Raw genomic sequence first — 115,343 nt, 5'->3', positions numbered from 1 at the left:
TACAATTTTAAAACCTCGGATTTTCCGGGGTTTTTTTGTTTCTAATAGTTTCAACTTGGGACTTCAAAGCGCTAAAGTTTTCTTAAAGATGGCAGCTATAGTACAACCAAAAAAAGGATATTTTGTAACTTAGTAATTACCCTAATTTCTAGTATGTAAGCTTGCAATCAATGAGTTGTGGGAAGTACTAAAATTTTGTAGTTAACTGAAATTTAAAAATATTGAGGTGCTAAATAATAGTAGCAGGGCGTAAAATAGTATGCTTTTGTATTAGTATTTTAATAGCTAAAATATAGATTATGAGTAGAGGATTTGTAAAAGAAGATGATCAAGAATTAATTCCGATAGTACCACCTAGAGCTGATTTACCTGACGGAATGGTAAACTATGTAACGCCAAACGGTATGGACGAATTATTACAGGAAAAAGAAACGTTACTACACGAAATAGAAACAGTTCAAAACACCGATGAAAACGAAAGACGCATTGCGATAAATTATATTAACGCCAAGTTTCAATTACTAAACCAAAGGATTGCTAGCGGAAAAGTGGTGGACTTAGACAAGCAACCACATGACGAAATACGATTTGGTGCACTAATAAGCATGCAAATAGGAAACGATAAAAAGGTCCAAAAGTATCAAATAGTAGGAGTAGACGAAGCGAATATTGCTAAAGGTAAAATCTCGTTTATTTCTCCCATAGCGAGAATCTTAATTAATAAAAAAGTAGGTGATGTGGCTGTGCTTAAATTAGCGAAAGAAGATAGGGAGTTTAAAATTTTGGGTATTGGGTATTGAGAAAAACCGTAAATCTACATAAGATTTACGGTTTTTTCTCAATAGAGATAATCAACTTACAATACTAAGGCATTAAAGAATTTTAACAATTTTTTAATCCATCATAAAGGCTTCAATGTTCCAAATTATTTTGGAAAAATCAAATTGAAGTATGAAAGTATGAACCCAACTAGTATTAAGGATAATGATTTCAAAAAATTATTAGGAGTGATTTCAGGAGAAAACTCTATTGAAATACATCCAAATGGACGAAGAAAAAACATGTACAGACCTTATACGAAAGATGCTATTGAGTTAGTAGCCTACACTGGAATGAGGATAGAAGAAACCATGGTTTTGAAGTTTTCCGATATTGTTTTAGATAATGAAGGAAATATTCAACATTTAGTTGGAACAGATTTAAAATTTGAAAGGGCTCATAATTGGAACAACACCAAGGCTCCTAAAAAAGTTATGATTCCAACTTCAATTGAGTTAGAGAACTTATTGAATAGATTGGAGTATAAAAAGTATTTAGGTGCTGATAAATATCTGATTGCCGATGATTATGATATTTCTAGAAAAACGCTGAAAACCCAATTAAGCCATTCGTTTACTTTTTTCAGAAAGAAAGCGGGATTGTCTGATGATTTTAGTATTAAGCATTTGCGAAAAACATTTCTAACAAAATTACATACTAAGACTGGTTTCATTGAATCTTTGGGATATCAAAGGTCCGCTAAAGTAACGCTGAACAATTATATTGATAAAGTTCAGGTTGTAAAGGAAATTAACAAAATGGGATTTGGGTATTTTAATGAATAGTATGTTAAACTGTAAAATCATAGAGATATACAGCATCTCTTAAGCTCAAAAAGCAATCAACAAATAAAAAAAATCCTCAATTATTTGTACATAATTATTTATATATTTGGTTGTTAACATAGGCTAAGTGTGACGTTTACCATATATACCAGTTAGCTACCATTTTACCACAAAAAAACAACTTATGCCAAAAAGTAGAGGAAGAAAGAAAAAAAACAAAAAATCAAAAAAAATCTTTGGAAAAACTTCAAACATAAAAAGAGAACTTGTTAACGGAATGGAGCTAAAACTAGATGGTAAAAATATTATTATCAAAAACAAGCGTAGTAAAAGACAACACGAAGAATACATTCAACAAATAATAGCTAATAGACCTAATAATCTAGAGTTCATTGAAAAATCTATAGAAAGGGTAGTCGAAATTTTTAAAACCTTCGATAATTTTCAACTTTTAGGATTTCTTTCTTATAATCAATTTCTAAATCATGATAACCCAGAAGATGATGGGATGGCTGAAGTAAATTTAGAGTATGCAACTAGTTTCGCAACCGCTATTGGTAATAATCCTATTGAACAACCAACTGCTGATATTTTTGAGGAACTTAAGGATTTACTAACAAATATCAGAAGGGCATATAACGCCTATATCTCTACAGAAGGGCTAATTGGAAATTATACCGAGCAGGAAAGTCATTTAAGATTTTTAACTGTTTTAGAAGCTTTACATATGCGAGGTGATGGATATACGAAGCATATTTATGAAGTATTCAAAGAAATGTTCTCTGGACACGACCAATTTTTTATTGATAATTATGGTTTTAATTCAAATGATATTCTAGAAACGTTTATCCAGTTAGAAGATTCTTATTATTGTAGGTTAAGATTGCCTAATGGAAGACCACATCCAAATTCTTTGAAAAGATTTAAGGAATGGTATGAAGCAAAAGGAATAACAGTATTTCGAGCGGATGACCCACAGCCAATGATTGACTTTCAAAGTGAAAATCGTGATTTTGTTTCTCGAGAAGGAAAACCTGATGGCTTTTTAATCAATGACCCAAAACAATTTCAAGATTTACATAAAATAAGATTTAGAAAAAGTCAACATAAAAAAGTAGTTGAAGCAATTACCCAAGATTTCGGAGAAAACGTAGAATTCCTAAACCCAAAATTTCAAGGTTTACCCTTAAATGACTCATTAATAAGCCAGAAACCTATAATTAAATACAAAAGCGAATTCTATCTTTTTGCTTTTAATATTCTAACTCGAAATCTATTTGATATTGCAGAATTCCTTATAAAAAATGTAGATGAAAAATATTATAAAGAAAAATATCTTGGTAATAGATACTCACTTTCTAGAGACAATTATCTAGAAAACAAAACAGCCGATTTACTAGATAATTTTATAATAAATTCAACTTCATATCTCAATCTTAAATATAAACCAGGAATACTAGATGAAAATAATAATCTAGTTGAAACAGAATTAGACTTGCTTATTATTTCAGAAAAAGCCAATTATATTATTGAAATAAAAGCTGGAGGATTATCGGCGCCTTCTAAAAGAGGTGCTTTAAAAAGTTTAACAGGTCAGCTTTCAGAAACAGTGGGTTATGGAGCATACCAAAGCCACCGTGCATACAAATATATTATAGAAAATGATAATAATTCTTTTTACGATAAACAAGGAAAATCAATAAATGTAGATAATACCAAAAAGACATTTAGAATTACGGTAACATTAGAGCACCTATCTGGACTTATATCAAAACTACACGAATTAAAAGAACTAGGAATTGTAAAACCTGACGTAGAATTCGCTTGGAATTGTAGCTTATTCGACTTAATGATATTTTCGGATATATTAGAAAATGAAGAAGATTTTATTAACTATTTGGAACAAAGAATTCCACTGTTTACAAGTCCAAAAATACGAGTGAATGACGAAATTGACCTATTAGGTTACTTTCTTGAAAATGAAAAACTTGTTGATGAAAAGCTTTTAAAAAGAGTAGATGAATATTCATTGAACAAGTGTTCAAAAGAGATAGATGAATATTTTGAAAAAGGAAGCGAAAAACCGAAGAAAAAATGGTAGCTAACACAACGGATTTGGCAAATTCGAAAATAGAGTTTAATTTATTCCTAAACCTAATATAGTAGGCTGGACGTTCTGTGACATTAGCTAGTAATGAGATAAATAAAGACAAATGACATTAAAAAAAGAGCAATTAAAAAGTGAGTTATTTCATTTATTAGCGTATTATTCTAAATATTATTTTGGGCAATTTACCGAATGTGAAAGCCTGTACAATCAAGAAAAAGGTCATATTTCTTTATTCTATCTTTTGGCATTATTAGAGAATATAATAAAATCATCATTAAATGATTTTGAAAGTACATTTTTCAATCTAATTAAAAAATTGAAAATTGAAAACCTAATAAACGAAACAGAACAAAATTTTTTAAATGATTCCGAATTGGGAGTGAGAAAGATTAGAAATATTCTGGCACATGCAAATCTTTCTAAATACGATTTGAAATTAGAGAATGAATTAAAAACATACCCTTTTACTGAAAATGAAACTTGTCTAATTATTTATGAGAGACTTTCCGATATAATAAGCGGAATAATCATAAAAGTAATTAAACCACATTTAAACGTAGAATTGGAAATAGAACTCGACGGTTTTATTGAAAAACTAGATTATACATTTATAACAAGAACTCCTGAAGAATTAATGGCTTTCAAAGCAATACCAACTAGTCCGATTTGGGATGAATTAGACGAATCCACAAAATATAGATTAGTTGAAGATTCTCCAGATGTAAATATTTTAACTGAATTATTTAGGAACTTAAAACAATAACATCGATTCTCACTGTAATTTAATCGAAGTTGACATTGATAAAGAAGACAAATGTAATATGCTGGTGTGTAGTTATAAATCGAAAGTTTTTAATGACTATTTTGCTTAAGATGGATAGGATTTAAGAAGAAAAATCTAAGACATGTAAACTTTCCTTAAGCTCAAAAAGTATCCAACAAATAAAATGTTCATTTGATTATTTATAAAGATTAAAATGTATATTGGGATTTGAAAAAAGTATAGTACACAACTACACATATAAACAATAAACTTGTTAATAGTAATCTAAAGATAATAATGCTTACAAAAGAACAAAAAGAGAAATTTTCCGCACTAAGAGTTGAAATTATTGACATCAATATTTTGGCTCATTCATTTATTAGAAAGATAAATCGTTTTAGTTTCCTTTTTAAGAATACTACACGCCATCATATATTCGAGGAATTTGTTGCTCTACGTTATATGGAGAATGGCTTAATTCTACATTTGACCAATCTAGATGATGACAGTTCAAATTTTTCATTTAGAAGTGTAATTAAAGAATTAAACAAAACCATTAAAGACCAAAAGCAAAGAGACAGTTTCAACAATAAGCTAAAAGAATATAGACGAGATTTAGGTAATTTGAAAAACAATCATAGAAACTACCGAATTGCCCATCTAAATTATAGTGAAGACTTAAATTTGGACGAATTTTTGAATTTCGACAAAGAACTTTTTCCTCTAATTAAATTTGCAAATTTGATTGGTGATTCTATAATGGGAGAAAAAATATCTTACGGATTTAATCTAGGAAAATATGAAAGCAAATTAGATTTTAGAAAACTCACAGAAAATTTAAAGGTTGATTTTAATAAAGAAAAAGGCTTCTAACTAAGCTCCTGCTAAAAGCCGTTTTGAGCAAGTGCGTAATTTAGTGGAATTACGGTTTCGCATCAAATTTCAACAAAACTAAAAATTGAAAGGTTGTGAACCACACACCATATCAAAATTTTATAACCAATTGCAGAAAATATGATTATAGAAGAACAAAACATCGTTCTAAAAGCCAAAAAACAAGACACAAAACTTGAATCCGAAGGCGCAGAATTTTTGGTTTTAGGGCTTTTACTTATTGAAGGTGTTTCTGCATATAAAGCATATATAAATTTTCCTGGTTATGATTTAACAGCTGTCAATCCTGAATCGAAAAGAGTTGCTCGAATCCAAGTTAAAAGTAGATGGGCAACCGATTACGACTCAAGTTTTCCTTTAAAAAGTTTGGATACAGATTTTATAGTTCATGTTGCTTTGAATCGTGGTTATAGATTTAGTAAGAAAAAGAATTTGAAAGATAACGGAATAAAATCTCCGACATTTTATGTTTTTCCAGTTGATGTGTTAAAACAAGTAAGAAACGAAACTGGCTGGAACAAAGTTCAGATTAAGAAAGTTAAAAATCTTGAAAGTTATATAGACAACTGGCAACTTATAAAGGATTATTTATTAGAATAAAAACGGGTTATAACCCATAATACATCAATAAAGAGAAGAAGACTCCTAAACTGAATTTTAAAAACTAAGAATGGCAGAAGTAAAAGTACTCAACATAAATTATAAAGACTTTATCCAAAAGTATCAAAACATTCAAATACCAGATTATCAAAGACCTTACAGATGGAACAAAGAAAAAGTAAAAGAATTACTTGAAGACCTTAGAGAGTTTTTCATAGACAAACCTGAGCCAGACTTAGATTATTACATTGGAGGAATTTTGTTGTACAATAATAAACAAGAAGACTGTTATGAAATCATTGACGGACAGCAACGATTAACAACACTCAACTTGATTTCATATGTCCTGACTGACAGTATTCAACAGGGGCAAAACTTTCACTATAACAACCACATTTCGTTTTACCATATAAAAGAAAATTATCAATTCTTGACAGAACAGATTGAGTTACTTCAATTATTACAAAAAAATAACTTTTTCAAAAAACTTGTATTTACACTCATATTAAGCAATGAAGAAGACCAATCATTTGCCTTTTTTGATTCTCAAAACAATAGAGGGGTGTCATTAGCTGCGGATGACTATCTAAAAGCATATCATCTTCGAGAAATTGAATCAGAAACATTACAATCAAAATTAGCAGAACAATGGGAACATGCAGCAATAAAAGCTCAAAACGAAAAGAACATAGAAAAAGGATTATTACACCTCTTTTATAAAATTCTTTATCGCTCTAGACAATGGAAAGGACAATCAAATATAATTCCCGAAAACAAAGACCAAATACTTTCCAGTTTTCAAAAGAAGACAATAAAATCTACAAATAATTCATATAGATTATTTAAAGCAAAAGACAATGTAAAATTCACAGAAGTTGTTATAAGTGAAGAAGATACTGTTAATCTCATTGCTTATACCGAAACTCATTTTGAAGATGTATGTAATCTGCCATTCACAATTAGGCAACCACTTTACAAAGGTTTAAATTTCTTCCAATTCACACAAAAATACTATGCGATTCACCAACTGCTTTTCTACAAAACCCATATAGAAGATAGCGGTATCCAAAAGGTTAGAGTGTTTTATAGTGAAATTTATAATTCAAATATGTCAGAATACCTAAGACACTATATACAGTTGTGTTTAGTGATGTACTATGATACATTTGGAAGTTTAGAAATAGATAAAGCTGTTCAATACTTCGACTACTTCATTGGAAGTATCCGTATTGAAAAATACTATGTTCGGCAAGAAGCTATTAAAAATAGTCTTCTCCAATCAGACAACAACTTATTAGATGTTATTGCACATTCCTATCTACCTGAGGAGGTATTTGATTTTATTTCTAGGCAAAATCAAGTAAAAACAATTTATAAGAATGAAAATTTAAAGGCAGACAATGGTGTAAGAGACAACTACAAGAACAGAGTTATTTCCTACTATGGTTTAAAGGAATATAAATTAACAAAGCGCATTCAATGGATAAAATAACATCGTCATTATATACAATAAATAAAGTTGTATTTGAAGGACTTCGGTTCAATATTCCACGATACCAACGTTTATATGTTTGGGAAGATGAACAAGTTGAAACTTTATTTAATGACCTACATACAGCTTGTATCGTTGGTAAGGATATGTATTATATTGGTGGAGTAATCTTGGTTAAAAATAAATGGGATAGTGAATTATTTGATTTAGTTGATGGTCAACAGAGATTTACTACTCTTTGGCTAATGGCATATGAACTAGGCGATTTACTCCTTGATTTTAGAAACAAAGGGAAAGAACAAAGGATAGAATTTGCAATTAGACCTAAAGTTGAAAAGTACTTTAAAGAATTATCAAGTAATCTAGAGTTTTCTACAGAACTAAACCGAGAGTTTGAGGACCTAGTTAGGATTGACTTAGCAAGAAGAAGATTGAAAGAGCTGATACAATCCAAAATTAAGAGTGAAAGAGAAAAAAAATATTTCGCTGACTTTATTGCTGAAAAATTGAAGTTTGTTGTTACCATTGTACCACAGAAAACAGACTTAAATAAGCTTTTTGAAACATTAAACAATAGAGGGGAACAACTATCCCAGGATGAAATCTTAAAAGCAAGAATTTTAGCAGGCATACAAAGTCGTCCAACTAGATGGAAATATTCAGGAATTTGGAATACTTGCAATGATACTAGGAATTATTTGGAGCGTGCTTTAAGCTATGAAATAGGTTCTGCAAGAAGTATTGCTGATTCCTACAATCAATGGTCAAACGTTTTTGATACAAAAAAAATAAGGTCGCTATTCGACAAAAGCAACAATCTACAAAGTGATTTATTAAGTTTAGAAAAAATATTAGCTAAGCGAAAAGTTGAAGATATCGCAGAAGGCGAAGTAAAAATTTTAGCTGAATTACATCCTAATACAACTGATGATGAACTTCAAAAAGTGAGAAGTATTTTGACATTTCCTCAACTTTTGCTACATACTTTACGAATTTTTAGATACAAAAGAGGATTAAAGGATATTCAAAGAATTAATGAAAAAGAGTTGCTAAAAATATTTGATGAATATTTTTTACCTAAAAAACTACCAACAAGCCAAGATGAATGGGGAGACTTTGAAAATGATTGTAAAGAATTCGTTGAATTGCTTTTTAACATCAGAGAAATTTTTGACAAGTACATAATTAAATGGGTAGAGATTGGGCAGAATAATGAAGAGTTGATGATTAAAAAGGTCAGAAAACAAAATCAAAAAAAGGGAGGTCGGACATATTATTTAAGAAGAGAAATTACAGAACAATTTAGTGGACTTACACACTTACAAGGACTACTATATCATTCACAACAAAACACTACTCAATATTGGTTGACACCTTATTTAAATTGGCTTTTAGAACATCCTAGTTTTGAAGATGCTTACGATTGGTTGAAAAAACTTGACAATATATTGTTTTGTACAAATCGTGATGAAGAATTGCTAACCGAAAGAACTTGGGAGTGTATGACTGATTATCCAAAACACCCTATTGATTATTCAATTTTAGTTAAAGAATTAGGGACAGGCTTTCCTCATTATTGGTTTTACAAAATTGATTTTATTCTATGGCACGAAAAAGAGGAATTAAGAAAGACTCAATGGAATAGTTACAAAGTTACTGCCAAGAACTCAATTGAGCATATTGGACCACAAAATCCAAGAGACAAAAGGGATAAAGTTTGTGTTGAACAACTCGATAAAATTGGCAATTTGGTACTTGTAACCAGAAGTATAAATTCAGAATATGGAGACCAGCCATATAAAGTTAAACGAGCAAGGTTTATTGACAAGAAAAATAAAGGTTCTTATGACTCATTAAAGTCAGATTTAATTTATGGTAATGATACATGGAATGATGGCTTAGCTAAAAAGCATCAAGAAAAAATATTGGAAGTATTAGAAAAGTATTTTGACAAGACAAAGATTGAAGATTAAATTAATATAAACATGGTCAACAGGAATGCCAACTACTAATAAGTATTTGGCACATTGATGGCTTAAGTCCTTCTTTGACTAAATAGAGTTACTTCAAATGATTTTTCAAAAAGCACACTCTAAAAGTACACTTAGATAAAAATAAAAAAGCCTTACATCTCTGTAAGGCTTGGTTTTACTGGTGGAGAATACCGGATTCGAACCGGTCACCTCTTGCCTGCCAGGCAAGCACTCTAGCCAAATGAGCTAATCCCCCAAGACAGTGACAAATATAACATAATAATTGATTACTCAAACAGCCACAATTCTATATTAGAAAATTATACTATTGCCTATTTTCCAGTTAATATTTTTAACTTTACGACAAACACAATAATAGTATGGCACATATAATTTCAGAAGGCACATTAACTAGCACCGTTACAAATAAAATAGCAACTGTGACTTTTGGTCATCCTGCAAGCAATTCGTTTCCTAGGACTCTGCTAGATGCCTTAACAGCTGAATTAGATTCTTTGAGCCGTAATGATGATGTCTCTGTGATTTTACTGCAAAGTAGTGGCGAAAAAGCTTTTTGTGCAGGAGCATCCTTTGATGAACTTTTAGCAGTTGAAGATATGGAGCAAGGAATCCACTTTTTCTCTGGTTTTGCCAATTTGATCAATGCGATGCGAAGGTGTTCAAAAATCATTGTGGGACGCGTACAAGGCAAGGCCGTAGGTGGTGGCGTAGGCATTATCGCTGCTTGTGATTATGTTTTTGCTACAGAGGCGAGCGCGATAAAATTATCCGAAATTGCGATCGGTATTGGTCCTTTTGTGATCGAACCTGCCGTTAGTCGCAAAATAGGAAAAACAGCTGTGACCGAACTCTCACTAGCTCCCGATAAATGGAAAACAGCACAGTGGGCGCAGCAAAAAGGATTGTATGCCGAAGTCGTAGCAGATATTGGTAAATTAGAGGAAACCATTCTTCCTTTTCTCGAAAAATTAGCTTCGTACAATCCAGATGCTTTATTGGAAATGAAAAAAGTAATATGGGAAGGTACCGAAAATTGGGAAACACTATTGACAGAAAGAGCTAAAATCACCGGAAGATTAGTACTCTCAGACTTTACCAAAAAAGCACTATCAGGTTTTAAAAAATAAAACAAAAAAAACGCATTCAAATTAATGAATGCGTTTTCTGTTTAATCTATATCTAATCTATTTTTAAATTCAGATTTTGCTATCGAATAGAATAATAGTATTACACTACTATTTTACTTCAGCGATCTAAAATCGTTATTCAAAAATCATAAATTAATTACCCTTTCATACTTGCAGATAAATATTCTCTGTTCATGCGAGCAATATTTTCCAAAGAAATACCTTTTGGACATTCTACTTCACAAGCTCCAGTATTGGTACAGTTACCAAAACCTTCTTCGTCCATTTGTTTTACCATATTTAATACACGCTCAGTTGCTTCAATTTTACCTTGAGGCAATAATGCATATTGAGAAACTTTTGCTCCTACAAACAACATAGCCGAACCATTTTTACAACTAGCAACACAAGCTCCGCAACCAATACATGTTGCAGCATCAAAAGCGTGATCTGCATCTACTTTATTAACTGGAATTGTATTAGCATCAATAGTGTTACCAGATGTGTTTACAGAGATAAATCCTCCAGCATGTTGGATTCTATCAAAAGAACTTCTGTTTACAACTAAATCTTTCACAACTGGAAAAGCTACTGAACGGAAAGGTTCGATTGTAATTGTATCTCCGTCCTTAAACATACGCATGTGCAATTGACAAGTAGTTACACCTCTGTCTGGTCCGTGCGCTTCACCGTTGATAAATAAAGAACACATTCCGCAAATTCCTTCGCGACAATCGTGGTCGAAAGCTACTGGATCTCCACCAGCATTAATTTGTTGTTCATTGAATACATCAAGCATTTCAAGGAATGACATGTCAGGTTCAATTCCGTCGATTTTATAATCAACCATTGCTCCTTTATCTTGGGCGTTTTTTTGACGCCATATTTTTAATGTAAGTTTCATACTGTTTTAGTTTGAAAATCATAAAGTCGAAAGTTGAAAGTCAATTGACAATTTACTTTTGGCTTTTGACTAATTGCTATTTGTAATTTCTTTGAACTAGTTTAATCGCTTCAAAAACCAAAGGCTCTTTATGTAAAACGGCATCACTAGGTTTTCCTTTGTATTCCCAAGCAGCAACGTAGGCAAAATTCTCATCGTCACGAAGTGCTTCCCCTTCTTCAGTTTGATATTCTTCACGGAAGTGACCTCCACAAGATTCATTACGGTGTAGTGCATCTTTTGCGAATAACTCACCCAATTCCAAGAAATCGGCAACACGAGTCGCTTTTTCTAGTTCTTGATTAAATCCTTTATCAGTTCCAGGAACTCTCACTTCTTTATAGAACTGTTCTCTCAAAGCAGAAATCTCAGCTATAGCTTCAGTTAAACCTTTAGCATTACGAGCCATACCTACTTTATCCCACATGATTTTCCCTAATTTCTTATGGAAATAATCAACAGATTGAGTACCATTGTTGTTCATAAACCTTTCGATCTGATCTTTTACTCCTTTTTCAGCAGCATCAAATTCAGGAGTATTGGTTGGAATAGCACCCAATTTAATATCTGGAGCCAAATAAGCACCGATAGTATAAGGTAGTACAAAATATCCATCAGCCAAACCTTGCATTAAAGCCGAAGCTCCCAAACGGTTTGCACCGTGATCAGAGAAGTTTGATTCTCCGATAGAGAAACAACCAGGAATAGTTGTCATCAAATTATAATCAACCCAAGTACCACCCATTGTGTAGTGAACCGCTGGGTAAATCATCATTGGTGATGTATAAGGATCCTCATCTACAATTTTATAATACATTTGGAACAAGTTCCCGTATTTACTTCGAACAACGTCAGTACCTAATTTAGTTACCAAAGCCGAATCGCTTTCATCCAGTCCTTTAATATGCGCTTGTTCTTTTCCGTAACGTTGTACTGCAGCAGCAAAATCTAGGTAAACTGCTTCACCTGTTTTGTTTACTCCAAAACCAGCATCACATCTTTCCTTAGCTGCACGAGATGCAACATCACGTGGTACCAAGTTACCAAAAGCAGGATACCTTCTTTCTAAGAAATAATCTCTATCCGCTTCTACTAAATCTTTAGCACTCTTTTTACCTTCACGAATTGCTTTTGCATCTTCAGCCTTTGCAGGTACCCAGATACGTCCATCATTACGTAATGATTCTGACATCAAAGTCAATTTTGACTGATGATCTCCAGAAACAGGAATACATGTTGGGTGAATTTGTGTATAACAAGGGTTTGCGAAGAACGCTCCTTTTTTGTGAATTTTCCAAGCTGCTGTAGCATTCGATCCCATTGCATTTGTAGACAAGAAGAAAACGTTACCGTAACCTCCAGAACCAATTACAACTGCGTGAGCAGAATGTCTTTCGATTTCACCTGTAATCAAGTTACGAGCAATAATTCCTCTCGCTTTTCCGTCAACAATTACTAAATCTAGCATTTCGTGACGGTTGTGCATTTTTATTTTTCCACGACCAATTTGACGGTTCATTGCAGAATAAGCTCCCAACAATAATTGTTGACCTGTTTGACCTTGAGCATAAAATGTACGAGAAACTAGAGCACCACCAAAAGAACGGTTGTCTAGTAGCCCACCATATTCACGAGCCAATGGCACCCCTTGAGCGACACATTGGTCAATGATGTTTGATGAAACTTCAGCCAAACGGTGAACATTTGACTCACGAGCACGGTAATCTCCTCCTTTTACAGTATCGTAAAACAATCTGTAAACAGAATCTCCGTCTCCTTTATAATTTTTTGCTGCATTGATTCCCCCTTGTGCTGCAATAGAGTGCGCACGACGTGGTGAATCTTGAAAACAAAATGCTTTAACGTTGTATCCTAACTCTGCCAATGTAGCAGCAGCAGAACCTCCAGCCAAACCTGTACCAACAACGATAATATCAAGATTACGTTTGTTAGCAGGATTTACTAAATTAATATGATCTTTATAATTTGTCCATTTGTCCGCAATTGGGCCATTTGGTATTTTTGAATCTAATGCCATTATAATTGGATATTAATGATTGAAATGATGAAATAAAGCAACAAATACAAATCCTAGGGGAATAATAATTGCGAAACCTAATCCGAAACCTTGTAACCCTTTTGAGAATTTATTATTCGCTCCTATAGATTGAAAAGAAGAACTAAATCCGTGTTGTAAATGCAAAGACAACAATACGAAAGAGATGCAGTACAAGGCTGTACGTACAGGGCTTTCAAATTTCTCTGCCAACTCATGGAAATACCTAGTTTCATTCAAAGGTCCAAACTCTACATATTTATATGCCATCTCTGGAACCCAGAAATCATAAAAATGCAGTCCTAAAAATGCCAAAATCACAGAACCTGAAATAATCATGTTACGTGATGCCCAACTTGCATTTGCAGCTCCATTGTAGCTTGCATAAGAAATTGGTCTTGCATTATTGTTTTGAATATTCAAAACAAAACCCATAATAAAGTGAAAAATCACTCCTACAATAAGAATTGGTTGAATAACAAACTGAACCAATGGATTATTCCCCATAAAATGAGAAATAGAATTGAATACAGACTCACTAAAAACCGAAGTCATATTGATAAAAAAATGCTGTGCTAGAAACAACATCAAAAATAGTCCTGAAAGTGCCATAGCTACTTTTTTAGCTATTGACGATTTCAATAATCCAGATTTTGCCATAATATTTATAGAATATAATTTAAAAAGTACACAAAAATAAGGCAAAAAGGCACCAACTACAACCTTTTCGCTACTATTTATAATCATTTTAAAGTGTTTAATCATAGATTTCACCAACAATACTAGCAAATCAATTAACTAACTAATAAACAGATACATAAACAAAATAACAGCATATTAATCCGAAAAACAATCTCCCAACTTCATTAAATTATAATCAATGAAATGTTTGCAAAAAAAAGAATACTATAATTTTATCCTTTTATAATTTTAATTCCACAAATACACAAAAGCAACTCATTTTGTGTGTAAATTTATTTTTTTTCATCTTTATCAGATTTGTTTTAGCACTATCCTTTATCGAACTTATGCTTTTTCTTTCCTTCAAATAATTTCAAATGCTTAAATTTGTTATCTAAAATATAAAGCACAATGAAATACCATACTATAGATTCTAATTTATTTGTAAAAAATCGCAACAAATTTATCGCTCAAATGAAGCCCAACAGTGTTGCTATCTTCAATTCAAACGATATTTACCCTGTAAGCGCCGACAGTAGTTTGCCATTTGCACAACACCGCGATATCTTCTATTTATCCGGTATAGATCAGGAAGAAAGCATTTTATTGCTTTTTCCTGATGCACCTTATGAGAATCAAAGAGAAATGCTTTTTTTAAAAGAAACCAATGAGCATATTGCCATTTGGGAAGGTGCCAAATTAAATAAAGAACAAGCTTTTACTACCTCTGGAATCAAAACGGTATACTGGTTGCAGAATTTCGAAAAAGTATTAGCCGAGCTAATGACCTATTCTGATACTATTTATATCAACACCAACGAGCACTACCGCGCTGAAGTGGAAACTGAAACTCGAGAGGCTCGTTTTGTAAAGTGGTGGAAAAACAAATATCCTGCTCATACAGTAGCAAAGAGCAACCCTATACTACAGCGCATTCGATCAGTAAAAGAACCAGAAGAAATTGCTTTAATACAAGAGGCATGTAATATTACCGACAAAGCTTTCCGACGCATTTTACCATTTGTAAAACCTGGCGTAATGGAATACGAAATTGAAGCCGAAATGATTCATGAATTTGTACGTAACAGATCAAAAGGATTTGCTTACACACCAATAATTGCCTCGGGTAATAGCGCCAATGTGTTGCATTATATCGAAAACAATAAAGCTTGTAACGACGGCGAATTAATCTTAATGGATACTGCAGCTGAGTATGCTAACTATTCTAGTGACTTAACGAGAACTATTCCAGTTTCTGGGCGTTATTCTCCTAGACAAAAAGCAGTTTACAATGCTGTTTTACGTGTAAAAAATGAAGCAACAAAAATGTTAACACCAGGAACACTCTGGAAACAGTATCATATTGAGGTAGGACAAATTATGACCTCAGAACTACTTGGTTTAGGCCTACTAGACAAAGCCGATGTACAGAATGAAGACCCAGAATGGCCCGCATATAAAAAATACTTCATGCATGGAACTTCCCATCACATGGGACTAGACACGCATGATTATGGTATCTTGACAGAACCTATGAAAGCAAACATGGTATTTACGGTTGAACCCGGAATTTACATCCCAGCAGAAGGTTTCGGAATTCGTATTGAAGACGATATTGTCGTTCAAGAAACTGGAGAACCTTTTAACTTAATGAAAAACATTCCGATTGAAGTGGACGAAATTGAAACTTTGATGAATGCTTAATCAGAAAACTAAATCATTATGAGCAAGATAACATTTCCCTCAAAAGCTATTTTTATGTGCAACGGCAGCAAATGCGGAAAACACAAAGAGGTCAAAAAATACATTAAGCAGCTCAATAAAGAGAGCGGTACTGATGATAAAATAGAAATTTTTAAAATGGAATGCTCTGATCGTTGTAAAAGCGCACCCATCGTTTATTTCCAACCCGAAAATGTTTGGTTAGAGAAAGCCGATGTAGCTATGTGCAAAGAGCTGATCGAAAAATAGAATAAAAAAAACACCCTCACTACAATCAAAATAGTAAGGGTGTTTTGTTTTTAAGAGCTCGGTTACAATTATTCAGCCGAGCCTATTTTTGAGATTTGAACATCAAGTTCAAATTTACCAGTAGCACTGTCTTCATCAATCAATTCAAAAAGTTCTAATGCTCTTCTGGCATTCTTTTCTTCTTCTCTTTGCTCAGCAACATACCACATCATAAATTCTTCAGTAGCATAATCATTTTCCAATCTACATTTGGCAATTACCTTATTGATCGCGTTTGTAACTGCAATCTCATTATCAAGTGCAATTGCAAAAACCGATTTAAACGAGGCAAATTCTTGTTGCACTTCACCAACTGTTGGTGTAATTGCAATACCTCCTACTTCGGTAATATATTTAAAAATTTTAAGGAAATGTTCTCTTTCTTCTTCCGCTTGAGCATAAAAGTAGCCAGCAGTATTCTCGAACCCGTTACGCTCTAACCATGAAGCCATGGCCAAATACTTATTAGATGCATCACTTTCAATTTTACATTGCAAGTTTAATATATTTTCGACTCCTTCTTGCAAAGAGGAGTTTGTTCTTAATAGATCTTTCATAATTCAATTCTTTATATAAGTAAAGTTACAAAAAAATAAACCAAGAAGAAAATGTAGAATTCACTTTGTATTTGTTCTAAATTAATATACTACGCTTCTTCGAGAGTTAATACGACATTTAGCAGCGAATGTAAGTTGAGTGTAAATTTTGTACCATTTAATAATTCTCTTAGTTGCACGATTTCGCAAATGGTAAGTGTTCTAGAAAAATTTCTTTTTGTGTTTTCAATCAATTGAGCATCTGATTGGTCTGACAAGTCATATAGCATATCCAAAATCAGTACACTGTTGACCTTTCTCTGAAAAATTAAAAAGTCCTGCACTTTGTAACTTGAAGTAGTACCTACAAAGTTTATAAAAATACTATTGGTCAAGTCACATTGGTAACTATAACCGTTTGCCGTTTCAAATAATACGTTACTCTTCAACTGATTAAACTCTGACATTGCACTAAATTTTTATAACGCCACAAATTTAAATAATTTAATTCAAAACACTGCAACTTTTCTATTATAATTAAGACTAATTTTAAATAAGATCATTTTAACCTTTATCCGACTGTATATTAGGAGCAGAAAAATAGCTTTCCATAACAAACATCCCTCCTGTTATCTGCTATATCTCTTGTTGCACTAGCGTTACACAAGAGGATGCCTCCCGAAGCTTCGGGACTACCAGGGCTAGGTTGTACAACTCATTTCGAAATTTCATTTTATCAAATTGTTAAATCGATCCAAAGAAACTTTTCCAGTTCTCAGAAAAATCATATCTTTTAAGTTCGAAATACAAATAATAATTTCCAATTATTTAAAGTAGAACAGTAAATACAATTCAACGATAGTTAGGTTTCAACCAAAGCAAAAAAAAACAATAGTATGACAGCACATGAAATAGATTACGAAATCTTCGGCGAAGAAATGCAATACGTAGAAATCGAATTAGACCCTCAAGAAATCGTCATTGCCGAAGCAGGTAGTTTTATGATGATGGACAATAACATTCAAATGCAAACCATCTTTGGGGACGGATCAGAACAACAGTCCGGAATTTTCGGAAAATTACTCTCTGCTGGAAAACGTGTATTAACGGGCGAAAGTCTCTTCATGACAGCTTTCATCAATCAGCACAACGGCAAAGCCAAAGTATCTTTTGCATCACCTTATCCTGGTAAAATTCTACCTATTGATTTGACTGAGTTCAACGGGAAATTCATTTGCCAAAAGAGTTCGTTTTTATGTGCCGCCAAAGGCGTAGCAGTCGGAATTGAATTTTCAAAAAAACTGGGTCGCGGCCTCTTTGGTGGCGAAGGCTTCATCATGCAAAAAATTGAAGGAGACGGAATGGCATTTGTACATTCAGGTGGAACAATGGCCAAAAAAGTATTAGGACCAGGTGAAATCCTAAAAGTCGATACTGGCTGTATTATCGGTTTCACACAAGAGGTAGATTATGATATCGAATTTATTGGCGGAATCAAGAACTCTGTGTTTGGAGGCGAAGGTTTGTTTTACGCAACGCTTCGTGGTCCCGGAACAGTTTACATACAATCATTGCCTTTCTCTAGACTTGCAGACCGCATCATCGCATCTGCACCCAAAGCAGGTGGAGATAGTCGCGGCGAAGGAAGTCTCCTTGGTGGATTAGGTAATTTATTGGATGGTGATAATCGATTCTAAACTTTTACAACCTGCAAGGTTTTAAAAACCTTGTAGGTTTAGTATTTAAAAAAGTCTTTATCAAACAGCACTTACATCAAAACAAACCTACAAGGTTAGAAAAAACCTTGCAGGAGCACAAAACGACATTCTGAACTGGAGGTCGTTTTTTTTTAGGCGATAGTAGGCAGAATATAAGCACATACTTCAGCAGCGCACAAAGCTCCTCTATCGAGTATCACCAAAAACAACGACATATTTCTATAAAAGCTGAAATTCCAATCATGCTGCCCCAGACAGCAACGGCAGCCCTGACTGAAAAATGCCTTTTTTGCGGGAGTAGCAGAGCGACCAAAGGAAGCTCCTGCTATGACCTAGCAAATAATGCATTTTGATGGAAGGCTATAGTGAATGGCTGGATCAGGCCCTCAATACAATTGTTATTAAATGAAGAATAACTTTTAACGTCCGCGTACTTTTAAAAAATAATTAAATTTTAAATTTGCACCTAACGTTAACTCCATATTTTGAATCAAATTCAGCATAAAAACACTTCTATTTCGTTTACAGATTCTGGCAAAGGCACAGCTATCGTTTTGCTACACGGTTTTCTCGAAAACAAAAAGATGTGGAATGCTTTTGTGCCCGAATTTTCTAAAAAAAATCGGGTGATCACTGTTGACTTACTGGGTCACGGACAAACGGAATGCATGGGCTATGTGCACACGATGGAGGACAATGCAGATGCGGTGCAGGCTGTGCTCGCGCATTTACGCATACGTAAGGCAGTTTTTGTGGGGCATTCTATGGGCGGTTATGTGGCTTTGGCTTTCGCCGAATTATTTCCAGAATCGGTTAAAGGTTTGGTGCTGCTCAACTCTACATCTTTAGCAGACAGTGATGAGCGCAAAACCAATCGCGACCGCGCGATCAAGGCAGTAAAACAGTCGTATGTAAATTTTATTTCGCTCTCTATCGCAAATTTGTTCAGTGAAGCCAATCGAGAACGACTGCTGAACGAAATTGATTTTGTAAAAAAAGAAGCTTTACGGACACCGCTTCAAGGTATTGTGGCTTCTCTTGAAGGAATGAAAATACGTGTAGATCGTGAAGTGTTATTGCATCTAACTCCTTACCCGAAAATGTTGATTCTAGGTGAGAAAGATCCCGTTTTGCCCTACCTCGACACTATTACACAGATTGAAGATACTCAAGTCAAACTCGTAACTTTCCCTGACGGACACATGAGTTATATCGAGAATCAAGAAGAACTTACTGCTGTTTTGTTGCAGTTTTTTAAGAAGGTATAAGTTTTCATGATTTCCGAACACAGATTGGAGAAATTAAAGATATCTTGATAAATCTAGCCTTCCTTTGCGGTAAAATGGGACGCGGATGACACGGATTTTTTTTTACTTTAATTTTGTTTACATTGTATATAGCCGCAGATAATCACGGATTCGATTGTTCTCTTGCGATTTGCGTCTGTACTTAAATTAAAGATTTTGCCTTGCGACTTAGCGCCTTTGCGGTTAAACCTCAAATAGATTATAACAGATTCGACTGTTCTCTTGCGACTTACGTCTTTACCTAAATTAAAGACTTTACCTTTGCGACTTAGCGCCTTTGCGGTAAAAACCCATATAGATTTTCACGGATTCGACTGTTCTCTTACAATTTGCATCTGTACTTAAATTAAAGATTTTGCCTTGCGACTTAGCGCCTTTGCGGTAAAAATATTCACACTTTCTCCTCAAACGGAATGTTTTCATCTAGAATTTCGCCTAACAGTAAGACCAACTGCTCTAGAAATTGATCCATGATTACTTTATCAATTTTGTAATTATCAACTTTTCCTTCTTTAAACACAAAAGGTAAAAATCCTGATTTTAAATTTTTGAATGAGATAATTCCGACCTCTATGTCTTTTTCACCTGCGTGATGCTCATACATGTAAGCGTACGCTAAAACTTGAATGATTTTATCGTGTTTGATATCGTCGATTAATCCGTTCCAAGATTTAAGGGTTACCGAAGACTTTTCTACTTTACCCGTTTTATAATCTATAATTCGTACTACTGCCGGCGCTCCGTTGACAGATCTTTCTTCGATTCTGTCAACATTTCCTCTAATTAAAACAGGAAACGGTAATGACGGATGGGTTAATTGACGCTCAAAAGTAGTCTCGAGCGCAATAATTTTGATAGCATCACCTGCTTTGATACTTTCTAATTCTACTTTTAAGAAATTGGAAACATTACGCTTGGCAACTTCAAAGGCCAAAAGGTTACGCCCTTTTTTGATTTCGCCCTCCTTATAAACGATTTTAAATTGCTTCAATACCTCCGCATCAATAAGCCTAAAGGCATTAAGAATATCTGACTCAGACACAAATCGACCCACAAAAGGATCGTACAACGATTTAAGTGTTTCGTGTATAATGGTACCCAAAGTATTCAAAGCAATATTTTCTTCGACCTCTTCTACTTCACGAATACGCACAATTTTCTGGAAATAAAACTGCATTGGATTGCGAATATAACTCGTCAATGCCGACGGAGAAAAACCAGCTTTAGCAATTTCTTGCAAACGCTCCATCACCTTTGGAGACTTCTCGACAATCATGGGCGAGTAGGCAGTCTCGGGAACGACTGCATTGTAAATCTCTTGAGTCAATATGTGTCTGTCTTGCTTCTCGACTTCGAGTTGCGTGATAAAACGGCTTCGTTCACCGGCATCAAGCCCGTCGCTTTCGGTATTGTAAAGTAAATACACATTTTTGGCACGTTGTAACAAATGATAAAAGTGATAGGTGTAAATGGCGTCTTTCTCTTTAAATGTCGGCAACCCAAGCTCTCTCTTGACATCATAAGGAATAAAGGAATTTTGCGATTTCCCTGCTGGAAATTTCCCTTCATTCATAGACGTCACAATCACCGTATCAAAATCAAGTACACGACTTTCTAACACTCCCATAATTTGCAAGCCGTTTAAAGGTTCCCCTTCAAATGAAACCTCAGCTAAGTCGATAATCTGTTTGTAAATAGCATGAAGTGTATCGATCTTGTCGATATCGGGATGAGCGCTATAGTAGTTGATCAGCTTATTGATCACTTTGTATATCGCGTAAACAAATGACTTTGTGATCTTTTCCTCTTCGTTGTCATTGCTCAAATTATTTTTAATAGCAATTAGCAGTTCAGATACCGATTCTAATACCGCAACAGAACCATTTTCCCACTTTTGAAACAGTAGCGCAAATAGCCCGGTTGGATTTTGATTGAGCTCAATAACTTTTTGATGGGTGATAAAAGTATAATTGTTTTCATTTATAATTGCCACCAATTTTGCTGCTCCTGCATAGGGCTCAACTAGCGGGTGTGTCAATATATCTAGTACATCTTTGTAATAAAACACATAATTCTTGGCGTTACGAGACAGCGCATTGGTATGCATTTTAAACAATTTTGCAATTAAAATTTGCGCTGGATTGTTCTTACCCGAATATCCCATAGTAATATTCAGCGCTCCCACACCAGAAGGCAAAGCATATAACAACGGAATTAGTACATTTTCTTCTCCAAGTACTATTGCAACCCTATCTAGAGAAGCTGTTGGGTTTTGTTCAATAATTTTTTCTATAATACTTCCAGCAATTTTTGCTTGTCCGATCGTTTTGGGTGTACCAATAACTTGTATGTTTTTGGTTTGCGAAAACTCATCGACAATCCACTCAAAGGGATTTGTCTTATAATTTTTCCATGATTTTTTAAAGCGTCGAATAAATAATCCTGCGTCATGATAGGGGTCGTTCAAAAAAGTTTGATCAGCGTCCCACAGAATCTCCGCTTTATCAACAAAAATTAATTCCTGAATTATTTTTTCTTCGGATGCGTTCAAGGCATTAAAACCTGCAAATAGAAAATAATCATTACTGATTTTATCTGCAAAATTGGGCAAATTACTTACTGCTTCACGGTAGATAAGTCCTTGGTATCCTATTTTTTTTGCAAGTAAATGTGCGTAAAGGGCATTATAATATTTAGGAAGAAGCTTCCAGAAATCAATATAGTTTTCTAATAACTGTGTTTTATTCTCTACTTCAATACCCCATTTTTTAATATCTTCAATATCCTTTAAATAAGACAGCACATATTTTGGATCGAGCAGGTAACGATCTACCTCATTAAAATCTTGCAAAAGCGTTTTACCCCAATTGGCAAAAAGCTCAAATGATTGTTGCTGGGGTTTTGCGGTTACAGACAAATAAACTTCATAAAATTCAAATAATAAAGCAATCGAATCGATGGAGCGAATGCTGGCAATATCCTGAATAAAATCTTCAATACTGATGATTTTTGGTGCACGGATATTTGTTTTTATTTGTTTTTTTAAAGCTTCTAATAAAAATACTTTGGCTCTTTTATTAGGCAAAACAATTGTAGTATTATTAAATTGTTCTGGGTCTTTACTCAATAAATGAGTTGCAATTTTATCTAGAAAAGGAGTATTTGTCATTTTATAAAAATAAAAAAACGCCCCGATAAATCGGGGCGTTTTCTAAAAATATTTTGGGAATATTATTTCTTGATTAAAGAAACTTCTACTCTTCTGTTTTCAGCTTTTCCTTTAGCAGTTTTGTTAGAAGAAATTGGTTTAGTTTCACCGTACCCAACAGATTTCAATCTATCGGTGTTGATACCATTTTCTATTAAGTAAGATCTTACTGCCGCAGCTCTGTTTTCAGACAAAGTTTGGTTTAGTGCATTACTACCGTCACTATCAGTATGACCTTCAATCATAAAGTCAGTGTTTGGGTATTCTTTAAGAATATCTGCAACTGAAGTCAATACTGTATAAGACTGAGATTTGAAAGAAGATTTTCCTGAATCAAACAAAATTGTTTTACCATATTCGTTTAATTGTTTGATAACTTCAACAGTTACTTCAGGACATCCACCGTTACTTTTTGGACCAGCAACTTTAGGACAAGCATCATCTTTATCTAAAACACCATCTCCGTCAGTATCTGGCCATGGGCATCCAGCGTTTTCTTTAGCTCCTTTTTCGTTAGGACATTTGTCATCTTTATCAGAAACTCCATCTCCATCAGTATCAGGACAACCTTTCATTGCTTTTGTACCAGCTTCGTTAGGACAAGCATCTTCAGCATCAGTTACACCATCGCCATCAGCATCTGGACAACCATTCAATGCAGCAATACCAGCAACTTCCGGACAAGCATCATCTTTATCTGGAATACCATCTCCGTCAGTATCAGGACAACCATTAAATTCTTTTAATCCTTTTACATCTGGACAAGCATCATCTTTGTCATAAACACCATCTCCGTCAGTATCTTTTCCTCCAAATTTGAAAGTAAGACCTGCAGTATGCATGAAGTGACCTGGTGCATCTGGAACTCCTGCTCCATCAACTCTGTCTCCTCCAAAAATATCTCCACCTTTATAAGTTGTTCCTAAAGAGAAACCTACAACATCAGAGAACCAGAATGTAACTCCTGCTCCTAAGTTTAAAGTTCCGTAGCTACTATCACCTAAGAAAGTATAACCTCCACCTACATTAATATTAGGATCGATTACTTTAGATTTAAGTAATTCCATAAAACTGTATTTCACAGCTCCATCAATTCCGTAGTACATTAAACTTCCAGGATCAGAAGTAACGAATTGTCCACCTGTATAATCTACAAATTTTTCGATTTTGTTTACAGATCCAGTTACTCCAAAAGAGAAACCGCTACCTACGTATCTAGACACATTGATGTAAGAGATAGAAGGAAGGATATTCCAGTTATCTTTTACATTAAAAGGTTGAGAAAAGTGATCTTCAAAAAATCCTGCTGGACTATCAGCGGAAGTTCTTGTATCAACTGCATTTACTCCAAATGAAATCGCCCATGGGTTATTCATGTCTTGTGCCTGAGACGAAAGACCCGTCATCATTAAGGCAGCAACAACTAATTTGCTAAGATGTTTCATATTTTATTTTTTTTAATTACGATTATGTTAATTGAAAGCAAAAGTAACACCTAAATTATTAACAACAAAACAGAATGTTAAAAATCACTATTAGAGTCAATAAAAATCACGTATTAAGCACATATTGTTGATTATTGACACTAAGTTGTACCAAATTACTACAAAATCGCAACATTACTTATTGATTCAATAACTAATACACTAACATTCAAACCTATAACTGTTATTAAATATATAAAAGTCGCTCATTATTTAACGGTATTATACTTATTAAAATAATATTTTATGGTATTATATATTTTGAATTTCTACAAAATCGCTTATATATACCAATGTCTTGCGCATCACTTTGTATCCCATGTTCTCTATAGCAAATTGATAATTTTCTAATTGTTTTTGATACTTACTATTATGCGCTCCCGTCTTGTAATCCAATAAGAAAATCTCTTTGTTAGCAGTCAATACCATTCGGTCAGGCTTGACTAAACCACCTTCTTTTTGAATAATCGTCTGCTCATTCATAATCTCACTACCTTCTTCAAAAAATACCTTTAAATCTTCATGTTCCACAATTCCTTCTAAGGTGTGCTGCACAATTTCTTTCTGACCCGAGTGAATTAATCCTTCCTCGATTGATTTGGTGATTGCAAATTCAATATCTTCCTTTGTTTTTATAAGAGATAGAATTTCATGGATGACATTACCGTATGCAATTGACTCTTGTTGCGATGTTCCCCACATTAATGCTTCGCGTTGTGCGATTTTTATATTTTTAAAATCTAATAAGTGCTGTACCACTGGGATTGTTTTTGAAGTATCGACATGCACTTGCGTAGCCGACAGCTTAACGGGATCTCCCCATGCGTATTCTAATTTATCTGAATCAAAATCTGCATTTTGCTGAATATAATGAATAAAAAAGGCCGACATATTATCTTCTTTCACACTCCCACTTGCAGTTAAGTTACAACTCGATATAACATACAACTGCTCTTCTGCACGGGTTAATGCTACGTAAAGAACATTTATATTATCTAGTAATTCCTCCTGCTTTTTTTGATCATATACTGCTTTTGCTTCTTCTCCAAAACCTTCGACTGCCTTACTATTATCGATTAATAATTTGGGCAAGCCCAATATCGATTCATCTGCATCCAGCCATAATTTATCTTTTGGTTTCTTGACATAATCCTCTTCTGCAAAAGGAAAAATAACCACCGGAAATTCCAACCCTTTTGATTTGTGAATAGTCATAATGCGTACTGCATTATTTCCCTCTGGTGAAGGGATACTGAATTTGCCTGAGTTCTTTTGCCAGAAGTTCAAAAAATCTGCAATACCAGCTTGATTGCGCACATCGCGTTCTAAGACAATATCCAGAAAATATTGTACATAAGCAGATGATGTACTGTGTTTATCTGATCTTAGGAACTTAGACAAAATAACCTCAACAGTTTCATACAACGATTTTTTTCGAATGTTTTGAAAAGAAAGCGAAATTCCGAATGTGGCCAACCATAATTCAAAATCCTGCTCAACTTTCAATTCCATTCCCTTCAAAATGAAATCGTGGGTTGGCAGTTGGTCTTGATTGTGCTGTGCCAAATAGTATAAGAAATTGGCTTTGGCCTCAGCATCAGAATTATTATGGAGGTATTGCAACAAATGAATTATAAAACGAACTTCGGTAGCATTTTGAATCATCAACGTTTCCGAAGACAATAAAGGAATTTTTTGTTCTGTCAAATAATTAGCAACTGCTATTCCTTGACTTCGTTTTCGAGTAAGAATAACTATATCCTTGTATTGAAAACCTTGTGACAACACTTTTTGTATGGTGTCTAAAGTCGCTTTTACATATAAATCATCTTTACTTAATGGTTCTTCGAGATCGCTCTCATTTTCCTCTATTTTTGGGACGAAAGAAATATTGACATAACCCCCTACTTTATTATTGGTTTTTTGATGCGAATGATTTTCATATAAGTCCTTATAATCCGGATGTACAAACTCTGAAGACAACATCTTAAAGAAAGCATTGTTAAAACCAATTACCTCAGAATAACTGCGGTAATTCATATCCAGATGAACCAAGTTTTTATCTGGATTACTAAAAGGGTTACTGTCCTTACTTAAATCAATAAATTGCTCTGCTTTACCACCACGCCAACGGTAGATTGATTGCTTTGGATCTCCCACAATCATCAACGTCCCCTTGACACCGTAATCGTCTTGACCTGCAAGCGCATTGTCAATTAGCGGAATCAAGTTTTGCCATTGCATCTCTGACGTATCTTGAAATTCATCTATAAAAAAATGACGGTAACGCTCTCCCAAACGTTCGTATATAAAAGGCGCAGGCTGATTCTGAATTTCACGATGAATAATGGCGTTAAATTCAGAAATAGACAAGACATTTTGCTCTTCTTGAATTTTGGCTAATTCATTACTAACTGTATTTAATAACGACAGTGGTGTAATATTTTTTAAAAATGCTTTGTAAAAATCCCGTTTAGCAAAATTCTCATAAATTACAACAAGCGCTTGCAGCAATTCTGGAATAATAGCTTCGATTGTATCGCGATCTTTGGCAGTCTTATTGATCGCTATATCATCAATCTCGTGAAAAGTTTTATTCCTAGGATTAAATTTCTGGTCTCGAATGCTAACTAAATGATTTGGAAAGGTTCCGCGAGAAAATGATTTCAAATCGATACCTTTTTGATCTAGCAAGCCTAATAGCGCTTCTGCTAACTCTTTGTTTTTTATATCGATTTCATTGCAAACTATGGTGAGTTTCTTTTTAATTTCGACAAACTCGGCAATACTTTTATCTTTAAAATGCAAGATCTCATTGTGATGATTCTCATTTAGAACGAGCTTACCGGTTTCCATGATTTCACGAGAAATATCCCAGGACTTATCGTCATCGGTTTTCTCCATTGTGAAATCGATTAGCAATTGTGTCAAAGTAGGATCCTCACCAGCTTGAGCGATTAATGCATCTACCGCTTCGGTCAATAGATTTTCAGTATCCAAAGTGACCTCAAAAGTCATTGGCAGATTTAGATCATGAGCAAATGCACGAATAACTTTGTGGGTAAATTTGTCAATTGTCGAAATATCAAATGCCGCATAATTATGAATTATGTGTTTGATAATATGCTGCGCTTTGATTTTTATTTCAATCACAGATAAACCAAGCGGCTCTTCCTGCCACTCATCAGGTGCTGTTTCTTTTCTTTTCCCGTTAATCATATCCTGCATCAAATTCATTGCCTTTGGTGCGGGCTCTTCTTTTGCAAATTCAGACAAGCTCCCTACGATACGTGTTTTCATCTCGTGCACCGCTTTATTGGTAAAGGTGATGGCTAAAATATTTCGATAAGCATCATTCTTTGGTGCAGTTAGAATAATTTTAAGGTATTCTTTGACCAAAGCATAGGTTTTACCTGAGCCTGCAGATGCGTCGTAAATAGAGAAAGAGTTTCTTTGCATGTTGAAAATGATTAACGATTTTGGATTCCTGACTAACGGTTTTTCTTTATGATGATTATCCTAAAATTTTAAAAAGTTAGTCGTTAATCCTCGGTCTAAATTCTATAAAAGTAACTATGTTGTGGTTTCAAAAACTATATGATCCGCTATCACTATATTCTAGCCGCGATAGTAGCGGCATCCTTTTCTTACTACTCCTGACAGTACCGGAGAGCAAAAAATAAATAGCGACCCGAATTGTCGGGGGCGGGAAATAGCTCCTAAAAAAACTTTGCTACTTTAGCTTTTTGTATTTTTGCTTATATAATGTTTAAAAGTAGTATTTTTGCAGTATGGAAACAAATAGACAGAAAAAAATAGGTGGGGTAATCCAAAAAGATTTGGTGGATATCTTGCAAGGTGAAGTGAGAAAAAATGGAGTGACCAATTTAATTATTTCAGTATCAAAAGTAGCTGTAACTTCAGATTTATCTGTAGCTACAGTATATTTAAGTATTTTTCCTCAGGAAAAAGCACAAGAAATATTAGAAGGAATTAAATCGAATAGCAAAATAATCAAGCATGATTTAGCACAACGTGTGAGCAAGCAATTGAGACGTGTGCCGAATTTGGTTTTCTTTGTAGATGATTCACTAGACTATATTGAGAAAATCAATAATGCAATGAAAAATCAAGAAAATCCGATCGAAAACAGAGATTTACTAGAAAAAAGACGTTTTCAATAAGATTTGAATTTCCCACTTTACATAGCGCAACGCTACCTGCGTAGCAATAGTAAAAATAGCGCCATCAATATTATCAACCGCATTGCGAGCATGGGTATTATTGTTGGGGCACTTGCTTTGTTTGTGGTATTATCGGTCTTTAGCGGATTGAAAGAGTTTAGCCTTTCTTTTACCAATAATATTGATCCTGATTTAAAAATTAGCAGTACGCTTGGTAAATCATTTGAAGTATCTCCCTCGCAAGAAGATAATATTAAGAAAATTGCAGGTATTGCTTCTTATTCTAAAGTCATAGAAGAACGCGTTTTGTTTGTTTATGGAGACAAACAAGAGGTTACATACTTGAAAGGTGTCGATAGGGAATTTACAAAAGTGAATCCTATTATTGAATCGTTGTATAATGGTCAATGGTTGGAATACAATACTGCACAAGTAGTGGTAGGTTATGGACTTGCACAAAAATTTTCGATGGGTTTATTAGACTTTAATACCAACCTTGAAGTCTTTGTCCCTAAACCAGGACGCGGAGGTATTAACTCTCCTGAGGATGCCTTTAATAAAACAACTATTTACCCAATTGGAATCTACGCCATTAGTGAAGATTTGGACTCAAAATATGTTTTTTCCGATCTAGGATTAGCGCAAGATTTACTTGAATATGATAAAAAACAAATTTCGGGAATCGAAATTAAAAATAAAAGCGGTGCAGATGAGGCAGCTATCGTCGCACAGCTAAATACCATATTTAAAAATAAAATTACTGTAAAAAATCGTGCACAATTAAATGAGTCACTTTACAAGATGCTAAACACTGAGAATATTGCTGTTTACCTGATATTTACACTAGTGATTATTATAGCGCTTTTTAATTTGATTGGTGCTTTGATCATGATGATTCTAGATAAAAAAGGAAACTTAAAAACCCTTTTTAACCTAGGTGTTGAGATTAAAAGTTTGCGCAAAATATTCTTACTACAAGGAACTCTTCTTAGCTTTTTTGGAGGCCTTATTGGCTTACTTTTGGGTATTGTGATTGTATTATTACAACAGCACTATGAGCTTATTATGATTACACCAACACTTGCTTACCCAGTAATTTTTTCTCTCGAAAACGTAGCAATTGTAATGGGAACTATAATGGTTCTTGGTTTTATTGCTTCACTTATTGCTAGCAGCAGAGTAAGTGAAAAATTATTAGAGTAGTTTTTAATTCAAATTTTTATTTTTCATTCGCAAATCATCCATTAAGTTTGTAAGTTCTTTGGTAAAAAGATCCAAAGACTCCGCCGGTTCCTTCATATAAGATATTGTGTTTTTGATTTCTTCATCACAAACAGCCTTGTCTTCAATTAAATAATACAAGCCTAATATTTGAGAAATAGAATGTCTGACTTTATGCGAAATCATAAATAGCATCTCATCCATCCCTTTGGTAAATACTAGCTGGCGGTGATCGGCATTTTTTAATTTGGTGATATCAATACGCGAACCATGAATATAAGTGACGCCAAATTCATCTATCACAGTCGCCATATTGTCTATAAACCATTTATAGGTTCCGTCAGCACATTTCCAGCGGTATTCTATAGTTTCGTCGGTGCACTTTAGGTTTTGTTTCAGGAATTGCATTACTTCTAATTTATCGTCTACATGCAAATTACTATTCCACAAATCTTTGTCATTTATAAATTCTGTCGATGAATATCCTGTTATTTTCTCTACATTATCACTTATAAATGTTGTACGAAAATCATCATCAACATTTATTACGTACAGTAGGATTGGTTGAGAATGAGCAATTTGATTTAGAAAGCCGTTTGTTCTACGAATTTCGTTTTCGATGATTTCATTCTCTCTTTTTAATTCATAGGTGCTTACCGCACTTTTAATAGCTAGTGGCAATCGGATTAAATTTGATTTAAGAATATAATCAGTTGCGCCAGATAATAGGGTTTGTACAGCAAATTCTTCTGATACCGAACCGGTGACTAAGATAAAAGGTATGGTGAGTTTTTTTTCATTATAAATTCTCAAAGCCACAACTGAGTTAAATTGAGGCATAGAATGATCTGATAAAATCAAATCTGGCTGAAATTCATCAAGCGCTAGACGGTAATCAACTTCGGTTTCAACTACTTTGGTAGTAAATTCAATACCGGCATTTTTTAATTCTGACTCAACTAGAACGACATCGTACGCTGAATCTTCAAGAAACAATATTCTGAGCATTTTCATACTTCTTTAAATTTATAAATCCTCGGTAATTAAGGGGCTTGATTTAATAGCAACCAATAAAACCCTAATTCGACAACAGCTTTTGAAAAATTTTCAAAATCTACTGGTTTAACGATATAACTATTTGTCCCATATTCATAACTCTCCACAATATCACGTTCTTCACTCGAAGAAGTCATAATAACTACTGGTATCGCAACCGTTCTTTTATCTTCTTTTATAGCACGCAGAACTTCGATCCCTCCTACTTTTGGCATCTTTAAATCCAAAAGAATCAACTTAGGTTTGTCTTCTATATTTCTACTTGCATAATTTCCTTTGCAGAAAATAAAATCTAATGCTTGTTCACCGTCATGTACGTGCAAAAGTTTGTTTGTCAAATTACTTTTTTTTAGTGCCCTAATTACCAGTCCTGCGTCATCTGGATTATCTTCTACTAATAAAATATCAACATTATTAACATCTTTGTTCATAATTACTTTTTAAAGTTAAACAATTTATTTAGGTAATGAGAAATAAAATGTAGCTCCCTCATCTGGTTTTGATTCGGCCCATATTTTTCCCCCGTGCTTTGTTATAATTCTATGAACAATTGCTAACCCCACGCCTGTACCTTCAAACTCTGCCATGCTGTGTAGTCTTTGAAAAACACCAAATAATTTATCTGAATAGGCCATATCAAAGCCAACTCCGTTATCTTTTACGAAATAAATAATATTATTCTCTTCCGCATAACTTCCTATTTCAATAGTAATGGCTTCCTTTTTTGATGAGTATTTAACCGCATTGGATAATAAGTTGGTCATAACTACCTTCAACATACTTCCGTCACCCTTGAGATCCAGAAGATCATTATAGATAATTTGTGTTTCCTTTCCGTTTGAAAATAGCTTTGCATCTTCTATTAAGGAATCGATCATTTTTACCATATCTACAGGCACTAGAACAATATTTTGCCTACCTAGTCTAGAGAAGGCTAGTAGATCGTCAATTAATTGCCCCATTTTGATTGCATTTTTGGAGATCACGTCCATAAAATGCCGGCCATCCTCGTCTATTTTATCACCATAATCTTCGTGTAGAATCTTGGTGTAACCAGCAATCGCCCTTAAAGGAGCTCGTAAATCATGTGATACAGAATAGGTAAATGAATCTAGTTCCTTATTTACTTCCTCTAATTTCTCTCTAGTTTTATTGCGATCAGTAATATCTACAAAGGCATAAATGAAACAGTCCTGTTTGTCAATAAAAATTGTTTGAACAGAGAACAACACAGTCATAACCACTCCATCTGCTCGATTAATTTTTATTTCGACATCTTTATCCTCTCCACCATGCGTCTTAATGCTATCTCTAACTTTTAATTTTTCTGCAGTAGTAATAATATTGACATCGTCAGAAGCTTTACCTATTAAGTTCTCGCGCTTATGACCAGTTTCTTGGCAGTAGAAATCATTTACAAATATAAATCTACCTTCTTCTACCGTCGTAATCGCCATTGCGATAGGATTAAAATTAAATATTTTAAAGAAGCGCTCATTTGATTTCTCTAATAACTTCTGTGCTTTTCTCTTGAGTTTAAAGTTTCTCCGAATTACGAAGTAGGAAATAATTACAGATATAACAATTAGAATTTCGAAAAATAAAATCAATTCACCAGAATGCTTAGCTCTATTGATATTGAGTAGACGACGTTCATCGAGAGAATGATATTCATTTTCTTGAATAGTATGTACTAAAACTTTTATCCTACTCTTAATTAATTTTCCTTGTTCTGAAATTAATAGATTTCTGGCGGATTCAAAACCTTTTCTCTGGCGGGTACTGATTACATTTTCTCGAAATTGCGCATGCTGTACTACCAATTTTTCTAATTCCATAATACTCCTATGCGCCTCTTGGTTTCCATCTGTGGTCTTTTTAATCCTATTCATTACAAAGACAGGCGCATCCTTTTCGATTAAGTTAGAAGGATCTTCTGAAATAACATATTGAAAAGTATTTACTTCAGATTCATTAATGACCGCTAGCAAAGTGGCTGATGCTACAATCATTTCTTCTGTATTTTGAATAACATCTTTTGACTCTAGAACACCCTTATTGGTTTTGCTAAAAATATAATAGAGCAGTAAAAAGCAGACTAAAAGAATTCCAACACCTAAATTTAGCTTTTTTAGAAAAGAAAATTTATCATAAAAAATTAGTGGAGAACTAAAAGTACCCAAACACAAAACAATAAAAACAATTACTGTAGATAGCGAAATTTGAGAAAAAGTTGGAAGATATCCCGTTTCATTTGCGTTGAATATAAAATCTAAAAAAATTGCAATTGAAATTACGATCAAGAAGGAAAGTGCAAACTCAATATGTTGGTTCACTTTTTTAAATCGAATAAAAAACAGTAGAATACTCAATATAAAAATGAGCATAGTGAGCTGAAGACTCATTCTCCCCAAAGGGACATTATCAAAATTAATTATAAATTCTTTGACGAAATAATGATCTATACCTAAGTCAATTAAAAAAAAGTATTCTGTGGCTGTGGCGATGCTCATTAGAAAAACAGCAAGTAATAAAACCGAAGTTATAACTTTATATCTCGCTTTGGCGTGTAGCAATAATGAAAAACCTAATAGGCAAAAACACACAGCAGCATTGAATTTCATCACACCCAGTCCACTTGATAAAAATTGCAACTGAGGCAAGTCAAAAATCCAACTTATGAGCACAAATACACTTACTGCAATTGTAAAAATTGCTGAATATCTATACAATTGTGCTTTTATAGTCATCATTTCACAACTTTTATTCGATTCTTTTCTAGAACTTTATTAAATAACGTTTTAATAAAGCAATAGCTAAATGTACGAAAAAAGGCCAAATGCGTAATGAGAAATTGCGGATATTATAATCTTTTACCTATTTATAACAACTCTAAGGATATATCGAATTAAACTAACTTTTGATAAACTATATCTTTAAAATTAAAAATCCCACTAAAATATTTAAACCTAAGAGAATAATTAGTGGAATTAAAAATTACTTATCCATCGATTAAACAGATTGATAATCAGCGTAAGCTTCTTCTATCTCGTTAAGAATAGAAAACAGTTCCAAAGGATTGTCTTCAGTCACTAGTTTTTGTTTGTATGGCTTAAAAGAGTGTATTCCTTTAAAATAATTGGTATAATGCGGTCTCGTTTCTACAATTCCAAGTCGTTCCCCTTTCCACTCCATTGCCCAAGTTAAGTGGTTGCGTACAGCTTCTACTCTATCTGCAACAGTAGGTTTTGGCAAATGTTCCCCGGTTTTAAAATAATGTTTGATCTCATTAAAAATCCAAGGATAGCCAATAGCGGCACGACCAATCATAATTCCATCTATACCATATTCATTTTTATATTTTAATGCTTTCTCTGGACTATCAATATCTCCGTTTCCAAAAATCGGCATGGTGATTCTCGGATTGTTCTTTACTCGAGCAATGTGTGACCAGTCTGAATGACCCTTATACATTTGAGCGCGAGTTCGAGCATGAATACTCAATGCTGCCACTCCAATATCTTGTAAACGTTCTGCAACCTCATCAATATTTATAGAGTTATCATCCCAACCTAAACGAGTTTTCACCGTTACCGGAAGATGAGTACTATCTATAACAGCTTGTGTTAATCGTATCATTAAGTCAACATCCTTCAGCACTCCCGCTCCTGCTCCTTTACAAACTACTTTTTTTACAGGACAGCCGTAATTAATATCAATGATATCAGGATTAACAGTCGAAACGATTTTAGACGATAGTGCCATAGCTTCCTCATCACCACCAAATATCTGTATTCCTACTGGGCGTTCGTAATCAAAGATATCTAATTTCATGCGGCTCTTTATGGCATCACGAATCAATCCTTCTGAAGATATAAATTCTGAGTACATCATATCGGCTCCATGCATCTTACACAACCTACGGTATGGCGGATCGCTCACGTCCTCCATAGGTGCAAGTAATAATGGGAAATCTGGTAATTCTATGTTGCCAATCTTGATCATCTGCTTAAATTTTGTGCAAAATTACGGTTTTTAAAACTATTGCTTAAAATATTTTTTTTTCGGTCAAATATTTCCAATATCGTTTGGGCACATGTTGTACGTGAAGCTTCATATTTTTTCGTTCTTTAATATTTGTATGGTCAAAATATTCAGCCCATAACTTTTGATATACAATCTCCTTCTCATCGAGTAGACTATCGTTATTTTTTAATTGTAATTGAACCTCATCATCAAAAGTTACAATTTCGGTCACCTCTAAATCGTAAAATACCCCATAACCTCTTTTGAAATCATAAATTAGCCACTTTTGATCTTGATAGCGATTTTTGAAATGTCTTAAGATTAAAGTCAACACATTAAAATCGGGGTAAATTTTTGCAAAATAAATTCCGTCTTTCAACAACTCGAAGCGAACAAAAGCTTCCATTCGGTGTTTTTCTCTCCCTACACTTTTTACTAATTTTGAAACTTGTAGAACATCTGGATTAGAAAAGTTCTTTAAAACATTTTGATTCGGATTCGCAATGCTATATTGAATTACCCTTAACAGAACATTTTCTACATCCTCTGTTTCCGATAAAAACGCATACAATAATTGCCTAACTCCTTCTTTACCTAGTTGTTTTTCTAGTCGATTAAGCACTCGATCTGATTTTTCGAGATTTGTTATCGAAGTTACGTTTTCAGAAAAAAGTGCATTTTGATTTTCATCAGCACCTACGATTTTTACGTCTTCATATTTGTATTCGAAAATTTCAAAAACTGCTGTAAAAAAACCCTCAATCGTTTTATCGTAAAAAAGTAGCGTCATTTAATAGTGATAATTGATTACTAAAAGGATTTTCGAACTTGCTTTTTGTTTCATTGATAATCAATTCTTTTAGATTTACAGCATCTAGGAACTGAAGACTTTTGTTTTCACTTGCCACCTTAATAAAAAACTTTGCTCTATTTGTAGCGACACCCATTTTTTTAATGTGTTCTAATGTCAAGTTTTGAAAACGTCTTGCTTGTACAATTTTATAAGCCGATTTCATACCGATTCCTGGTACACGCAATATCATTTCTAGTGGAGCATTCTGTAAAATAACTGGAAATTTATCGATGTTACGCAATGCCCATCCTAATTTTGGATCGACTTCTAAATCTAAAAAAGGATTGTCATTAGCTAAAATTTCATCAGCTTTAAAACCATAAAAACGCATCAACCAATCGGCTTGGTACAATCTATTTTCTCTCACCAATGGTACTTGAGAACCTATAGGAGGCAAACGCAAATCATTCGAAACGGGAACATAGCCAGAATAATACACCCTTTTCATATTATAGTTATTATAGAAATGATCGGCCACCTTAATAATTTGAAGGTCGGTTTCTTGTGTTGCGCCTACAATAAGCTGGGTGCTTTGTCCTGCGGGTGCAAATTTGGGTGTTGATTTAATTATCTTCTTCTCCTCCTTATAATTTAATATCTCATTCTTTACAAACGTCATCGGCTTTATCATTTGCTGATGACTTTTGTCTGGTGCTAATAATTTCAAACCCGATTCTGTAGGGATTTCTAAATTCATACTTAAACGATCGGCATACAAACCAGCTTCTCGCATTAAATCGTCACTCGCATCTGGAATGCTTTTTAAGTGGATATATCCATTAAAATTATGTTCCAATCGCAATTTCTTAGCCACTCTCACTAGGCGCTCCATGGTATAGTCAGCATTTTTAAAAATACCCGAACTTAAGAACAGCCCTTCAATATAATTTCTTCGATAAAAACTCATTGTCAAATCGACAACTTCGTCTACAGTAAAGGCGGCTCGCTCAATATCATTACTCTTACGGGTAACGCAATAAGCGCAATCATAAATACAAAAATTGGTTAGCAAAATTTTTAATAGTGATACGCAACGTCCATCTTCGGTATAAGTATGACAAATACCAGTCGCCGAAGAATCTCCCAAACCTTTATTGGTGTTTTTTCTATTACCACCACTTGAGGAACAAGAAACATCATATTTGGCAGCATCTGCAAGGATTTCCAACTTTTCTTTAACTCTGTCGTAATTCAACATATTTACATTTTAGGGGTAGCAAATTTACACATAAAAAGACATTATCTATCAAATAACCAAAAATTTAAGATTTGTTTAATGTTTCGATTTATCATGTAAAATATTAAGTAAATTGTTTAAAACTTTGCCCTATCTTTGCAAATTCGAATATCAAATGTTTTTTGATAATAAATTGACTGAATTAGGAAGATGAAACATATAAGGAATTTTTGCATTATTGCACACATTGACCACGGAAAAAGTACACTTGCTGACCGTTTACTCGGGGCGACTCAAACCGTAACTGCTCGTGAAGAGAAAGCTCAATTGCTAGATAATATGGACTTGGAACGCGAGCGTGGGATTACCATTAAGAGTCACGCCATACAAATGGAATATACCTATAAAGGAGAAGAATACATTCTAAATCTTATTGATACTCCGGGACACGTGGATTTCTCTTATGAAGTTTCTCGATCTATTGCAGCCTGTGAAGGAGCTCTTTTGATTGTTGATGCTGCACAAAGTATTCAAGCACAAACAATCTCCAATTTATACTTGGCACTTGAAAACGACTTGGAAATTATTCCAGTTTTAAATAAAGTTGATTTACCATCAGCTAATCCTGAAGAGGTAAGTGATGATATTATCGATCTACTAGGTTGCGATCTGGAGGATATTATTCATGCTTCTGGTAAAACTGGTTTTGGTGTCGAAAATATTTTGGCTGCCATCATTGAAAAAATACCACCGCCAAAAGGAAATAAAGATGAGCCATTACAAGCATTAATATTTGACTCTCACTATAATCCATTTAGAGGTATTGAAGTAATCTTTCGTGTGAAAAACGGAGAGATTAAAAAAGGACAAAAAATAAAATTCATGGCTACAGGCAATGAATATTTTGCTGATGAAATTGGTACATTGAAACTAAACCAAGTTCCGAAACAAGTTATTTCGGCTGGTGATGTTGGGTATTTGATATCTGGAATAAAAGAAGCGAAGGAAGTAAAAGTAGGAGATACTTTGACAGATGCCAAAGTACCAACTACAAATGTTATTACAGGATTTGAAGATGTAAAACCAATGGTTTTTGCAGGTATTTACCCTGTTGATACAGAAGATTATGAAGAGTTGAGAAACTCTATGGAAAAATTGCAGCTTAATGATGCTTCATTAGTTTTCTTACCAGAAAGTTCAGCAGCATTAGGATTTGGTTTCCGTTGTGGATTCTTGGGAATGCTACACATGGAGATCATCCAAGAACGTTTGGAGCGTGAATTTAATATGACTGTAATTACTACAGTTCCCAACGTTTCTTACCACGCATTTACCAAAAAAGAACCAGATACAATCTTAATTGTAAACAATCCATCAGACTTACCAGAGCCATCTCGTTTGGATCATGTTGAAGAACCATTTATCAAAGCGACAATTATTACAAAAGCAGATTACGTAGGAAACGTAATGAGTTTATGTATCGAAAAACGTGGTTTGATTACCAATCAAAACTATTTGACAACAGAGCGTGTGGAATTAACTTTTGACATGCCACTAGCAGAGATTGTATTTGATTTCTATGACCGATTAAAAACGGTTTCAAAAGGATATGCTTCTTTTGATTATACACCAATAGGAATGAGAACTTCTAATTTGGTAAAAGTAGATATTTTACTAAACGCTACTATTGTAGATGCATTATCCTCTTTGATGCACACAGATAATGCTTATTCTATTGGTAAGAAAATGTGTGAAAAGTTAAGAGAGTTAATCCCAAGACAACAATTTGATATTCCGATTCAGGCGGCGATTGGTGTGAAAGTAATTTCGCGTGAAACCATTAAAGCCTTGCGTAAAGATGTAACTGCCAAATGTTATGGTGGAGATATCTCTAGAAAACGTAAATTATTGGAGAAACAAAAGAAAGGTAAAAAACGTATGAGATTGGTTGGTAATGTTGAAATTCCGCAAGAAGCATTTATGGCTGTTTTGAAATTGAACGACTAGTTTTTTATACTTTTAAAAATAAATTGAGAACCTGACGATGTAAAAATTGTCAGGTTTTTTTGTTTTGAAATATTTGAAGAATATTAATCTCACTTAAGAAATTTAAGAGAAATAGAATTTACTTATGTGATTGCTAATTGACAGCACTAGTTGTCTTCACCGTTTAGAAGAAATATAAAAGAATATAATATTCACAACACAAATAACATTTCTTACAAAACCGATAAAAAAATCGTTAAAATACACGTAAATCAGATTAAATACTTGTTTTGTGTTTTTTATGACTAGTTTTACACTGATTAATTATTGCCTCAAATCAATCAGATGAAAAAACTTTACATTATTTTTTGTCTTTTATTCTCTTTCGGAATTCTTGCACAATCTATTACTGTTGACGACAATAGCCGCACCGCTAATCAGTTGGTACAACTGCTACTTGGGAATTCTTGTACAACAGTATCCAATATTTCGATTTCTTCCAATCAATCTACCGCCTACTTCAATAATAACTCCTCTTCTTTCCCAATTAAGGAGGGTGTAATTATTCGAAATGGAGTTGCTAAATATTCCGAAGGAAAATATACAGGTAACAATTTGAGCAGTCAAATAACTAGCAATACAGATGCTGATTTACAAAAAATCAGTAATAGTGCAGGGCAAAATATTCCAATTACAGATGTTGCCTATTTAGAATTTGAATTCATACCATTATCAAATAAATTTAGTTTTGATTTTCTTTTCGCCTCCAATGAATATGGAGAATTCCAGTGTGGTTTTAGTGATGTCTTTGCTTTTTTACTTACCGATTTAGACTCTAATACAACGACCAATCTAGCCATTTTACCCGGTACAAATGATCCTGTTTCTGTTAAAAACATTCGAGATAGTAAGTTCAATTCATCTTGTACTTCTGTAAATTCAACTTTATTTTCAACCTACAATGTGACAGATCCTTCTTTGTCAGCTATGAATATGAGAGGTTTTACACAAATACTAAATGCATCAGCGACAGTTCTTCCAAATCGATCGTATCGCATACGGTTGGTAATAGGAGACGCAAACGACTCTAATTATGATTCCGCTGTATTTTTAAGTTCAGGAAGTTTTACAACCAGCATCGATTTGGGACCAGACCAGACGATTTGTGATGGAAATACTTTTGAAATTAACACGGGATTGACCGACTCCAAATATATTCATACATGGAAAAAAAATAATATAACCATTAGTGGCCAGAACCAGCAATCTCTAATTATTAAAGAACCAGGAACATACCAAGTTGTAATTGAACAAATAGGAACCAGCTGTTTGATTACAGATGAAATAAACATTCTTGATTTAAAAATAAACACTCCAGCCGATTTAAGAAACTGTAGAGCAGGAAGTTCTGCCTATATTTACGATCTGACCGCAAATAACGTTCAAACTTTAGGACTTGATCAAAGTAAATATGAACTGTCTTATTTTACAAATTTAGATGATGCTAAATTAAATACAAATCCAGTTTTAACTCCTAATAATTACAGCGCCTCTGATGAGCAAACTATTTTCATAAAAATAAAAAATAAAATTGTAAACGAATATTGCAATTCGATTGAGTCTTTCGAACTAATTTTAGACAATACAGCCCTGCCGCAAAAACCATCCAATATTGAACTTTGCGATATTTCTGGCGGAAATATTGTTGATCTTGCACAAACAAAGACAACTATTTTTAACGGACAAGACACTAATTTATATAGCATTAGCTATCATCTCTCTGAGGCAGATGCTTCGGCTAATAAAAACCCGTTGCCTACAAGCTATTCAGTACCTCAAAACCCAAAAACAACCACTATTTGGGCACGAATGAGTACCATTTTGAACAGGAGTTGCTACAATCTAACTTCCTTTGAGATTGTAGTGAATCCAAAACCATTAGTAGATGTTTTATCAAATGTCATCGAATGTTCTGAATATGTACTTCCTAATTTGGTAAGTGGTGATTATTATACACAAAGTAACGGTCGCGGTACTTTATTACATGCAGGAGATATCATAGACAAAAGTGGAACATACTATATATTTAGTGGACCCGATGATAAATCCTGTACTAATGAATCTAATTTTAATGTTGATTTAATAAAAGAATACACGATACCACTAGATTATTGCGGTGTATTTAATGTACCTAGTCCATTTGTTGGAACCTTTTACACTAGTGCTGGTGGACCAACGGGAACGGGAACACAAATACCGGCGGGAACACAAATAAGAAGTAGTCAAACAATTTACTATTATGGTGTTTTAAACAATACCCTTTGTAAAGACGAGGCTTATGATATTAATATTATTCCTTTGCCGCTAGTGGATGCTCCAAAAGATGTTGTCACCTGCAATACTTATGAATTAACTCCACTGACTTACGGAGATTATTATACAGGTGCTTACGGAACCGGAACAAAACTCATGGCAGGATCCCAAATTACAAGTACTAAGACGTTGTATATTTTTGCCACTGATGGAAACTGCGTTAATCAAAATAGCTTTACTATAACTATAATTCCTAGCGTAGTCGACGTACCAGCATGCGGAAGTTATATACTGCCCAAATTAAGTACAGGAAATTACTTTACAGAGGCAGCTGGGGCTGGAACCGTAATCCCATTTGGAACAAAAATAACGAGTTCTACAACCATTTACATATATGCCAATACGACAATTGCACCCAATTGTACCAATGATCTTTTCTTTAAAATAAACATTAAACCGATTCCAGTTGTAGATCAATTAAATGACGTTTTACAGTGCGTTAATGATCCATATGTTTTGCCTACTATTACTAATGGAGAGTATTATACAGGAACAAATAGAACTGGAAAAAAGCTTATTGCAGGTGATAAAATTACTAGTTCTCAAAAACTGTATATTAATAACTTAGTAAACGGCTGTACGAATGAATCAAGTTTTAATGTCGAAATTAGAGCATTACCTTTATTGTCAATCATTACAGATGTTACTAGTTGTAAAGCATATACAATACCGAAGGTTTCCAATGGTGTATTTTACACTGAATCTGGAGGAAAGGGTAGGGAAATAAAATCTGGTGAAAGTATAGAACAAACACAAACGATTTACTTGTACAACAAATGGTCTGATTTGAATACTTGCTCTATAGAAAATGCTATATCTATCAACATTATAGGTATTACAGTAGATAAATTAGACGACGTAATACATTGCGATAGTTATACTTTACCTGCTCTTACAGTTGGTAACTACTTCACACAATCTGGTGGTAAGGGAGCATTACTTAGTGCAGGAACAGTAATTACTGCTTCACAAAAACTATACATTTACGGGAAGAAAGGAACACGTTTTATTTGTGAAGATGAAAATCCATTTATGGTGACAATTTCAAAAACACCGCTATTAAATCAGCCTGCATCTGTAGAAGCTTGTGATTACTACACACTACCAGTGCTTACCGAAGGTAATTATTATTCAGGTTCTAAAGGACAAGGAACAGCTTACTTCGCTGGAGATATTATAAAAAAGAGTCAAATAATATACATCTACGCAACAGCTTTTAACAATAATAATTGTTTTGACGAAAAGAGTTTTCAAATCACAATTTATCCTCTTTTGAATTTAGTTTTAAGAGGTGGTGTAATATGTGTTGACTATAATAGTAATGAAGTACTTAACCCGTATTATATCGACACAAAACTAGATCCAATTAAATTCACAGTAGATTGGTATTTAAAAGGAGAATTAGTTGGTACGGGACATGATTTTACAGCTGTGGAGGAAGGTATTTATGATGTTTTTATAACCAAAAACACAGTTGACAGCGGCAGCGATTGCGGCTACAATCCGACTAGTTTTATTGTTAAAAAATCAAGTCCTGCCATTTCAACAGTTTCAGTTTCTGACTCCTTCTCGGATGATATCGATATTTCTGCTACTGCTGTATCGGGATACGGTGACTACGAGTACAAACTAGACGACGGCGTTTATCAAGATAGTCCTGTTTTTACCAATGTTATTTCTGGACAGCACATTATTCATATAAATGATAAAAACGGGAGTTGCAATGTGACAACTGTTACCGCGACAGTTTTAAAACATCCAAAATTCTTTACACCAAATAATGATGGGTATAATGACTATTGGAACATTCCTGACCTAGCAGATCAACCTAATGCAACTATCTCTATTTTTGATCGCTATGGAAAATTAATTACTCAGTTTAAAACGGCTTCATTAGGCTGGGACGGAAGATACAACAGTTCTATTTTACCTGCAGACGATTACTGGTTTGTTGTAGATTATAAAATAGATGATATAGAAAAAACTTTTAAGTCTCATTTTAGTTTGAAAAGATAGTTTCTGTAGAATTTCCGTTGCTATTTATTCATAAAAAAAAGGGATTAAATTAGTCTTAATCCCTTTCCTGTTTTTGTCTCAATTTATAATTGTTTTTTACTTCGAAACCCAATCAAAAAGTCGCTTGGCATCTTCAATTTTAAACAGTTGAGTACCCTCGTTCATAGTAGCCGCAGATCCACAGGCTACTCCCCAGCGGAGTACATCTCGTAAATCTTTATTTTGTGATAATGCCCAAGTAATTCCGCCAACCATACTATCTCCTGCTCCAACTGTACTTTTTTTGGCAACATTAGGAGCTGGCACATACTCACATGTATCTGCCGTCACAAGAATAGCTCCTTGAGGCCCTAGTGAAACAACTACGATCTCAGCCCCGCCATTTGAAATGATTTGTTTCGCAGCATGATCTACTTCTTCCATTTCTAGTTTTTCGACCCCAATTAATTTAGCCAACTCACCCACATTTGGTTTAATCAGATAAGCACCGACCTCGACAATTTTTGCCAAAGCTTCTCCTGAAGTATCTACTATCAATTTAGAATTGTTTTTCTTTGCGATTTCCGCCACTTTCTGATAAAAATCAGAGGACAAGCCTTGACTAAGACTTCCGCTAGCTACTAGAAATCTAGTTTTTAAATCTTCGATAGTTTTTAAAACAGCAGCAACTTCTTCCTCTTCTAATTTTCCTCCCGAGAAACCAAAACGATATTGCAAATTTGTATGATTATCGACAGCAACAAAACTTTCTCTTGTCCATGTTTTTACAGGCACTGCTTGTGAGTTGATCTTTTCTTTTATCACTAAATCTTCTAATATTTTACCCGTCGCACCACCCGAAGTATAAACAGCCAACGATGATCCTCCCAAACGGGAAATTGCTTTGGAAACATTAATCCCTCCACCTCCTGCATCGTAGCGAGGTTCTTCACATCTAATTTTTTGCTCTGCTACAAGTCCTTTAAAATGGGTGCTTTTATCTAAAGCTGGGTTAACCGTAAGGGTCACTATATCTACTGAATTCATCTCTATTATTTTTATAACTTAAAGATGCAAAAAATTACGCAATATCCATAAATTTAATAGCGGCTATTTCTTTGTATATTTGCAATTCGATTTTTATATAAAAATAATTGAAGTATCAACTTCACTCCTTATAAATGTTATGATAGAAGATAAAAACCCACAACGTACTAGTATTGCTCAATTGGGCGAATTTGGATTAATAGAACATTTAACCAAAAACTTCGAAGTAAATCAACCTTCAACATTAAAAGCAATTGGAGATGATGCAGCTGTTTTGGACTTCAAAGACAAAAAAATAGTTGTTTCTACAGATCTAATGATCGAAGGTGTACATTTCGACTTAGCTTACATGCCTTTGAAACATTTGGGATACAAAGCAGTTGTAACAAACGTTTCAGACATTTGCGCTATGAACGCCAAGGCTACACAGATCACAGTTTCTATCGCAGTTTCAAACCGTTTTCCACTGGAAGCACTAGAAGAATTGTTTGCGGGAATTACTCATGCAGCCAATGAATATAAAGTAGATGTTATTGGCGGTGACACGACATCATCACAAAAAGGTTTAATCATTAGCATAACTGTCTTGGGTGAGGCAGATGCTGACGAAATTGTATATCGAAACGGTGCAAAATCTACCGATTTATTGGTTGTCACTGGTGACGTCGGAGCAGCTTATATGGGATTACAAGTTTTAGAAAGAGAAAAACAAGTTTTTAAAGTAAATCCGAATGCTCAACCTGACTTAGATGCTTACACGTACTTAATTGAACGTCAGTTAAAACCTGAAGCCCGTAAAGATGTCCGCACATTACTGCACGCATTAGAAATAAAGCCTACGTCAATGATTGATATTTCAGATGGGTTATCTTCAGAAATTATTCATTTATGCAAACAATCTAAAGTAGGATGTAATCTTTATGAAGATAAATTACCATTAGACCCTCAATTTATCAGCGTGTGTGAAGAATTTGATATTGATAGTACCACAGTTGCCATAAATGGAGGTGAAGACTACGAATTGCTATTTACTATACCGATTGATAATTTTGACAAAATTAAAGGAAATCCAAACTTTTCAATAATTGGTCACATGACCGAAGAAAGTGAAGGAATTCATTTGGTAACACGTGCCAATACTAAAATTGAATTGAAAGCAAGAGGTTGGAACGCTTTAAGCGAATAACTACCTAAGCAGAGATTAAAATTATAAAGCCGTAAATTCTAAATTGTTTAGAATTTACGGCTTTTACTATTTATTAAGGTTATATTAAAATATTAACCCTTTGATTTTTGCTTCCTTTACTAAGTCGCTGTCCTTTCCATCAACAACATTTAATAATTCCTTTAAATTGATAATGCGAGATTCCATTGCATTTAATGAAATCGGAATAAAATTGGGAATGTCTTTTAATTTGGTGCCTTTTGACAAATGAAATAGTATCTGCTTGTCAAATAAATCTATTTCGATTGAATTGTCGTGAGATTCCAGCATCTCCTTTATTGATTTACTATAATAAAGTTGTCCTTTTAAAACTTTATCAAAAGCATATAATAACTCATCAAATGTCAAGTCATTTTTGATAATTAACCCCATTGGATTAACCCCATTTATTAAAGTTTTTAATTTTAAAAACTCAGTAAACATGGTCAACATTATGATCTTACAATCAGGTGAGTGTTTCAAAATTAATTTAGCCAAATCTTCACCAGAATACAAATTCATAGATTCGTATGATGGCATACTTATATCTAGAAAAGCAATATCAAAATCAGCATATGGATTCACAATAGCATTATAGCCAGACTCGCAATCCTTTGCTTCAGAGATAAAAAACTCGTAATCATCAGGCTGGTATCGCGTTATCGCATTTTTATAGCCTTGAATAATGAACGGATGATCATCAACGATTAGTATATTTTTATGTATTTTATCAGAAACTGGTTCAATAGTCATCTTTTTATTCTGGTATTTGTTTTTGTTCTAGTGGTATTATAACTGTAATTTTTGTACCTATACTCTTATTCGACATTACATGTAAATCGCCTTGACATTCTTTGGCTCTTGAAATCATATTATCTAATCCGATTCCTTTTTTCTTCATTTTTGTATTAAATCCTGTACCATCGTCTGCTATTTCCAAACTTATATTACCATTGATTTTTAGTAATTCAATTTTAATAGTTTTTGCTTTAGCATATTTATTACAATTTTGAAGAGATTCTTGAATAATTCGAAACAGATTAACTTTAATTAAGTTGGTCAAATTATCCCAGTGAATTGTACGATCGATTTTTGAGATTAATTTTGTTGGAAAAGTTTTTCGCTGTTCCTCAAATAAATTATCAACAATCGCTACGAAGTTATTAATTAATTCCGATTTTTCCCTATTCATCTCATGAGAAATTTCACGAATGTCTTGTTCTATCTTTTTTAATTCAACAATATACTCTTTTCTTTGCGATATAGCGAGATCATCATTAAAACTATTTAACCCTTCAAGATTCATTCTTACACCAAACATTCTTCCCAACACACCGTCGTGCAGTTCTTGAGCAACGCGCTTTTTTTCCATTACTCGACTGGCATCAATCATGTTTTGTTGATTGATAATCAAGTTATAGATGTATTCATTTGCTTGTTGTTGCTGTTGCTTGTATAGAAGGACTTTGTGTTTTGTTCCTTGCGATTTTACGATATACAAAAACAACGCTATAATTGTAAAGAAGCCGAAGAGGTAAATTAAATTACGATTCTTAAGTTCAAGAGTCGAATATTCTCCTTTTATTTTATCAGTCTCGTATTCAATGCGGGTAAACTTATTCCCAATAGAACGTTCTGCTTTTTGCAGACTGTCGTTGATATGTAAATATTCTGAAGTATATTCTGCTGCATTTTTGGGTTGCAATAATGCAAGTTGTTTTAGTGGTGCAAGTTGAAAACGTTTATTATTAGATCTTCTAGCAGTTTTTAACGCTTTTTCTCCAAGCATCACAGCTCTTAAAGTATCTTTCTGAACTGCATAATATTCTGAAAGATGAATTTCATTTACTATTACTCCGATCTCTAAATCTAATTTATTCCTGATTTCGAGAGATTTATAAAACAGATCAGGTAAGTCACGTAATTGTCCGTCTTTAAGTTTGGAGTAAGCTAAGTTGTCGAGAAGCATCGCATAAACAGAAGGCTGATTTACAAGTAGGTTTTCCTGCATCAGACCCCTCTCAAAATATTCAATTGCTTTCTTATGGTTTTTCATGGTTTGATAGACCAATCCCATATTGTTTAAAGACATTGCCCTTGGTTGTGCAGCTGGATCATTTACATTATCATCTATAATTGCAAACGCCTTTGCATTATATTCTATTGCTTTATCATATTCTCCAAGATCGTTGTAAAGAATACCTAGTAAATTATAACAATCAAATGTCAATTCTCTCCCGTTTTTGCCTTTCACAGCACGGAGAGCATTGAACACGGCTATTTCACTTCCCAAATAATCACTTTGATTGTACTGCAAGTGCGCTTTACTAAACCTAACTCTTCCTAGATTGTATGAATCATTTACTCGTACAAACAATTTTTCGGCTTTAAAGTAATAGCTGTATGCGCTATCTTGCTTTGAGCTACCACCATAATAATCACCTAAGTATGAATATGCTTTTGCTAAGTAAAGTGTATCCTCTGCTTCTTTAGATTTTTCAATTAGAATACGTACTGTCTTTTCATAATTTTCAAGCTTATTTATATTAAAGTATCGATTAGCAACTCGTACTAAATAAACTCTACTCAAAGAATCATTCTCGAGATTCATGACAATATCGAAAGCTTTCTCTGTAAATTTAAATCTTTTAATTCTTGAAATACTTTCATCATTTGCTAGATCAAAATAATTGGTCAAACTGTCAAGTGAAGTACTTTTAAATTGATAGGACGGCTTTTTCTTAGAGCAACTAATAAGAAGTATTAAAAAGAAAGCTATAGTAATATTTTTCAAATGGATTTTTGATTTGAATCAAAAATACTAAATAAAATGAACGGGCATAAAAAAAGGCTGTCATAATTGACAGCCTTTTTTTATGCGTTATATTCTTTTAATCGAATTTTTTAGAATTAACTGCTCCAGATCCTGTAACATCAAACTTTTTAGAGTTAACTGCACCTGACCCTGTAACATCAAATTTCTTAGAATTAACTGCTCCTGACCCTGTAACGTCAAACTTTTTAGAGTTGACTGCCCCTGATCCTGTAACATCAAATTTCTTAGAGTTGACCGCTCCAGATCCTGTAACTTCAACATTATTTCCACCTACATTGCTTACTGTTTCTACTGTTGTAAATGAAGTTAAAACCATTACTAACGAGAATAATCCTGATACTAAAATTGACTTTTTCATAATTTGAGTTTTATATGTTTATATTGTTTTACATGTTATAAGAGTTGGGCGTTTGTTGCTTTATCTTGATGTAAAACTACATAGGAATGCATTATAAATCAGCAATTTAATGATGTTAATGGTAGAATATACTTGTTTGATAGTGAATGGATATGAAATCTTGGTAGATGGACGGAATTTAGATTTCTAGGTAATTACCACTGGCAATTTGCCAAATAATAAAGTCAATATTTACCTTGTAGGATTTTGAAAAGGGTAGTTTTATTGTTGTGTTTTTTATATAACAAACTGTATTTCCTGTATGAATGCGAGAAATACAGTCGCTATTAACTATATAGCTATTATGAATACGCACAAATGGATAAGACAACAATCCTTCAAAATATTTTAATGTCTTAAAAGCAGTAATCATTTCGCCATTGTTCAAATGAATATCTGTAGAATTATTGTCTGCTTGAAAATAAGTTATATCCCTCGAATCAATATATCTATAATCACCATATGATTTTATACATAGCATAAGTGGCTTCTTTGCGTGACCTAGCATCGCATCATCATCTTCTGCGCTCCTATATTCTTTTGCTTGGCCATATTCTCCGTCAATAGAATTTGCTAGTCGTTGAGCTTCTTTAATTTTATTTAATTTTGAAACTATCTTATTTAAGTGAAATCGAGTAACAGGTTTTAAAACATAATCTAATACATCATATTGGATTGCTTCAAAGGCTAAATCTTTATTAGATGTTGTTACTACAATTTTGGGTACAATCTTTAAGAAATGATGTATTGGGTTAATTATTTCTAATGATAAATTACTTTCCTCATTTTTGGGATTTATTTCGAGAAAAATTATATCAGGCTTTTTCTCTAAGGTTAAATTTAATCCATCAAAGTAATTACCAGCAAGACCTAAACAATTAAGCTCACAAAAACCATCAGCGATTTTTTTCGTTTCTTTAGTACTCTCGTGATTGTCGTCAATGATAATGTATGAATACTTCATTTGTGGTATTTCCCTAAATGAGCATCAGTATGCTCTTCCTATATTAATGTAACGCTATAACACTTGATTAATACAACTCTTTTATTTTTTTTAGCTAAAAAACAGATTTGAACAAGTTAAAAATAAACATTTAACTCATCTGATTAGAGTTGTCCACACAACAAAGTAACTAATTACTATAATTAGACGCTATAATACAAATAAAACTGTTCAACTGCACGAAATCGCTGTAGCACTATTTATAATTCTAATTTTTTTCTTACATAATTGAACAAATAAAAAAAGGCTCTCCATAATGGAAAGCCTTTTAAATTCATTAGAAAAATTATTACATTTTCATTAACCAATTTTTCATTGAAACTTCATTTTCAATAATTGATTTTAGATCAGCAATAGCTACGCGATCTTGTTTCATTGTATCTCTATGACGTATCGTTACCGTTTGATCTTCGATAGTTTGATGATCGACTGTAATACAGAAAGGAGTACCTAGTGCATCTTGTCTTCTATAACGACGCCCTACAGCATCCTTCTCATCATAGGTAACATTGAAGTCCCATTTCAACTCCTCGATAATTTGGTGTGCTATATCTGGTAAACCATCCTTTTTTACCAATGGTAAAACCGCCGCTTTGGTTGGAGCCAAAACCGCTGGAAGTTTCAATACAGTTCTACTAGATCCGTCTTCTAAAACTTCTTCTTTTAACGATGTAGCAAATACAGCAAGGAACATTCTGTCTAAACCTAACGATGTTTCAACCACATAAGGAACATAATTTTTATTTAATTCAGCATCAAAATACTGTAGTTTTCTTCCCGAGTGTTGTTCGTGTGCTTTTAAATCAAAATCAGTGCGAGAGTGAATCCCTTCTAGTTCTTTGAAACCAAATGGAAAATTAAATTCGATATCGGCTGCTGCATTAGCATAGTGAGCTAATTTTTCGTGATCGTGAAAACGATAATTTTCTTGACCCAAGCCCAATGACAAATGCCATTTAAGTCTTGCTTCCTTCCAGTGTTCGTAGTGCTGCATTTCATCTCCTGGTCGTACAAAAAATTGCATTTCCATTTGTTCAAACTCACGCATACGGAAAATGAACTGTCTAGCCACAATTTCGTTTCTAAAGGCCTTACCCGTTTGAGCAATACCAAAAGGAACTTTCATTCTTCCTGATTTTTGCACGTTTACAAAATTAACAAAAATACCTTGCGCCGTCTCTGGACGTAAATACAAGTCCATTGCAGAATCTGCAGACGCTCCTAGTTTTGTTCCAAACATCAAATTAAATTGCTTAACGTCAGTCCAGTTTCTAGAACCTGTTTCAGGATCAGCGATTTCTAATTCTTCGATTAATGCTTTTACATCTGCGAGATCTTCGCTCATCCCTTTTGCAAGCCTTTCGAGAATTTCTCTTTCTTTGGCCAAATATTCAACTACTCGGGGATTTGTAGTAATAAACTCTTGTTCATTAAAAGCATCACCAAAACGAGTTCTCGCTTTTTCGATTTCTTTCTTAGCCTTTACATTAAGCTTTTCAGCATAATCTTCTACTAATACATCTGCTCTATATCTTTTTTTTGAATCTTTATTGTCAATTAATGGATCATTAAAAGCATCTACGTGACCAGAAGCTTTCCAAGTAGTTGGATGCATTAATATTGCAGCATCAAGTCCTACAATATTATCATTCATTTGAACCATGGATTTCCACCAATATTCACGGATGTTCTTTTTCAATTCAACACCATTTTGTGCGTAATCATATACTGCACTTAAACCATCGTAAACTTCGCTTGACGGAAAAATAAAACCGTACTCTTTTGCATGCGAAACTACATTCTTAAAAATATCTTCTTGTTTTGCCATGATGCAAAAATATAAAAAGTGTACTGAAAAAAAAGAAAATTGTTAAAGATTGAATGCCTGATTTTCATATTTTTATAAATTAATTGCTTCCTTCATGCTAAAATCAGTTATAAATCTATTTTTTCCACCTATTTGCACGGGATGTAAAAACTTGCTATTGCCAAATGAGAAAATAATTTGCACGATTTGTCGTCATGAAATTCCGCTAACCAACCATCATTTGTTACACGAAAATGAAGCAATGGGAAAATTTTATGGACGAATTGATCTCCAGCATGCTTCGACCTTATTCTATTTTCATAAAAAAGGAATCGTACAAGAATTGATACACAATTTAAAATATCGAGGTCACGAAGAAATCGGCGTGTTGATAGCCGAATGGTATCTAGTAGATTTGAAAAAAATTACAGCTCTAAAGGATGCCGACTATATTATACCTGTACCGCTACACCCCAAGAAATTAAAATCAAGAGGCTATAATCAAGTGCACTCATTTGCTCAAACATTGTCCAAAGGACTACAAATTGAATGTAATGAAAAGCTTTTATTTCGAACAAAATATACCAAAACACAGTCTAAGAAAAATTTACTAGGCAGATCAGATGCTATTCAGGATGCATTTGATGTTGTTTATTCAGATAGGGAACACCACAAACACTTTTTGCTTGTCGATGATGTACTTACTACAGGCGCAACATTAGAATCCTGCTGTCGCGCCCTGCAGAAAATACCCGGTGCCAAAATAAGCATAGTTTGTATGGCAATGGCTCAGTAGTTTGTACTACTTATCTATTGTTGTCTTACATAACTATCAAAATAACCACATTCTGTAATAACTTCTTGGTAATATTTTGTATCCGAATAGTTGGAGTATAATTCGTTAAAACCTTTCCAAGCGAGGAAATTTATGCCATCGTTACGTCTGTCCCAGTAATTTTCTGCATCTTTATATTTAAGATTGTAATAATCATTTCGCTCACATTTAGACAATAAGTAATGGCATTTTGCTCTTTGCTCATCAGTAGTGGCAGCCGAAAGCGCTTTTTTATAGTACAATTTTGACTGTGTAGTATTGGTTAACATTCCGCGCATTTTGTCCCTAAAATCGAATTCACTGAAACCATAACCAATAATATTCGATTCATAAAATACCCTTGCATTTCCGTAATGGGACATATTATAAAATGCATTTCCGAGAAGTAGCGCGTTCGAATAAACCTCTTCATTTGCAGCCAACTTATCTTGCATAAGATTCATAGTATTTAATAAATCAAGCTTAGAATATTTTTTACTTTGTTTCGCAATATGATCGCAATCATGACAATCCTTAATAGTACCATTAAATGGATTTCCGAGCAAAGTATAGTTTTGTGCAGGACCAGCCTGTTGCATCAATTGAATTGCTTCTGGGATTTTATTCGAAAAGGCAGCCCTTATAGCTTCGTATTCTAAAATGTCAGATGAATGAACATCATAAACCTTCTCAGCAATCAATTCAAAATCAGATTTGTTGCTTTTATCCAAGAAAGTTTTCATCGCTCTCAAATTATTTTCTTTATCATAGAAATCTGTTGTACGCACAAACAGTTCTGAAAAAACCTGATTTTTATCTGCTTTGAACAAAGTAGAAATATAGGTCTTACTCCAATTGATGGCATTTTCAAATCTAAAATCGGCTATCTCCAAATTATAAATTTCAAAGTACAACCAATTCAGCTCCTTACTAAGATCAGCCTTTTTGAGGTCTGACACATTATTTACTTTACTAAGACTATTAACGAATTTTAATAATCGCAGTTGATTGATTGCTAGCGGAGTGTTGGTCGAATACTTTTCAGCTCTTTTATAATAGGAATCTGATTTTTTGTAATCTGATTTTAGTGTAGCCAAATAGCCAGCTGCTGTATTCCACAAAAATTCGTTTTTTACTTTGCCTTCATCTGTAATTTTAAATACAAGGTTAGTACTTGAAGAAGTCAAACTATCTTTTGTACTCTTCTTATTTTCAGAAACAGTAATTTTTTCAAAGGATTTATTTGTCTTTAATTCTAAACGGTTAACCAATCGCGTTAAAAGATAATCCAAATGTTCGCTCTTGGGATTGAGCTCATAGATCTTCTCAATTGATTTTTCTTCATTTGTATAATATCCTGAAAGTGCCCATAAAGCAACTTTTTCGTCATTGTTTTTTGCCATTGCCAAAGATTGTTGCCAATCGGCCTCTTCCTGCGGACGGAAGCAGTAGGCTGTCACTACGCGCATAGGTGGACACTGATCAAATACTTGACTAAATTGATAGTTGGACAAAGCATATTGCTTTTGCTTATAATTCACTCCAGCTACATAAGAAAGGGCTCTGTAGTACAAGACATTTTTTGGCGTTTTATCGGCAGTTGATTGAAAAAAATTAATTGTGTTTTTGTAATCATCACTATAAAAATAGGTTTTGACAATTTGAAACCAATACCTGTTTTTCAAGAAAGAATCTGTTACAGAATTATATTTTTTTATGAGCGCAGGAACTAATCTATGACCTTTATATACTTTGTTAACAACTGGTTCATAGGACCAATAATCATTGTTTATAGAAACAGATTCTAGTTCTTGTGCCAAATACAAAAACTGCACAAATTCTGTAAAGCGACTATTTTTTAAATCGACTTTGTTTTTCCACTTTTCAACAGCATCACTTGACCTCTTGTTTCTGTAAAATGTATTTAGTTCCTTGACCGCAATTGCACTAGAATCGATCAAAAAATAATGTACATCTTCCGTTGTCGCTACTCCTTTTAAATACGCAGACCAATCTTGTACGATTTCGTCATTAAATCTAGAATTATGCTTATTGTCAAAACCATCACCATAAAATATATCGGTGGACAAAAATAGTGATCGATAAGACTGATCGACAAAAGTTTCGGGTGTAAAATTGGAATCAAATGACCATCCCCAATCACCACCGCCTCCGCAAGCATAAATAGTACCGTAAACTAATGCTAATAGGGCGCTAAAAACGACTAATAATTTTTTCAAAGATGTTTTTTTCATATTGTTGTATGTTGAATTCGTCTAAATCGTAAAATATAATTTCTTTTGGTAGCTGGGATTTGTTATTCTCTAAGTCAGATGCCATTTCTAGCAAATCATCGGCAGCTATTGCCTCTACTTTTAATAAATCACCTTGCCTATAAAAGATTCCTCCCTTATAATTATCTGCTATAACTTCATAGAAATGGTGAGGTAATTCTTTGAAATGGGCATCATTATCCAAATCCTTCTTGCGTAACTTATTTCTTAATCCTACTACTTTTTTATCTCTACTATGAATGGTCCACGAGAAAACTGGTAAAGCAAAATTCAGTTTCAGTGGATACTTTTCTAAACTTGACAAGTATCGCTTCGCTATTTTTTGATCATAAATTGAATTGGTGGAATCTGTTGCAATTGTTCCCATATTGTAATACATTAGAACACCTGAATCAACATCGGGAATTTTGGTTTTTTTATAATATTTCACTTGATGCAGTCGGATAGTTGCTGATAACTTTCTGCCACTAATTTTTTTAAAGGTCTTAATAAACGCTAGGTACTTATTTTGACTCTCTAAACTCCAGTCACAATCAATTTGTATCTCGTCACAATGAAGGTTATTTTTAGCATTGATTTGATTGATATAATCATTTACTTTTTGTGCAAGCTCTTCTACATCTGTCGATGACTCTAACAATACTTTATTTTTTATGTATACCACAGGAACTACAGTAAATAATTCTGGTATATCAGTAAAGTGAATTGGAGATACAGGAAATGCTTCTCTGGCTCTGTCTATATCTATGTCAAAGTAGCGGATATATAATTTTGAGACATTATTATCCTTTAGAACTTTCTTTTCTATTGTCGAAAGTTTAAAAACTGTTTTCCAGTAGTAAAAAGATACGGCGGGTTTGTCTTGTGAGGTACAAGAACATAGAATAATTAAAATAAAAACAAACCACTTTTTATGCAACTTATTATTTTTTTTGGGCTGTAAAAATAGCTATTTATTTACATATAACCTGAAATCTACCTATTTATTGCGTGAGGGATAGTAGTGGAGCTCTTTTTAATCTTGCTTTTTTTGCGAGATTAAAAAAGCGGGAACGGATAGCCCGACCCTCGTTTTTTTTGAGGGGCACGCCCATACAAGATTTGTAGTAGCACTCTTTTATATTTAATTTGAGTACTTAAATTTAATCAAAGAACTATAAAATCAAAAATGTTTAAAGAAATTATAACAGACATCTACTTCGGTTTGTAAACATAATTCCATAAATTTGGATAATAAAATTAAATATTCACTTAAAAAAAAATACATCATGGCTTTTGAATTACCACAATTACCGTACGCGTATGACGCATTAGAACCACATATTGACGCTAGAACGATGGAAATCCACCATTCTAAGCATCATAACGCTTATACTACCAATCTAAATGCAGCGGTTGCTGGAACAGATATGGAAGGAAAGACTATCGAAAATATTCTTATTAACCTAGATATGAGCAATGGTGCTGTTCGTAACAATGGTGGTGGTTTTTACAACCACAACTTGTTCTGGACTGTTATGGCTCCAAACGGAGGAGGACTTCCTACTGGAGATTTGCTAGCTGCAATTGAAGCTGCTTTTGGAAGTTTTGAAGAGTTTAAAGCTAAATTTAGCAAAGCTGGAGCAACACAATTTGGTTCTGGATGGGCTTGGTTATGTGTAAAAGAAGATGGAAAACTTGATGTTTGTGGAACTCCAAACCAAGACAACCCATTGATGCCAGGTGTTGGATGCGGTGGAACTCCAATCTTAGGGATGGATGTTTGGGAGCACGCTTACTACCTAAATTACCAAAACAGAAGACCAGATTATATTGAAGCTTTCTTTAATGTAATTAACTGGACGGAAGTTTCAAGAAGATTTGCTTCTGAAAAATAATTAGAGCACAGCATAAGGGCTTGCAATAGATAATCCCCAATTGTTGCTTTAAAATAAAAAAGTCGGATGAACTAAATAGTTCATCCGACTTTTTTTATGTCTGTCAATTCTTTGACTTTATTCCAATAAAAAAGGTGGAATTGCTTCCACCCTTTTTGCCCCAAATCTACCATAAACTTAACCTACTAATTTTATGGTTCACCAAAGGTATAGTAGTAAGTTGCCTCTAACAAACATTTCAGACAAACAACCCATAAAACCGTTTAATTACCTGTTTTACTTTACTAGTATGCGCGGGCGTCTTTACCTTCATAAAAATTCATGAAAGCTCTGTTAACCACCCTGTTACCTCCGGCTGTAGGATAATCTCCCGTAAAATACCAATCCCCTAAATTTTTAGGACAAGCGATATGCAAATCATCTACGGTTTGAAATATAATTTTGACTTCGGCGTTGATTTCTGGAGAACTCAACATTTCTGCTATTTTATCTGAAACTTCTTGCGGTGCAAACGGTTCGTAAATGGCCGTTACATAATTTACCACATCGCTATCTTTAAAGTTTTCTTGCGCTTTACACTTAGCATAAACTTCATCAACTATATGATACAAATTTCTTTCTTGTAAAAGCTCTAAAGCCGCTTTAAAAGCAACCAATCCCTCTAGCTTCGCCATATCGATACCATAGCAATCTGGAAAACGTATTTGTGGTGCCGAAGAAACTATGACGATTCTTTTTGGCCCCAAACGATCCATCATTTTGATGATACTTTTCTTTAATGTAGTACCTCTTACAATACTATCATCAATAATCACCAAGTTATCTGTAGGTTTTATTACGCCATAAGTAACATCGTAAACGTGAGCAACAAGGTCATCACGGCTACTATCCTCAGTAATAAAAGTTCTAAGCTTAGCATCCTTGATTGCTACTTTCTCTGTACGTATTTTTACTTTTAATAATTCTTTCAAACTATCTTCGGTAAGTGTATGACGATTTTCTAGTATGTAATCGTTCTTTCTCTGATTCAAGAAATCCTGAGCTGCCTCAACCAAACCATAAAAAGAGGTTTCAGCCGTATTTGGTATATATGAGAATACCGTATTGTCTGTATCTTGATCAATTGAATCTAATACTGCTGGTAAAATCAGTTTACCTAAAGTTTTTCTTTCTTGATAAATTTCAGCATCACTTCCTCTAGAAAAATAAATTCGTTCAAAAGAACAGGCTTTTTTTACAGTAGGAGTTAAAATCTCTTGCATAGAAACCGTACCATTCTTTTTAATGATTAACGCATTTCCTGGATCAATTTCTTGTACTTTTTCGAAAGGAATATTAAAAACAGTTTGAATTACCGGTCTCTCTGATGCTACTACTACCACTTCATCATCTTGATAGAAGTATGCAGGACGTATACCAGCAGGATCTCTAAATACAAATGCATCACCATGACCTAATAAACCAGCCATAGCATATCCTCCATCTAAATTCTTAGCAGAGCGTGCCAATATTTTAGCAAGATCCAATCTATCTGCAATTACAGGCGAAGCTTCTTGTTTAGAATATCCCTCTGATTTACAGTCTTGGTACAACTGCATCACCTCTTTATCAAGAAAGTGACCAATTTTCTCCATTACTGTAACAGTGTCTGCCATTTCTTTTGGATGTTGACCTAGTTCTACCAAATTCTGAAAGAGCTCTTTAACATTGGTCATGTTAAAGTTTCCTGCCAAAATAAGGTTGCGGTGCATCCAGTTACTTTGTCTTAAGAAAGGGTGTACACTTTCAATACTATTTTTACCAAAAGTACCGTAACGTACGTGACCTAAGAACAACTCTCCTATATAAGGTATGTTTTCTTTTTGAGCTGCAACATCATCTGCATATTCAGGATGATTTGCCATTTCTTCATTAATTCTTTCATTAATTTGAGCAAATACATCTTGAATTGGTTGTGCCTGATTAGAACGAACTCTACTAATGTATCTATCGCCAGGCTCTACATCTAGCTTAACACTTGCAAATCCAGCTCCATCTTGTCCGCGATTGTGCTGTTTCTCCATCATAAGATACATTTTTTGTATCCCGTAAAATGCAGTACCGTATTTCTCCTTATAAAATTCAAGTGGTTTAAGTAGTCTAACTAATGCTATTCCACACTCGTGTTTTAATGCGTCACTCATTGCAGTATTATTTGTAGTATTATTATTTAAAAACGATTTTAAAACAAAAAAGCCCCGTTGATGGAGGCTTTCAAGTATTATAATTCTATATCAAACTGTGTCAAGGATTTAAATTGTTTCAATCTCGAAACAACCTCTTCTTTGTCTAAACTTTGCATTCTTTCTGTTCCAAATTTCTCCACACAAAATGAAGCTAAATTTGAACCGTAGATAATTGCATTTTTCATGTTTTCAAAAGACACATTTTCACTTTGTGTAATATATCCTGTAAATCCTCCCGCAAAAGTGTCTCCTGCTCCAGTTGGATCAAATACTTCTTCGAGTGGTAACGCTGGTGCAAAGAAAACTTCTTTATTATGGAACAATAACGCTCCATGTTCTCCTTTTTTGATCACCACGTATTGAGGTCCCATTGCTTGAATGATTGCTGCTGCTTTTACCAAAGAATACTCACCAGATAATTGTCTAGCTTCTTCATCATTAATAGTAATCACGTCTACTCTTTTTATTACTTCTAATAATTCAGGTAAAGCGCAATCCATCCAGAAATTCATAGTATCTAGAACTACCAATTTTGGTTTTTCAGTCATTTAGTCCAAAACACCACTTTGTACTAATGGGTGTAGGTTACCCAACATCACTACATCAGCATTTTTATAATTTTCTGGAACCTTTGGCTGGAAATCGGCCAATACATTTAATTGAGTATCTAACGTATCTCTTGAGTTTAAATCATTATGGTAACGACCACTCCAAAAGAATGTCTTTCCGCCCTTAACAACTTCAAGTCCGGAAATATCGATATTTCTAGTTGTCAATAAATCTAAATATTCTTGAGGAAAATCATCCCCAACAACAGATACGATAGCAGATTGAAGGTTAAAAAAAGCTGCAGATAAACCTATATAAGTTCCTGCACCTCCTAAAATTTTATCAGTTTTACCAAAAGGAGTTTCAATGGCGTCGAAAGCGACTGTTCCAACAATCAATAATTTGTTCATTTTGCGAATTTCGAATTAAGGTGCAAAGATAAACTTTAGTTTAGAAGTTTTAAAGATTATAAGTTTAAAGTTTTTATAAAAGTTTTGCTTCTTCTTTCTCATAAAAAGCATCTATAGAAAGAGGCTTACTTTTGGATGCCATTACTGCCAATTCATCACAACGTTCGTTTTGAGGATGATTATTATGCCCCTTAACCCATTTAAAATCAACTTGATGTTTTCTATAAATTACTAAGAAACGTTTCCAAAGATCAGGATTTTTTTTTCCAGTAAAACCTTTTTTCTCCCAGCCAAAAACCCATTTTTTCACTACTGAATCGATAACGTATTTAGAATCGGAAACTACCAAAACCTTGGTGTTGTCATTTTTCAACTTCTCTAATCCTACTATAACACCTAGTAGCTCCATTCGATTGTTGGTTGTATGTCGAAAGCCCTCAAAGAATTCTTTTTTATACGGAGTTCCTGCTTTCTCCATTACCACACCATAACCACCATTACCAGGATTACCTTTGGCGGCTCCGTCAGTATATATAAGAACGTCGTAGTTCATGTTCTTTATTATTTATGATTCTAATAATTGTGCAATAACCTCAGGAAAATGTCTGAATTCTAATTCATGAATTTTAGCCGCCACATCTTCTGCCGTATCTGTGGTAATTACTTCAAAATTTTTCTGAAAGATAATTGCACCTTCATCATAATTCTCATTTACATAGTGAATTGTAATACCCGATTCTTTTTCTTGATTAGCAACGACTGCACGATGCACATGCATACCGTACATTCCTTTACCACCATACTTTGGCAATAAGGCAGGATGAATATTAATCACCTTATTAGGATAATCTGCAATGATTGTTTGTGGGAATTTCAATAAAAAACCGGCTAAAACGATTAAATCTGGTTTTATACTATTGATTAACTGTAAAAAATTACTTTCAAAAAGCTCCGTCTTAGAAAAAACGTCTGCTGCTACGCCATACTTTCTTACGCGATCAATTACACCTGCATTAGCGTTGTTTGTAAGAACCCTTACAACTTCGACATTTTCATTAGAATCGAAATAATTAATAATATTTTCGGCGTTAGAACCCGAACCAGAAGCGAAAATCACAATTTTTTTAATCATTACTCACATTATTTATATCACAAAAAACGGAATAAAAATTGAAAATAAATAACTTATCAGGTCCTTTGTTTAAATTTATTTTATAATTTAGTTGATACATTTAACAACTAATTGATTGTTTTAAAATAAAGTTTTTTATTTTTGCGGTCAAATTAAATTCTAAAATTAAAGATTATGTCAGACATTGCATCAAGAGTAAAAGCGATTATCGTAGACAAATTAGGCGTTGACGAAAACGAAGTTGTAACAGAAGCAAGCTTCACTAATGATTTAGGAGCTGATTCATTGGACACAGTTGAGCTTATTATGGAATTCGAAAAAGAATTTGATATCCAAATTCCAGATGATCAAGCAGAGAACATTGCTACTGTTGGTCAAGCTATTTCTTATATCGAAGAAGCTAAAAAATAATAAATTCACACCCGTATGCATTTTCATGTACACGGGTGTTTTATTATTTTAAAATTATGTAATTTAGATTGAATTTCAATCAACAATGGTATATACAATATCACCCACTGCTTTTTTGTAACACTACAGTAAAAAGGGTGGGTTTTGTTTGTTAAAAGACAATAAAATAAAAAGTTATGGAATTAAGGCGAGTTGTTGTAACAGGTTTAGGTGCTCTTACTCCTATAGGGAACACAGTTGAAGAATATTGGAACTCACTACTTAATGGAGTTAGCGGTGCTGCTCCTATTACATATTTTGATGCTTCAAAGTTCAAAACTAAATTTGCATGCGAGTTGAAAAACTTTAATGTAGAGGATTTTATGGATAGAAAAGAGGCTCGAAGAATGGACCGCTATGCACAATATGCAATGGTTTCATCTGATGAGGCTATGAAAGATGCCAACTTCGACCTAGACAAAATCGACAAAGATCGTGCTGGAGTTATCTGGGGATCAGGAATCGGTGGATTGGAAACTTTTCAAATCGAAGTTTTGAATTTTGCTGCTGGAGACGGTACACCAAAATTCAACCCTTTCTTTATCCCAAAAATGATTGGCGATATTGCATGTGGACACATTTCGATTAAGTACGGCTTTAGAGGTCCTAATTTTGGAACTGTTTCTGCTTGTGCATCTTCAACTAATGCTATAATTGACGCTTTCAATTACATTCGTTTAGGTCATGCAGACATCATGGTAACAGGTGGTTCTGAAGCAGCTGTAACGATTGCAGGTATGGGTGGATTTAATGCAATGCACGCTTTATCAACAAGAAATGATGATCCAAAAACAGCATCGAGACCAATGGACAAAGACAGAGATGGATTTGTTTTAGGTGAAGGAGCTGGAGCTTTGATCCTAGAAGAATACGAACATGCAATTGCACGTGGCGCGACTATTTACTGTGAAGTAGGTGGAGGCGGAATGTCTGCAGATGCTCACCATATTACAGCACCTCACCCAGAAGGGATTGGAGCAAGAAATGTAATGTTGAACTGTTTGAGAGATGCAGGTTTAAAACCAACAGATGTTGATGGTGTTAACATGCACGGTACATCAACTCCCCTTGGAGATTTGGCCGAATCAAAAGCAATTTTGCAAGTTTTTGGTGATCATGCTTACACAATGAATCTAAACTCTACGAAATCTATGACAGGCCACTTATTAGGTGCTGCCGGAGCTGTAGAAACTATATCAGCAATTCTTTCTATGAAACATGGAATTGTTCCTCCAACAATTAATCATTTTACTGATGATGAGGGTATTGATCCAAAATTAAACTTTACCTTCAACACTCCTCAAAAAAGAGAAATGAATGTAGTTATGAGTAACACTTTTGGTTTTGGTGGACACAATGCTTGTGTTTTGATGAAAAAATTAGAACTGTAATCTTTAGTATGAGTATTTTTAAAAAAATATTTTCTAAATCCCGTCGTTCTAGCGAAGACGGGATTTTTTTTGATGCTATTGAAAAAATCATAGGATTTGCGCCTCAAAACATTGAACACTATCAAAAAGCGTTCACACATCGCTCTATAAATAAAATATCCCCAGATGGCACCCCTATAAATTACGAACGTTTAGAATTTTTGGGTGATGCAATGTTGAGCGCAGTAATAGCTGCGCACTTATTTGACAAAGCACCTTTGGGAGATGAAGGCTATCTTACTAAGATGCGCTCCAAGATAGTAAGTAGAGAACATCTAAATGAATTGGGTAAAGACCTAAACCTTATTCAGTTTGTAAAAAGCAAAGTGCCTGTAAATCATTTTGGAGAAAATATACATGGTAATATTTTTGAATCACTTGTAGGAGCGATATCTATAGATAGAGGATATGAATATTGCGAAAAATTTATACAAAAAAGAGTTGTAGCTCCATATGTCGATATTTCTAGATTAGAAGGAAAGGTAATCAGCTACAAAAGTCTCGTTATTGAATGGTGTCAAAAAGAAAAAAAGATTTTTCACTATGACATTTTTGAAGATAATGCGATTGACGGACAACGACTTTTTGGAGTAAAATTAAGCATAGATGATAAAGTGATAGCTAAGGCTAGAGCGACCTCAAAAAAGAAGGCAGAAGAGAAAGCATCACAACGTGCCTACTTTGCTTTTCAATCTCAAATGGATAAAAAGTAAGAAATAGACGCCAAAACTATAACGTTTGCGTTTACAATTTAACTAATTCATCATCGCGACTACGCTTTTACTTAGATAGAAATGGTATATTTACATCTTGATTTAAAATCAATATGGCTATTCATAAATTAGATATTGGTGATTTTGACGAAATAGATTATTATCTAATAGCTATTCGTACATCCTTAGAAAATTACAGATTGGCTTATTTCATCAACAATAGATTGCCAATTAATTTGAGCATGAGTAAAGATGAAGTACAGGTACATAGTAATGGAAGCTGTACGCAATTTTCTAGATTCTATTTTCATGATGAAGAAAATGATGTAGATTGGAATTTAATACAAAATACAAATGAAGTCTTTCAGCAAAAGAGCGAGACTGCATTTGATTTGTTTTCAGATTCTTTAATCGAGGTAGCAACAAAAGTTTATTTGCTCCCTGAATTTAAAAAGGTAGATTATTTTTTAAAAATCGAAAACTTAGACGACACTATAGACGTCGAAAAAATTAAACAAACACTAAATACAATTGAGGAAGTCGAAACAGCTTATGCTGTGGAGATGAATCAAATAAAATCAAAAAACAATTTAATTTTCTAACAACAATGAGTACAAACAAAAAAACTAAAATTGTAGCCACATTAGGACCAGCATGTAGCACAAGAGAAATCATCAAGGACATGATTGATGCTGGAGTAAACGTCTTCAGAATTAATTTTTCTCATGCTGACTACGAAGGTGTTAAAGAGAAAATAAACATTATCAGAAGTCTAAACGAAGAGTTTGGCTATGCAACTGCAATTTTGGGAGATTTACAAGGTCCTAAACTTCGTGTTGGGATGATGGAAGATGGTATCGTAGTAAACGATGGTGATTTGATCACTTTTACTACTGCTGAAGAAGTTATTGGTACTGCCGAAAGAGTTTTCATGAAATATAAAAACTTTCCAAATGATGTAAATCCAGGAGAAAGAATATTACTTGATGATGGTAAATTACTTTTTGAAATTGTTTCTACAGACAAGAAAACTGAAGTTGTTGCTAAAGTTATACAAGGTGGAGAATTGAAATCTAAAAAAGGGGTTAATCTTCCTAATACAAAAATTTCACTTCCTGCTTTGACAGAAAAAGATATTGCAGATGCTATTTTTGCTATTGGACAAAAAGTAGATTGGATCGCACTTTCTTTTGTTAAAACACCACAAGATTTAAAGGACTTACAAGATTTAATTGCTGAACATTCAGACGTTAAAATTCCAATTATTGCCAAAATCGAGATGCCAGAAGCTCTTGAAAATATGGACAAGATTGTTGCTTATTGTGATGCATTAATGGTTGCTCGTGGAGATCTAGGTGTTGAATTACCTGCTCATGAAGTACCATTGGTACAAAAAGACTTAATACGTAGAGCAAAAATGGCTCGTATTCCTGTAATTGTGGCAACACAAATGATGGAAACGATGATCACTAGTTTGACACCTACAAGAGCCGAAGTAAATGACGTTGCAAACTCTGTAATGGATGGTGCTGATGCTGTAATGCTTTCTGGAGAGACTGCTGCTGGAAATTATCCTGTACAAGTTATCCAAAAAATGACTCAAATTATTGAAGCAGTAGAGAACTCTCCACTTATTCAAGTTCCACAAAATACAGCTCAAATTAAAACAAAACGTTTTATTACTAAAACAATTTGTCGTCAAGCAGCACTTATTGCTAATACAATTGGAGCAAAAGCTATTTGTACAATGACAAATAGTGGTTATACTGCTTTCCAAGTTTCAGCATGGAGACCAAATTCTCATATTTTGGTTTTTACACCAAACAAAAGAATTCTTACGCAATTGAGTTTGTTATGGGGAGTTAGAACTTTTTATTATAACAACGATAATAGTACTGATGATACTGTTACAGATGTAAACAATATCGTAAAAGCTTCTGGACTTGTTGAACCAGGTGATTTCTTAATCAACCTTGCTGCAATGCCAATCAAAGATAAAGGTATGGTGAATACTTTAAGAGTATCTGAAATAGAATAATCATTAGCTTGAACTAAATATTTAAATCCGTTTTGTTTTATAACAAAGCGGATTTTTATTTTATATAAGAATTACTACTGAAGACGAATATTTTGAAACTTTCAACTGCATTAAGAAAAGTACATTATTTCTAAAAAAAGCTCGTTTCTGTACCACCTATATTTATTTGCCAATCAATTTTAATTGCTTTTACTGCCTATACTTACACTCCATTCATACGGTCTATACAAATCCTAAAAAAATACCAATTACTACTCTAAACGATTTAGATTTTGTACTTTTGTATTTAGATTTTTTCTAAATAATTATGTTAGACATTCAAAAAATAAGATCAGATTTTCCTATTCTTTCACAAAAAGTTAATGGGAAACCTTTAGTATATTTCGATAACGGTGCTACTTCTCAAAAACCGCAAGTGGTGATTGACGCTATAGCTAAATATTATCAAGAAATTAATGCGAACATTCACCGTGGTGTACATACGCTAAGTCAACTCGCAACAGATGCGTATGAACTTTCTAGAAACAAAATTCAAAACCACATTAATGCAAAACACAGTCACGAGGTACTTTTTACTTCGGGAACTACATTTGGTATCAATTTAGTTACTAATGGCTTTGCTACTTTGTTGCAACCTGGCGATGAAGTATTGGTTTCTGCACTAGAGCATCATAGTAATATCGTACCATGGCAAATGCTTTGCGAAAGAACAGGAGCAACTCTTAGAGTTATTCCTATGAATGAAGAAGGTGAATTAATCATGTCGGAATACGATGAATTACTTTCGAATAAAACAAAAATTGTTACGGTTAATCATATTTCAAATGCACTGGGAATCATCAATCCTATCAAATATATGATTGACAAGGCACATGAAGTGGGTGCTGCGGTTTTGATAGATGGTGCGCAAGCCGTTCCACATTTAAAACCAGATGTACAAGCTTTGAATTGTGACTTTTATGTGTTCTCCGGACACAAAATGTGTGGACCAACAGGAACTGGAATTTTATATGGTAAAGAGGAATGGTTAAATAAATTACCTCCTTATCAAGGCGGTGGTGAAATGATAAAAGAAGTATCATTCGAAAAAACCACTTACGCAGAACTACCACATAAATTTGAGGCAGGAACACCAAATATCGCAGGTGGAATTGTTCTAGGAACCGCAATCGATTTCATGAATGAAGTAGGATTTACAAACATTCAAGAGCAAGAATTGGAATTACTTGCGTATGGTACAGAGAAGTTGTTAGAAATTGAAGGATTACGAATATTTGGAACTTCAAAAGACAAAACATCTGTAATCTCTTTTAATATTGAAGGGATTCATCCTTATGATATTGGGACAATTATTGATAAATTGGGGATCGCAGTACGCACAGGTCATCACTGCGCACAACCAATTATGAATTTTTACGGAATCCCTGGTACAATTCGTGCATCATTTTCGTTTTACAATACTAAAGAGGAAATTGATAGTTTGGTAGCCGCAGTAAGAAAAGCACAAATGATGTTGTCTTAAATTATTTGATATGAAAACACTAGCGATTCTGCTCTTCAGCTTATTTATGACCAAAGGTTGTCAAAATACTACCAAAAATGAAATTGAAGCAGGCATTATAGAATATGTTGCTAACTCAAGAGGGTATTATCAAAAAATAAAAATAGAAAATAAAACAGCATCGTTCACAAAAGAACGTTCAGGAAAAGAAATACCCAAAACGGTAACCCTGTCTGATGAAGATTGGAAAGAGTTGCTTGTTTTGTTTCAAGAAATAAACTTAGAGGAACTTGAAAATCTTAAAGCGCCTACTGAGAAAAGATTTTATGATGGAGCAGCTATTGCGCATCTAAATGTGAATTACAAAGGCAAAGAATATCTATCATCTAGTTTTGACCACGGCTTTCCTCCTGAACAGATAGAGAAAATAGTAAATAAAATCAATTCATTTTCAAAAAAATATGATGAAAATTAAGGAAATACAAAACGAGATAGTTGATGAATTTTCAATGTTTGACGATTGGATGGAGCGTTATGAATACATCATCGAACTTGGAAAAAAGTTACCACTTATCGAAGAGGAATACAAAAATGACAGTAATCTAATCAAAGGTTGTCAATCTAAAGTATGGCTTCAAGGCGAGCAAAACGATGACAAGATAGTATTTACAGCAGATAGCGATGCTATTTTGACCAAAGGAATTATAGCTATCTTGATTCGAACCTTTTCAAATCAATCCGCTATTGATATTATCAACGCTGATACTGATTTTATCGACGAAATTGGATTAAAGGAACATTTATCCCCAACTCGTGCAAATGGTCTGGTTTCGATGATCAAAAATATCAAAATGTATGCTTTAGCATTCGATGCAAAAAAATAATATTTACAACTAGAGTTTATGTAAAACTCAAATAACTCGATAAAGGAGCTAAAAAATAAATAAAATGGAACAACAAATAGACACTAACGAATTAGGAGAAGCAATCGTAAAGAAATTAAAAACTATTTACGACCCAGAAATTCCTGTTGATATATATGAATTAGGATTGATTTATGACGTTATGGTGAATACTGATTTTGAAGTAAAAATCTTAATGACCTTAACATCTCCAAACTGCCCCGTAGCAGAGAGCTTACCAAAAGAAGTTGAGGATAAAGTTAAATCTATCGAACACATTAAAGATGCTGAAGTAGAAATCACTTTTGATCCACCTTGGAGTAAAGATTTAATGAGCGAAGAAGCAAAATTAGAATTAGGAATGCTATAATAACAGCATTTCGTATTCAAAATATAGATTTATATATTGAATGAAAACTTTGAATTAATAAAGACAAATGGACGAAATAATCAATAAAGTAGCCGAGAGTAAACTAGAAGTTTTTGATCTTGAAGATTACTATCCTGCAGGGCAGCGCGTGCAAATTGATATTTCACAATGGCTCATTGAAGGGTTTTTGTTAAAAGAGAAAGATTTTAGAGAAAGCCTCAAAAATTATGATTGGACACAGTTTCAAGACCAATTTGTCGCCATCTATTGTAGCACAGATGCGATAGTACCTGCATGGGCATCTATCTTAGTCGCTATTCAAGTTGCTCCTTTTGCAAAGAAAGTGGTAGATGGTACGATTGAAGATTTGAATGCATCCCTTTACGAACAGCTGTTGGCAACCATTGATTATAGTGCTTATCAAAATAAGGCGGTCATCATAAAAGGTTGCTCAAAGAAACCAGTTCCAACAAGAGCTTACATATTGGCTGCAAAGAATTTACAACCTTTTGCCAGAAGTATTATGTATGGAGAGGCTTGTTCCGCCGTACCACTATTCAAATCGGCAAAAAAATAAACAGTTTTTACTTGTAAGTAAAACGAATAAGGCTAAAAGAGGACATTCCTTTTTTAGCCTTATTTGCTTTATAATAAATATGAACAGTTTAAAAATGCATCCTTATGCACATTTGGTCGATAATTATAAGCAATTAGTCTAAAAAGTAAATTATATATTTCGAAAAAATGAAATAAGGCTATAATTCTTATATTTCAACAAGTTTGATAGGCGACGACCGGAAGCTAACACTAATCAATAAACTGATTTTGAGACGATTAAACAACATTAAGTGAGGGGTGTTTTATTTATTACTGGCAATTTGAGTAGCACAAATAATTGTCTAATAGTCTAAAATTAAATTGAAAAAATAAAACAAACCACTAACTATCAATGGTTTAAAAAAAATAGCTATGTAATGTATTTGACTATATTTGCATTTTTAAAACTAAAACTATGAAAAAATCCCTATTTGCATTTTTGTTACTTATTACAGTAATGGCTGTAAACGCACAAGAAGCTGTAAAAGATTCCACAAAATTTTGGACTAGAAAAGGAAACATATCCTTACTTTTTAATCAATCATCTTATAATGACCAATGGCTTGGAGGAGGTACTTCAAACATCGCCGGAAACTTTGGATTAAATTATGATTTTAATTACAAAAAAGAAGATGTAGTTTGGGATAATAAATTTATTCTAGCTTATGGTTTAAGCAAAATAAAAGGAGATAATCCAACTGCCAAAACTGATGACAGAATAGAATTAAACTCTTTATGGGGTAAAAAAGCATCAAACAATTGGTATTATTCTGCTTACTTTAACTTTAAAAGCCAGATGGATACAGGTTTAAATTCTGATGGAGACCGTATCTCACACTTTTTCTCGCCAGCATATTTCCAGATAGGACCTGGAATGTTATGGAAAAAGAATGATAATTTAAGCGTTAATTTTGCACCAGCTGCGGCTAGAGCAATATTTGTAGACCGTCATTTCACCAACCTTGGTCCTTCTTTTGGTGTTGAGCAAGGTAATAACTCAAGATTTGAATTTGGAGCTAGCATTTCAGCTTATTATAAGTTAAATCTAATGACGAATGTTTCTATCGAAAATAGATTGAACCTTTATTCTAACTATTTAGAAGACCCACAAAATGTCGATATTGACTATCAAATGAATGTGGTAATGAAAATTAATAAATACTTATCTGCTAACGTTGCTTTACAAGCAATCTACGATGACAACTCAATTAAAGGAGTTCAAGTAAAAGAACTTTTTGGACTAGGCGTTAATTACGGTTTTTAATCTATAATGCATTAAATTAAAAAAAGCATCTATTGTATATTATTTACGATAGATGCTTTTTTATTTACTAATTATGACGTGACTTCTTGCGTAAATGTATATGTTGTATTGGTTGTGTTATTTTCTTCATCGATATCTATCTCATATTCGATATCTGCTTTTAAGTTAAGTTCGTCATTTATGCCCTCCATAAATGTTAGCAACGTTGGCATTTCAATTTGATCTTCTATTCCTAACTCGGCAAGTATCTTTAAATACCTATCAACACCTTCCAATTTTAAAACTGTCTTCTCTGGTGAAAATGCCATTATTGTAAAAACATATTCAGGATTAGACGTATAAATGGCCGTAATCGTAGTCATCGCTAAAGCTGTGGTATCATAAGGAAATTGAGGCATTTTATCCCTACATTGCTTGGCTTTCATTTTACCAAGGTCATAAAATATTTTCTTTGAAATGCGGCTAGTTGCATCCTTACCAAATTCTTCTGAAATATGTTTAAGACCTAGACCATAAAACGAAGCTGTTACGCTTGATAGTCCCAATGTCAATTCGTCAATTGACGCAGGTACAAAAAACTTTTGACATTTCTCCTTTATCTCTTCGGTTAGGTAATTATCCTGCTCTCTTACATTTGTTGGATATATTTTCATGTAATTGTGTTTTAAAGATTCTCTATCTAATCAATATTATTCTAGTTCTTATTAGTAAAACAGCTTTAAATAATGAACCTTTCTGTTAGTCAAATTAGATATGATTATTAAGAGAACTATTTTATATTATTTTCTTCACTAATATAGTTGCTTATCACAGAATTGCCTGTTAAAAATAGGCTAAACTTATAGTGCAACTAACTGAAAAAATGAATCGAAATTTATTCAGAAATCAACTCCACTTTAACTATTCCAAATGATAAAAATAAAAAATCCCCATTAGCTAATTATTTCTAATGGGGATTAAGATATTTATTTAGACAATCTATTCTTGATCATCTTCTTCGTCGACTTCTTTCTCAATAGCATCTTTATAGTCCGGATATAAAAACTTGTTGTATGGAAAACGTGTTACGTGTATGTGTCGTACTGACTCATAAACGCGTTCTCTAAACTCTTCAAAATTTTCTTTGTTGGTTGCAGAAATAAATAAGGCATTTGATTCACCCACACGTCCCATCCATGTTGATTTCCACTCTTCAAGTGTGTAATGTTTCGGCGTTTTCTCGGTAATTAAATCATCTTCATCAATGGTTAAATGTTTGTAAGCATCGATTTTATTAAAGACCATAATAACAGGTTTGTCGCTTGCCTTAATATCTGCTAATGTCTGATTTACCGATGCAATATGATCTTCAAAATCAGGATGCGAAATATCAACTACATGCAAAAGTAAATCAGCTTCACGCACCTCATCCAACGTACTTTTAAAAGAATCTACCAATTGTGTTGGTAATTTTCGAATAAAACCAACAGTGTCAGATAATAAAAACGGTAGGTTCTTAATTACCACCTTACGCACTGTAGTGTCTAATGTTGCAAAAAGTTTGTTTTCTACAAACACATCACTTTTACCAACGGCATTCATAAGAGTTGATTTACCTACATTGGTATACCCAACTAAAGCTACTCGAACCATTGCACCGCGATTACCACGTTGCGTTCCCATTTGTTTGTCAATGGCCTTAATTTTATCCTTTAAAAGTGCGATACGATCACGCACAATACGTCTATCGGTCTCGATCTCTGTTTCTCCTGGTCCACGCATTCCGATACCACCTTTTTGACGTTCCAAATGCGTCCACATTCCTGAAAGTCTTGGTAATAAATATTGGCATTGCGCTAATTCTACTTGCGTACGTGCATAAGAAGTTTCTGCACGTTGTGCAAAAATATCTAGGATAAGGTGTGTTCTATCTAAAACTTTACAGTCTTCGATTAATTTGGATATATTTTTTTGTTGCGATGGAGTTAACTCGTCATCAAAAATCAAAGTTGTTATTTTGTTCTCTTTGACAAATAATAAAATTTCTTCTATTTTCCCTGTCCCAACAAATGTTTTAGGATTTGGTTTGTCCATTTTTTGATAAAAACGCTTGACAACTTCTCCACCTGCAGTATATGTTAAAAACTCTAGCTCGTCAAGATATTCATTAAGCTTATCCTCAGGTTGATTCTGAGTTATAATCCCAACGATAGCCGTTTTCTCAAAATTTATTTCTTCTTTTTCTATCATAATAGTATATAAGCTAAAAAATTAGCGATTTGTAAAAATTGGATAACTTTTATTTTATTGCAATCAAGTGTATGTCAAACAGAAGTACCGAACCACCTGGGATTCCATTTCTAGTTGAACTTCCGTATCCTAAATGAGACGGAATCAAAAGCATTCCTTTACCTCCTTCTTTAAAATAAGGAATTCCTTCCGTCCAACCTTTGATTACTTGTTGCAATCCAAAAGTTATACCTGTATCTGCACTTTGATCAAATATTTTGCCAGAAGTGTAGTATCCTTTATATGCTACTGTAACATTTGACGTAGCGGTCGGGTTTGCCCCGGTTCCTTCGGTCGTCATTACGTAGTACAATCCGCTTTCTGTTTTAGTCGCAGTTAGCTTGTTTGCAGCAATATAATCTGTAATTTCTTTGTCATTAGCCGCTGTATAATCTGTAGTGTCAGGAGTGGTATACTCAAAACCGTTATTTTGATTGCAGGAAACAAAGATGGTTAGCATTAATGCCATGATGGTATATTTCATGTTTTTTATTTTTATTTAATTAATTAGTAGTTTCAATATATTCTTGTTCTTCAATTTCTTCTGTTTTCTTACCTATTTTGACTTTTGGATTTTCTTGGGTTCCAGTAACTGTCAAAGGAATTCCTATTATACCCAATGGTGGTAGTCCCAAACGCATTTTAATATTCAGTTGACCGTCAAAACTAGAAGTTCCTTCAATACGAGGTCTAAAGCCTGCAAATTTAAACTTAAATTGCTCAATTGTAATCACATTATTCTTGATAGTTGTATTGATCGCAACCTTAGTAACATTTGGATCTTTAATACTTTCAAAATTTGTTGATTTGCTTACGTTATTAAACATTTTAAAACCTTTCATCTGTACATCCTGCACAGAAAGTATACCTCCTCCCGAAAGTGACGGATAAATTGGTTGCATGTCTTGATTTAACTTTCCCTTTACCGCATAATCCAAAGATACAATTCCTTCCGCACTTTTTGCCGCCGATGCCATATTACGAAACATTTCAATCTCATTATAAGCTCTCTTTATGTCGAAATCCTTGGCATTTATCTTAAAATCAAAAGAAGCTCTTTCCAATGTTTCATTAGCATACTCGACATCCATTTTCACAGGACTATCAATAATAGAGAAACCAGAATTTGTCAGTTGTAATTTTCCTTTGTTTATAGTAAGATTACCAAGCAATTGGGATATCTTCAAATCTTGCCAATATACTTTATCAGCGCGTGCCGATAAGTTGAAATTAAAATTGGGTGGAACTATAACAACTCCCGAACTAACCGTAGAACTAGTTACATCAGCTAATGCAGGATCAGGACTAAAATACATAAATTCGTCAACGTACAAATTTTTACTTTTTAAATCGAAATTTCCTTTTAAAATTGCTTTATCAGATAAGACAAAATTGATAACATTGCTCATTGTACCATTCATTACAAAGTCTGACTGACCATATGAAGCGCTAAAATTTTTAAATTCAAGTTGGTCCTGTTTAAAAGTAAATAGACCTTCATTGATAACAAATGCTTTTGGTAAATACTGTGAGTGAGTGGTAATATTGCGTAATAATAAAGATCCACTATTTTTCAAATTAGAATACCTACCATTTGTAGCATCGCTTTGAGATCCCTTCAGAGCAAGGTCGGCTTTGATATATCCATTTACATCAAGACCTTTTTGAGAAAAAACTTGATATATTTTACCCAAATCCATTTCACCCTTTATTTTTAAATCATAATGAATATCGTCTAAATTACTGAAAGCTCCAACAACATTAACGGGCTTACCTTCAAAAATAAAAGAAGCTGGTCTCATTTCTACCGACAAATCTTTTGTAGTTCCTACCGGGTTATCCATTTTTAAATCTAGATTTATACCTGTAATAGAATTTGGATAATAAGGCGTTTTGATAGCGCCATTTTTGATCTTAACATACCCCTTTGTTTTGGGTAATAATTTATTTTTTATATCAAAAACACCATCTGCCTCAAAATTTGCATCTACAACTCCTTTTAAATCAATTGTAGTGATTCCAAAAGCACTGTTTATTTTTGCTAGATCCATATTTGCGCTTAGGCGAGCATTAATTCTAGGCTGTTCCAATCCTTTTATATCCAACGAACCATTTAAATATTCTTTGCCTAGATTAAAGTAGACAGAGTCAATTTTCACATTCAAAAGTTTAGGGTCCAAAGAAGGTAGTTTTGTACCAAAATTCAGGAAAAGATTCGAGGCGGCGACCGGTACTTTGTCGTAAGCAATCATTCCTTTTCGAATATTCATTTTAAATTCCAAATCCGGCTTTTTGTCTTGAGTTTCTATATAATCTCCTTTTAGCGTTAGCACTACATCTGTTTTACCCTCAATTTTAGTCTTAGACAACCATTGTGTAAATTGTGGTGGCAGCGCTGTGAAAAAATCGTATAAATTACTATTCATTGATTTGACTACAAAATTCATAGCGTAACCCTCTTTGATAAAATTAAAAGTACCCTTAAAATCAACTGGGAGCTTATTAATTTTCAAATCGTTTTGCTTAAATTCAAATGCCAAAGAAGTTGTGTTTATTTTGGTAATTAGTGCTGCGTTTACTTGTTTGTTTTTTAAGTATTGCTCCCCTCCAAAATTGAAATCAAAAGAATTTATATTTGCCTCTGTAACCAAATCAAAAACAGATTTTTCTAAATCTCCTTTTCCCACATAATTAAAACCACGTGCTTCTATTAAAATTTTAGTTGATAAATCATCATAAATTATCTTGGTATTTTTAATGTCAATTTTTTCTAATTTAATCGAAGTATCCGAATTATCCGCGTCTGAAACAGTTTTTCCTTTCGATTTATAAACACTGTAATTAGCTTGACCTAGTTCATTTACTTTAATATTAAAGAGGGCATTCGATACAAATATTTGATCAACCTTTACTTCCTTATTAAAAATTAATCTAGAAATATTTATTCCAAACGCCATCTCTTCTGCACTGATCAAAGTTTCTTTCTTAAATGGTGCTGCTCCATCTAGTTTAAAATCCTGTAGCGTAAGTGTTAATGATGGAAAGTGGTCAAAAAAGGAAAGATTTGATTCTTGAAATCGTAATTCGCCTTCAATATTATTATTAGCATAAATTTTAATTTGATTGGTGATGAATTCTGGAAATAATTTGGGTAGAATAATCATCAAAGACAACAAGCTAATTATTGTAATACCTATAACCTTCAGCCCTTTGACAAGGAACATTTTCATAATTTTATTTTCGTGCAAATGTAGTTCATTTAATCAATAGTTAAATTCTAATAAAATCATAAAAATGAATCTACTGTAATTTACAATTCTAATTCCACTACCTTATTTATCGCCATAAATTTGCACATCATCTAGTTGAAAAGCACCATCCAAAGCTGTATTTTTACCAGATCCTATGTATTTGAAAGCTATATTTATCTTACCTGTGTAACCCGATAAATCCACTCCACCAGAACCGATAAATTGATACCAAGGCGTTGTTTGTTGAGGCACGTTGAAACTAGCTTTTACCCAAGTTGCTTTTGAGACATCAAGACCGTCAAAATTTTTAGAAATATATACTTCTAAAGTATTTAATGGGGAATCGACGTCTAAATGATGTTGCGCACTTCTAAAAGTTAGAACTTCGTTTTTGTACACATCCATATCTATTTTTGGTGAAATTAACCACGCAATGTTTGAGTTTACCTTTGTACCACTTATCAAAAATTCAGCACAGCCATTGCCATTATACATTGCCCCTTTCCAAAAAAGTGAACCTGCTTGCACTAAATTGGACCAACCTGGTAGGCTTAAATTACTTTTGTCTGTAACTGTTTGAAAGTCTTCTGTGAAAAACGGCATACCACGAGCAGTCGTCGGTTCTATATCTGCCTCTGAGCGTACAGCTAACTGATAATCTAGTCCAAACTTAGTTAGAACAGCACGGATTTTTACCTTGGTCGTAGGGACAAGATTTGAAGCAAAGCGAGCATAACTACTCGTTCTTAAGTATACTTGATTTCCATTTTTATCTATAAGATACCAATTAGTACCGCCTCCCACATTGTTTGATTCTTCAAAATAATGACGACCAATTGCAGCAGTAGCAAATTGAACATCGTTTAACTCTACTAAAGTATTTAGATTGCTATCTTTTAATAGTTCTGGAATGGTCATTTTCTTAACTAATTGATCATCAGTAAAAGTTACGCAAGAGGGGTGAAGTACGTTTTTATAATCATTCTGCGACAAACGTCCCACCGATGATTCATTATAAGCATTGGCATATATACCTCCAATCCTAAGTCCTCCGTAATAAATGTCAGTATACTGGTTCTTTAATTTTAAGTAAACTTTGTTGCCCAGTCTAAAGTCGACATACAAATTTGAAGCATCCGCTGGAACACTAAACCCAATTGAAGGAGCAGTAGCTGTGGCCAAAGTTTGAAGGTGCAGTGTTTTAAAAAAATTACCGTACTCATCTGTTGAGATTACATAGGCCTCAATTACATCATCATAGGTGTATTGTTTCACCACAGAATTGGCATTCTTTATAACTTCCGAAATAGTTCTATTAATCTCATAGTCGGGCTGATTGCAAATTAATTCAGGTACAGCAACTTCTTCTGGAATACAAGCCGAAAAAGTAAAAATAAAAACGATTGATAAATAAGATAGCGACTTCATAATTCTAGATTTTATTATAAACTAAAGTTGAGGTTAACATAATACGTGCGACCGTATCCCTGAAAATATTTATTAGCAAAAGAAGGTGCGTTACTAGCCAAATCCTGATTACGTTGACGGAAATTAGCATTACGAGCTTGCTCATAACCTCCTGTTTTGTAAGCAGTATCTAAAACATTATTGATGCTAAAAAATAACCCCAGATATTTTTTATGGATGTGCCAAGACTTTCCACCAATGACATTGAGTAATGCTACAGAATCTAATTTTTCTTGTGCCAAAAGAATTTTGGCTGTTTCTTCTGTCGCTTCGGGAAAGACAAAGCCACTAGCAGGATTCGTATAAAAACGACTCGTTCTTGCTATGGGTGAAATATCTACATAACGTGCATCGAGAAAATTAATATTAGAGGCCAACCACCAATAATGTGGATCACGATATTCCATACCAAAACTATAGGCTTGTTGCGGCATACCTGCTAGTTTATAATTTTTAAGTAGTGCTGTACCAAAATCAATAACCGGATTTGGATTGACTACGGTAGCCAACGCATCATTGCTAATAGTAACATTAGGGTTATTTGCATAAACGTATTGACCATATGCAGCTGCAAAAGTTGCTTTTAATGTGGCATTGATATTGTATTCCATACTCCATTCCAGACCTTGATTTCGCTTATTCAAATGAGTTAAAGTCTGTTCAACAAAAGCATTAGTACTTGTATATCCAGCACCATTATCAAAAATCCCTTCGGCATAAAAAAAGGAAGTTTGTGTTGCATTCTCTTGCAACACCGTATAAATAGTAAGTCTTGTTTTTAATTTTGGAGAGCGGTAATAGTAGCTTGCATCAACACTATTAATTGTTTCACTTTCTAAGGAAGGAATAACAACATTGCTAATGCGTGAGTTGGGGAAACTACTTTTTAGAGATGGAGCTTTGGTGAGATGAGCTCCATTTAAGGTTACAGATTGTTTACCTGACAATTTAAAAAGCATACCACCTTTAAAACCAAAGTTTTCAAATTTAAGCTGCTCACTTTTCCCATAGGAATTAGTTTCATAAATTCCGTTTTTATACAATCCTTCTCTTTGATATAATGTATTTGAAAACGATTGGGCTAGGTAGAAATCTACTGTTTTATAAGTGAATTTAAACTGCGTGAATGCATCATATATTTGGGTTAAATAATTAAAATTGTAACCATACGCCTCTCCTTTCATGACTTTTCTGTTGGGATTATTCAAGTCAGATTGCGCATGTGTCCCTTTATAATAAGGATCAAAATCCTCAAAGAACGCACCTCCCAGTAAGTCAATTAGCTTTTGATAGTTATGCGATTTTAATTGAGAAAAAGAACCGCCCGCATTCATAATAACATTATCGTTTATTTGTGTATCAAAGAGACTATTCGCCGTTACAGTGGTGTCATCTGTTCTGTCTTCATAAAGTACATAATGACTTTGCGCGGGCACATAACTTGTAACTTTACCACTAGCGTCAAATACCGGACTTTGATTAGCGCGGTACATTCCGTTCCAATCAATTTGAGGATTTTCTAAAAACTGCAGTCGACTTTTCTCTGCGTTCTCTAAATCTGGAGTAAAAGCGCCTGAATTTTCACCTTGGTCAGGTGCATATAGAGAAAGATAGTAGCTAGGTAATTTTCGATAATAGGTAGGATCAGGACTATTGGCATTTTGATAATCAATGTTACTATTACTTACTTTTCCGGTCTGATACATGATCGAGGACTGTAGATTACTATGATCATTAATATTAAAGTAATGATTCAGCATAAGGATGGGTTCTTCTACAGTTTTGACCCTCGCATTTCTTTGTTTGCCGTCTAACAATCCCCAGTAAGAATTGTAATTTTTGGGAGTGAGCTGCAAAACTTCATCGGTATTGGGCGAATTTTTACCTCTAGAATTTGGCGTATAAAAACCAGAGAAGTTAATGGAATGCTGATCATTTAATTTCTTTTCGACACCTATAAACACCGAATTCCCATCGTAGGTTGTGCCATCAAAATAACCTTCATCTGCCCAACGTTTTCCTGCAGAAATGATATACGCCCAGCCGTTTGACTGTAATCCCGAAGCATGAGTAACTATCGTTCGCCAATTGTAATTGGTATTTGTTCCTGAGAAAGTGATACGCGTTCCTTTTCTGTAAATTGAAGCTCTAGTATTGATTTCTTGCGCTCCCAAAACACCACCAAAACTATAGTCTGATGCAGCTGTTCCTATTGTTAATTCTTGATTTCGTGTCACATCGTTGAGTCCGCCCCAGTTTCCCCACTGTGGTCGACCATCATAAACCTTGTTCATTTTGATGCCATTGATAAGAGTTGTCGCTTGCTCACTATCTAGACCACGCATTCTAAATCGCGCTGCACCCCAATTAAAAGCTGCAGCTTGTTGAAAAGCATCCTTAGTTGATTGTAGTAAAACGGAAGTATTTTCAGAACTGCCATTATCATCCTGTACTTCTTCATCTAGAAGACGGATTGTATTACTCTGCTGATCAGTAATAATATCCTCTTCAAGTGCGAGAGAACCTAATTGTAAATGCTCACCTTTGGCAATCACAATAGACAATAAGACATCTTTATACCCTTGACTGTGTGCAGACAGTAAATAGTCACCCGCTTCATCAACTTCGATAGCAAAATTACCATTGGAATTTGTTAACTGCATCCAAACAGTATTTTGTAATGTAACAACAACAGATGATAAAGGCTGCGCCGATTTTGAATCTAAAATGGTTCCTGAAACTTGAGCTTTACTCTGAGAATAAAGAAATAGATAGGGAAAACTTATAAAGAAAGTAAGCAATGGTATTCTCATAAACAGATCTCAATTTGAAAACGATACACAATTCAATAAATAATCATAGGCTTCATCAAAGGAGGGAAGTCATTATAAATTAAATTTGTCTTTTGAAAATGAGTTGCTACTTATATAACTTAGAGGTATTTACAACAGAATACTAATGTAGATAAAAAACAATAACCTTGTAAAAAAAAATTAAAATATTTAACCGTAGTATCAAAACTAAATAGAGAGTTCAAAATAGTTACTTAAATTAATAAAAAAATAAGATTTAGAGTAGATAAAAAAAGGAGTGAATTTCTACATTCACTCCTTTTTTACTTCATTATACAACATTACTTGCTGTAGATATAAGCCTCTAAGTTTTTTAACTCATCATCGGTCATCGCTTTTGTGATCGCAAAATTAGCTTTCATAATTTCATATTGACTTGGATCAACAATAGGCTCTGCATCGTCTTTCAAAAAAGAAATAATATCCCCACCCTTCTCTTTATAAACCGCAGCAATCTCTTGCACGCTTGGTCCTATCAATTTAGCGTCTACCTTATGGCAGGATACGCAATTACCTTTTCCGTTAAAAATCATTTCTCCCAATTGCTCGGGCGTTTGCGTCTCTGCCGCCATTCCTTCAGAGGAAGCTTCTGTATTTGCGGCTGGTTCTTGTTTTCCAAAAGATTCTTCTTCTTGTTTCTTACAAGACATCGCCAGAAAAAGTAGTCCAAAAATTATAATTTTTATCATGATATCGTTATTTATATTATCAAAGCTATTGTTTAAAATTGTTATATCCGATGATAATTATCAGTCCAACAGAAAATTAAAACTTTTATTTTTGGTTTAATAATATCGCAGCCTCTTTTGCAAAATAAGTCGAAATTAAACTAGCTCCTGCTCTTTTAATACACATTAATTGCTCCATCATGATAGCGTCATTATCTAACCAACCTTTTTCTGCAGCGGCTTTGATCATGGCGTATTCCCCTGAAACATGGTATACAGTCACAGGTACATTAACTGCATTTTTTACTTCACGTACTATATCTAGGTAAGCTATACCTGGTTTTACCATTACCATATCTGCTCCCTCTTCCACATCCCAAATTGCTTCCTTAATCGCCTCAATACGATTGGCATAGTCCATTTGATATGTTTTTTTATCCTTTGGTACTACAACATCCGATTCTCTCGGTGCGCTGTCTAATGCATCGCGGAAAGGACCATAAAATGCGGAGGCATATTTAGCCGAATAACTCATAATTCCTACGTTATAAAATCCTGCAGCGTCAAGCCCTTGGCGCAATCGCAGTACACGACCGTCCATCATATCAGAAGGCGCAACGAAGTCGGCTCCTGCTTGCGCATGTGAAACTGCCATTTTTACTAGTGCATCATTTGTTGATTCATTTTCGACATCTCCATTAGCAATTATTCCGTCATGACCATAAACAGAATAGGGGTCTAATGCCACATCCGGCATTACAATCATTTCTGGACACGCTTTTTTTATTGCACGAATGGTATTTTGCATCAATCCATCTGAATTCCAAGCTTCTTTACCAGTATTGTCTTTTAAATTTTCACTTACTTTTACATAAATATTAACTGCTCGAATTCCTAAATCGTATAATTCTTTGACCTCTTTAATTGTCAAATCTAATGAGCGGCGAAAGATACCAGGCATTGAGGGGATGGCAACTTCTACATTTTCTCCTTCTGCAACAAACATAGGAAACATAAAGTCAGATGGACTCAATGTCGTTTCACGTACTAAAGAACGAATGGACTCATTGGTTCTTAATCTTCTACCTCTTTGTAATGGAAACATATTTTATATTTAAATTTTCATTTATAGATTATCTTCTAAAGCGCTATTATTCTTATGACTAATTACTTCTTTTACTACGTTATAGATGCTTGATAAATTTCGCTAATACTTTGATCAATCATCGTATTAAAATCATCGTTAGATTGATCAGCAGTTAAGCCCTCAGCTAACGCTCTCGAGAAACTTGCAATTGATCCATGATTAGCAGCTAATTTTCTATTGGCTTCCTCTTTTGAATAGCCGCCTGATAATGCCACCACACGAACAACATTTGGATGCAATTGTAATTCGCCATAAAAGTTATCAATCTCAGGAAGTGTTAATTTTAAAATTACCTTTACCCCTTCGTCTAGCGCGTCAAGATGCTGTTTTAGTTCAGCTTTTAAGATTTCTTCGGCTTTTACTTTATCACTACTATTGATGTCAATTTCTGGTTCAATGATAGGCACCAATCCTTTTTCAAAAATTTGAAGGCCAGTCATAAATTGTTGCTTGACTACGTTGTGAATTCCTCTACTGTTTGCCTCCTTAATAAAAGAGCGCATTTTAGTTCCAAAAATATTTCTCTCAACAGCACGACTTAACAAAGCGTCTAGATTTGTGATGGGTTTCATTATTTGAACCCCGTCACTAAGCTCAGATAAACCTTTGTCAACTTTTAAAAATGGTACTATCCCTTTTTTATCCCAAAGATAATCTGCGGTCCATTCTCCATCAATTTTTCGGTCCATTGTGTTTTCAAACAATATTGCACCAATTATATATGTACTATTAAATTTTGGACTCTTAATAATACGTGTTCGCATTTCATGAACAAGAGAATACATTTCCTCATCATTTGCAAATCTACTTTCTTCAATGCCATATTGAGCAAGTGCCTTTGGTGTACTACCGCCACTTTGATCTAATGCAGCAATAAATCCATTACCAGAATTCATTCTCTCTAACTGTGCTGAATATTTCTCTCTTCTATCCATCTTATTAATGTTTAGGTTAAATAGCTTTACGCTAATTTAAACCCAATCCCTTGGATATTCTAGTACTTTAACTAAATTTTGTTCTTCGCTCCCTTCCTCTGGATGATGATCATAAACCCATTGTACATGCGGTGGCAAAGACATCAAAATAGATTCAATTCTTCCATTAGTTTTTAGGCCGAATAAAGTCCCTTTATCGTGAACCAGATTGAACTCGACATATCGCCCGCGACGAATTTCTTGCCATGTTTTTTGTGCTGGTGTATAAGGCAACTCTTTTCTTTTCTCTACAATTGGCACATAAGCCTGAAGGAAACTATTCCCCACTTCAGACACAAAGTTGAACCAATCTTCCATTTTCATTTCTTCTGTTTCTTTGCAATAATCAAAGAACAAACCTCCTATTCCACGGGCTTCATTGCGATGTGCGTTCCAGAAATAAGTATCGCATTGCTTTTTATATTTTGGATAAAAATCAGGATTGTACTTATCGCAAGCTGTTTTACAGGTTTGGTGAAAATGAGTTGCATCATCTTCAAATAAATAGTACGGAGTTAAATCTTGACCACCACCAAACCATTGTTGAATTACTTTTCTTGGACTTGTACTTAGCTCTGTCGAAGTATCGTACATTTCAAAATAACGCCAATTGGCATGAACGGTAGGCACCATAGGGTTCTTTGGATGTAAAACCAAACTTAGTCCGCATGCAAAAAAATCAGCTTCGCCTACGCCAAACATCTTTTGCATAGCTTCAGGCAATTTTCCGTGAACGGCTGAGATATTGACACCGCCTTTTTCAAAAACGTTCCCGTTCTCGATTACACGTGTGCGTCCACCGCCACCTTCTGGGCGTTCCCATAAGTCTTCTTTAAATTTGGCTTGACCATCGACAGCTTCTAATCCTGCAACGATGGTATCTTGAAGGTTTTGTATGTAGGTAAAAAATTTATTTTTCATTCTATATTTCTATTTTAAAACTTCACCAATTCGACTCTGCGGTTTTTAGCTTTGTTTTCTTCTGTGGTATTGGTAATCAACGGTTTTTCAGCACCAAATCCTATTACTTTTAAACGGTTTATATCTATTCCTTTTCCAGCTAGAGCATACATCACTGTATTTGCTCTATCGGCTGACAACTGCTTATTATGCTCCACACTTCCACTATTGTCTGTATGTCCCTCGATTGATAGTTTTAGTTTTGAATTATTTGTTAATAAGGCAAAAATCTCATCAACATTCTTTTGCCCGTCTTGTTGTAAAGTGGCTTTATCTGTATCGAAATTAATATGCAAAACCGCTTTCCCTTTGGTTTCAATTTCTTTTTGCATTTCTGAAGCAGTTGGTGCTTTAATGGTTTGCTTAAAACCTTCTAATGCTATAATTCCTATTTCAGAATGCGCAGAATTAGAACCCAACTGAAAAAATATTTTTCCGTTTTTATGATTCAAAGCATAATTCCGAACTGGATTGTCATAAGGACTTCCGGCACTTTGAATGTATTTGTATGCTGCTTTTTCTTCTGTTTGCTGCAGCGAATCTAACTTCTCTGCAGGTATTTTGCCTTCAAATACTAAAACCGCTCCTATTTTCTTCAAATAATTATCAACGCTCTTATCAAATTTTAATTGATTAAACTCAGCATTTACATCTTTCATAATCAAATACAAACTAGCTTTTTTCCCTTCAGCGCTAAAAAAAGAATTGCCATTATAGATATACAATTTATTGAAATCGAAAAAATTTGTCATTCCGTTTTTAGCAACTTCTATACTTCCCTCTTCTTTAACAATAAAGCCTTCTGGCGCAGATATATAAGGAAAAACGCCTATGTCTGCTGTTGATTCTGGTATTTTTGACCAATCAAATGTTTCTAATAGTAATGATTCTTTTGCTGTTGTCTTTAAATCAGTAATTAGTGTATCAGTTGTACTACTTTCAGCTTCCTGAACAGCAGTATTTTCTTTTTTACAGCAACATAGCATTACACTCATACATGCAATAGTTAGAATATTTTTCATTTTAGTTTTCTTAATAGTTATACCTAACTAAATTAGGACCTAAAATTTCAAAAAAGTTACTCTAGCATTAAATATAAGTTACCGCTACATTATTTTTTTCAGATTGTTAATCTTCCTTGCAATCTCAAACGAGAACGTCTTACTATCTACCTGAATACGTTCGTAAATAGATAAGGCTTTTGCTTTATAGTCAAACTGATTCCCAATTGAATAACCTATTAAGAAATCAGCAAATTGTTCCTTTTGCTCCCAATCCATTTCGTACTTATCTAACAATTTAATCAAATCTTTCTCTTCAATTTGGTCAAGAATAGCGGTTGTTAAACCAAAATCTGTCAATTGATTATCAATTAAACTTGTGTCTTCAATGTTCCAAAATTTGGGTACAAAAACCAAAGAAAGTAAAGTGGCCAACATATTGTCGATCTTTACTTTCGTCTCGTCTCTTATTCCTTTGCTTAGCATGTTTTTTTGAGTTTTCAGTGCCAGTCATAGTTTTAAGTTACAAAGAACTGAAAACTGTGACTGCAAACTTCTTTACTATTGTCCGTATTCTTTCACAGCATCAATGAATGCCTTGGCGTGATCTACAGGGATATTTGGTAGAATACCGTGACCTAAATTCACAATGTATTTGTCTTTACCAAATTCGTCAATCATTTCGTGAACCATTTTCTTGATCACCGGAATTGGTGATAACAATCTTGATGGGTCAAAATTTCCTTGTAAAGTAATGTTTCCGCCAGAAAGATATCTTGCATTTCTAGGCGAGCAAGTCCAGTCTACTCCTAATGCAGAAGCGCGGCTTTTTCCCATTTCGCCAAGAGCAAACCAACATCCTTTTCCGAAAACAATTACCGGAGCGTCATCAGCAAGTGCTTCAACGATTTGGTTAATGTATTTCCAAGAAAATTCTTGATAGTCTACTGGAGATAACATTCCGCCCCAAGAGTCAAAAATTTGAACGGCATTTACTCCCGCTTTTACTTTTTCTTTTAGGTATAAAATAGTGGTATCTGTAATTTTTTGCAATAAAACGTGTGCTGCTTCTGGATATTGAAAACAGAATCCTTTGGCTTTATCAAAGCTTTTAGACCCTTGTCCTTCTACTGCGTAACACATAATTGTCCAAGGCGAACCTGCGAATCCAATTAATGGCACCTCATCATTCAACATTTCCTTAGTCAATTTAATCGCGTCAAAAACGTATCCTAATGTTTCGTGAACATCAGGCACAATTACGCGCTCTACATCTTGAATGGTACGAATAGGATTTGGTAAATAAGGACCAAAATTTGGTTTCATCTCTACATCAATTCCCATGGCTTGTGGAATCACTAAAATATCTGAGAATAAAATCGCTGCATCTGGAGCTATTCTACGAATAGGTTGTACGGTGATTTCGGCAGCCAACTCTGGAGTTTGACAGCGAGTGAAAAAATCATATTTATCACGCAATGCGATAAATTCTGGTAAATACCTACCAGCTTGACGCATCATCCATACAGGTGGGCGTTGAACTGTTTCTCCTTTTAATGCTCTTAAAAACAAGTCATTTTTTAACATAATTCAATATTTTTTATTCGCCGTCGCAACGGTTAAGGGATTTTCGAAAATTAGATTGTTGGCTCGATTGTTTCTTCTGGATTGTAATAATCCATCACTTCTACAATAACATCTTCAATTGTTGGAATCTCCGCAATAACGATGTTTTTAATTTTATTATCTTCCAAAGCTTTTGCTGTGGTAGTACCCACGCAAAAACAAATTTCTTTTTTTATCTTATTATTGCTCAAATAACTTTCTACAGCAGAAGGACTGAAGAACATGATTCCGTCAAAATTTTCTTGATCTGATATTTTAAAAGGAGCTAAAGTTGTTTGGTAAACCTCAATTTCGTTAAAAATAACTCCAGCCTCCTTTAAAGCCTGAGGTAGGGTCTCTTTTCGCAGGTTCCCGCTAAAAAAAGTATAGTTCTCTTTACTATAGATTAAAGTAATGATTTCAGCCAATTCAGAGGCGTAGTCCATATATACTGCAACCGAAAAACCATTTTGTTCTAGTAAATCTTTAGTTTTAATCCCAACGCAAAAAACCGTTTTAGTTTTTAAGACTTCCCAATCAGTTTGCTCCATTAAACTCAAAACTGCATTTTGACTGCTAAATATCAAATTGTCATTGATTTTATCCAATACAAAAAGATTATTTTTTATTTCGATAAAATCTTGCTCTAGTAAGTCAAAATCAGCATCGATAAATACTTGTCTTTGCTCTGCAGATAATGTTTTGGTTGATAAAATGCTTATTTGACTCATTATTTTTTCAAGTTATTTTTAATTTCTATCATCAATTTTGTTCCACCATTATTCAAAACTTCTTGAGCTGAGTAGAATCCCAATTTTTTCCATTCTTCGATAGGAACAATTTTATCTACCTCTAATTTTTCTTTTCCGTCTAGCGAAAATAAAACTCCTTGAAAATGAATGGTATCTTCTTCATCATTATAAGTTGCCAAAGCACCAATTGGCGCTGTACAACCTCCTTCTAACGTTTTCAAAAACTGACGCTCAATATAAGTACAGATTTCTGTCTCAATATCATTTAAGTTTGAGAGAGCATCAAGTGTAAAGTTGTCATTCCCCATCCCTACAACGAGCATAGCACCTTGTGCAGGCGCAGGGATCATCCAATCTAGAGCAATGTGATTTTCGGGATTTAAATTGATACGTTCTAGTCCTGCGGCAGCAAATACGGCCCCATTCCAGTCGTTGTCTGCCAATTTTTGCATTCGCAAATTGACATTACCTCTTAAGTCAACCACTTTGTGATTTGGATACTTATTTAACCATTGTGCTTGGCGACGCAAACTACCGGTGGCAATTGTTCCGTTGCCCTCTAAAAAATCCAATGTACCTTTGTAGGCCAAAATATCAACCGTATTAGCTCTCTCCAAAACAGCAGCTTGTACAATACCAATCGGTAATGCAGTAGGCACGTCTTTCATAGAATGCACAGCGATATCAACAGCACCATTAATCATGGCAACATCAAGAGTCTTAGTAAAAATTCCAGTGATTCCTAATTCGTATAAAGGTCTGTCAAGTATGACATCTCCCGTAGATTTTACAGCTACAATTTCAGTTTTATAACCTAGGTCATTCAGTTTTTTCTCTACTGTATGTGCTTGCCAAAGTGCAAGTTCGCTATCACGGGTACCTATACGTATTGTTTTATCTGCCATTTTTATGTATTGATTTCAAAACAAGTTTATTGTAGTAAACTATTGAGAAATAAGTTTCGTTAATTGTTATTCCCTACTTTACCAAAGCATCAATTTTGAAAACTTTTTCAATCCATTGAATACTTTCATCTACCATAGTACTCTCATCTTTTAAGTGATTAGCAAAGTGAGTGGTAATTTTTTGAATAATTCTAGCACTTATAATCTCCGCTTGTTCTTCATTGAATCCTGCAATTTTTTTACTTTGAAAGTTTAATTCTGCAGTTTTTATATCGTTCAGTTTTGCTTTCAACGCATTGATTGTTGGAGCAAACTTGCGTCCTTTTGTCCAAGTGATAAATTCTTCTTTTATCTCCTCAATAATAGCCTCGGCATGCGGTATGTGTTTTTTTCTATTCTCTATAGTTTCATCTGTCAATTGAGACAAATAATCCATGTGTATTAAAGTAACTCCTTCTAACTCTTCAACATCTTCATTTACATTCTTAGGAATCGATAAATCTAAGATCAACAGTGGTTTCTTTAAATTTAAAATAGCCTTATCAACAGTAGGATTTTGTGCACCTGTAGCGACTACCAAAACATCAGCTCTTTGTAATTCTAAATGCAACTCTGAATAATCTCTAACAATTAAGTTTAATTTACCTGCCAGCTTTTCTGCTTTATCTTTCGTTCTATTTATTAGAGTGATGTGCTCGTTTTTGGTGTGTTTAACCAAATTCTCGCAAGTATTTCGACCGATTTTACCCGTTCCAAAAAGCAAGATATTCTTATTACCTATATCTTCTACATTTTTAAAGATGTATTGTACGGCAGCAAAAGCAACTGATGTCGCACCTGAACTAATTTCAGTATCTGTTTTGATTTTTTTGCTTGCTTGAATCACAGCATTTACTAAACGCTCCATAAAAGTATTTACAAGCCCCAAAGCTTTTGCATGGATGAAACTAGTTTTAATTTGTGCAATAATTTCGAAATCTCCTAAAATTTGACTGTCTAAGCCTGTACCAACTTTGAAGATATGACTGATAGCTTCATTATTTTTATATACAAAACCGACAGATTGAAATTCTTCTACGGTACCATTACTGTTTTCGCAAATCAATTTAATTAATTGAAAAGGATGTTCTGCAAAACCATAAATCTCTGTTCGATTACAAGTAGAAGTAACCACCAAACTTTCGATGCCTTCCTCTTTTGCTTGTTCCAAAAGACGAGTTTTAGCAAGAGAATCTAAACTAAACTTACCTCTGGTTGCAGCATCTGCTTTTTTGTAGCTCAATCCAACGGCGTAAAAATAGTGTTGTTTTGATGTGTGGTTGTTTTCCATAATTGCACTTTTCAAGAAAGTGACGCAAAATTATCACTATAGCTTTGATAAAAACAACGCTAGAAGTTCTTTTTATGTCGCTATATGTTTTTTTGACTAAAAACGGCTATTTTTTTATAATTATTCCTATTTTTGTACTATAATCAGGTGGCAACAACTGTCTTATTTAGATTCTTTCCAAATAAAACAACCTGATATTTGTCATCTTTACACAAAAAAAATGTCGCTATGGGTTCACAAGAAATTATAAAGATTGAAGATGATTTTATACTTATCCGGTTCCAAAATGATGGTGCGCAACCTTTCTTAGGACAACATGAAATTGACAGCGGGATGATACAGTTTCACTTTGGATTAAAAGGAAACGCAAAGTTTCTATTCAATCAAGGAAGTTATGTTTTAGAACTAAAGGAAGAAAAGTCATTACTACTTTACAACCCACAGAAAGAGCTGCCAATAAATTTGGAATTAGCGCCAAATTCGTGGGCTATCTCTTTGATTGTTTCGATTAAAAAATTTCATGCCTTATTTTCTTCAGAAGCCAATTATATTACTTTTTTAAGTGGAGATAATAAAGACAAAAAATATTATAATGAAGGTAACATCAGCCCATCAATGGCAATTGTATTAAGCCAATTATTTCATTATAATTTACATCCTTCGATAAAGAAATTGTATTATAAGGGTAAAGGTTACGAACTTTTGAGTCTGTATTTTAATCGCACCGAAGATCCAAATGCAGAACAATGTCCATTTCTTACAGATGAAGACAATGTTATAAAAATTCGAAAAGCAAAAGAAATCATTATTTCAAACATGTCGGAACCACCCGGCTTACAAGAACTGGCTGACCAAATAGGATTGAACTTGAAAAAGTTGAAAATGGGTTTCAAACAAATTTATGGAGACACAGTTTATGGTTTTCTATTTGATTACAAAATGGATTTTGCTCGAAAATTACTCGATAGCGGCTCCTATAATGTTAATGAAGTAGGATTGAAAATTGGATATAGCACTGGTAGTCATTTTATAGCTGCATTTAAAAAGAAATTTGGCACTACACCCAAAAAGTATTTAATGTCGATTAATCCCGCCACTTAGCAGTATCGATTTTGAGTATTAAACAATAAATAAAAATGAGTTAATTGCAAGTAGACAACAAAGTCATTACTGTATTTTTGCAATTCATTATTAGAGACACCAATTCTTTCTACAAGTAGAATTATAGAAAGTTTTAATTTAAAATATAAAGTATTAGAAATATGAAAGGCGTATTATTAGTAAACTTAGGGTCACCAGAAAGTCCGACTCCAAAAGATGTAAAACCGTATTTGGATGAGTTTTTAATGGATAAATATGTGATTGATGTTCCATTTTTGTTGCGTGCTTTACTAGTACGAGGTATTATTTTGCAAACAAGACCTAAAAAATCTGCTGCTGCGTATGCTAAAATATGGTGGGACGAAGGTTCTCCCCTAGTAGTGATCTCAAAAAGAATGCATGCCAAAGTAAAAGAACTAGTAGATGTACCTGTTTCACTAGCGATGCGCTACGGTAATCCTTCTTTGTTGTCTGGCTTACTAGAATTACATAATAAAGGTGTAGATGAAGTTATGCTTTTCCCGTTGTACCCACAACACGCTATGGCCTCTACAACAACAATTGTAGAACTAGCCGAAGAATTGCGTAAAAAGCATTTCCCAACAATGAAGTTTACACATGTTCCTGCTTTTTACAACAAACCAGACTACATTAAAAATTTAGCAGATTCTATAAAAGGGCATCTTAGTGGTTTTAATTATGATCATCTTTTATTTTCATACCACGGTATTCCCGAACGTCACATACGTAAAACGGATATTACAAAATCACATTGCAAAATAGATGGATCTTGTTGCAACACGCCATCACCTGCTCATGAGTTTTGCTACCGTCATCAATGTTATGAAACAACCAAGCAAGTTGTCAAATTATTAGGCATACCCGAAGGAAAATACAGCCAAACCTTTCAATCTAGGTTAGCTGGTGACAAATGGCTTACACCTTATACTGATGTAGAGGTAAATAAAATGCCTGAAAAAGGAATTAAAAAATTGGCCGTTGTAACCCCTGCTTTTGTATCTGATTGCCTTGAAACATTGGAAGAAATTGCAATGGAAGCCAACCACGAATTTAAAGCGCACGGTGGCGAAGAATTTCTCGCTGTTCCTTGTTTAAATGATGGTGACGAATGGTGTCAAACAGTTAGCAATTGGATTAAAGAATGGGCTGTTGCCGAAAAAAGCATCGTATAAATGGCCGTATCAGCCGAGGAATTAGGAACGCAAGACATAAAGAAACTCTTGGTAAAACAAGCTGTTCCAGCATCTGTAGGGATTCTATTTCTTTCGGTTAACATTTTAATAGATACTATTTTTGTAGGCCAGTGGATAGGTTCTTTAGCTATCGCTGCAGTCACAGTTGTATTGCCTATCACTTTTTTAATTTCCTCTTTGGGAATGGCTATTGGTGTAGGTGGTGGATCTGTACTATCACGAGCTTTGGGCTCACAAGACAAAGAAAAAGCAGAAACTACGTTTGCAAATCAAATTACAATGACACTACTATTATCAGTAGTGTTTTTGATATTATGCGTTTTTTATAGCGAAAGCGTTTTACTTCTTTTTGGTGCCAAAGGTTCTATAATGCAACTGGCAGAAGAATTTTTCTATCCGATTCTTTTTTCTGTACCTTTTTTGGCCTTGTGTATGATGGGAAATAATATTATTCGAGCCGAAGGAAAAGCAAAGTTTGCTATGATTGCGATGATCATTCCTGCTTTGGTAAATATTGGTTTGGATATCGTTTTTATCAAATTAATGAATTTAGGAATGTTTGGAGCCGCTATGGCGACTACCATTTCTTACATTATGTGTTTCTTATTTGTTCTTTGGTTCTTTTTATACAAAAGTGATTTAAAACTAAAAGCGAGGCATTTCAAATTAAACTTTTCTATCGTTAAGGAAATTACCGAATTGAGTTTTGTAACCTTCTCTAGGCAAAGTGTAATAAGCATTTTGGCGATCATAATTAATCATACGTTGTATGATTACGGTGGTGAGCAGTCTATCGCAGTTTATGGTATCGTGAGCAGAATGTTAATGTTTGCTTTGTTCCCAATCTTAGGCATTACACAAGGATTTATACCGATTGCAGGCTACAATTACGGAGCAAAAAATTACTTGAGAGTGAATGAGAGTATCATGATCTCCATAAAATACGCAGCGATATTAGCAACTGTGATATACGTTTTCATTCTCTATTTCACATCAGAGATTGTAGCAATATTTACTCATGATGTAATGGTAAATGCCAATACGACCACCGCTTTGAGATGGGTTTTTGCAGCTTCTCCTATTATTGCTATTCAATTAATTGGTGCTGCTTACTTCCAAGCTGCTGGAATGGCCAAAAAAGCATTGTTACTTACTCTAAGTAAGCAAGGTTTTTTCTTAATTCCGCTTATACTTATACTACCAAACTTTTTCGGTATTTTTGGTGTTTGGGTTGCATTCCCAATTGCAGATACCTTATCTACCCTGCTAACCGCATATTATCTTAGAAGAGAAATGAATTTACAAAAAATAAAGACTTCAGATGGAATATTATAATTATCTCAAATCATTACACCTCATCTTTGTAATCACTTGGTTTGCCGGCTTGTTTTATATCGTACGTTTGTTTGTATACCAAATTGAAGCTGCCGATAAACCATCACCTGAAAAAGAAATATTACAAAAGCAATACAAAATTATGACGTATCGTTTATGGTACATCATTACTTGGCCATCGGCTGTATTGGCCAGCATATTCGCATTTTGGATGCTCCTTTTTACCCCTATGGGTAATGCTTGGTTACAAATGCCTTGGATGCATGTAAAACTTGGCTTTGTTTTTGTGCTGTATTTATACCATGGAAAATGCCAGCAAATTTTCAAACAGTTGCAAAATGATGAAGTAAAGTACACAACTAACTTTATGAGACTTTGGAATGAAGGAGCAACCATAATACTTTTTGCAGTAGTTTTTCTAGTAGTTTTAAAAAATGCAGTGAATTGGATTTACGGTGTAATTGGAATTTTTGCATTTTCGATGATTATTATGTTAGGATTTAAATTCTACAAACGTATTCGAGAAAAAAAGTAATTAGGAATTAGTGAATTGCATATCTCCATTGCACTTTTACTGTTTACTAATTACTATTCACTAATCACAATAAAATGCTTAAAGACTTTAAAATAGCAATGCTTTCGCTGCAAATCAGGATTTTCCTTTCGATGATTGTAGTGATTATTGTAGCATCTGCGTTATTGGCTTCTATATCCATAATTCAGTTTAAAAATGAAGCCAAAGAATACCATCAAGAACGACTAGAACGTAAAGAAAACGCAGTACGAGAACATATAAATTATGTACTTGCCACTACGACATACCCGCTTACCACAGATAATTTAGATTTAATATTTAAAGATAAAATTCACGAGTTAGCTCACATTCATAATATTGAAATAAATATTTATAGCTTGAATGGAATACTACTTAAAAGTTCAAAAGAAACTTTTTCTGTCGATAAATCTGCCGTTCCCATTCCCAAATACATTCTTAAACTCGTTCGCTCGTCTATCGAAAAACGATATGTAGATATCAAAACCATTAACAGTATAAAAAATCGTTCTTCCTATACTCAAATTAAGGACGACAAATTCAAACCATTAGGAATTTTGAACCTTCCTTACATAGAGGACGACGGTTTTTATGACAAGGAATTACAAAGTTTCTTGATTCGCTTAGGACAAGTATATTCCTTAATGCTTATCGTTGCCTTTGCATTGGCTTACTTTTTATCCTCGTACATCACAAAATCTCTCAAAACAATTTCAGATAAGATGAACGAAACTACGCTTAGCCAGAAAAACAAAAAAATAGTTTTAGCTGCAAGTAGTAAAGAAATTAACTCTTTAATTTCGGCCTACAATCGAATGGTTGACGAACTTGAGATTAGCGCTGTAAAACTAGCGCAAGGAGAACGAGAAGAAGCTTGGCGCGAAATGGCAAAACAGGTAGCACATGAGATTAAGAACCCTTTGACTCCCATGCGATTAACAGTACAAAGTTTTGAACGAAAATTCAACCCTAGTGATCCTGAAATTATTCAGAAGATGAAGGACTACTCTGATACGCTTATTCAACAAATTGACACAATGAGTGCTGTGGCATCTGCATTTTCGAACTTTGCCTCTATGCCTGCTCAACAAAATGAAACATTGAATGTAGTCGAAGTTGTCGAGCTAACCCTAGACATTTTTAATGAAGACCATATAATCTTTAACGCAGAATCTCCTGTAATAATTTCGAAAATAGACCGTACGCAGTTGATTCGAATAATTACCAATTTGGTTAAAAATGCTATTCAATCTATTCCTGAGGATCAGGAAAATAAAACCGTAATTGTTGGTATAAAGAGCGAAAATGACAAAGTACTGATCACTGTAAAAGATTTTGGAATCGGTATAAAACCAGAAGATAGCGCACGTGTATTTGAGCCAAAATTTACCACCAAAAGTAGCGGAATGGGATTGGGCTTGAGTATTATCAAAAACATCATTGAAAATTACAAAGGAACAATTATCTTTGAGTCAACCTATGGTGAAGGAACTCGTTTTACGGTTTCATTGCCCATTATTAACTCCTAAAAAGTTTGATTATGGTCTATAACACAATATTAGTTGAGACAAAAGAGAAAATAGCAACGATTACCATCAATCGTCCAAACAAATTAAATGCACTAAATAAAGAAACCATTTCTGAGTTGCATGAAGCTTTTAAATCATTAGAACAAAGCACAGAAACTCGCGTAATTCTATTAACGGGATCTGGTGAAAAAGCATTTGTTGCTGGTGCTGATATAGCTGAATTTGCTAACTTTTCAGAAGAAGATGGCGCCAAATTAGCAGCGCATGGTCAAGAGCTATTATTTGACTTTGTTCAAAATTTAAAAAAACCGGTTATAGCTGCTATAAATGGCTTTGCTCTGGGCGGCGGACTTGAACTTGCAATGGCTTGCCACATTCGAGTAGCATCTGAGAATGCAAAAATGGGATTACCAGAAGTTACTTTAGGTTTACTTCCTGGTTACGGTGGTACACAGCGTTTGCCGCAGTTGGTAGGAAAAGGCCATGCGATGGAGATGATTCTTACCGCAGGAATGATTACAGCTGATGAGGCACTTAAAATTGGACTCGTAAATCATGTAGTTACCCAGGCAGAACTGCTTTCTTTTTGTGAAGATATTGCCTTAAAAATTGTAAAAAATGCACCACTAGCCATAAGTAAAGCGATCAATGCGATCAATGCTAATTTTAAGGATGGTGAAAACGGTTTTGAAACAGAGATCAAATCATTTGGGCAATCATTTGCTACAAAAGATTTCAAAGAAGGTACTACAGCATTTTTAGAAAAAAGAAAAGCACAATTTACTGGAGAATAAATTATACATTATAATATAACAACTTATGTCATTCAACCCCCTATTTGCTGAATTTTGGGAAAAAGTTACCGAAAGTGTTCACAACGGTACTTATGCCAAATTAACTTTGGCAAAAACCATTGGCGATACCGAACTTAAAAACATCTATATCAGGCCTGTACTTGAAGGTGAAACCGCTTTCAAAATGTCGGTTATCAAGAAATACAAAACCGAAGAAGTAGAGAGTTTTCATTCTCTTGATGACACGTTTGCTGTTTTGGCTCCTTATATGAACAATCCCTTTTTGACGGCTTTATTATTTACAACCGAGAAAGATTTGACTTTCAAACTAAATAAAAAGAGAGTTGCGAGTATCATAGAACAAGCTCCTACTTTTAAAAATGCTTCTGATGTTACTATTGAAATGAAAGAGAAAGGGATCATCTAGTAAATACAGCTGCCGTTTATCTTTTAAAAACCTATACAAATGTCAATAGAAAAATCAAAATACGGAACTACTCCAAACGGAGATCAAGTTGATAGTTACAAATTAAAAAATCATACTGGCATGGAGGTCGATATTATCACATTTGGTGGTATCATCACTGCTATAAAAGTACCCAACATTGCAGGAACAGCAGAAAACGTTGTGATCGGCTTTAATAATTTGGAACAATATATGCAGCCTAATCCTTATTTTGGAGCACTGATAGGTCGTTATGGTAATCGAATAGCAAATGCAAAATTCTCGATTGATGATATCGAATATAAACTGGCTGCCAATAATGGTCCAAATAATTTACATGGAGGTCCAAAAGGTTTTCATAAAATAATGTGGACTGTCGAAGCAACAAATGACGGAGAGAATTCTAGTATCAAACTTAAATACATAAGTAAGGATATGGAAGAAGGCTTTCCTGGAAATTTGACCGTGTATGTGACCTACACATTACAAGTAGATAATACGCTAGAAATTGTGTATGAAGCGATCACCGATAAAAGTACAGTTATCAATTTAACGCAACATACGTATTTCAATTTGTCTGCAGATTTTTCGAAAACTATTTTAGATCATGAAATTGTAATCGATGCCGATCAATTTGTGCCTATCGATGCATTTTCTATCCCAACTGGAAAATTGCAAAATGTAGTCAATACTCCATTTGATTTTAGACAATCTAAAATCGTAGGTAAAGAGATTGACGAAAACCATGAACAGTTAACAAACGGAAAAGGTTACGACCACTGCTGGGTTTTAAACAATCAAGATCAGGGCTTTCGTTTTGCAGCTTCGGCTTATGACAAATTAAGCGGTCGATTTCTAGAAGTAAAAACTACAGAACCTGGAGTGCAGTTTTACACCGGAAATTTTATAGACGGAACTTTACCGACAAGAGATGGTGAAAAATATGCGCGCAGAACAGGATTTTGCTTAGAAACGCAACACTACCCAGATTCTCCAAATCAAGAATCTTTTCCAACTACATTGCTGAGAGAAGGAGAAAAATATGAGAGCAAAACCTCTTTCACTTTCTCAATTAAATAGTCAATTGGCTGAAATATTATAAAACCCCAAATCGATCTGTCTTAAAACAGTCGGTTTGGGGTTTTTAACTTTCTACTTTTAAACTAATTTTTTCAAACGCATCATAATCCCAATATGCATCCCTTCGTGAAAAACATTAAAACTAAGTGCGTCATCACAATTTCTAAGCACCATACCTGTCGATGTGGGATATTCGACATAGTCAACAAAAAGACCACTGTCATAATCGTTCTCTGTTTGTGCAATTGTGCTAACTAGTAACGCTTTAATTTCTGCAACCTCATCTGCTGTTGCGGGCGCAGTAACTTCTGTCCCTTTTTTATAACGTTCTATAAGTTCGTCTGAAACTTGCATAGGCAGACCCGAAAACTTATAAACTAGCAATTGCTGTGTTACTACCATATGAGCAATATTCCAAATTAAATTATTGCGGTAACCATCAGGTATTGTGTTTAATTGCTCTAGTGAATAATGGTCTAAAAATTGTCCTGCTAGATTTCGCTGTATTTTCGAAACTTCGAATATTGAATCCTTCATTTATTTTTTTTTGCTAAAAATAAGCATTTTCAGCCTTAAATAAAGTTTCTTTGCAAATAGAAATTCCAATATCATGAACAAAATATATTATTTAGCGAGTTGTGACACTTGTCGCAAAATCATCAAAGCCTTACCCAAAGACCTTGATTTAGCCTATCACGACATCAAACAAAACCAAATTACAGAAACTGAATTAGAGGAATTGTATAAGCTGGCAGGTAGTTATGAAGCACTTTTTAGCAAAAAAGCAGTTTTGTATAAAACACTAAACTTAAAAGACAAAGATCTTAACGAGGAAGATTATAAAAAATATTTGCTAGAACACTACACATTCTTGAGTCGTCCCGTTTTTATGATCGATAACGAGATTTTTATTGGTAATACTCAGCCAAACATACTCAAACTCCACAAAAAACTAGGATTAGTATAATTCTATAGAGTGTTACATTTTGTTGGTAATCAAAGATGGTTTTATTCGAAAATTATTCTATTGTACAAATAGCTAATTTTGCTTTCTATAAAATACTTTGCAGTTTACTACTTATGTTAATGTAAAAAAAGTAGAGGGTCATCGTTTTTAAATGCTAAAAAAGTGCAACAGCAATACAACTTATCTATGATTTGCAGCTTAGTTTTAGAACTTTAATGACCAAAAAACTTTTTCCGTACCTTTACCCTTTCTTATAAAAAAGTATGATACAATCAATGACTGGCTTTGGTAAAGCAACTTTGCAACTACCAACCAAAAAAGTTACCGTAGAAATAAAATCTTTAAATAGTAAAGGTTTAGACCTGAATGCTCGAATGCCTTCTTTATATCGAGAAATGGAATTAGGGTTACGCACCCAACTTGCTACAAAACTCGAAAGAGGAAAAGTAGACTTTTCTATTTATATCGAAAGTACAGCAGAGCAAATATCAACCAAAGTCAATGTACCAATCGTAAAGGCATACATCAACCAGTTGCGAGAAGTATATCCAGAAGCTGATGAAACGGAATTGATGAAGATGGCAATACGTATGCCTGACACTATGAAGACCGAAAGAGAAGAAATCGACGTAAACGAATGGGCAAAAATCCAAACTGTTATCGAAGAGGCGATACAAAACATACTTAACTTCCGTAGAGACGAAGGGCAGTCACTGGAGAAAGAATTCCAATTGCGTATCGGGAACATTCGTCAATATATGGAGGAAGCGTTAGTATTGGACCCTGAACGAGTACAAGCGATAAAAGATAGATTACAAACTGCAATTGCAGAGTTGGCTGTCAATGTAGATACCAACCGTTTTGAGCAGGAATTAATTTACTATTTAGAAAAGTTAGACATCACCGAAGAAAAAGTTCGTTTGACCAATCATTTGGATTATTTCTTAGAAACTATTAATGGTACAGAAGCCAATGGTAGAAAGCTAGGGTTTATAACTCAAGAGATGGGAAGAGAAATTAATACCATGGGGTCAAAATCCAATCATGCCCAAATGCAGAAATTAGTTGTGCAAATGAAGGATGAATTGGAAAAAATTAAAGAACAAGTTTTAAACGTATTGTAATAATAGTGGCAAATACGCTAAGAATGAATTCTTACCTATTTGCCCAAAAATTGCATTATTTCTAGTACTATTATAAAATGAAAAAAGGAAAATTAATTGTATTCTCTGCCCCATCAGGATCGGGAAAAACGACTATAGTTAGGCATTTATTAAAACAAAATGATTTAAATCTTGAATTCTCTATATCAGCAGCGACACGTGAAGCTCGTGGAGAAGAGGTCAGCGGAAAAGATTATTATTTCATGTCTTTGGATCAATTTAAAACCCACATAAAAGGAGAAGATTTTGTAGAATGGGAAGAAGTGTACCGAGATAACTTTTATGGCACTTTGAAAAGCGAAGTAGAACGTATTTGGGCACTTGGTAAAAATGTGATTTTTGATATTGATGTTGCTGGAGGGTTGCGAATCAAGTCTAAATTTCCTGATGAGACCTTGGCTGTTTTTGTAAAACCACCGAGCGTTGACGAATTAAAAAGACGATTGAAAGAACGTTCGACCGAAAGTGAGGATAAAATTAATATGCGAATTGCCAAAGCACACGTAGAATTGGCTACTGCACCACAATTTGACGTTGTTATTAAGAATTATGAATTGGGTATAGCACTAGATGAAGCCTATCAGCTTGTAAATGATTTTGTAAATAAATAGTTTACTAAAATTAATAATTTTTCATAAATTGCCATATCATCTGCTTTTTGCTAACCATAATCAACCAAATTATAGTTCATTACTTATAAATCATTAGATACTAATTATTAAAAAATATGAAAATAGGACTTTACTTTGGAACATTTAATCCCATGCATGTGGGACATTTGATTATTGCAAATCACATGGTAGAACATACAGACTTAGATCAAGTTTGGATGGTCGTAACACCTCACAATCCTTTAAAGAAAAAATCTACACTGCTAGACGATTATCATCGTTTGCACATGGTTAATTTGGCTACAGAAGATTTTCCAAAACTCAGACCATCTGATATTGAGTTTAAATTGCCACAGCCCAATTACACCATTAATACATTGGTTTATCTAGAAGAGAAATATGCAAATTATGAATTTGCATTAATCATGGGCGAGGACAATTTGAATTCGCTACATAAATGGAAAAACTATGAAGTAATTTTAAAAAATTACTCACTATATGTTTATCCAAGGTTAGAAACAAAAGATATCGTAGCTGATGGTGTAGTCAATGGTACCGACAAATTTGATTACAAAAACAACCCAAAAATTAAGATGATTGATGCTCCTGTAGTAGAGATCTCCTCAACTTTTATTCGTGAGAATATCAAATCTAATAAAAACGTGCAACCGTTATTACCAAACAAAGTTTGGGAATACATCGATCACAACAATTTTTACAAAAAGTAATTACGCTAACGTCTCTTGAAGAAGTTTGGTGATTTCATCTAAGATTTCGTCAAAATTATTATTCTTTCGACACATAACATAGACAGTTGTTTTGGGCATTTTATCACTGTCCCAAAGCAACTTTACTTTTTTCTGCTCGATAAATAATTTAGCATTACAACTCCAAGTTATACCTACTCCATGATTATTGGCTAGCGTTTCTATCATTTCATATTCCGATGGAATAATGTAGTTTGCAAATAACGTAGGTCTCTTTTTGTCAAATACATACATCCAAAATAATTTAATGTGCGAAATGCGAGCATCAATCGTATACCACCTTTTTTCGTTTAGCCAAGTTTCAGTTGCATTCCAATCATTTTCTTTCAAAAATTCTTGCAATTCAGTCGTATCAATTGAATTCGATCCTATTATAACTGGTTTAATATCACCTAATCGTTGCTGAATTGTATCATAAGTATCAATCTTCTGTGTCACGATTGCAAAATCAATTTTCTTGGAATTGACCAGTTCAAATAATACCTCATCATCTTGGAAATTAAAATCGATGAAGTCAAATTTTGAAATTAAAACACTTCCCAAACTACTAAATAGATGTTGTGATATGCCTACCGTTATCAAATGATTGGCACTAAATGCTTTTGCTCGAAAACCATTTTCCACATTTTCGAGACGGTCGAGAGCTTCGATAATGAGGTTATTTAGCAGATTAGCATATTCCGTGGGGTCTACACCTTTTGATTTTCTATTAAATAATTTATGCCCTACATGTGCTTCCAGCATTCCAATTTGCTGACTTACGGCAGGTTGGCTTATAAATAATTCTTTTGCCGCCAAGGAGAAATTCCTATTTTTATAAACCGATTTAAATGTTCTGTACCATTCGAGATTGACCATGATATAAATATATTTATCACAAACATAATTTAAATTATTTTTACCTATAGCATAATAGCCGTAAATTTGTTCAAACAAAATAACAAAATGAAAAAAGTAGCATTATTTGCTTTAATAGTATTAACGGTAGGTTGTTTTACAGCAACTGCGCAAAAAAATAAAAAAACTAAGATGAAAAAAGTATTATTCGTTCTAACAAGTCATTCAGATTTAGGGAACACAGGAGAAAAAACAGGATTTTGGGTTGAAGAATTTGCAGCTCCATACTATGAATTAGCAGACAAAGGAGTATTAATTGATATTGCAACTCCACTAGGAGGTCAACCTCCAATTGATCCAAAAAGTGCAGATGCTTCATTTGCAACAGAGGATACTAAACGTTTTGATAAAGACACAGCATTACAAGTTAAATTGAGTAAAACTCATAAGCTAGCTGATGTAAAAGAAGCAGATTACGATGCCGTATTTTATCCAGGAGGTCACGGGCCACTATGGGATTTAGCATCTAGTGAAGATTCAAGTAAATTAATTACTTCTTTTTATACAAACAACAAACCGGTTGCCTTTGTATGTCACTCACCAGCAGTTTTGAAAAACGTAAAAGTGAATGGAGAATTTTTGGTTAAAGGAAAAAAAGTTACTGGTTTCTCAAATACTGAGGAAGCTGCAGTAGGTTTAACAGATGTTGTTCCTTTTTTACTTGAAGATGCATTGCAAGAAAACGGAGCATCTTACTCAAAAGGTGAAGACTGGAATCCATATGCAGTAGAAGATGGCTTATTAATTACGGGACAAAACCCAGCTTCGTCAAAATTAGTTGCTGAAAAATTATTACACCAATTAAATCAAAAAAAATAAGATGTTAAATTTTCAATATTACAATCCTACCAATTATGTTTTTGGTAAAGGACAAATAGAACAGTTAACAAAACTTGTACCTGCGGGAGCCAAGATATTATTGGCTTATGGTGGTGGAAGTATTTTTAAAAACGGAATACACAAACAAGTTACTGACGCATTAGAAGGATTTGAAATTATTGAATTTGGTGGTATAGAGCCTAATCCTCATTATGAAACATTAATGAAGGCAGTTGCTGTTATCAAAGAACAAAATATTGATTTCATTCTTGCCGTTGGTGGTGGATCTGTAATTGATGGTGTCAAATTTATTTCTGGTGCTGTACATTACGATGGAGATCCTGCTGAGATTTTAAGAAAAAGAATTCTTATTACCGATACTACAAAAGTAATTCCTTTTGGAACAGTACTTACATTGCCAGCGACCGGAAGCGAAATGAACTCTGGAGCGGTGGTTACTATTGCCGAAACGCAAGAGAAATTAGCCTTTGGCGGAAGTGCATTATTTCCAAAATTCTCAATCTGTGATCCTACTGTAATTGAATCTCTGCCAAAAAGACAATTAGAAAATGGTGTCGTAGACGCTTACACTCACGTGTTAGAACAATACTTAACATATCCTCACGAGGGCTATCTGCAAGACCGTATTTCTGAAGGGATTTTGCAAACCTTAATTGAAGTTGGTCCAAAAGTAGTTGCAGATCCAAAAGATTATGCATTGGCATCCAATTTTATGTGGAGTTGCACAATGGCATTAAATGGATTAATTCAAAAAGGTGTTCCAAATGATTGGGCTACGCACATGATTGGGCACGAATTAACGGCTATGTACGGAATTGACCATGCAAGAACATTGGCAATTGTAGGTCCGAACTTGTACCAAGCGCTTTTTGAGACAAAGAAAGAGAAATTAGCACAATACGGAAGACGCATATTTAATTTGACCGGAACTGATGATGCAGTTGCTCAAGAAGCAATTGCTCATACAGTTCAATTTTTCCACACTATGGGTATGGATACTAAGTTGTCAGATTATGTGAAAGATTATGATAATACAGCTGCAATAATTGTAAAAAGATTTGAGGAAAGAGGATGGCTTGGCTTAGGCGAAAGACAAAATGTGACCTTGGATAAAGTAAAAGAGATTGTAGAAAAAAGTTACTAATTCAGAATACCGAGTATTCGGGTTAAGAAAAGGCGTTTTGGAAATTTCCAAAACGCCTTTCTCGTTTTACCAAAACATAATTGACTGCTGTCAATTTTGAATAACTACTAAATCATTCAATATTAAAGCATTATAACGAAATTAAAATCGTTATATTGTGAAAACAGAATAAAAAGAGTATTTTAATTCTATTTTGTGAATTTTTAACTAAAAAAACAAATTACAAAACATCCATTTATTCTATGATTACCCCATTTTTAAGTACTTTTGACTAAATATTATTCTAAAATGAGCGAAATTAAAAAATTTGCGGTTATTGGTGGCGGAAGCTGGGCAACCGCTATAACGAAAATGCTATGCAACAACCTCTCTGAGGTGACCTGGTATATGCGTAATGAAGGAGCAATAGAACATTTAAAAGCATATAAACACAATCCAAATTATTTAAGTTCTGTCGAATTTGATACAACTAAGTTGAAGTTAACCAATGACATCAATGAGGCTGCGACCAATGCAGATTATTTGATATTTGCAATTCCTTCTGCATTTTTGGATGCTGAATTGCAAAACTTGACAGTTTCTCTAAAGGATAAAGTTATATTTTCTGCCATCAAGGGAATTGTACCAGAGACTAGCTTGATCGTTGGTGAACATTTCCACTACACTTATGATATTCCGTATTACAATATTGGAGTTATTACAGGTCCTTGCCATGCAGAAGAGGTGGCCCTAGAACGTTTGTCTTATTTGACAATTGCTTGTGGAGATCCTGCAAAGGCAAAATTGGTTGGAAAAAACCTTTCTAGCAACTACATTAAAACTAAAATAACTGATGACATCATCGGAACGGAATATGCCGCGATGTTAAAGAATATATATGCTATCGCTGCCGGTATTGCTCATGGTTTGGGTTATGGAGATAATTTCCAGTCAGTTTTGATGAGTAACGGAATACGCGAAATGAAGAAATTTATTCGAAAAGTACATAAAATGAAACGTAATATCAATGACTCTGCTTACCTAGGAGATTTATTGGTTACAGGATATTCTGTGTTTTCCAGAAACAGAATGTTTGGAAATATGATTGGTAAAGGATATACGGTAAAAAGCGCCATGATGGAAATGAGTATGGTATCCGAAGGTTATTATGCTACCAAAAGTGCTTATAAGCTCAATGAAACGTACGGAGCAAAAACACCAATTATTGACGCTGTTTATGAAATTTTGTACGAAAACAAGAATGCCAAGAAAACATTTAAAGAACTGACAGATAAGTTAGATTAAATGAGAAAATAAATATAAAAAAGTCACTTTCATAGTATTTGAAAGTGACTTTTTTTTTGCTGTTTTTCATCAGCATGTAAATAGTAATGATGTTTTTATAAAATGAGAAGACCGCTACTTAGCGGTCTTCTTATATTTAAATTTTATTATAACATTTATCATTACAAATTCTCAAAGAAATCATTTCCTTTATCATCAGTAATAATAAATGCTGGAAAATCTTTGATCGTAATTTTTCGAACAGCTTCCATTCCTAATTCTGCAAAATCTACAACCTCAACTTTCAAGATATTGTCTTGTGCTAAAATTGCAGCAGGACCACCAATTGAACCAAGGTAAAAACCACCGTAGGTATTACAAGCATTTATAACATCTTTGGTACGGTTTCCTTTGGCAAGCATAATCATACTTCCACCATGTTTTTGAAATTCATCTACATACACATCCATACGACCCGCAGTTGTAGGCCCAAAACTACCAGATGCCATTCCGTCTGGAGTTTTAGCAGGACCCGCATAATACACAGGGTGATTTTTGAAATATTCTGGCATCGGTTCTCCCGCATCAAGCATCTCTTTAATTCGAGCATGAGCGGCATCGCGAGCCACGATTAAAGTTCCATTCAATTTCAGACGGGTTTTTATAGGGTACTTAGTCAATTCCGCCAAAATATCTGCCATAGGACGATTCAAATCAATATCTATTGCAGGCTCCAAATGTGGTGCTGTTTCTGGTAATAATCGTGCTGGATTAACTTCTAACTGTTCTACAAAAATTCCATCTTTGGTAATTTTACCTTTGATATTTCTATCTGCAGAACAGGAAACACCCAGCCCAACTGGGCAAGAAGCAGCATGACGAGGCAAACGAATTACGCGTACATCATGTGTGAAATATTTTCCACCAAATTGTGCTCCAATGGCACTTTCTTGACATATTAATTGCACTCTCTTTTCCCATTCCAAATCACGGAAGGCTTGACCAGCCATATTCCCTGTGGTTGGCAAATGATCAAAATAACCTGCAGATGCTTTTTTAACAGCAGACAGATTCGCCTCAGCTGAAGTTCCTCCAATGACAAAAGCCAAATGATAGGGTGGACAAGCTGAAGTTCCTAAATCTTTAATCTTTGCACGAACAAATGCATCCATTGATTTTTCGTTCAACAATGATTTTGTTTGTTGGTATAAATACGTTTTATTGGCAGATCCACCTCCTTTTGCTAAAAACAAGAACTCATAAGTAGCTCCCTTTTTGGCATAAATATCAATTTGCGCAGGAAGATTGGAACCCGAATTTTTTTCTTCGAACATACTTATCGGTACGATCTGCGAGTACCGTAGATTGCGTTCTTGGTAAGTATTAAAAATTCCCTTAGACAACCATTCGGCATCATCGACACCAGTGTATACGTTTTCTCCTTTTTTACCCATCACAATTGCTGTTCCGGTGTCTTGACAAGAAGGCAATTCTCCTTGAATAGCGACCGCTGCGTTTTGCAACAAATTGTAGGCTACAAAACGGTCGTTATCTGTAGCTTCAGGGTCATCAAGTATAGCTCTCAACTTTTCTAGATGCGCTGTTCTAAGCATAAAGGAAACATCTTTCATAGCCTCTTGCGACAACAATTCTAAACCTTTGGGATCAATAGTTAAAATTTCTCTGTCTCCCAGTTTTTCAACTTTTACAAAATCTGAAGTTATTTTGCGGTATTCTGTATCGTCTTTTAATAGCGGATACGGGTCTTGATATATAAAATCCATTGTTTGAGTTTTGAAATGTAAAGATACCAATTGCATCTAAGTTTTAAGGTCGAATTTTGTAAAGGAATCTCTAAAATATGTTAAATGATTTTCTTGAAAAGCATTTAATTAATTAATTGGCATCAAAAAGAATCTTTAACAGCATCACGCATTGTAGCTAGCTAAAGTATAAATTAAAAACTCATTTCCTCGGTACGATATATTTTGCCTTTTTGCGTAATCAACTTATCTTTCCACTTTTTATTTTCGAAATTATACGTCGTAGAGTCAGAAATACTTACAATCAATTTTTCATCATCTTCATTGTATGAATTATCATCCTCCGCCCCAATTGATCGGTGTATTGAATAAAATGAAATCAAAATATTATTTTTAATTATAGGAAAGAAATCAAGACCCTCACTGTAGGGAGCATCTGCAAATGAGACATTGCTATTTACTAACTGCTGTGACTCATCGCTTATATGAAAAACAAAATTATTTTGAGAATAGCCACATGCTTGATAACCTAAAGTGATATTTACCAATGGACAATTTTCTATTTCAAAAAGTGGAGTGCTAAACCATTCTGAGATTTCATAGTAGCCGGAGACGGTTAAATTTTTAGAGAATATTAGATTTTTTTCTTTTATAAAATCAATTTTGAAATAAGCAGTACAAACACTGTCCTTATCCCATTTTTTACTTATTAAGTGAGCCAAAGCATATTCATTTCCAATTTCTCCATTAAATGCTATAGTATCTGTCTTTACATAAGCATCAACCTTTTTAATTATACCTACTTCTTGCTCGACTAAAGCAAAATCCTTATTTTCCGCTTTTTTACAAGCAGAAAAAATTAGTAAAAAAATAATTACTTTCTTCATTCTTATTAATTAAAATTTGTTACTAATGTAAAAAAGTCAATTTATTAGAATTTAAACTTACTTTTCTAAAATTCTAATTAGGGAAAAAATCGACTATTGAAGCAAACTTGCCACTAAAAACAGGATTACAAATGCAATTGCAATGTATTTTGCATACTTTTTCATATTTATTAATTTAAGTTATTATTTGTGTGGTCTAAAACTTCAGCTTACTTAAAAAATAGCTGTTACTGCAAATGACTTTCTGTTAAGGAGTCCGTTCCGCAAGAATCCTTAGAATCTCATAGAATACATTTGAAAACTGTAGAATTTAAAGGTCTATGCAAAGCCATGGTAAATGCATCAACATTATTTCTAACTAACTACTTCCAAGTTACCAAGACTCATGGACATATCCCCTTCTAAATCCTTCTTTTTACTTATTATGACCAGGCGCATAATTTTTTGCGCTTTAACTTCCTGAAATCTTTTTAGCTTGACCCGGAGGTGTTTTTCCTGATGCCGTTCTAGTAGTTTTAATACTTCAGCTTATTAAACTTGATAAGAATAGTATCGACAAACCTATCGTAATGTATTTTGTATATTTTCTCATTTCTATCGCTTTAATTTATTTTTTTTTATTTCGAACTAAAAAAACCAGCTCGCTACAAATATAGCGGTTACTACGCAAATCGCATCGACCAAAAGCATGGTTCCTAAGGCATAACGGGTGTTTTTAATATTTACTGAACCAAAGTAAACCGCAATGACATAAAAGGTACTCTCGGCACTACATTGAAAGATACTACTCAGTCGCCCCGTTAAGGAGTCGGCTCCAAAAGTACTCATAGAATCCAATAAAAACCCTCTAGATCCTGCTGAACTAAATGGTCTCAGTAAAGCCACTGGCAACGCATCAACAATTCCTTTATTTACTCCAAGATTCGAAAAAACATATCCAAGACCATTGCTTATAATTTCGAACAAACCACTATTTCGAAACAACGAAATGGCTACTAACATTCCTAAAACATATGGAAAGATAACCACTCCCGTTTTTACTCCGTTGTTGGCTCCAACTACAAAAGCTTCAAAAACAGTAGTACTGGCTTCGGTAAATTTTTTCTCATGTTTGAACGAAAAAATCAAGGTAAAAGCAATGATTGCTACCAAGATTAATCCAGATAGGTTGTTGGTGAAATAATTTTTCCCAATCAAATCCAATTGGTTTACATACATCAACAAACCAATAATAGCTCCAATCAACGCCATCAAAACCCCCACTAAAGAAGCACTTTTAAAATTGATTTTCTGTTTGATACCTACAATTAAAAAAGCAGCTATTGTACCAATAAACGATGTAATGATACAAGGCAACATCACATCGGCCGGGTTAGCAGCCCCTGCGGCAGCACGATACCCAATAATTGACGTAGCAATCAAAGTTAGTCCCGACGCATGTAAGCACATGAACATAATTTGGGCATCGCTGGCGCGGTCTTTTTCGGGGTTTAGCTCTTGCAAGCTTTCCATCGCCTTTAAACCAAAAGGAGTTGCCGCCGAATCAAGTCCTAAAAAATTTGCTGCAAAATTCAGGGTCATATATGAAATAGAAGGGTGATTTTTAGGAATACTTGGAAAAACCTTTACAAATACCGGACTCAATACAATCGCCAATTTTCCCGAAGCGCCTGATATAATTAAAAGCTCCATTAACCCACAGAAAAATGCCAAGTAAGCAATAAGAGGTAGGATAATATCAACTAAAGTGCTTTTACACGTTGGCAATAATCCATCAGATTTTTGAACACCGCTATAAATCTTCACAGTTTTGCTTGTGTACACGTACGTAGTGTCTGCATTCGCAAGATCGCGATTGACAACAAATGTTTTCTCTGGAGCAGCATTGATACTATCCTGAAGGTAAACAGGCAATTGCTCCAAATATTTCTCAGAGATCAATACTGGATCTCCCTTTTCACCATTTAAAACAAAATCAATCGTATAAGTATGGGCAGTAAACAAACTCACTACAATAAAAAGAATCGACGAAATAAAAATAACCAACCAAAATCTACTTAATACCATATTCTTTTATTTTTTGTAAATGTAATAAATAATTAAACATTTAACCCTGACAGGGTTTGGGAACCCTGTCAGGGTTAAAGACTTTATCAGACATGAATAATCTCCTCTTCAATAAGTAAATCTTCTCTTCTTAATCTTAAAAAGATCTGCGCTACTGCAATGGTATCTTTTTCGCAATAGGTGACGATGCGGTCGATGTCTTTTTCGACATAAAAAACATGCCCTACTTGGCTGCCATCAATATCGCCTTTTGGGGACGGAATACCAAGTACTTTACACATCAATTTGAGCGAAGTGTAATGTTTGTAATCGCCAAACTTCCATAATTCCAAGGTATCTAGATGTGGAATCTCCCATGGCTTTTTGCCAAATAAGTTTAGTTTGTTTGGGATTTCAATTTGATTGATGATCATGCGTCGCGCTAGAAAAGGAATATCGAATTCTTTGGCATTATGCCCACAAATCACGTGTTGTGGACCATTGAAGTGATTGTTCAACAGATTATTAAAATCGTGTAGCAGTTTTTTTTCTTCGCCAAAAAAAGAAGTCACTCTAAAATTTCGAATATCACCTTTAATTACAAAAAACCCTACAGATATACACACAATTTTTCCAAACTCTGCCCAAATGCCAGCACGATCGTAATATTCCTCAGCACTAAAATCATCTTTGCGTTGGTATTGTGTTTTTTGCTCGTATAATACCTGTACTTCTTCGTCCAATTCCTTGAAATCTTCATTTTCGGGAACGGTCTCTATGTCGAGGAATAATATATGATTCAGGTTTATTTTTTCGATCATCATTAAAAATTTAAATCACTACTTTTCTTGTTGGAGCATTTTGTACGTTTCTTGAAGATAGACTGTAAAATCATCTGTTTCAGCCAAACCAGCTTTACTGCGAATATTGCGATGTCCTAACCGGACGATTATTAGATCATCTTCTGGAATTACAATTACATATTGCCCAAGATGTCCTTTCATATAAAACACTTTTTTTCCGTTAAAAGTACTTAACCACCAGCCGTAACCATAATTTTGTGATTCTTTGAAACGTGGTGTAACCGATTTTTGCACAAAGGCACTATCCAAAATTTGCTTGCCGTTCCATTTTCCATTGTTTAGATATAATTTCCCAAAACGCGCAAAATCTCTTGCATTGCTCGCTATACAGCAATAAGCTTTTACCAAACCGTCAGGTGCATCAGTTTGCCATAAAGCTTCACTTTCTGCCCCTAGAGGTTTCCAAAACGATTCCGAAACATAATTGGATAACTTCTGACCGGTTGCTTTTTCAATACACATCGCTAATAGTTGCGTATTACCACTCAAATATTTATAGCTTTTTCCTGGTTCTTCAATACCTTTTAGACCTAAAATTAGATCAGATAAATTAGTATCAAAATAGGCTTTTGTAGTGACAGAAAAGGGGTTTAAATACGATTCATTCCAATCTAGACCCGAGGCCATTGATGCTAGGTCACCCACAGACATGTTTTTCGATTTACCCTCTTTAAATACTGGAAAAAAATTAGAGACTTTTTGATCCAGACTTTCTATTTTACCTTGCATTATGGCCTTACCTAAGGAAGCTGCTACTATACTTTTGGCCATCGAAAAAGAATTTGACTTAGAATCCTTAGTGTAGTTATCATAATAACTTTCGTGCCAAATACTATCTTCCTTTATGATTAAAAATGCAACGGTACCAATCTCTTTATGTAGATCCTCAAGAGTCGCCGTTGCTTTAATTTGATTGCAGTTACGGGAAATACTCCAAGGCTGAGCAACTGTGCTCTTTTCTATTACGGCATTATCAAAATAGTTATAATCTTCAAGAAATGCTGTTTTATGACCGTTAAAATAAACAACGCGAACAGCTTTGAGCAAGTAATCTGCCTTAAAAATGTAAAGTAATATGACAATACTAATTAATAATCCAAAAATACCTAGGACTAGCTTTTTTAACCAATTCATAAAATAATATTAAGGAAGATGAAACACGAATTTAGCAATAAAATTAAGATTTAATTGAGTTCAAAACAAACTTTGTTGCATCGGAGGGTTTTCATGCTCTAGCAGCCATCTTTTTCGAGGCAAGCCACCCGCATAACCTGTGAGCGATCCGTCGGTTCCGATCACTCGGTGACAAGGAATGACTATCCATAATGGATTTTTACCATTGGCATTTGCTACAGCACGGATTGCTTTTATATCACCAATTTTTTTGGCTAATTCTAGATAAGAAACTGTCGTTCCATAGGGAATATTTGCTAATTCCAGCCATACTTTCTTTTGAAAATCTGTACCCAATGGACTGAGCTTTAAACTAAATGTAGTTCTTTCTCCATCAAAATATTCCCTCAACTGCTCCACTGCTTCTTGCAAAGCGGATGGAATCTCATTTGAAGCTAACTCCTGCTCACAAATTGAAATGGAGGTTACACCATTGGCATTCCCTACAATTTTGCATATCCCTAATGGTGTTTTTGTAAATACTGTATTCATTTCATACTCTTTATTAAAAATTACCTATCAGCAAATCAACAGCAGTTTTAGAATTCTAGTTTTATTAACAAAAAGTTGTGTATTTGAATTCTTAAAATTAATCTTTAAATGATAAATTAGTCATAAAAAAGGCTTAAATACTATAATATGACATTTAGAAAAAAGGATAAAACTGTACCTTTCTAGAAATTTACATGAGTTTGTCAAGATTGCAGTTGAGGTTTGATAAAAGTCAAAGTTCGAATCAAATGATGATCTGCAATGCCTCTGAATTATTGAAGATATATGAAAAATAAAGCCGCTTTTGTACTATTGGCAGGAGGAAAATCTGAAAGAATGGGTTTTCCAAAAGGTTTACTAGTTTACAATCAGACTGTTTGGATTTTAGAACAGCTCAATCGAATTCCCAATACTTTCATCGGAACAGTTTATATAGGTTTGGGACATTGTTATGAAGATTATTTTTGTGTTGTTCCTTGGTTTGAAGAGGCACAGCATCGCTTTGTAAAATACAATGATTTAAAAATAAAGGTAGTTGTAAATAATTCTCCCGAATACGGCTCTTTCTCTACTTTACAAGCTGTATTGTCACAGATACCCAAAAAGAAGACAGTTTTAATTCAGCCAATCGATGTGCCCCTATTAAATACGACAGAATTGGAAGAAATACTTTCAACTGATAATGCAATTGTACAGCCTCAATACGAAGGTGAAGGTGGCTATCCAATTCAAGTATTACCAAAGTTTTGGAATCCGCTTTTGAAATTAGACATAACACACGAAAATTCAAAACTGGATTTTCAAATAAAAAAGAAGAATCCGAAACTTTATACCGTGATAGCCGTTCAAGATGCTTCTATTGTACACAACTTAAATACACCTGAGGACTGGGAAAATTTCACGCAAAGCGCAGAGGTAATGGTATAGATTTTTCGAATATACTTTTTAACTATATTGTTATACGCGAGTTACTGTTGTTGAATGTGCTGCTGACGTACTTGTTCAATATATTCTAATTGTGCTTTCACATCGTCTGGAACTTCTTCCAATTGAACATCATTGAACTCTTCAAAATGTCTTCCGTCCTCGTACCCGATTGACACAAAAACCGAAAGTGTTTGTACAGCAACTCCTTTATAGGTACCTTTTACTGGTGAACAGTCAGAGAAATTTAACCCTACAGCCAGTTTCACGTGATTATCCATAGTCCAAATGTTATTTGTTGGATCAATACCCAACCAACCCTGTGTAGGAGAATAAATTTCGACCCAAGCATGAGTAGCTCCCTCCCCTCTTAAACCAGCTTTATTAGGACAAATATAACCACTTACATAACGGGCAGGAATACCTAGTGTGCGCATAAGCTGCAACAGCACATGTGCAAAATCTTGGCAGACTCCTTCTCTTGTTTCTAATATTTCGTCTATAGTTGTGTATATAGTAGTAATCCCTTTGGAGTATGTAAAGCGGTTGTAAATATAAGAACTACATTCTTGTGCAAGCGTTACGATCGATTTACCCTCGATTTCTATTTCTTTGAGAATTTCTTCAATTACATTTTGTTTTGTAATTGTATCAGGATAGGAATAGCGTAATAAGGAGATACTTTTTGTTTTTTCATTTTCCAAATCTTGAATTGTATCGTGATCAATTTCAGGAATTTTAAGAGAATGATTGACACGTACTAACATTCGACTTTCGATCACCAATTCAGAATGACTTTCAAGAGTACTAAAATTACCTACCTGATTCCCAAAGCTGTCTGTAGAAACAGCAACTTCAGGATTGTTAGTGATTAATAGTTGAAACTGCAGCACATCTTGATTTGCAAAATTGTACGGATACAGTCTAATTTCATTGATGCTTTCTTTTATAGGCCAGTTGTATTGATACTTTGTGATGTGTACAATTTTAAATACTCCCATTTTTTTTATGTATAAGAAAAGAATAATTTAGAAAAATCAGCCGAAAAATTATACAGTTGAGTTTTTGTATCCTCAAGTATATGTTCCAATTGTTGATTGGTTAAGTTATGATAATCTGTAAATTCTACAGCGCTCTTCAACCTACCAAAATGATTGCGCATTGTTCTTGCTTCACTCAAGTGATTGTCTTTAAACAAATTATTTAAACTGGTCTCAATCAATCCAAGCGTGTATATAACAGAGTGTGCAAAGTCTTTATTAAAAACGACTTGTTGCACTACTTTTCGATTATGAGGTATATTACTATAACTCTTCATGTACAATTCATACCCAGAAAGAGATAGTAATAGTTTCCTCCAGTATAATAAATTTTCATCTCCTTCAAGATTGTATTCAATAGGCTCATAATATGCTTGCGTAAAAGTGATACTTTGCAAACATCTTTCAATATTTTTACCTATGATTGAAAAGCTCCAACCAATACCACGAGGCATCGTAACATGAAATATTCCATTATACAACAAAAAATCTTTATTGATTTTTGATAATATTGCACTTGCTTCTGCTGTTTCTAGTCGCTTAGGCAAGTCGGGTTCATTCATATAATGATACATTGAGTTGATGTGTTCCCATAATTCCTTTGTAATTTTATCCTGAGCACCTCTCGCGTTTTCACGAGCTTTGGTGATCAAGCACTTAACGGAGTTGTGGTTTTTTGCATCGCAAATGATATAGTTCATTACAAATTTGGTATTGTATTGCGCATCATTTTTCTCCTCTTCAGATAGATTTGTATAATAATCTAGTAACGGTTTATAGCCTTGCAAGTCATTTGCTTCTTGATCAAATGATAAATTGTAAAGAGTATTTAATGTTAGTAACATTCCATGGGTTCTTTCCATATATCTATTTAGCCAATAGATTCCATCTGCCACACGGCTAAGCATATTTACTTCCATATTTCGTATTTTAAAATTGTAATAAATTCAATTAATATTATTTCATAATCCATGTATCCTTACTTCCTCCACCTTGCGAAGAATTCACTACAAG

Annotated in this window: 99 protein-coding genes, 1 tRNA gene and 1 pseudogene (1 of these 101 running past the window's edge); 47 read left to right on the top strand and 54 right to left on the bottom strand. The window is 34.0% G+C overall.

What is annotated here, in order from left to right; all coding sequences use genetic code 11:
- Positions 1-299 precede the first annotated feature (299 nt).
- The 8 genes from LXH21_RS06590 (at position 300) to LXH21_RS06555 (ending at position 9,436) form a co-directional block, all read left to right on the top strand.
- Positions 300-800 (top strand): GreA/GreB family elongation factor, encoded by a 501-nt coding sequence (locus tag LXH21_RS06590; RefSeq protein ID WP_239863461.1) that lies wholly within the window; start codon positions 300-302, stop codon positions 798-800.
- Between the two features lie 159 nt (positions 801-959).
- A complete protein-coding gene (locus LXH21_RS06585) occupies positions 960-1,604 on the top strand; it encodes a tyrosine-type recombinase/integrase (protein ID WP_239863460.1) in 645 nt (214 codons plus the stop codon).
- Positions 1,605-1,788: 184 nt separating this feature from the next.
- A complete protein-coding gene (locus tag LXH21_RS06580) occupies positions 1,789-3,705 on the top strand; it encodes a hypothetical protein (RefSeq protein ID WP_239863459.1) in 1,917 nt (638 codons plus the stop codon).
- 112 nt (positions 3,706-3,817) lie between these two features.
- Positions 3,818-4,477: a hypothetical protein gene (locus LXH21_RS06575; protein ID WP_239863458.1), complete on the top strand. Its 660-nt coding sequence runs from the start codon at positions 3,818-3,820 to the stop codon at positions 4,475-4,477.
- Positions 4,478-4,774: 297 nt separating this feature from the next.
- A complete protein-coding gene (locus LXH21_RS06570; protein WP_239863457.1) occupies positions 4,775-5,350 on the top strand; it encodes a hypothetical protein in 576 nt (191 codons plus the stop codon).
- A gap of 141 nt (positions 5,351-5,491) precedes the next feature.
- Positions 5,492-5,971, top strand: a complete 480-nt coding sequence (locus tag LXH21_RS06565; RefSeq protein ID WP_239863456.1) for a hypothetical protein — start codon at positions 5,492-5,494, stop codon at positions 5,969-5,971.
- 70 nt (positions 5,972-6,041) lie between these two features.
- Entirely contained in the window at positions 6,042-7,463 is a 1,422-nt protein-coding gene (locus LXH21_RS06560; RefSeq protein ID WP_239863455.1) for a DUF262 domain-containing protein, read from the top strand.
- The gene (locus LXH21_RS06555) at positions 7,451-9,436 is read left to right on the top strand and encodes a DUF262 domain-containing protein (RefSeq protein ID WP_239863454.1); all 1,986 of its coding nucleotides are present in this window, start codon (positions 7,451-7,453) and stop codon (positions 9,434-9,436) included. The genes LXH21_RS06560 and LXH21_RS06555 overlap by 13 nt, the downstream gene beginning before the upstream one ends.
- A 179-nt stretch (positions 9,437-9,615) precedes the next feature.
- On the opposite strand, the gene LXH21_RS06550 is transcribed toward LXH21_RS06555, so the two are convergent.
- A tRNA-Ala gene (locus LXH21_RS06550) sits at positions 9,616-9,692 on the bottom strand.
- Between the two features lie 124 nt (positions 9,693-9,816).
- Here LXH21_RS06550 and LXH21_RS06545 point away from each other — a divergent pair.
- Positions 9,817-10,584, top strand: a complete 768-nt coding sequence (locus LXH21_RS06545; RefSeq protein WP_239863453.1) for an enoyl-CoA hydratase/isomerase family protein — start codon at positions 9,817-9,819, stop codon at positions 10,582-10,584.
- A 157-nt stretch (positions 10,585-10,741) separates the two neighbouring features.
- Here LXH21_RS06545 and LXH21_RS06540 read toward each other — a convergent pair whose 3' ends face one another.
- The 3 genes from LXH21_RS06540 to LXH21_RS06530 form a co-directional block, all read right to left on the bottom strand.
- The gene (locus LXH21_RS06540; RefSeq protein ID WP_239863452.1) at positions 10,742-11,488 is read right to left on the bottom strand and encodes a succinate dehydrogenase/fumarate reductase iron-sulfur subunit; all 747 of its coding nucleotides are present in this window, start codon (positions 11,486-11,488) and stop codon (positions 10,742-10,744) included.
- Positions 11,489-11,564: 76 nt separating this feature from the next.
- Entirely contained in the window at positions 11,565-13,565 is a 2,001-nt protein-coding gene (locus LXH21_RS06535; protein ID WP_239863451.1) for a fumarate reductase/succinate dehydrogenase flavoprotein subunit, read from the bottom strand.
- 12 nt (positions 13,566-13,577) lie between these two features.
- The gene (locus LXH21_RS06530; RefSeq protein ID WP_239863763.1) at positions 13,578-14,243 is read right to left on the bottom strand and encodes a succinate dehydrogenase cytochrome b subunit; all 666 of its coding nucleotides are present in this window, start codon (positions 14,241-14,243) and stop codon (positions 13,578-13,580) included.
- 432 nt (positions 14,244-14,675) lie between these two features.
- Between LXH21_RS06530 and LXH21_RS06525 the strand changes: the two genes are divergently transcribed.
- A complete protein-coding gene (locus tag LXH21_RS06525; RefSeq protein ID WP_239863450.1) occupies positions 14,676-15,968 on the top strand; it encodes an aminopeptidase P family protein in 1,293 nt (430 codons plus the stop codon).
- Between the two features lie 18 nt (positions 15,969-15,986).
- Entirely contained in the window at positions 15,987-16,235 is a 249-nt protein-coding gene (locus LXH21_RS06520) for a (2Fe-2S) ferredoxin domain-containing protein (RefSeq protein ID WP_239863449.1), read from the top strand.
- Between the two features lie 68 nt (positions 16,236-16,303).
- Here LXH21_RS06520 and LXH21_RS06515 read toward each other — a convergent pair whose 3' ends face one another.
- Together LXH21_RS06515 and LXH21_RS06510 are read right to left on the bottom strand one after the other, a co-directional pair.
- A complete protein-coding gene (locus LXH21_RS06515; RefSeq protein WP_239863448.1) occupies positions 16,304-16,831 on the bottom strand; it encodes a ferritin in 528 nt (175 codons plus the stop codon).
- Between the two features lie 89 nt (positions 16,832-16,920).
- Positions 16,921-17,277 carry a hypothetical protein gene (locus LXH21_RS06510; RefSeq protein WP_239863447.1) on the bottom strand — a complete coding sequence of 119 codons (357 nt, stop codon included), beginning with the start codon at positions 17,275-17,277 and terminating at the stop codon, positions 16,921-16,923.
- A 429-nt stretch (positions 17,278-17,706) separates the two neighbouring features.
- Between LXH21_RS06510 and LXH21_RS06505 the strand changes: the two genes are divergently transcribed.
- Together LXH21_RS06505 and LXH21_RS06500 are read left to right on the top strand one after the other, a co-directional pair.
- Positions 17,707-18,507 carry a TIGR00266 family protein gene (locus LXH21_RS06505; RefSeq protein ID WP_239863446.1) on the top strand — a complete coding sequence of 267 codons (801 nt, stop codon included), beginning with the start codon at positions 17,707-17,709 and terminating at the stop codon, positions 18,505-18,507.
- 506 nt (positions 18,508-19,013) lie between these two features.
- On the top strand, positions 19,014-19,796 hold the full coding sequence (locus tag LXH21_RS06500) for an alpha/beta fold hydrolase (protein ID WP_239863445.1): 783 nt from the start codon (positions 19,014-19,016) through the stop codon (positions 19,794-19,796).
- A 430-nt stretch (positions 19,797-20,226) separates the two neighbouring features.
- Here LXH21_RS06500 and LXH21_RS06495 read toward each other — a convergent pair whose 3' ends face one another.
- From LXH21_RS06495 to LXH21_RS06485, 3 genes are all read right to left on the bottom strand, one after another.
- Entirely contained in the window at positions 20,227-23,004 is a 2,778-nt protein-coding gene (locus LXH21_RS06495; protein ID WP_239863444.1) for a PD-(D/E)XK nuclease family protein, read from the bottom strand.
- Between the two features lie 62 nt (positions 23,005-23,066).
- Positions 23,067-24,488, bottom strand: a complete 1,422-nt coding sequence (locus tag LXH21_RS06490; RefSeq protein WP_239863443.1) for an OmpA family protein — start codon at positions 24,486-24,488, stop codon at positions 23,067-23,069.
- A gap of 291 nt (positions 24,489-24,779) precedes the next feature.
- The gene (locus LXH21_RS06485; protein ID WP_239863442.1) at positions 24,780-27,986 is read right to left on the bottom strand and encodes a UvrD-helicase domain-containing protein; all 3,207 of its coding nucleotides are present in this window, start codon (positions 27,984-27,986) and stop codon (positions 24,780-24,782) included.
- A gap of 332 nt (positions 27,987-28,318) precedes the next feature.
- Here LXH21_RS06485 and rbfA point away from each other — a divergent pair, with 332 nt between their 5' ends.
- Complete coding sequence (gene rbfA / locus LXH21_RS06480; RefSeq protein ID WP_239863441.1) at positions 28,319-28,711, top strand: 30S ribosome-binding factor RbfA; 393 nt, start codon at positions 28,319-28,321, stop codon at positions 28,709-28,711.
- 3 nt (positions 28,712-28,714) lie between these two features.
- Complete coding sequence (locus tag LXH21_RS06475; protein ID WP_239863440.1) at positions 28,715-29,914, top strand: ABC transporter permease; 1,200 nt, start codon at positions 28,715-28,717, stop codon at positions 29,912-29,914.
- A 3-nt stretch (positions 29,915-29,917) separates the two neighbouring features.
- Here the strand turns inward: LXH21_RS06475 and LXH21_RS06470 are convergent, their stop codons facing one another.
- The 6 genes from LXH21_RS06470 to LXH21_RS06445 all read right to left on the bottom strand — a co-directional run bounded on the left by LXH21_RS06470 (position 29,918) and on the right by LXH21_RS06445 (position 37,062).
- Entirely contained in the window at positions 29,918-30,946 is a 1,029-nt protein-coding gene (locus LXH21_RS06470; RefSeq protein ID WP_239863439.1) for a PAS domain-containing protein, read from the bottom strand.
- 29 nt (positions 30,947-30,975) lie between these two features.
- Positions 30,976-31,419 carry a response regulator gene (locus LXH21_RS06465; protein WP_239863438.1) on the bottom strand — a complete coding sequence of 148 codons (444 nt, stop codon included), beginning with the start codon at positions 31,417-31,419 and terminating at the stop codon, positions 30,976-30,978.
- Between the two features lie 24 nt (positions 31,420-31,443).
- Complete coding sequence (locus tag LXH21_RS06460) at positions 31,444-33,741, bottom strand: ATP-binding protein (protein WP_239863437.1); 2,298 nt, start codon at positions 33,739-33,741, stop codon at positions 31,444-31,446.
- A gap of 259 nt (positions 33,742-34,000) precedes the next feature.
- Entirely contained in the window at positions 34,001-34,993 is a 993-nt protein-coding gene (gene dusB / locus LXH21_RS06455; protein WP_239863436.1) for a tRNA dihydrouridine synthase DusB, read from the bottom strand.
- A 43-nt stretch (positions 34,994-35,036) separates the two neighbouring features.
- Positions 35,037-35,804: a TIGR03915 family putative DNA repair protein gene (locus LXH21_RS06450; protein ID WP_239863435.1), complete on the bottom strand. Its 768-nt coding sequence runs from the start codon at positions 35,802-35,804 to the stop codon at positions 35,037-35,039.
- The gene (locus LXH21_RS06445) at positions 35,782-37,062 is read right to left on the bottom strand and encodes a putative DNA modification/repair radical SAM protein (protein ID WP_239863755.1); all 1,281 of its coding nucleotides are present in this window, start codon (positions 37,060-37,062) and stop codon (positions 35,782-35,784) included. The genes LXH21_RS06450 and LXH21_RS06445 overlap by 23 nt, the downstream gene beginning before the upstream one ends.
- 192 nt (positions 37,063-37,254) lie before the next feature.
- Here LXH21_RS06445 and lepA point away from each other — a divergent pair, with 192 nt between their 5' ends.
- Positions 37,255-39,051 (top strand): translation elongation factor 4, encoded by a 1,797-nt coding sequence (gene lepA / locus LXH21_RS06440; RefSeq protein ID WP_239863434.1) that lies wholly within the window; start codon positions 37,255-37,257, stop codon positions 39,049-39,051.
- Positions 39,052-39,375: 324 nt separating this feature from the next.
- Positions 39,376-43,419 (top strand): T9SS type B sorting domain-containing protein, encoded by a 4,044-nt coding sequence (locus LXH21_RS06435; protein WP_239863433.1) that lies wholly within the window; start codon positions 39,376-39,378, stop codon positions 43,417-43,419.
- Positions 43,420-43,515: 96 nt separating this feature from the next.
- Here the strand turns inward: LXH21_RS06435 and LXH21_RS06430 are convergent, their stop codons facing one another.
- Entirely contained in the window at positions 43,516-44,445 is a 930-nt protein-coding gene (locus LXH21_RS06430; RefSeq protein WP_239863432.1) for a 1-phosphofructokinase family hexose kinase, read from the bottom strand.
- Positions 44,446-44,584: 139 nt separating this feature from the next.
- Here LXH21_RS06430 and thiL point away from each other — a divergent pair, with 139 nt between their 5' ends.
- Complete coding sequence (gene thiL / locus LXH21_RS06425; protein ID WP_239863431.1) at positions 44,585-45,631, top strand: thiamine-phosphate kinase; 1,047 nt, start codon at positions 44,585-44,587, stop codon at positions 45,629-45,631.
- A gap of 84 nt (positions 45,632-45,715) precedes the next feature.
- Here the strand turns inward: thiL and LXH21_RS06420 are convergent, their stop codons facing one another.
- The 5 genes from LXH21_RS06420 to LXH21_RS06400 all read right to left on the bottom strand — a co-directional run bounded on the left by LXH21_RS06420 (position 45,716) and on the right by LXH21_RS06400 (position 51,713).
- Positions 45,716-46,402 (bottom strand): response regulator, encoded by a 687-nt coding sequence (locus LXH21_RS06420; RefSeq protein ID WP_239863430.1) that lies wholly within the window; start codon positions 46,400-46,402, stop codon positions 45,716-45,718.
- A gap of 4 nt (positions 46,403-46,406) precedes the next feature.
- A complete protein-coding gene (locus LXH21_RS06415; RefSeq protein ID WP_239863429.1) occupies positions 46,407-48,443 on the bottom strand; it encodes an ATP-binding protein in 2,037 nt (678 codons plus the stop codon).
- A 97-nt stretch (positions 48,444-48,540) separates the two neighbouring features.
- The gene (locus LXH21_RS06410; protein WP_239863428.1) at positions 48,541-48,843 is read right to left on the bottom strand and encodes a hypothetical protein; all 303 of its coding nucleotides are present in this window, start codon (positions 48,841-48,843) and stop codon (positions 48,541-48,543) included.
- A gap of 178 nt (positions 48,844-49,021) precedes the next feature.
- Positions 49,022-49,846: a LytR/AlgR family response regulator transcription factor gene (locus tag LXH21_RS06405; protein WP_239863427.1), complete on the bottom strand. Its 825-nt coding sequence runs from the start codon at positions 49,844-49,846 to the stop codon at positions 49,022-49,024.
- A gap of 328 nt (positions 49,847-50,174) precedes the next feature.
- Positions 50,175-51,713: a glycine--tRNA ligase gene (locus LXH21_RS06400; protein ID WP_239863426.1), complete on the bottom strand. Its 1,539-nt coding sequence runs from the start codon at positions 51,711-51,713 to the stop codon at positions 50,175-50,177.
- Between the two features lie 94 nt (positions 51,714-51,807).
- On the opposite strand from LXH21_RS06400, the gene LXH21_RS06395 reads away from it, so the two are divergent.
- Positions 51,808-52,488: a ComF family protein gene (locus LXH21_RS06395; RefSeq protein WP_239863425.1), complete on the top strand. Its 681-nt coding sequence runs from the start codon at positions 51,808-51,810 to the stop codon at positions 52,486-52,488.
- 14 nt (positions 52,489-52,502) lie between these two features.
- Here the strand turns inward: LXH21_RS06395 and LXH21_RS06390 are convergent, their stop codons facing one another.
- Together LXH21_RS06390 and LXH21_RS06385 are read right to left on the bottom strand one after the other, a co-directional pair.
- Positions 52,503-54,761, bottom strand: coding sequence for a hypothetical protein (locus LXH21_RS06390; protein ID WP_239863424.1), 2,259 nt, complete (start codon positions 54,759-54,761; stop codon positions 52,503-52,505).
- Positions 54,721-55,719, bottom strand: a complete 999-nt coding sequence (locus LXH21_RS06385) for a hypothetical protein (protein ID WP_239863423.1) — start codon at positions 55,717-55,719, stop codon at positions 54,721-54,723. Before LXH21_RS06385 ends, LXH21_RS06390 begins: the two co-directional genes overlap by 41 nt.
- 349 nt (positions 55,720-56,068) lie before the next feature.
- Here LXH21_RS06385 and LXH21_RS06380 point away from each other — a divergent pair, with 349 nt between their 5' ends.
- Positions 56,069-56,677: a superoxide dismutase gene (locus LXH21_RS06380; protein ID WP_239863422.1), complete on the top strand. Its 609-nt coding sequence runs from the start codon at positions 56,069-56,071 to the stop codon at positions 56,675-56,677.
- Between the two features lie 284 nt (positions 56,678-56,961).
- Here LXH21_RS06380 and LXH21_RS06375 read toward each other — a convergent pair whose 3' ends face one another.
- The 4 genes and pseudogenes from LXH21_RS06375 to purN all read right to left on the bottom strand — a co-directional run bounded on the left by LXH21_RS06375 (position 56,962) and on the right by purN (position 60,990).
- Positions 56,962-58,860, bottom strand: a complete 1,899-nt coding sequence (locus LXH21_RS06375) for an amidophosphoribosyltransferase (protein ID WP_239863421.1) — start codon at positions 58,858-58,860, stop codon at positions 56,962-56,964.
- Positions 58,861-58,937: 77 nt separating this feature from the next.
- A pseudogene (locus tag LXH21_RS06370) lies at positions 58,938-59,861 on the bottom strand (PfkB family carbohydrate kinase).
- Between the two features lie 73 nt (positions 59,862-59,934).
- A complete protein-coding gene (rnhA, locus tag LXH21_RS06365) occupies positions 59,935-60,414 on the bottom strand; it encodes a ribonuclease HI (protein ID WP_239863420.1) in 480 nt (159 codons plus the stop codon).
- Positions 60,415-60,426: 12 nt separating this feature from the next.
- Complete coding sequence (purN, locus tag LXH21_RS06360) at positions 60,427-60,990, bottom strand: phosphoribosylglycinamide formyltransferase (RefSeq protein ID WP_239863753.1); 564 nt, start codon at positions 60,988-60,990, stop codon at positions 60,427-60,429.
- Between the two features lie 177 nt (positions 60,991-61,167).
- Between purN and LXH21_RS06355 the strand changes: the two genes are divergently transcribed.
- From LXH21_RS06355 to LXH21_RS06305, 11 genes are all read left to right on the top strand, one after another.
- Positions 61,168-61,404 carry an acyl carrier protein gene (locus tag LXH21_RS06355; RefSeq protein WP_007137004.1) on the top strand — a complete coding sequence of 79 codons (237 nt, stop codon included), beginning with the start codon at positions 61,168-61,170 and terminating at the stop codon, positions 61,402-61,404.
- A gap of 176 nt (positions 61,405-61,580) precedes the next feature.
- Positions 61,581-62,834 carry a beta-ketoacyl-ACP synthase II gene (gene fabF / locus LXH21_RS06350; protein ID WP_239863419.1) on the top strand — a complete coding sequence of 418 codons (1,254 nt, stop codon included), beginning with the start codon at positions 61,581-61,583 and terminating at the stop codon, positions 62,832-62,834.
- Positions 62,835-62,842: 8 nt separating this feature from the next.
- On the top strand, positions 62,843-63,586 hold the full coding sequence (locus tag LXH21_RS06345) for a ribonuclease III family protein (protein WP_239863418.1): 744 nt from the start codon (positions 62,843-62,845) through the stop codon (positions 63,584-63,586).
- Between the two features lie 113 nt (positions 63,587-63,699).
- The gene (locus LXH21_RS06340) at positions 63,700-64,188 is read left to right on the top strand and encodes an IPExxxVDY family protein (RefSeq protein WP_239863417.1); all 489 of its coding nucleotides are present in this window, start codon (positions 63,700-63,702) and stop codon (positions 64,186-64,188) included.
- Positions 64,189-64,193: 5 nt separating this feature from the next.
- Entirely contained in the window at positions 64,194-65,624 is a 1,431-nt protein-coding gene (pyk, locus tag LXH21_RS06335; RefSeq protein ID WP_239863416.1) for a pyruvate kinase, read from the top strand.
- Positions 65,625-65,931: 307 nt separating this feature from the next.
- Positions 65,932-67,146, top strand: coding sequence for an aminotransferase class V-fold PLP-dependent enzyme (locus LXH21_RS06330; protein WP_239863415.1), 1,215 nt, complete (start codon positions 65,932-65,934; stop codon positions 67,144-67,146).
- A gap of 10 nt (positions 67,147-67,156) precedes the next feature.
- Complete coding sequence (locus LXH21_RS06325) at positions 67,157-67,600, top strand: hypothetical protein (RefSeq protein ID WP_239863414.1); 444 nt, start codon at positions 67,157-67,159, stop codon at positions 67,598-67,600.
- Positions 67,590-68,009, top strand: a complete 420-nt coding sequence (locus LXH21_RS06320; protein WP_239863751.1) for a SufE family protein — start codon at positions 67,590-67,592, stop codon at positions 68,007-68,009. The genes LXH21_RS06325 and LXH21_RS06320 overlap by 11 nt, the downstream gene beginning before the upstream one ends.
- A 64-nt stretch (positions 68,010-68,073) precedes the next feature.
- Positions 68,074-68,397: an SUF system Fe-S cluster assembly protein gene (locus LXH21_RS06315; RefSeq protein WP_239863413.1), complete on the top strand. Its 324-nt coding sequence runs from the start codon at positions 68,074-68,076 to the stop codon at positions 68,395-68,397.
- Between the two features lie 67 nt (positions 68,398-68,464).
- Positions 68,465-68,974, top strand: a complete 510-nt coding sequence (locus LXH21_RS06310; protein ID WP_239863412.1) for a DUF2480 family protein — start codon at positions 68,465-68,467, stop codon at positions 68,972-68,974.
- A gap of 435 nt (positions 68,975-69,409) precedes the next feature.
- Positions 69,410-70,258 carry a DUF3078 domain-containing protein gene (locus tag LXH21_RS06305; protein ID WP_239863411.1) on the top strand — a complete coding sequence of 283 codons (849 nt, stop codon included), beginning with the start codon at positions 69,410-69,412 and terminating at the stop codon, positions 70,256-70,258.
- Between the two features lie 71 nt (positions 70,259-70,329).
- Here the strand turns inward: LXH21_RS06305 and LXH21_RS06300 are convergent, their stop codons facing one another.
- From LXH21_RS06300 to hemA, 16 genes are all read right to left on the bottom strand, one after another.
- Positions 70,330-70,911 carry a hypothetical protein gene (locus LXH21_RS06300; RefSeq protein ID WP_239863410.1) on the bottom strand — a complete coding sequence of 194 codons (582 nt, stop codon included), beginning with the start codon at positions 70,909-70,911 and terminating at the stop codon, positions 70,330-70,332.
- Positions 70,912-71,236: 325 nt separating this feature from the next.
- Positions 71,237-72,487: a GTPase HflX gene (gene hflX / locus LXH21_RS06295; protein WP_239863409.1), complete on the bottom strand. Its 1,251-nt coding sequence runs from the start codon at positions 72,485-72,487 to the stop codon at positions 71,237-71,239.
- A 49-nt stretch (positions 72,488-72,536) separates the two neighbouring features.
- A complete protein-coding gene (locus LXH21_RS06290; RefSeq protein ID WP_239863408.1) occupies positions 72,537-73,010 on the bottom strand; it encodes an FKBP-type peptidyl-prolyl cis-trans isomerase in 474 nt (157 codons plus the stop codon).
- A 19-nt stretch (positions 73,011-73,029) separates the two neighbouring features.
- Complete coding sequence (locus LXH21_RS06285; protein ID WP_239863407.1) at positions 73,030-75,756, bottom strand: AsmA family protein; 2,727 nt, start codon at positions 75,754-75,756, stop codon at positions 73,030-73,032.
- 102 nt (positions 75,757-75,858) lie between these two features.
- Positions 75,859-77,205 carry a DUF5689 domain-containing protein gene (locus LXH21_RS06280; protein WP_239863406.1) on the bottom strand — a complete coding sequence of 449 codons (1,347 nt, stop codon included), beginning with the start codon at positions 77,203-77,205 and terminating at the stop codon, positions 75,859-75,861.
- Positions 77,206-77,219: 14 nt separating this feature from the next.
- Positions 77,220-80,057, bottom strand: coding sequence for a carboxypeptidase-like regulatory domain-containing protein (locus LXH21_RS06275; RefSeq protein WP_239863405.1), 2,838 nt, complete (start codon positions 80,055-80,057; stop codon positions 77,220-77,222).
- A 320-nt stretch (positions 80,058-80,377) separates the two neighbouring features.
- On the bottom strand, positions 80,378-80,785 hold the full coding sequence (locus tag LXH21_RS06270) for a c-type cytochrome (RefSeq protein ID WP_239863404.1): 408 nt from the start codon (positions 80,783-80,785) through the stop codon (positions 80,378-80,380).
- An 85-nt stretch (positions 80,786-80,870) separates the two neighbouring features.
- Positions 80,871-81,869 (bottom strand): porphobilinogen synthase, encoded by a 999-nt coding sequence (gene hemB, locus LXH21_RS06265; protein ID WP_239863403.1) that lies wholly within the window; start codon positions 81,867-81,869, stop codon positions 80,871-80,873.
- 74 nt (positions 81,870-81,943) lie between these two features.
- Entirely contained in the window at positions 81,944-82,846 is a 903-nt protein-coding gene (locus LXH21_RS06260) for a fructose bisphosphate aldolase (protein WP_239863402.1), read from the bottom strand.
- Between the two features lie 36 nt (positions 82,847-82,882).
- Positions 82,883-83,806, bottom strand: coding sequence for an oxygen-dependent coproporphyrinogen oxidase (gene hemF / locus LXH21_RS06255; protein ID WP_239863401.1), 924 nt, complete (start codon positions 83,804-83,806; stop codon positions 82,883-82,885).
- Between the two features lie 14 nt (positions 83,807-83,820).
- Complete coding sequence (locus LXH21_RS06250) at positions 83,821-84,867, bottom strand: OmpA family protein (RefSeq protein ID WP_239863400.1); 1,047 nt, start codon at positions 84,865-84,867, stop codon at positions 83,821-83,823.
- Positions 84,868-84,951: 84 nt separating this feature from the next.
- Positions 84,952-85,332, bottom strand: a complete 381-nt coding sequence (locus LXH21_RS06245) for a hypothetical protein (protein WP_239863399.1) — start codon at positions 85,330-85,332, stop codon at positions 84,952-84,954.
- A gap of 75 nt (positions 85,333-85,407) precedes the next feature.
- Positions 85,408-86,433, bottom strand: coding sequence for a uroporphyrinogen decarboxylase (gene hemE, locus LXH21_RS06240; RefSeq protein WP_239863398.1), 1,026 nt, complete (start codon positions 86,431-86,433; stop codon positions 85,408-85,410).
- Positions 86,434-86,483: 50 nt separating this feature from the next.
- Positions 86,484-87,182: a uroporphyrinogen-III synthase gene (locus tag LXH21_RS06235; RefSeq protein WP_239863397.1), complete on the bottom strand. Its 699-nt coding sequence runs from the start codon at positions 87,180-87,182 to the stop codon at positions 86,484-86,486.
- Positions 87,182-88,108 carry a hydroxymethylbilane synthase gene (hemC, locus tag LXH21_RS06230; RefSeq protein WP_239863396.1) on the bottom strand — a complete coding sequence of 309 codons (927 nt, stop codon included), beginning with the start codon at positions 88,106-88,108 and terminating at the stop codon, positions 87,182-87,184. Before hemC ends, LXH21_RS06235 begins: the two co-directional genes overlap by 1 nt.
- A gap of 73 nt (positions 88,109-88,181) precedes the next feature.
- Positions 88,182-89,438, bottom strand: coding sequence for a glutamyl-tRNA reductase (hemA, locus tag LXH21_RS06225; RefSeq protein ID WP_239863395.1), 1,257 nt, complete (start codon positions 89,436-89,438; stop codon positions 88,182-88,184).
- A 228-nt stretch (positions 89,439-89,666) separates the two neighbouring features.
- On the opposite strand from hemA, the gene LXH21_RS06220 reads away from it, so the two are divergent.
- From LXH21_RS06220 to LXH21_RS06185, 8 genes are all read left to right on the top strand, one after another.
- Positions 89,667-90,539: an AraC family transcriptional regulator gene (locus LXH21_RS06220; RefSeq protein WP_239863394.1), complete on the top strand. Its 873-nt coding sequence runs from the start codon at positions 89,667-89,669 to the stop codon at positions 90,537-90,539.
- Between the two features lie 161 nt (positions 90,540-90,700).
- Entirely contained in the window at positions 90,701-91,732 is a 1,032-nt protein-coding gene (gene hemH / locus LXH21_RS06215; RefSeq protein ID WP_239863393.1) for a ferrochelatase, read from the top strand.
- Positions 91,733-93,088: an MATE family efflux transporter gene (locus LXH21_RS06210; protein ID WP_239863392.1), complete on the top strand. Its 1,356-nt coding sequence runs from the start codon at positions 91,733-91,735 to the stop codon at positions 93,086-93,088.
- On the top strand, positions 93,075-93,623 hold the full coding sequence (locus LXH21_RS06205) for a CopD family protein (protein ID WP_239863391.1): 549 nt from the start codon (positions 93,075-93,077) through the stop codon (positions 93,621-93,623). The genes LXH21_RS06210 and LXH21_RS06205 overlap by 14 nt, the downstream gene beginning before the upstream one ends.
- A 131-nt stretch (positions 93,624-93,754) precedes the next feature.
- Positions 93,755-95,170, top strand: a complete 1,416-nt coding sequence (locus tag LXH21_RS06200) for a sensor histidine kinase (protein ID WP_394799569.1) — start codon at positions 93,755-93,757, stop codon at positions 95,168-95,170.
- A gap of 11 nt (positions 95,171-95,181) precedes the next feature.
- Positions 95,182-95,964, top strand: a complete 783-nt coding sequence (locus LXH21_RS06195) for an enoyl-CoA hydratase/isomerase family protein (protein WP_239863389.1) — start codon at positions 95,182-95,184, stop codon at positions 95,962-95,964.
- Positions 95,965-95,989: 25 nt separating this feature from the next.
- A complete protein-coding gene (locus tag LXH21_RS06190) occupies positions 95,990-96,391 on the top strand; it encodes a hypothetical protein (protein WP_239863388.1) in 402 nt (133 codons plus the stop codon).
- Between the two features lie 39 nt (positions 96,392-96,430).
- Entirely contained in the window at positions 96,431-97,489 is a 1,059-nt protein-coding gene (locus LXH21_RS06185; RefSeq protein ID WP_239863387.1) for an aldose epimerase family protein, read from the top strand.
- Between the two features lie 78 nt (positions 97,490-97,567).
- On the opposite strand, the gene LXH21_RS06180 is transcribed toward LXH21_RS06185, so the two are convergent.
- A complete protein-coding gene (locus LXH21_RS06180) occupies positions 97,568-98,026 on the bottom strand; it encodes a DinB family protein (protein ID WP_239863386.1) in 459 nt (152 codons plus the stop codon).
- 73 nt (positions 98,027-98,099) lie between these two features.
- On the opposite strand from LXH21_RS06180, the gene LXH21_RS06175 reads away from it, so the two are divergent.
- The 4 genes from LXH21_RS06175 to nadD all read left to right on the top strand — a co-directional run bounded on the left by LXH21_RS06175 (position 98,100) and on the right by nadD (position 100,958).
- Positions 98,100-98,456: an arsenate reductase family protein gene (locus tag LXH21_RS06175; RefSeq protein WP_239863385.1), complete on the top strand. Its 357-nt coding sequence runs from the start codon at positions 98,100-98,102 to the stop codon at positions 98,454-98,456.
- A gap of 263 nt (positions 98,457-98,719) precedes the next feature.
- Positions 98,720-99,580 carry a YicC/YloC family endoribonuclease gene (locus tag LXH21_RS06170; RefSeq protein ID WP_239863384.1) on the top strand — a complete coding sequence of 287 codons (861 nt, stop codon included), beginning with the start codon at positions 98,720-98,722 and terminating at the stop codon, positions 99,578-99,580.
- 77 nt (positions 99,581-99,657) lie between these two features.
- Positions 99,658-100,230: a guanylate kinase gene (gene gmk, locus LXH21_RS06165; protein ID WP_239863383.1), complete on the top strand. Its 573-nt coding sequence runs from the start codon at positions 99,658-99,660 to the stop codon at positions 100,228-100,230.
- A gap of 116 nt (positions 100,231-100,346) precedes the next feature.
- Positions 100,347-100,958, top strand: coding sequence for a nicotinate (nicotinamide) nucleotide adenylyltransferase (gene nadD, locus LXH21_RS06160; RefSeq protein ID WP_239863382.1), 612 nt, complete (start codon positions 100,347-100,349; stop codon positions 100,956-100,958).
- Here the strand turns inward: nadD and LXH21_RS06155 are convergent, their stop codons facing one another.
- The gene (locus LXH21_RS06155) at positions 100,959-101,933 is read right to left on the bottom strand and encodes a LysR family transcriptional regulator (RefSeq protein ID WP_239863381.1); all 975 of its coding nucleotides are present in this window, start codon (positions 101,931-101,933) and stop codon (positions 100,959-100,961) included. It lies immediately after the preceding gene.
- Positions 101,934-101,942: 9 nt separating this feature from the next.
- On the opposite strand from LXH21_RS06155, the gene LXH21_RS06150 reads away from it, so the two are divergent.
- From LXH21_RS06150 to LXH21_RS06140, 3 genes are all read left to right on the top strand, one after another.
- On the top strand, positions 101,943-102,713 hold the full coding sequence (locus LXH21_RS06150; protein ID WP_239863380.1) for a type 1 glutamine amidotransferase domain-containing protein: 771 nt from the start codon (positions 101,943-101,945) through the stop codon (positions 102,711-102,713).
- A 1-nt stretch (position 102,714) separates the two neighbouring features.
- Entirely contained in the window at positions 102,715-103,878 is a 1,164-nt protein-coding gene (locus tag LXH21_RS06145) for an iron-containing alcohol dehydrogenase (protein WP_239863379.1), read from the top strand.
- Positions 103,879-104,166: 288 nt separating this feature from the next.
- Positions 104,167-105,162 (top strand): NAD(P)H-dependent glycerol-3-phosphate dehydrogenase, encoded by a 996-nt coding sequence (locus tag LXH21_RS06140; protein ID WP_239863378.1) that lies wholly within the window; start codon positions 104,167-104,169, stop codon positions 105,160-105,162.
- 161 nt (positions 105,163-105,323) lie between these two features.
- Here LXH21_RS06140 and LXH21_RS06135 read toward each other — a convergent pair whose 3' ends face one another.
- The 6 genes from LXH21_RS06135 to LXH21_RS06110 form a co-directional block, all read right to left on the bottom strand.
- Complete coding sequence (locus LXH21_RS06135; protein ID WP_239863377.1) at positions 105,324-106,925, bottom strand: fumarate hydratase; 1,602 nt, start codon at positions 106,923-106,925, stop codon at positions 105,324-105,326.
- A 173-nt stretch (positions 106,926-107,098) separates the two neighbouring features.
- The gene (locus tag LXH21_RS06130) at positions 107,099-107,791 is read right to left on the bottom strand and encodes a hypothetical protein (protein ID WP_239863376.1); all 693 of its coding nucleotides are present in this window, start codon (positions 107,789-107,791) and stop codon (positions 107,099-107,101) included.
- 627 nt (positions 107,792-108,418) lie between these two features.
- Positions 108,419-109,858, bottom strand: coding sequence for a nucleoside recognition domain-containing protein (locus LXH21_RS06125; protein WP_239863375.1), 1,440 nt, complete (start codon positions 109,856-109,858; stop codon positions 108,419-108,421).
- A gap of 86 nt (positions 109,859-109,944) precedes the next feature.
- On the bottom strand, positions 109,945-110,658 hold the full coding sequence (locus LXH21_RS06120) for a 3'-5' exonuclease (protein WP_239863750.1): 714 nt from the start codon (positions 110,656-110,658) through the stop codon (positions 109,945-109,947).
- Positions 110,659-110,676: 18 nt separating this feature from the next.
- Positions 110,677-111,834, bottom strand: a complete 1,158-nt coding sequence (locus tag LXH21_RS06115) for a serine hydrolase domain-containing protein (protein WP_239863374.1) — start codon at positions 111,832-111,834, stop codon at positions 110,677-110,679.
- Positions 111,835-111,894: 60 nt separating this feature from the next.
- Positions 111,895-112,365 carry a methylated-DNA--[protein]-cysteine S-methyltransferase gene (locus LXH21_RS06110; RefSeq protein WP_239863373.1) on the bottom strand — a complete coding sequence of 157 codons (471 nt, stop codon included), beginning with the start codon at positions 112,363-112,365 and terminating at the stop codon, positions 111,895-111,897.
- A 285-nt stretch (positions 112,366-112,650) separates the two neighbouring features.
- Here LXH21_RS06110 and LXH21_RS06105 point away from each other — a divergent pair, with 285 nt between their 5' ends.
- Positions 112,651-113,292, top strand: coding sequence for a nucleotidyltransferase family protein (locus LXH21_RS06105; RefSeq protein WP_239863372.1), 642 nt, complete (start codon positions 112,651-112,653; stop codon positions 113,290-113,292).
- A gap of 41 nt (positions 113,293-113,333) precedes the next feature.
- On the opposite strand, the gene LXH21_RS06100 is transcribed toward LXH21_RS06105, so the two are convergent.
- The 3 genes in view from LXH21_RS06100 to LXH21_RS06090 are tightly spaced (at most 37 nt apart) and all read right to left on the bottom strand, a layout consistent with a single transcriptional unit that may run on beyond the window.
- Complete coding sequence (locus LXH21_RS06100) at positions 113,334-114,290, bottom strand: transglutaminase family protein (protein WP_239863371.1); 957 nt, start codon at positions 114,288-114,290, stop codon at positions 113,334-113,336.
- A 5-nt stretch (positions 114,291-114,295) separates the two neighbouring features.
- Complete coding sequence (locus tag LXH21_RS06095) at positions 114,296-115,249, bottom strand: alpha-E domain-containing protein (protein WP_239863370.1); 954 nt, start codon at positions 115,247-115,249, stop codon at positions 114,296-114,298.
- Between the two features lie 37 nt (positions 115,250-115,286).
- A protein-coding gene (locus LXH21_RS06090; RefSeq protein ID WP_239863369.1) for a circularly permuted type 2 ATP-grasp protein crosses the window boundary here: on the bottom strand, positions 115,287-115,343 show its end. Its footprint extends 1,380 nt past the window's final position; the window shows 57 of its 1,437 coding nt (coding positions 1,381-1,437); the start codon falls outside the window, past its right edge; the stop codon is at positions 115,287-115,289.

It is taken from the genome of Flavobacterium algicola (genome assembly GCF_022399565.1).
Lineage (GTDB): Bacteria > Bacteroidota > Bacteroidia > Flavobacteriales > Flavobacteriaceae > Flavobacterium > Flavobacterium algicola.
Note: the sequence above shows the minus strand (reverse complement) of the source record. Positions and strands in the feature narration are given on the sequence as shown.

What these genes read in the sequence shown, in the direction of transcription:
- LXH21_RS06590 (WP_239863461.1), top strand. Translation starts at nt 300, where the DNA reads ATGAGTAGAGGATTTGTAAAAGAAGATGATCAAGAATTAATTCCGATA.
- LXH21_RS06585 (WP_239863460.1), top strand. Translation starts at nt 960, where the DNA reads ATGAACCCAACTAGTATTAAGGATAATGATTTCAAAAAATTATTAGGA.
- LXH21_RS06580 (WP_239863459.1), top strand. Translation starts at nt 1,789, where the DNA reads ATGCCAAAAAGTAGAGGAAGAAAGAAAAAAAACAAAAAATCAAAAAAA.
- LXH21_RS06575 (WP_239863458.1), top strand. Translation starts at nt 3,818, where the DNA reads ATGACATTAAAAAAAGAGCAATTAAAAAGTGAGTTATTTCATTTATTA.
- LXH21_RS06570 (WP_239863457.1), top strand. Translation starts at nt 4,775, where the DNA reads ATGCTTACAAAAGAACAAAAAGAGAAATTTTCCGCACTAAGAGTTGAA.
- LXH21_RS06565 (WP_239863456.1), top strand. Translation starts at nt 5,492, where the DNA reads ATGATTATAGAAGAACAAAACATCGTTCTAAAAGCCAAAAAACAAGAC.
- LXH21_RS06560 (WP_239863455.1), top strand. Translation starts at nt 6,042, where the DNA reads ATGGCAGAAGTAAAAGTACTCAACATAAATTATAAAGACTTTATCCAA.
- LXH21_RS06555 (WP_239863454.1), top strand. Translation starts at nt 7,451, where the DNA reads ATGGATAAAATAACATCGTCATTATATACAATAAATAAAGTTGTATTT.
- LXH21_RS06545 (WP_239863453.1), top strand. Translation starts at nt 9,817, where the DNA reads ATGGCACATATAATTTCAGAAGGCACATTAACTAGCACCGTTACAAAT.
- LXH21_RS06540 (WP_239863452.1), bottom strand. Translation starts at nt 11,488, where the DNA reads ATGAAACTTACATTAAAAATATGGCGTCAAAAAAACGCCCAAGATAAA.
- LXH21_RS06535 (WP_239863451.1), bottom strand. Translation starts at nt 13,565, where the DNA reads ATGGCATTAGATTCAAAAATACCAAATGGCCCAATTGCGGACAAATGG.
- LXH21_RS06530 (WP_239863763.1), bottom strand. Translation starts at nt 14,243, where the DNA reads ATGGCAAAATCTGGATTATTGAAATCGTCAATAGCTAAAAAAGTAGCT.
- LXH21_RS06525 (WP_239863450.1), top strand. Translation starts at nt 14,676, where the DNA reads ATGAAATACCATACTATAGATTCTAATTTATTTGTAAAAAATCGCAAC.
- LXH21_RS06520 (WP_239863449.1), top strand. Translation starts at nt 15,987, where the DNA reads ATGAGCAAGATAACATTTCCCTCAAAAGCTATTTTTATGTGCAACGGC.
- LXH21_RS06515 (WP_239863448.1), bottom strand. Translation starts at nt 16,831, where the DNA reads ATGAAAGATCTATTAAGAACAAACTCCTCTTTGCAAGAAGGAGTCGAA.
- LXH21_RS06510 (WP_239863447.1), bottom strand. Translation starts at nt 17,277, where the DNA reads ATGTCAGAGTTTAATCAGTTGAAGAGTAACGTATTATTTGAAACGGCA.
- LXH21_RS06505 (WP_239863446.1), top strand. Translation starts at nt 17,707, where the DNA reads ATGACAGCACATGAAATAGATTACGAAATCTTCGGCGAAGAAATGCAA.
- LXH21_RS06495 (WP_239863444.1), bottom strand. Translation starts at nt 23,004, where the DNA reads ATGACAAATACTCCTTTTCTAGATAAAATTGCAACTCATTTATTGAGT.
- LXH21_RS06490 (WP_239863443.1), bottom strand. Translation starts at nt 24,488, where the DNA reads ATGAAACATCTTAGCAAATTAGTTGTTGCTGCCTTAATGATGACGGGT.
- LXH21_RS06485 (WP_239863442.1), bottom strand. Translation starts at nt 27,986, where the DNA reads ATGCAAAGAAACTCTTTCTCTATTTACGACGCATCTGCAGGCTCAGGT.
- rbfA (WP_239863441.1), top strand. Translation starts at nt 28,319, where the DNA reads ATGGAAACAAATAGACAGAAAAAAATAGGTGGGGTAATCCAAAAAGAT.
- LXH21_RS06470 (WP_239863439.1), bottom strand. Translation starts at nt 30,946, where the DNA reads ATGAAAATGCTCAGAATATTGTTTCTTGAAGATTCAGCGTACGATGTC.
- LXH21_RS06465 (WP_239863438.1), bottom strand. Translation starts at nt 31,419, where the DNA reads ATGAACAAAGATGTTAATAATGTTGATATTTTATTAGTAGAAGATAAT.
- LXH21_RS06460 (WP_239863437.1), bottom strand. Translation starts at nt 33,741, where the DNA reads ATGATGACTATAAAAGCACAATTGTATAGATATTCAGCAATTTTTACA.
- dusB (WP_239863436.1), bottom strand. Translation starts at nt 34,993, where the DNA reads ATGATCAAGATTGGCAACATAGAATTACCAGATTTCCCATTATTACTT.
- LXH21_RS06450 (WP_239863435.1), bottom strand. Translation starts at nt 35,804, where the DNA reads ATGACGCTACTTTTTTACGATAAAACGATTGAGGGTTTTTTTACAGCA.
- lepA (WP_239863434.1), top strand. Translation starts at nt 37,255, where the DNA reads ATGAAACATATAAGGAATTTTTGCATTATTGCACACATTGACCACGGA.
- LXH21_RS06435 (WP_239863433.1), top strand. Translation starts at nt 39,376, where the DNA reads ATGAAAAAACTTTACATTATTTTTTGTCTTTTATTCTCTTTCGGAATT.
- LXH21_RS06430 (WP_239863432.1), bottom strand. Translation starts at nt 44,445, where the DNA reads ATGAATTCAGTAGATATAGTGACCCTTACGGTTAACCCAGCTTTAGAT.
- thiL (WP_239863431.1), top strand. Translation starts at nt 44,585, where the DNA reads ATGATAGAAGATAAAAACCCACAACGTACTAGTATTGCTCAATTGGGC.
- LXH21_RS06420 (WP_239863430.1), bottom strand. Translation starts at nt 46,402, where the DNA reads ATGACTATTGAACCAGTTTCTGATAAAATACATAAAAATATACTAATC.
- LXH21_RS06410 (WP_239863428.1), bottom strand. Translation starts at nt 48,843, where the DNA reads ATGAAAAAGTCAATTTTAGTATCAGGATTATTCTCGTTAGTAATGGTT.
- LXH21_RS06405 (WP_239863427.1), bottom strand. Translation starts at nt 49,846, where the DNA reads ATGAAGTATTCATACATTATCATTGACGACAATCACGAGAGTACTAAA.
- LXH21_RS06400 (WP_239863426.1), bottom strand. Translation starts at nt 51,713, where the DNA reads ATGGCAAAACAAGAAGATATTTTTAAGAATGTAGTTTCGCATGCAAAA.
- LXH21_RS06395 (WP_239863425.1), top strand. Translation starts at nt 51,808, where the DNA reads ATGCTAAAATCAGTTATAAATCTATTTTTTCCACCTATTTGCACGGGA.
- LXH21_RS06390 (WP_239863424.1), bottom strand. Translation starts at nt 54,761, where the DNA reads ATGAAAAAAACATCTTTGAAAAAATTATTAGTCGTTTTTAGCGCCCTA.
- LXH21_RS06380 (WP_239863422.1), top strand. Translation starts at nt 56,069, where the DNA reads ATGGCTTTTGAATTACCACAATTACCGTACGCGTATGACGCATTAGAA.
- LXH21_RS06375 (WP_239863421.1), bottom strand. Translation starts at nt 58,860, where the DNA reads ATGAGTGACGCATTAAAACACGAGTGTGGAATAGCATTAGTTAGACTA.
- rnhA (WP_239863420.1), bottom strand. Translation starts at nt 60,414, where the DNA reads ATGAACTACGACGTTCTTATATATACTGACGGAGCCGCCAAAGGTAAT.
- LXH21_RS06355 (WP_007137004.1), top strand. Translation starts at nt 61,168, where the DNA reads ATGTCAGACATTGCATCAAGAGTAAAAGCGATTATCGTAGACAAATTA.
- fabF (WP_239863419.1), top strand. Translation starts at nt 61,581, where the DNA reads ATGGAATTAAGGCGAGTTGTTGTAACAGGTTTAGGTGCTCTTACTCCT.
- LXH21_RS06345 (WP_239863418.1), top strand. Translation starts at nt 62,843, where the DNA reads ATGAGTATTTTTAAAAAAATATTTTCTAAATCCCGTCGTTCTAGCGAA.
- LXH21_RS06340 (WP_239863417.1), top strand. Translation starts at nt 63,700, where the DNA reads ATGGCTATTCATAAATTAGATATTGGTGATTTTGACGAAATAGATTAT.
- pyk (WP_239863416.1), top strand. Translation starts at nt 64,194, where the DNA reads ATGAGTACAAACAAAAAAACTAAAATTGTAGCCACATTAGGACCAGCA.
- LXH21_RS06330 (WP_239863415.1), top strand. Translation starts at nt 65,932, where the DNA reads ATGTTAGACATTCAAAAAATAAGATCAGATTTTCCTATTCTTTCACAA.
- LXH21_RS06325 (WP_239863414.1), top strand. Translation starts at nt 67,157, where the DNA reads ATGAAAACACTAGCGATTCTGCTCTTCAGCTTATTTATGACCAAAGGT.
- LXH21_RS06320 (WP_239863751.1), top strand. Translation starts at nt 67,590, where the DNA reads ATGAAAATTAAGGAAATACAAAACGAGATAGTTGATGAATTTTCAATG.
- LXH21_RS06315 (WP_239863413.1), top strand. Translation starts at nt 68,074, where the DNA reads ATGGAACAACAAATAGACACTAACGAATTAGGAGAAGCAATCGTAAAG.
- LXH21_RS06310 (WP_239863412.1), top strand. Translation starts at nt 68,465, where the DNA reads ATGGACGAAATAATCAATAAAGTAGCCGAGAGTAAACTAGAAGTTTTT.
- LXH21_RS06305 (WP_239863411.1), top strand. Translation starts at nt 69,410, where the DNA reads ATGAAAAAATCCCTATTTGCATTTTTGTTACTTATTACAGTAATGGCT.
- LXH21_RS06300 (WP_239863410.1), bottom strand. Translation starts at nt 70,911, where the DNA reads ATGAAAATATATCCAACAAATGTAAGAGAGCAGGATAATTACCTAACC.
- hflX (WP_239863409.1), bottom strand. Translation starts at nt 72,487, where the DNA reads ATGATAGAAAAAGAAGAAATAAATTTTGAGAAAACGGCTATCGTTGGG.
- LXH21_RS06290 (WP_239863408.1), bottom strand. Translation starts at nt 73,010, where the DNA reads ATGAAATATACCATCATGGCATTAATGCTAACCATCTTTGTTTCCTGC.
- LXH21_RS06285 (WP_239863407.1), bottom strand. Translation starts at nt 75,756, where the DNA reads ATGAAAATGTTCCTTGTCAAAGGGCTGAAGGTTATAGGTATTACAATA.
- LXH21_RS06280 (WP_239863406.1), bottom strand. Translation starts at nt 77,205, where the DNA reads ATGAAGTCGCTATCTTATTTATCAATCGTTTTTATTTTTACTTTTTCG.
- LXH21_RS06275 (WP_239863405.1), bottom strand. Translation starts at nt 80,057, where the DNA reads ATGAGAATACCATTGCTTACTTTCTTTATAAGTTTTCCCTATCTATTT.
- LXH21_RS06270 (WP_239863404.1), bottom strand. Translation starts at nt 80,785, where the DNA reads ATGATAAAAATTATAATTTTTGGACTACTTTTTCTGGCGATGTCTTGT.
- hemB (WP_239863403.1), bottom strand. Translation starts at nt 81,869, where the DNA reads ATGTTTCCATTACAAAGAGGTAGAAGATTAAGAACCAATGAGTCCATT.
- LXH21_RS06260 (WP_239863402.1), bottom strand. Translation starts at nt 82,846, where the DNA reads ATGGATAGAAGAGAGAAATATTCAGCACAGTTAGAGAGAATGAATTCT.
- hemF (WP_239863401.1), bottom strand. Translation starts at nt 83,806, where the DNA reads ATGAAAAATAAATTTTTTACCTACATACAAAACCTTCAAGATACCATC.
- LXH21_RS06250 (WP_239863400.1), bottom strand. Translation starts at nt 84,867, where the DNA reads ATGAAAAATATTCTAACTATTGCATGTATGAGTGTAATGCTATGTTGC.
- LXH21_RS06245 (WP_239863399.1), bottom strand. Translation starts at nt 85,332, where the DNA reads ATGCTAAGCAAAGGAATAAGAGACGAGACGAAAGTAAAGATCGACAAT.
- hemE (WP_239863398.1), bottom strand. Translation starts at nt 86,433, where the DNA reads ATGTTAAAAAATGACTTGTTTTTAAGAGCATTAAAAGGAGAAACAGTT.
- LXH21_RS06235 (WP_239863397.1), bottom strand. Translation starts at nt 87,182, where the DNA reads ATGAGTCAAATAAGCATTTTATCAACCAAAACATTATCTGCAGAGCAA.
- hemC (WP_239863396.1), bottom strand. Translation starts at nt 88,108, where the DNA reads ATGGCAGATAAAACAATACGTATAGGTACCCGTGATAGCGAACTTGCA.
- hemA (WP_239863395.1), bottom strand. Translation starts at nt 89,438, where the DNA reads ATGGAAAACAACCACACATCAAAACAACACTATTTTTACGCCGTTGGA.
- LXH21_RS06220 (WP_239863394.1), top strand. Translation starts at nt 89,667, where the DNA reads ATGGGTTCACAAGAAATTATAAAGATTGAAGATGATTTTATACTTATC.
- hemH (WP_239863393.1), top strand. Translation starts at nt 90,701, where the DNA reads ATGAAAGGCGTATTATTAGTAAACTTAGGGTCACCAGAAAGTCCGACT.
- LXH21_RS06210 (WP_239863392.1), top strand. Translation starts at nt 91,733, where the DNA reads ATGGCCGTATCAGCCGAGGAATTAGGAACGCAAGACATAAAGAAACTC.
- LXH21_RS06205 (WP_239863391.1), top strand. Translation starts at nt 93,075, where the DNA reads ATGGAATATTATAATTATCTCAAATCATTACACCTCATCTTTGTAATC.
- LXH21_RS06200 (WP_394799569.1), top strand. Translation starts at nt 93,755, where the DNA reads ATGATTGTAGTGATTATTGTAGCATCTGCGTTATTGGCTTCTATATCC.
- LXH21_RS06195 (WP_239863389.1), top strand. Translation starts at nt 95,182, where the DNA reads ATGGTCTATAACACAATATTAGTTGAGACAAAAGAGAAAATAGCAACG.
- LXH21_RS06190 (WP_239863388.1), top strand. Translation starts at nt 95,990, where the DNA reads ATGTCATTCAACCCCCTATTTGCTGAATTTTGGGAAAAAGTTACCGAA.
- LXH21_RS06185 (WP_239863387.1), top strand. Translation starts at nt 96,431, where the DNA reads ATGTCAATAGAAAAATCAAAATACGGAACTACTCCAAACGGAGATCAA.
- LXH21_RS06180 (WP_239863386.1), bottom strand. Translation starts at nt 98,026, where the DNA reads ATGAAGGATTCAATATTCGAAGTTTCGAAAATACAGCGAAATCTAGCA.
- LXH21_RS06175 (WP_239863385.1), top strand. Translation starts at nt 98,100, where the DNA reads ATGAACAAAATATATTATTTAGCGAGTTGTGACACTTGTCGCAAAATC.
- LXH21_RS06170 (WP_239863384.1), top strand. Translation starts at nt 98,720, where the DNA reads ATGATACAATCAATGACTGGCTTTGGTAAAGCAACTTTGCAACTACCA.
- gmk (WP_239863383.1), top strand. Translation starts at nt 99,658, where the DNA reads ATGAAAAAAGGAAAATTAATTGTATTCTCTGCCCCATCAGGATCGGGA.
- nadD (WP_239863382.1), top strand. Translation starts at nt 100,347, where the DNA reads ATGAAAATAGGACTTTACTTTGGAACATTTAATCCCATGCATGTGGGA.
- LXH21_RS06150 (WP_239863380.1), top strand. Translation starts at nt 101,943, where the DNA reads ATGAAAAAAGTAGCATTATTTGCTTTAATAGTATTAACGGTAGGTTGT.
- LXH21_RS06145 (WP_239863379.1), top strand. Translation starts at nt 102,715, where the DNA reads ATGTTAAATTTTCAATATTACAATCCTACCAATTATGTTTTTGGTAAA.
- LXH21_RS06140 (WP_239863378.1), top strand. Translation starts at nt 104,167, where the DNA reads ATGAGCGAAATTAAAAAATTTGCGGTTATTGGTGGCGGAAGCTGGGCA.
- LXH21_RS06135 (WP_239863377.1), bottom strand. Translation starts at nt 106,925, where the DNA reads ATGGATTTTATATATCAAGACCCGTATCCGCTATTAAAAGACGATACA.
- LXH21_RS06130 (WP_239863376.1), bottom strand. Translation starts at nt 107,791, where the DNA reads ATGAAGAAAGTAATTATTTTTTTACTAATTTTTTCTGCTTGTAAAAAA.
- LXH21_RS06125 (WP_239863375.1), bottom strand. Translation starts at nt 109,858, where the DNA reads ATGGTATTAAGTAGATTTTGGTTGGTTATTTTTATTTCGTCGATTCTT.
- LXH21_RS06120 (WP_239863750.1), bottom strand. Translation starts at nt 110,658, where the DNA reads ATGATCGAAAAAATAAACCTGAATCATATATTATTCCTCGACATAGAG.
- LXH21_RS06115 (WP_239863374.1), bottom strand. Translation starts at nt 111,834, where the DNA reads ATGAATTGGTTAAAAAAGCTAGTCCTAGGTATTTTTGGATTATTAATT.
- LXH21_RS06110 (WP_239863373.1), bottom strand. Translation starts at nt 112,365, where the DNA reads ATGAATACAGTATTTACAAAAACACCATTAGGGATATGCAAAATTGTA.
- LXH21_RS06105 (WP_239863372.1), top strand. Translation starts at nt 112,651, where the DNA reads ATGAAAAATAAAGCCGCTTTTGTACTATTGGCAGGAGGAAAATCTGAA.
- LXH21_RS06100 (WP_239863371.1), bottom strand. Translation starts at nt 114,290, where the DNA reads ATGGGAGTATTTAAAATTGTACACATCACAAAGTATCAATACAACTGG.
- LXH21_RS06095 (WP_239863370.1), bottom strand. Translation starts at nt 115,249, where the DNA reads ATGGAAGTAAATATGCTTAGCCGTGTGGCAGATGGAATCTATTGGCTA.